The following is a 113586-nucleotide window of genomic DNA, read 5'->3' as shown; positions in this document are numbered from 1 at the left end:
GCAGATCCCCGGCTTCCTCTGGCTCAAGGCCGACAATGTGGTCAACGCGGCCATGCGCGATCTGGCTCTGGGCAAGTGGGTGTCGGTCCCCGACGTGCGCTACAAGGTGATCGTGGCGATCGGCAGACTCATCCCCCGCAGGCTCGTCGGCAACGCGGGGGCGAAAATCGGCCGCCGCTAGAAGCGCGGGCCGTAACGGCGGGACGTTGCACCCGGTTCAGCGGCCGTTTCCCTGGACAGAGCCCAGCCACCTACGGCGTTTGGCGCCCACCGGGCTTGCCGTACAGGAAAGGAAAAAGCGTCTCGCCGAACGGCGAAACAGAGAACGCCGGGTCAGAAAGAACGGCGCCGAGCGAAAACCAGCAGCAGAGCAAGAAGAGGAAAAAGGGCCCCCACCGCGGGAGGGGGTCGCGGTGGGGGCCCGGTCGGTCGAGAGCAGGCTCAGGACCGAGATTCGGTGGAGATCACTTGCCGACGTTCGCCTCGTGGCCGATGGCCAGGCCCGAGGTGGGGTCGAAGAAGTGCAGGTTGTGCGTGTCCAGCACCAGGTCGAGGCTCGTGCCCGGACGCGCGTGGCTGCGGGCGTTCACGCGCGCGGTCCACAGCGACTTGTCGCCCAGCAGCGGCAGCGCCGCCTCCTCGTCGTCGCCCGTGTCGGCGGCGGCGACGGTGTCCTTGTGCTCGACCGGCGGGGCGTCGATCAGGAACAGGACGTTGATCTCGGAGCCCAGCTCCTCGGTGACCTCCGCCTTGACGGGCAGCGTGGCCCAGCCGTTGGCGTTCTGGCCGGCCGAAGCGGCGTCCTCGAAGTCGGACGGGCGGATGCCGAGGATGACCTGCTTGCCGATGTACTGGTCGAGGCCGGGCTTGTCGGTGAACGTGGAGTCCGGGATCTCCAGCCTGATGTCGGCGAAAGTGACGGCGGTGCCGCCGTCGCGGACCAGCTCGGCGGTGACGAAGTTCATGGCGGGCGAGCCCATGAAGCCGGCGACGAACAGGTTGACCGGCTTGTCGAACAGGTTCTGGGGCGTGTCGACCTGCTGCAGGATGCCGTCGCGCAGGACGCAGACGCGGTCGCCCAGCGTCATGGCCTCGACCTGGTCGTGCGTGACGTAGACGGTGGTGACGCCGAGGCGCTCGTGCATCTGGTTGAGCGAGGCGCGCATGGAGACGCGGAGCTTGGCGTCGAGGTTCGACAGCGGCTCGTCCATGAGGAAGGCCTGCGGCTCACGGACGATGGCGCGGCCCATCGCGACACGCTGGCGCTGACCGCCGGAGAGTGCGGCCGGCTTGCGCTTGAGGTACGTCTCCAGGCCGAGCATCTTGGCGGCGTCGTTGACGCGCTTCTGGATCTCCGGCTTGGGCATCTTGCGGAGCTTGAGGCCGAAGGCGAGGTTCTCCTCGACCGTCATGTGCGGGTACAGGGCGTAGTTCTGGAAGACCATGGCGATGTCGCGGTCCTTCGGCGGGAGGTGGTTGACCACCTTCTCGCCGATCGCGATCTCGCCACCGCTGATGTCCTCCAAACCGGCGATCATCCGGAGCGCGGTCGACTTACCGCAACCGGAGGGGCCGACCAGCACCATGAACTCGCCGTCCTTGATCTCAAGGTTGAGCCCGTTCACAGCCTTCACGCCACCGGCGTAGATCTTGTCGACATTGGTCAGAACGATGGATGCCATGACATTCCTTCGCGCTCCCGGGTGGTGACCCGGATGTTGTGCGGGGGGTACCCACTCGCGTGGATACGTTTTCAAGCATCTCACCCGAAACGGACAAGAGTGTCAAGAGAGCAGCCCATGTTCGTGGCCCGGCCTTCCAGCGCGACGGAAACCATGATGGAATCGTTTCCATGGAATCGAGGCGGGCGACCATCAAGGACGTGGCCGAGGCGGCCGGCGTGGGCGTCGCGACCGTGTCCCGGGTCCTGTCCGGCGGCTCGGCCAGTCCGGAGACGCGGGAGCGGGTGCTGGCCGTCGCCGCCCACCTCGACTACCGCCCGAGCGCGCTGGGCCGCAACCTCCGCCAGCGCCGCACCGGCGGCATGGGGCTGTTCGTGCCCGACCTCACCGACACCTTCTACGGCCAGCTGGCCGAGGGCGTGCTGGCCTGCGCGCGCTCGGCGGGCGAGCCGGTGGTGCTCGGCTCGACGGGTGACGATCCCGAGCAGGAGGCCGAGCTGGTCGGCATGCTGCTGGAGCAGGGCGTGGACCGGGTGATCGCGGTCCCGTCGGGCGGCACCGACACGTGGGGCCCGGCGATCAAGGCGGGCATGACGGTGGTCTTCGCCGACCGGCTGCCGTCCGACGCGCCCACCGACGCAGGGCCCGGCGCACGGCTCGGCTCGCTGTCCGGCTCGCCGTCCGACGAGGGTTCCGGGGCGGCGACGGTCTCCGACCTCATGATGCTCGACGGCCTGCCGCCCGCGTCGCGTGCCCGGCCGCTGGACGTTCCCGCCGTGCTGGCGGACGACCGGGCCGGCATCCGTACGGCGGTGCGCTACCTGAGAGGGCTCGGCCACCGGCGCATCGCCTTCCTCGGCGGCCCGGGGCACGGCAGGCGGGTTGCGGCCTTCCGCGAGGCCGTGGGGGCGCCCGTGGACGAGGATCTGGTGGTGTTCGCCACGGGCAGCCGCGACTCGGCCTACGCCGCCGCCTCCGGGCTGTTCCAGAGCCGTCCCGACCTGACGGCGGTGGTGACCGGAGGCAACGTGCTGGGCGAGGCGGCCGTGCTCGCGGCCAGGGAGCTGGATCTGCGGGTGCCGCGCGACGTGTCGCTGGTGATGTATGACGACGTGCCGTGGGCCGAGCTGTGCTCCCCGCCGCTGACCGTGATCGCCCAGCCGGGCCGCGACATGGGCTACCGCGCGGCGGAGCTGATGCTGCGGGCGGGGAGCAGGCGGCCACGGAGCGTGCTGCTGCCGACGGAGCTCATCGTCCGCGGCAGCTGCGGCCCACGCCACTAGCCGGCCGTCAGCCACCGGCCAACCGGCCGCAAGCCGCTAGACGAGCTTCTCGATCGCCGCGATGACAGCCGGGTCGTCCGGCGTGGTGCCGGGGCGGAAGCGGGCGACGACGGCGCCGTCACGGTCGACGAGGAACTTCTCGAAGTTCCACTGGATGTCGCCGCTCGCGCCGTCGGCGTCGGGCGTCTCGACGAGCTCGCCGTAGAGGGGGTGCCGGTCGGGGCCGTTCACCTCGGCCTTCTCCAGCAGCGGGAAGTCGACGCCGTACGTGGTGGCGCAGAACTCCTGGATCTCCTCGGCCGAGCCGGGCTCCTGGCCCATGAACTGGTTGCACGGCATGCCGATCACGCTGAACCCGCGCTCGCCGTACTGCCGCTGGAGCTCGACGAGACCGGTGTACTGCGGGGTGAGGCCGCATTTGGAGGCCACGTTCACGATGAGCACGGCTTTGTCGCCGACGAGTTCGGCGAGCGTGGTCGGGGCGTCCGCGAGGGTGCGGACCGGGATGTCACGAAGACTCATGATCCGACCCTACAGAACGCCTCCGCCCGCAGTTTGTGATGCAGTCCACATTTTCCGGACATTTCCCCTGAACAGCCATAAAGCGTGATCTTTGCCAACGATCTACTTTTTCATGGTCAATTCGCGGTAAATCGGGCGGATAGGGCAGGGTGGCGCGGTCCCCCGAACCCATCGAAAGGGAACCCGCATGCCCATGCTCCGCCGTACCAGCGTCTTGATCCTGTCGGCCACGCTCGTGGCGACAGGCGGCGCGACGGCCGCACAGGCGCAGAGCTCCCAGGCCCTCAAAAGCGCGGTCGCCAAGAACAAGGCGATCGCCAAGCCCATGGTCAGCAAGCGTGGCTGGAACAGGGCCCAGTTCCGGTGCCTGGAGCGGCTCTGGTCGAGGGAGAGCGGCTGGAACCACCGGGCCGGCAACGGCTCGGGCGCCTACGGCATCCCGCAGGCGCTGCCCGGCCACAAGATGTCCACCAAGGGCCGCGACTGGCGCACCAACCCGCGCACGCAGATCGCGTGGGGCCTCGGCTACATCAAGCAGCGTTACGGCTCCCCGTGCCGCGCGTGGGCGCATTTCCAGTCCCACCGCTGGTACTGATCCAAACCCCGCAGCCGCCCCCGTTTTCGCGAAAGGCCAGGTCAACGCGCGAACGGGCCACACCATGGCGGTCCAGCGAGAACGCTAAATATCCCTAGCCACCGCGCCAACGTCTTCCCAAAGCCCATCACTGAGAGTGATGAACAGTGACTGTCGGTAATAAAAACCGGCTAGAGGAAACGTCGTGGAGCCCTCCGGGCCGCCCAGCACTATCGGGCGTAACCGAAGCCCGGGGGGCCGCGCGGACCCTCCGCGTCCGAGCCACGGACGCGGACCGGCAGGGCGCCGGGGAAGCGAGAGCGCCCGTCCGCACGCGACCCGACAGCTAGGATCGACATGGACAGCACCCGCGCCCTGCGCTACACGTTCATCACTCTGACCGCGCTCGCGACCGTCGCCGGACCTTCGACGCTCGCCGGAGCCGCATCCGAATCGCGGATCGCCGAACCGCCGATCGCCAAACCGCGAATATACGAGGGCTCGTGGCACGCCCCCGTGATCAGGACCCGGACCTGGACCACCGCCGCCAAGCCGAAGATCAAGGCCGCGCCGCGCAAGACCAGGAGCAAGGGCTTCGCCCTGGACCAGGTCGTCCAGCGGGCCTGGTCCTACCAGGAGTTCCAGTGCCTGGACAATCTCTGGACCAGAGAGAGCAACTGGAACCATCGCGCGTACAACAGCTCTTCAGGCGCCTACGGCATCCCACAGGCACTCCCGGGAGGGAAGATGCGAGGGGCAGGCCCGGACTGGAAGTCCAACCCCGAGACGCAGATCCGCTGGGGCCTGGCCTACATCAAGGGGAGATACGGCAGGCCGTGCGGCGCCTGGGGCCACTTCAGATCACACAACTGGTACTAGAGCGACGAGGGCATCCGGGATCACCGGGTGCCCTCCCTCTTCGGCAGCACCGCGATCGCCTGGATCAGCAGCTCGACGCCGAAGTCGAACTCGGCGTCGTGGTCACAGCTCGCCAGCAGCGGCGCCAGCCCGCTCACCTCGGGGAACAACGCCGGATCGACGTCATCCGGGTTGACCATGTGCCGGTGCAGCGGGGCGAACGTGGGCGTCACCCCGACCTCGCGCAGCAGCGAGCCCACGATGTAGGCGATGAACATCCGCAGCACCCGCACCGCGTCGACCCCGTCGAACCCGGCGCTGCGCAGCGTGGCCAGGGCCCGCTCGACCGGCAGCAGCCCGGCGTTGGAGTGGAGCTGGCGGCTGACGACGAGCATCGTGGAGCGCGGGTGGCCGTGCGCGATCTGGCGGAAGGCGCGGGCCTGCATCCGCACCCGGTCGGTCCAGTGGGCATCGGGATCGTCGGTGAACTCGATCTGGCTGAGCACCGCCTCGGCGACGCCGTTCAGCAGGGCGTCCTTGTTCGGCACGTGGTTGTAGAGCGACATCACGCCGACGCCGAGCTCCGCCGCGATGCGCCGCATGGACACCGCGTCGGCCCCTTCGCGCTCGATGAGATCGATCGCCGCGGCGACGATGCGGGTCCGCGAAAGAGGCTCGGTGGGCATAGCTCATTCTATTGACGGACGTACGCCGTACGTGCAAGCCTCGATGAGGACGTACGGTGTACGTAACCCCCCTGCGGAGGACTCATGTCGACTCACCGCCTCTACACCATCCCCGCCGAACTCTCCACATGGGACGTGGAGATGTCCGGAGCCAGCAGGTTTACGTGGGAGTACGACGACGGCAGGGATCGCATGCTCGCCTTGTACCAGAAGGGCAAGGACAAGCAGTGGGACTCCACCAAGCGCATCGACTGGGACCTGGAGGTCGACCCGTACAACGTCCTGGGCATCCCCGACCAGACGATCGCCATCTACGACACGCCGCTCTGGCACCGGATGGACGAGAAGCAGCGTCAGGATGTCCGCCTGCACGGCGCGGCGTGGCAGTTCTCCCAGTTCCTGCATGGTGAGCAGGGCGCGATGATCTGCTCGGCCAAGATCGTGGAGTCGGTCCCGGACCTCGACTCCAAGTTCTACGCCGCCACCCAGACCATGGACGAGGCCCGGCACGCCGAGACCTACGCCCGCTTCCTGCAGGAGAAGGTGGGCCTGGCCTACCCCATCAACGAGCATCTCAAGGCGCTGCTCGACTCGACGCTCAGCGACTCGCGGTGGGACATGCCGTACCTGGGGATGCAGGTGCTGATCGAGGGCTTAGCACTGGCGGCGTTCGGCGTGATGCGCGACATCACCACCAAGCCGCTGCCCAAGCAGATCCTCGCGTACGTCATGCAGGACGAGGCCCGGCACGTGGCGTTCGGCCGGATGGCGCTGCGCGACTACTACGGCAGCCTGACCGAGGCCGAGCGGCGCGAGCGCGAGGACTTCGTCATCGAGGGCTGCTACCTGATGCGCGACCGGCTCAGGGGCCGGGAGACGTGGGAGAACCTGGGCCTGTCGAAGGCGGAGGTCGAAGAGGCGGAGGTGGCCACGGAGCACTCGGAGTATCTGCGGCTGTTCCGCTCGCTGCTGTTCAGCCGGATCGTGCCGTGCGTGAAGGACATCGGGCTGTGGAGCCCGCGCCTGCAGCAGGCGTACGCGGACATGGGCGTGCTGGACATGGCGGGCCAGTCGCTCGACACGCTGATGAAGCAGGACGAGGACATCGCCGACAAGCTCGACGAGGCCCGCTTCGCCGAGGAGGAGTCCGAGCGGCACGCCGAGGTCGCCGAGACCATCGAACTCGGCGCCTCCTGACGTCAGCGGCCTGACCGCAGACCTGGCGAGTGGTTTAAGAGTTGCCTTTTGTGCCATATGCACCGAGACAGCGCATTCGCCAGAGGGGGCATCTCTTGATGGTCCAGAAACCGCGGTCCAGCAAGCCGCCGCACGTCGTCGTCGTGGGCGCGGGCTTCGCCGGGCTGAACGCCACGCGGGAGCTGGCCCGCGGCGGCGCCCGCGTCACGCTCGTCGACCGCCACTCCTACACCACCTTCCAGCCGCTGCTCTATCAGGTGGCGACGGCCGGGCTCGGCCCCGGCGACGTGTCGTATCCGACGCGGGCCTACGCCGCCAAGTATCCGACGGCGCGCGCCCGCAGGGCCGCGCTGACCAAGGTGCACCCGGCCGAGCGGCGCGTGGACCTGGACGACGGCACCTCGCTCGACTACGACTACCTCGTGCTCACCACCGGCGTGACCACCAACTGGTACGGCATCGAGGGCGCGCGGGAGCACTGCTATCCCATCTATTCGGTCCACGACGCGATCGTGCTGCGCAAGCGCCTGCAGAACCTCCTGGAGGAGGTCGCGGCGGGCAGGCGGGAGAGCGCGCACGCCGTGGTGGTCGGCGCGGGCGCGACCGGGGTGGAGATGGCGGGCACGATGGCCGAGCTGCGCCACCGGACGCTCCCGGTGACCTTTCCGGAGATCAGCCCCAAGCAGACGAGTGTCACCCTGGTCGAGCGGTTCGACTACGTGCTCGCGCCGTACAAACCCCGGCTGCGGGACGCGGCCGCGAAGGCGCTGCGCAGACGCGGCGTGCGCCTGCGGCTGGGCAGCACGCTGGCCTCGGTCGAGCCCGACGCGGTCGTGCTGAGCGACGGCACCCGGCTGCCGAGCGACGTGACCGTATGGGCGCTCGGCGTCGCCGCGCCCGACGAGGTGTCGAACCTGGGCCTGCCGCAGGGCAAGGGCGGCCGCATCACGGTCACCCCGGCGCTCAACGTCGAAGCGCACCCCGAGATCTTCGTCGCCGGCGACCTGGCGGGGCCGCCCGAACCGCTGCCCCAGCTCGCCCAGCCCGCCATCCAGATGGGCAAGCACGTGGGCAAGCAGATCCTGGCACTCGCCCATGGCCGTCCCGCGGCGCCCTTCTCCTACCGCGATCCCGGCATCATGGCCACGGTCGGCCGGGGTGAGGCCGTGCTGCAACTGGCCAACGGGCTGACCATGCACGGCCTGCCCGCCTGGCTGGCCTGGATCGGGCTGCACGTGACATACCTGCTGGGCGGGCGCAACCGGGTGAGCGTCCTGGTCGCCTTCTTCACCCGTTACGCGGGACCGCGCCGCAGCGCGGCCACCGTCGTCGAGTGAAGTGACCGGCAAACGCGAGCGGATATCACTTTGTTACGCCTACTCAGCCTCTTCGAGGCCCGGCTGCTGTATACAGTCCACTAACTAACAAAAGCCACAAAAGGGGAATCCTTGGCGAAAGTAACCGTCGTGCCGCCGAGTGAGCTTGGCTCACCCGAGATCGCGGCCTGGCGGCAGATGCAGCGGGCGCAGCCGCATCTCGCCAACCCCTTCCTCAGTCCCGAGTTCACGATCGCGGTGGGCGAGGTCCGGCCCGATTCGCGGGTGGCGATCATCGAGGACACGGACGGTGTCGCCGGTTTCTTCCCGTACGAGCGGCACGCGGGAGTCGGCATGGCCATCGGCGCCTGGGTGTCGCTGTGCCAGGGGATCATCCACCGCCCTGAGGCCGACTTCGACGTCCACGGGCTGCTGGAGGCGTGCGGGCTGGACGTGTGGGAGTTCGGCTGCCTGGTGCCGGGCCAGTCGTGGTTCCGGCCGTACGAGACGCTGGAGCAGCAGGCCGTGATCCTCGACCTGGCCGACGGCTACCCAGCCTATCTCGCCGGGCTCCGCGACCGGTCGCCGAAATTCCTCAAGACCACCCAGTACAAGGAACGCAAACTCGGCCGTGATCTCGGCGAGGTGTCCGCGGTCTTCGCCGTGGACTCGGCCGACCAGCTTCGATTACTGCGCGAGTGGAAGTCGGCGCAATACGTCCGCACCGGCCGGGCGGACCGTTTCGGCCAGAGCTGGGTGATCGAGCTCGTCGAAAGGCTGCACGCCATCGACGGGAAAGAGTTCGGCGGGGTGCTGTCCATGCTGTATGCGGGCGGCGAGCCGGTGGCGGGCCATTTCGGCCTCCGTTCGGACTCGGTGCTCGTCGGCTGGTTCCCTTCCTACGACCCGGCGTACGCGAAATACTCCCCCGGCCTGATCCAGCACCTGCGCATGGCCGAAGCGGCCGCCGAGCTCGGCATCACCTCGATCGACCTCAGCATCGGCGCCGGATATGCCTACAAAGAAGCCCTGAGCAGTAGGAACGTTCCCATCACCGAGGGCATCGTGCGGCGCCGCACCTTCGGCGCCGCCGCCCACTGGATGCGCACCGAGCCGATCCGCCGGGTCCGCCGCCTCATCCTCGACGTGCCCTTCCTGTACGGCCTGGCCGACCGCGTGCTGAAGCGGTACGGCCGGCTACGCGCCCGGGCCGGCAGCCGATGAGCGCGCTGGAAGACCTCATGCGGCACCGGATCGGCCAGGACTGCCTGCACGTGCCGTCCGCCCGGTTCGGCCTGCTGCTGGCGCTGCGCCACTGGTTCGACCCCGGCGACCGGGTGCTGATCGCGCCGACCAACTGCGAGACCGTGCTGTTCATCGCCCTGGCCGCCGGCCTGGAGCCGGTGATGGCTCCGGTGTCATGGCGCGACGGCAACATCGACGCGCCGCGGGTCAACTGGAGCGGCCTGTCCGGCGTCATCACCACGCATCTGTACGGCCAGCCGGACCAGATGACGGACCTGATGACGCAGTGCGAGCGGCGCGGCCTCGTCCTCATCGACGACGCCGCGCACGCCTTCCTGACCATGGTCGGCGGCCGCGCGGCGGGCACGTTCGGCCAGGCCGGCGTGTTCAGCCTGGCCAAGCACGGCCGGGCGATGTCCGGCGGCTTCCTGACCACCCCCAATCCGGGCGCGCTGGCGGCGCTGGCCGAGGCGAGGGAGGCGCTGCTGCTGCCCGGTGAGCCGCGCGACCAGGCGGAGGCCGTGCTGCAGCCGATGCTCCGCGAGACGCTCTACCGCACCGGCATGGTCCGGCTGATGTGGCACGCCTCACGGCGGCTCGGGATCGTCAAATGGACCGGGCACCGCCTCTCACCCCGTGAGGACGCGCTCCGAGCCGTCAGGGGCGATGTGACGGCGATGGACCCATGGCTGGGGATCGACCTCGACGGCTGGCGGATGCGCCCCGGCCCGGCGCTCGCCCGTTACCAGCGCTCGCGCCTGCGGGTGATCGACCGCGAGCGGGAGCGCCGCCTGGCCGGGGTCGAGGCGCTGCGCCGGACCCCGTGGGTGGCGGCGGGCGTCCGCGAAGCCCCCATACGTCCGCTTCTGCGGGTGCCGCTGATGGTCGAGAAGCGGGACGAGATCGTCGCCGGGCTGGAGCGGCTGGGCGTGGTGCCCGGTTTCATCTACGATCCGCCGCTGGACGACTACCTGCCGATGATCCCGCAGGGGCCCACCCCCGAGATCGCCCGCTGGTGGACCAGTCACGTGCTGCCGGTCGACCCGCTCGACGCCCCGCGCATGGTGCGGCTGCTGACCCAGTTGGGCGCCCGTCCGGCCGACGGCGCGAGATTCGCCAAAGCATGAGGTGACATCTTCTCGCAAAGCAGGACGTAAGCCCTTATACCGTCGGATATTGTCGTGAAACGCATGAAAGCGGGTGATTTCGCCAACCGCCCGCCGATGCGGAACAGTGTCGTTAGCATCCCCGGCAATGCCGGTGAATTCTCTCTTCCAGGAGTGACCTTGACCGTCGATGCCGATGTCGCCAGGCGACGTATCGAAGAGCTGCTCCGTGAGAACGAGGCGCAGATCCTGCACCGGTGGACCCTGATCGCCAAGGCGTCCGGCGAGGAGCTCACGGAGATCTATCGAGCGCTGCTGTCCTCCCTGGAGCACGGCAGCAGCGACCTCGCCGATCTGCGCGGCCTGCTCGCCGAGCTGTCGCGCGCCCGCGCCCGCCAGGGCTTCACCCCCGCCGACACCTCCAGGGCCGTCTTCGGACTGAAGGAGGCGCTGTACGAGGTCGTCGAAGGCGACGGCGGCCCCGACGCGATGCGCGGCTTCATCTGGTTCTCCAGGCTCATCGACGACCTCGGCCTGTTCACCTTCGAGTCGTACACGACAGCCCGTGAGCGGATCATTCTCGACCAGGCCGAGCAACTGCTGGAGCTGTCGACGCCGGTCGTCAAGCTGTGGGAGGGCATCGTGGCGGTGCCCCTGGTCGGCACCCTCGACTCGGCCAGGACCCAGGTCGTGATGGAGAAGCTGCTCCAGACGCTGGTCGACACCGGCGCCGAGCACGCGGTGATCGACATCACCGGCGTTCCGGCCGTCGACACCCAGGTCGCCCAGCACCTGCTGAAGGCCGTCGTCGCCGCCCGGCTGATGGGCGCCGAGTGCGTCATCTCCGGCATCCGCCCGCAGATCGCGCACACCATCGTCACGCTCGGCATCGAGTTCGGCGACATCGTGACCAAGGCCTCGCTGGCCGACGCGCTGGCCTACGCGCTCAGGCGGAGCGGCATCGAGGTGATCGCGCCGAGGGCGACCCGCATCGCGGTGCGGACGGAGAACGTGTGATGGACCGGGTGCCCATCCTCAAACTGGGCGACATCCTGATCATCTCCATCCAGATCGACCTCGATGATCAGAGTGTGCTCGCCCTGCAGGAGGACCTGGCCGACGCGGTGGTGACCCACGGAGCCCGCGGCGTCATCATCGACATCACCGCGGTGGAGATCGTCGACTCCTTCATCGGCAGGATGCTGTCCACCATCGCCGCCACGTCGCGGTTGCTCGACGCCCAGACCGTGGTCGTCGGCATGCGGCCCGCCGTGGCGATCACCCTGGTCGAGCTCGGCCTGTCGCTGGGCGGTGTACGGACCGCGCTCAATCTGGAGAAGGGAATCGCGCTCCTCGACCATGTAAGAGGCGCGACCCCGTGACCGCCGACTGGGAGTTGCCCATCGCCGGCAACGCCGACGTCGTGATGGTCCGCCAGCGGGTCCGGAGCGTCGCGGTCGAGGTGGGGCTGTCTCTCATCGATCAGACCAAGGTGGTGACCGCGGCCAGCGAGCTGGCCCGCAACGCCCTGGTGTACGCCGGCGGCGGCCTGGCCAAGATCGAGGTCGTTCAGAACGGGGCCCGCCAGGGCCTTAGAATCACCTTCAGCGACGAGGGGCCGGGGATTCCGGACATCGAGCAGGCGCTCACCGACGGCTGGACCACCGGTTCCGGCCTGGGGCTCGGCCTGAGCGGATCACGGCGGCTGGTCGACGAGTTCGACCTGATCTCCGCCCCCGGCAAGGGCACGACGGTGACGGTGACGAAATGGGCTCGATGACATGGTGGCGGTGAGATACGCGCACGACGACACCTGGGTACGAGCCGAAAACTCCAGTGCGGTGGGCACCGTCCGCCGGATGGCCGTCGACCTCGCCGAGGCCGCCGGGTTCGATGCCGAGCGTACGGGGCAGACGGCGGTCGCGGTCACCGAGGCCGTATCCAACCTGGTCAAGCACGCGGTGGAGGGCGTCGTCATGGTCCGTTCCCAGCCGGTCAACCCGGCCGTCGTGGAGCTGGTCGCCATCGACAAAGGGCCGGGCATGCGCGACGTCGCCCGCGCTCTGCGCGACGGCTACTCCACCTCCGGCACCCTCGGCATCGGGATGGGGGCGATGGCCCGCATTTCCTCCTGGTACGACGTCCACTCCCTGCCCGGCAAGGGGACCATCCTGGTCATGCACTTCACCGCCGCCGACGCGCCCAGCGCGGCGCCGCACGCCAGCGGCCTGAGCCGCCCCATCGGTGAGGAGGCGGTCTCCGGCGACTCCTTCGCGATCGCCGCGACGGGTGGCGCCGCCACGCCCGAGACGACGGTGCTGCTGTGCGACGGCCTGGGCCACGGCGAGCTCGCCGCCCAGGCGTCCAGGACGGCGGTGGAGCTGTTCCTGCGGGCGGCGGACGAGGAGCCGCTGACGACCCTCGAACGCCTGCACCGGGGCCTTGGACATACCCGGGGAGGAGCGGTCGCGGTGGCGCGCATCAGGGCCACCAGCGTGTCCTACGCCGGGCTGGGCAACATCTCGGGCTGGATCGCGAACGCCGAGGGCCGCCGAGGGATGGTCTCGGTCCCCGGCATCGCCGGGCACCAGGCCCGCCACCTGCGCCAGTACGACTTCGACCTGCCCGAGCACTCCACCGTGGTGCTGCACTCCGACGGGCTGACCGAACGCTGGCACCCCTCCGCCGTGCCCGGCCTGTTCGCCCGCTCCCCCGCGGTCGTCGCCGCCGGTCTGCTGCGCGAGGCGGGCAGCCGAAGGGACGACGCCTGCGTGGTGACCGTGAGGCCCGGCGATGACCGCGACTGAGCTGGCCAGGGCCCGGCTCGAGCGCGACCAGGACGTCTTCGCGGTACGCCGCCTGGGCAAGGCCGCCGCCGAGCTGGCCGGGCTGGAGGCGCAGGACCAGGTCAGGGTGGCGACCGCGCTGAGCGAGGTCTGCAGGGAGTTGCTCGGCGCCGGAGCGGTCGTCGTCTTCTCGCTGGACGAAGGGAATCTACTCATCACCATGGATCACGCACCGGGAGCCGATCTCGCCCGATCCGAGGGGCTGGCACTGGCCGGCCGCCTGGTCGACGCGGTCACCCTCGAGGCCGAACGTGGGCGGGTCACGATCGCCAAGCGGCTGCCTCCCCATTCCCCCCGGCTCCCGAACGACCAGATCCGGGAGCGCCTGGCCGGGATGGCGCCGGTCAGCGCGATCGAAGAGCTGCGCCAGCAGAACAAGGAGCTGGCCTCGACGCTGGAGGACGTGCTGCAGCTCAACGCCGAGCTGCAGGAGACCAACACCGGCGTGGTGGCCCTGTACAACCAGCTCTCGGCCGAGCTGGAGGAGACCAACAGGGGCGTGGTCGCCCTCTACGCGGAGCTGGACGAGAAATCCGGCCAGCTCCGCGAGGCGGGCGAGGCCAGGAACCGGTTCTGGGCGACGGTCAGCCACGAGCTGCGCACCCCGCTCAACTCCATCATCGGCCTGGTCAGGCTGCTGGTGGGGCCCGGCAGCGAACCGCTCAGCGAGGAGCAGTCACGCCAGGTGCGCTTCATCGGCGGCTCGGCGGAGACGCTGCTGGAGCTGGTCGGCGAACTGCTCGACATGGCCAAGGCCGAGTCCGGGCGGCTCGACCCCCAGTCGTCGGTCGTCCACCTGCCCACGCTGGCCAACCACCTGCGCCTGACGATGCAGCCCACCAGCGAGCCCGGTGACGTCACGCTGCGCGTCGACATCGCGCCCGGAGTCGACGACGTCTACACCGACGAGGTGATGCTGGTCCGCATCCTGCGCAATCTGCTGTCCAACGCGCTGAAGTTCACCCCGAAGGGCGAGGTACGGCTGAGCGCCCACGCCGACACGGCCACCGACGAGGTGGTCATCACGGTCACCGACACCGGCATCGGCATCCCCGAGCGATATCTGAAGAGCGTGTTCGAGGAGTTCTTCCAGGTGCCGAGCGCGCTCCAGGTCAAGACCAAGGGCACCGGGCTCGGCCTGCCGTACGCCCGTCGGCTCGCCGAGGCGCTGGGCGGCACGCTGGAGCTGGCGAGCGACGTCGGGCGGGGCACCTCGGTGACGATGCGGCTGCCGCATCACGACGGCACGCCCGAGGTGCGCCGGGTGCTGATCGCCGACGACGACGAGGCGTTCCGCGCCGCCGCCCGCAGGATGCTGTACGGCTTCGCCGTCGAGACGGAGGAGGCGGGGGACGGGATCGCCGCGCTGGAGATGATGACAGCGCGCCCGCCGGATGTGATCCTGCTCGACATGCTGATGCCGCGGCTGGACGGCCACGCGCTGCTGCAGCGCATGGCCGAGGACGAGGCCCTGGGGCAGGTGGGCGTGGTGGTGGTGACGATACGGCCCGACACCGCGCCGTCCGGCCATCCGGTGCTGTCCAAGCAGGGGCTCCGCCGTGACCAGCTTCTTCAGGCCATTCGCGACGCGGCGGGGACGGATCGTGACTGAGCACGAGCGCAGGGCCGTGATCGAGCCCGCGGGCGGATCCGCGACCGTGCTGGTGGTCGACGACACCCCGACCAAGCGCTACATCCTGTCGAGCTGGCTGCGCCGGGCGGGCCACATCGTGGTCGAGGCCACCGGAGGCGAGGAGGCGCTGGCCGTGCTCGCCGCGCACCGGCCCGACCTGGTCGTGCTCGACGTACGGCTGCCCGACCTCGGCGGCTTCGAGGTATGCGAGCGGATCAAGGCGAACCCGGCGACCACCTCGATCCCGGTCATCCAGGTGTCGGGCAACGCCATCACCTCGGCCGACCGTACGGAAGGTCTCGAACGCGGCGCCGACGCCTATCTGTCGGAGCCGATCGAACCGGCCGAGTTCGCGGCGACGGTAGAGGCGACGCTGCGCTACTACCGCGCCCGGCGGCGGGCGGAGCTGATGGCCGAGCGCATGGTCAAGCTGGCCGACGTCACCTCGCAGCTGAACGCGGCCGACTCTTTCGACGAGCTGCTCACGGTGGCCGTCGAGGGCATGGTCGGCATCCTGGGCCGCTACACGGGCGCGCTGGCGCTGCCACCGGACGGCCGGATGCGCCGCGTCCGCGCCCGGCCCGGCGAGACGGCCAATAGCGGGTCCGCCATCCCCAAGCTGCTGGACCGGCTCAGCGCCATGTCGCTGGGCGAGGCGGCGGGGGCCAAGGTCTTCACCGTGGCGGCCGCCGAGTGGGTCGAGCTGGTGAAGGACGTTCGGGTCAGCGCGCCGGTCACGGGGGTGCTGTGCCGTACCAAGAGGGGCCAGCCGCCCGTCTACCTCGGGTTGGAGGCCGACCCGCCGCTGGACGGCGACGAGATGAACGTGCTGAGGCAGCTCGGCCAGGGGCTGGCGCTGGCGGTCGACGCGCTGCGCGTCTACACCGAGGAGCACACGATCTCGCTCACCCTGCAGCGCAGCCTGCTGCCCACGCGCATCCCCGACGTGCCCGGTCTGACGGTGACGTTCCGCTACCAGCCGGCCGTGGACAACATCGAGGTCGGCGGCGACTTCTACGAGGTCCTGCAGCTCGGCGACCAGGTGCTGGTGGCGATCGGCGACGTGGCCGGCCACTCGCTGCACGCGGCGACCATCATGGCCGAACTCCGGCACGCGCTGCGTGCCTCGCTGATCGACTCGGTCGACCTGAGCGCGTCGATGGACCTGCTCAACAAGGTGCTGCGCCGTTACCACCCCGGCATGACGGCCACCGTCTGCCTGCTGCTCATCGATCCGGAGACCGGCGTGGTCGAGATGGCCAACGCCGGGCACATCCCGCCGATGCTGGCCGGTCCCGGCGCCCATTATCTGGGCCTGGGCAACCTGCTGCTGGGCGTGGCGCACGAGGACTACAAGGTGACCCGGCTGGAGCTGCCCGCGGGCGCCACGATGCTGCTGTTCACCGACGGGCTGGTGGAGGACCGCGGCATCCTGCTCGACGACAGCCTGGAGCAGGCCAGGCAGGTGGCCGAGACGGTCGAGGGCGATCTGGAGGAGTTCTGCGACCGGCTGCTCGCCGCGTTCGGCTCGCGGGAGGACGACGTGGCCATCGTGGCGGTACGGCGCGGGACCTGACGCGCGAGAGCCTGGCCCTTTGCGCGGTGGCGGCGCACGATGGGCAGGAGCGGAATTTCGCTTCGGAGATCGCGGCCTCGGGCGGGCCTCAGCGGAGGGGATCGAGCGATGTTCCTGTCAGTACGCCTGACGACGGTGTCGGCCACCGTCGTGGTTATCCACTTGACGGGGGAGCTCGACTCCACCACCGCGCCGGTGCTGGCCGCCACCCTGGAGCCGCTGACCGAGTCGCCGGTCGAGCAGGTGATCGTGGCGGCCGGTGACCTGTGGTTCTGCGACCTGACCGGCATCGACGAGCTCGCCGCCACCCACCGGGCCCTGCACGCCAAGGGCGGCGGCCTGGCCGTCGCCGAGGCCGGGGCCTCGCTGTGCCGCCTGATCGAGCTGGTGACCGAGCATTCCCGCGCGCCCATGCGGGTGTACGCCACCCTGGACGAGGCTCTCACGGAAGCGGGCGTCCACCCCGAAGATCCGTTGCCCCCCGCACGCCGCCATCTGCCACGGCTGCGGCGGTTGCCACGTGCCCAGCCCGCGCGGGCCGACAGGCGCCCCCGGTGGCGCCCCGACCCCGCCCCGCCTTCGGCGACCGCCGCCGAGTCCGGCACGCACCTCACCCGCGTGTGCTCGGCCATCGCCCGCGCGCACGCGCTGCGTGAGCAGGCGGCCACGCAGGTGGAGGCGCTGAAGCAGCGGACCCACCGCTACAACCAGGTGTGGCTGACGATGCTGGAGACGCGGGCGCGCTGCCTGGCGGCCGTGACCACCATGCGCGCCAACCGGGCCAGAGCCGCCCTGACGCTGTCCGCGAACGCCGGGCGCGGCAACCCTGGCTGATGGGCGGCGGCCCTGCCGCAGTCACGGATCGCCCGCGATGGTGACAATCTGGTGCCGTCCCGAGCAGCTCGACTCGGCGTACTCTTCCTCTGTGACAACAGAGGAAGAGCATGATTTCGATGACCTCCTCGTCCTTCTCAAGGAGACCCGGGGATTCGATTTCACCGGTTACAAACGCACCACTCTCATGCGTCGCATCGGCCGGCGCCTGGAGTCGCTGAAGCTGCGCGACTACAGCGAATACCGCGACTTTCTCGAGCTCGAGCCGGAGGAGTTCACCCGGCTCTTCGACAGCCTGCTGATCAACGTGACCAGTTTCCTCCGTGACACGACGGCCTGGCAGGCACTGCGCGAGAGCGTGATCCCCAGCTTGCTCAGCGGCAAGAACGCGACCAAGGCGATCAGAGTGTGGAGCGCGGGCTGCGCCACGGGCGAAGAGGCGTACACCGTGGCCATGGTGCTGGCCGAGGAGCTCGGCATGGAGCGCTTCCGCGAGCGGGTGAAGATCTACGGCACGGATCTCGACGAGAAGGCGATCCACGTCGCCAGGACCGGGATCTACAACGAGCGCCAGCTCCGCGCATTGCCGGCCGACTTACGCGACACCTACTTCGAGCCGGTCGACAATGGTTTCGCCGTCCGCCGCGACCTGCGCCGCCAGCTCATCTTCGGCCGCAACGACCTCACGCACAACGCGCCGATCTCGCGGGTCGACCTGCTGCTGGCCCGCAACACGCTGATGTACTTCAACACCGAGACGCAGCTGAACATCCTGCGCCGCTTCCACTTCGCGCTGGCCGATCCCGGCTTCCTGTTCCTCGGCAAGGCCGAGATGATGCTCAACCACAGCGACAAGTTCGAGCCGGTCAACCTGCGCATGCGGCTGTTCAGGAAGGTCATCTCCACCTTTCTCGCCGATCGCGCGCCGTGGCCGATGGGCGGCTCGGGCGAGGCGCCCGACTACCGCCTGCCCGCGCTGGAGGCGGCGGCGCTGGGCTCGGGGCCGGTGGCGCAGCTCGTCGTCGACGGCTCCGGCGCCCTGGCCCTGGTCAACTCCCGGGCGGAGTCCCTGTTCAACCTCAGCCCCCGCGACGTCGGGCGCCCCTTCCAGGATCTGGAGGTGTCCTACCGGCCCGTCGAGCTGCGCTCGGTGATCGAGCGGGCCTGTCAGGACCAGCGCCCGGTCGAGCTGCGGGAGGTCACCTGGCATCGGGCCGGCGTGGCCGACGGCGGCGTCTTCGACATCTCGGTCGTCCCGCTCCTGGCCGGCGGCGAACACATCGGAGTGGGCATCCACTTCTCCGACGTCACCCGCTATCACAAGCTCCGCGACGAGCTCGAACAGGCCAACAGGGAGCTGGAGCAGGCGTACGAGGAGCTGCAGTCGCTCAACGAGGAGCTGGAGACCACCAACGAAGAGCTCCACTCCACCAACGAGGAGCTGGAGACCGCCAACGAAGAGCTCCAGTCCACCAACGAGGAACTCGAGACGATGAACGAGGAGCTCCAGTCCACGAACGACGAGCTCCAGCACATCAATGACGTGCTGACGTCGCGGAGCGTCGAGCTGGACCAGGCCAACCAGTTCGTGTCCGCGGTGGTGCGCGGTCTCGGCGACGCCGTGGTGGTCCTCGACCACGAGTTACGGGTGATGGTCTGGAGCCGTGGGGCCGAGGAGCTGTGGGGCGTCCGCTCGGAGGAGGCCGTGGGCGGCAAACTCGACGCCCTGGACATCGGCCTGCCGCTCGACTCGCTGGATCCGTACCTGCGGGCCGCGCTCATCGACGGCCAGAGCGCCGACCAGGCCGACAGGACGGTGCTCACCGCCGTCAACCGGCAGGGCCGCCCTACCCCGCTCACCCTGCAGCTCTCCCACCTGCGCAAGGCCGACGACTCGGTGCGGGGGCTCATCATGGTCATGAACGTTCTCGACCACGAATGACCGCCTCGCCCGGCCGCGATGGTCAGCCGGAGGTGCGTTTGCGATAGGCGCGCTGCTGGCAGGCCCGCGAGCAGTACGCGCGCGGCCGGCCCGACGCGGCCCGTTCGATCGGCGCGCCACATGTCCGGCAGCTTTCGTCACGCGTTTCATCACGCTCTTGCACCAGCACCTCGATACCGTCCAGCACCCGGCGCAGGCCGAACTCGAACGGGTCCTCCGGCTCGTCGTAGCCCCCCGCCTCCCACAGGTAGGAGAGGGTCGGGTAGCGGTCGAGGCGCGCGTAGAGCGTGTCGCGAGCGCCCCACCACTCCTCCTCGCTCACCCCGCTGAGCCGCTCGGTCCGCGCCACCTCCGCCAGCCGTACGGCCTCGGAGTCGACGAACCGGGCGACCAGCCCGACGACGGCGATCGTCTCCGCGGGCGTGAGGCCGGTGCCGGAGACGGCGCTCAGCATGTACTCGTAGTGGGCGACGGCGTTGGGACCCGGCACCCGGCGGCTGCCCCGCACCTCGGCCACCCAGGGATGCCGTTTACGCAGCTCCCACCCTTCACGCGCGCACGCCTCCAGCCGCGCCCGCCACCCGCCCGCCCCGCCGGCGGGCCCGGAGCCGGCCCCTTCCGAGGGGATCGTGCCAGGGAGGCCGATGACGGCGTCGCGCATGAGGTCGAGCAGGTGGTCGCGGCCGGGCACGTGGCGGTAGAGGGACATCGTGGTGAACCCGAGCCGTTCGGCGACCTTGCGCATCGACAGGCCCTCCAGCCCGTCGGCGTCGGCCAGCTCGACCGCCGCCCGGACGATCCGGCCCAGGCTCAGCCCCGGTCGCGGCTCGCCGTCGCCCTCCTGCCACAGCAGCTCCACCCCGTCGTCGGGATCACCCGCGCCGCCTCTGGCCATTGGCGCCTCCCATGTTTATGGTGTACTACCTTGTGTACATCATAAACAGCAAAGGCGGTGCATCATGACCGAGTTTCACGTCGATCCATCGGGCAACGACTCCTGGCCCGGCACTGCGGAGCGCCCGTTCGCCGGCCTGCACCGCGCCCGAGACGCCGCCCGGACCGCGACCGGAGACGTCGTCGTCCAGTTACGGGCCGGGACCCACGTGCTGACCGCGCCGTTCGAGCTCACCGAGGCCGACTCTGGCCGTGACGGTCACCGGATCATCTACCAGGCCCACGGCTACGGGACCGCCGGTCAGGAGGAGGTCGTCGTCAGCGGGGGGCGGGAGATCACCGGCTGGCGGGTCGAGGACGGCGTGTGGCTGGCCGACGTGGGCGATCTGGACACGCGCCAGCTCTACGTCGACGGCCGCAGGTCCGAGCGCGCCGCCATAGACGGCCTGCCCGGCACCGCGACCATGACGGAGACCGGCTACGAGACCGACAGCACGGCCCCCTTGACCTGGCACAGTCCCGCCGACGTCGAGTTCGTCCACCGCGGCGTCTATCCGTGGACCGAGGCCCGCTGCGGCGTCACCGCGGTCGCCGGCCGCACCGGGGGGACCGCGATCACCATGGCCCAGCCCGGCTTCGGGTGGGCTCTCGACCTCTACAACTACGCCTGGGCAGGCCACACCTCACGCGGGCCCGGCCTGCCGACCCGGATCGAGAACGACGTCACCTTCCTCACCGAGCCCGGCACCTTCGTCCTGGACCGCTCGCGGCCCGGCCACCACGTCCTGAGCTACCTGCCCCTCCCGGGAGAGGCACCGGACCGTACGCGGGTGGTCGCCCCGGTTCTGGATACGCTGCTGCGGGCCACCGGCACGAGCGGGGTGTCCTTCCGTGGCCTGGTCTTCGCCGACGCCACCTGGCTGCGGCCCGGCCGGGCGGAAGGCTTCCTGCACTACCACGGGAGCGGCTACTACGAGGGCGGCCCCGTCGACAAGGTGTCGCTGGTCGAGGGGCAGGCGTGGGTGACGGTCCCGCGCGCGTCGGCCTTGATTCCCGCGTGCGTGGTGGTCGAGGACGGTGTACGCGTGGAGATCGAGCGCTGCCGCTTCACCCGGATGGGCGCCGCCGGGCTGGGGCTCACCGGCGGCGCGGACGTCAGCGTGCGCGGGTGCGACTTCGACACGCTCTCGGCCACCGCCGTCTCCGTCACCAGGACCGAGAACGCCCTGGTCGAGGACAACTGGATCCACCACACCGGCCTGGAGTTCGCCGGCTCCCCCGGCATCGCGCTGCTTGGCACCAAGGGCTGCACGGTCGCCCACAACCAGGTCGGGGACGTGCCCCATTGCGGCATCGTGGCCGGGCCCGCCCAGGGCACCCGCATCCTGCGCAACCTCACCGTCGGCACGATGCTGGTGCTGGCCGACGGCGGCGGCGTCTACCTGTCGGGCCCGCAGGGCGACTCGTACGAGAACGGCGCGGTGATCCGGGGCAACGTCATCAAGGACACCCGCACGCCGTACAACTTCGCCCTCTACACCGACTACGGCGCCGCGTGGGTGACCGTCGAGGACAACGTGGTCGCGCGCGCCGACAACACCGCCGTGCTGCAGGTGTCGCCGCCGCTGGAGAACGTCGTCTACCGGGGCAACTTCTGGGACGCCGACCCGGTCGGGTCGGGCGACGTGCCGGAGGGGGTCACGTACGAGGGCAACACCACGCTCCCGGACGAGGAGAAGCTGGACGCCGCCACGGCCCATATCCGGCAGCACGCCGGACTGCTCCACCCCAGACCGTCGAGGTGATCCGCCGAAGCGACTCACCGCCACTGTGATCCGCCGAAAGCGATTCGCCGTCAGTGGACGCGGCGCCAGCGTGACTCGCCGAAGCAGTATCCTGCGAACAGCATCAGCCCGACGGCGACCACCACCAGCAGCCAGGGCCCCACGGGGGTCTCGGCGAAGGCTCTGAGCGTCGCGTCCAGGCCGCCCGCCTTGTCCGGGTCGTACGTGATCGCCGCCTGAACGACGAAGACTCCGGCCAGGGCGGCGATGGCCCCGCGGGCGACGTACCCGGCGAGCCCGAGCCTGTCCATCACCGAGCGGGCCCGCGGGGACATCTGGCCAAGGTTCAACTCCTCGCGGAACCCCTTCGTGACGCCCTCGCGCACCCAGTAGACGCCGAGCGCGACGAGGCCCAGCCCGATGGCGCCCACGAGGAACGGCCCGCCGGGCAGGCCGAGCAGCGCCTCCGTCGCGTCGCGTGACTTCTCGTCGTCGGAGGTGGCCTTCCCGGCCAGCAGCACGCTCAGCAGCGTGCTGCAGATCAGCACGTACACGGCGGCATAGCCCGCGGCCTTGAGCCGGTCCCCCACGCCAGGACCGCCGAGTAGCGCCTCCGACAGTTGCCAGAGCGTGAGCGCGACGAACCCCGCCACCATCACCCACAACACCACTTCCCCGAACGGCAACCGCGCCACCGTCGAGATCGCTCCCGCCTTGTCCGCCTCCCGTCCCCCTCCCTCGAACGCGATCTGCATCGCCAGCAGCCCGATCAGCGCGTACAGCACCCCCCGGCAGGCCAGCCCGACCCTGGTGAGCCGGTTCAGCACAGGATGCCGGGCCGCCCTCCTCGCGGCGGTGCGAGCCTCCCGCCCCGCCTTCCCCGTTACGCTCACCGTCTTCTCCTCTCAAGGCCAGGCCCTCGGGCTCCTTTTCCGAGCAAGACCCTGCCAAGTGCCCGGAATCCGGCCGTCTAGGCGCTCCACCCTGCTTCTCCACCCGGATCTCCACCATCCGGCGGTGCCGCTCCACCTGGTCCGATCCCTAGCGTCATGGTCATGGACAGGAACGAACTGCTCAGGCTCGCAGCAGGCAAAGCGCAGGAATCGCTCAAAGGAGGCAAGGTGAACGGCAAGGCGTTGATCGCGATCGTGGTGGTGGCCGGTGTGGTGCTGGTGGGGTTCATCGCCTACCGGCTCCTCCTGCTCGAGGTCATCACCCGCCTGCGCTGACCACGACGCACCTGGTGGAATCAGCGTATGAAGGGGAAACGGTCGCTGCCGGACACCATCGCGCCGGGCTGGCTGGTGGTGCAGGTGTTCGGCACGCTGTTCGTCACCGCCACCCTGGTCACCGCCAGGGAGAGCACGCCGTGGGTGTGGGGGCTGTACGGGCTCGGCGCCGGGTGCTGGCTGCTGTTCATGGCGCTCGACCGGTCACGGCCCGGGCTCGCGGCCGCGTCGCTGGGGGCGGCGGCGCTGCTGCCCGCCGTGGCGCTCGGGGCCGCCGAGGACAGTTCCGCGCTGCTCCTGACGGCGATCAACCTCGCCCGGTTCGCCGCGCTGTCCGCCCCGCCCGTGGCCGCCATCATGGCCGTCAGCGCGGGCACGATGGCACTGGCCGTACTGACCTGGCCGATCTCCGGGGAGCCACCGGCTGACGCGTTCGGACATGCGACGCTGCTGCTGGCGATCACGCTGATCGGCGTCAATCACCGACAGCACGTCGTACGGCGGGAGCAGGCCGAACAGCTCCTGGAGCAGACCCGGCTCGCTCAGGCGGAGCAGGCCCGAGCCGCCACGCTGGACGAGCGCACCAGGATCGCCCGCGAGATCCACGACGTGCTCGCGCACTCGCTGGGCGCGCTGGGCGTGCAACTGGAGCTGGCCGAGGCCATGCTGGCGGAGAAGGGCGACGTGGCCACCGCGCTGGCGACGGTGCGGCGCTCGCGCGGGCTGGCCGCCGACGGCCTGGCGGAGGCCCGCAACGCGGTCGCCGCGCTGCGGCAGGACATTCCCTCGCTGGCCGGCGCGCTCGCCGCGCTGGCCGAGGTGCATCGGCGAGACCACCGGGCGCCGGTGGACTTCCACGCGGACGGGGTCCCGCGCGGGCTGTCGTCGGCGGCCACCGTCTCGCTGCTCGGGACCGCGCGGGAGGCCCTGACGAACGCGGCCAAGCACGCGCCGGACGCGCCCGTGTCGATGACCCTCGACTTCACCGCCGATATGGTGCGATTGCGAGTACGCAACCCGCTGCGCGCCGAGGTGGCAGCGGAGGGCGGGTTCGGGCTGACCGGCATGCGCGAACGGCTCGCGCTGGCCGGCGGCACGCTCCGCTCCGGCCACCAAGACGGGAGCTGGCACGTGACCGCGGAGGTGCCGGAATGATCAGATCGGTGGAGGCAGGGGCGCCCGTGAGGGTGATCAGGGTGATCGTGGTGGACGACCAGCAGGTGATGCGCGAGGGCCTGGCCGCCCTGCTCGGCCTGGTCGAGGACGTCGAGGTCCTGGGTACGGCCGGCGACGGCCACCAGGCCCTCGCCCTGCTGGCCGCGAACACCGTGAAACCCGCGCACGACGCAGACAACGGGGACTTCCCGGACGACGCGCACCCCGTGGACGTCGTGCTGATGGACCTGAGGATGCCCGTCATGGACGGCGTCGAGGCGACCGGCCGGATCGTCAGCGAGTATCCCGGCATAGCGGTCGTCGTCCTCACCACCTACACCGACGACGAGTCGATCGCCCGCGCGCTGCGGGCGGGGGCGCGCGGCTACCTGACCAAGGACGCGGGCCGCGCCGAGATCGCGGCGGCATTGCGTTCGGCCGTCACCGGGCAGTCGACCTTCGACGCCAAGGTGTCGGACCGGCTGGTGGCGGCGATGGACCGCGCACCGCGGCCCATGGCGCGGCAGTTGCCCGGCGGCCTGACGGCCCGCGAGGCCGAGGTGCTCGGCCTGATCGCGGACGGGCTGAGCAATGCGGAGATCGCCGCGGCGCTGTTCATCGGCGAGGCCACGGTCAAGACGCACATCAACAACGTGTTCGCCAAGATCGGGGTCCGCAACCGCGTCGAGGCCACCCACTACGCCGGCCGCCACGGCTTAGGGGGCTGAGCCGGCGGCCGACATCCTAGAAGGGGTACGTGGGTGGCTCGCCGCGCATGGTGACCCAGCGGGTCTCGGTGAAGGCGTCGATGTTGGCGGACGCGCCGCCGAAGCGGGCTCCCGTGCCGGAGGCGCCGATGCCGCCGAAGGGGCTGTTGGCCTCGTCGCTGACCGTCTGGTCGTTGATGTGCACGATGCCGGTCGGGATGCGGTCGGCCAGGGCCAGGCCCTTCATCACGTCCCGGGTGACGATGCCCAGCGACAGCCCGTACTCGGTGGCGGTGGCCAGGCGTACGGCCTCCTCCATGCCGGAGAACCGGGCGACCGGCGCGACGGGCCCGAAGATCTCCTCGGTGAAGGCGGGCACGTCCGGCGTCACCTCCGACAGCACGGTCGCGGGGTAGAACAGCCCGTCGTAGGTGCCACCAGCGGCGAGCTTTGCGCCGGCGTCCACGCTCGCGGTGACCACCCGGTGGATCCGGTCGCGCTGCCCGGCGTCGATCAGCGGGCCGAGCGCGACCTCCTGGCTCGCCGGGTCGCCGACCGGCAGGTTCGCGGCCTTGGTGGCGAGCCGTTCCACGAAGTCGTCGTAGACGCGCTCGTGCACCAGGTGCCGTCCGGTCGTCATGCAGATCTGGCCCTGGTGGAAGAACGTGCCGAACGCGGCGAGGTTGGCGGCCTGGTCCACGTCGGCGTCGTCGAGGACGATCAGCGCCGAGTTGCCGCCGAGCTCCAGGTGCGCCCGCTTGAGGTGCCGGCCGGCGAGCTCGCCCACCCGGCGCCCCGCGGCGGTCGAGCCGGTGAAGGAGATGACGCGCACCAGCGGGTGCGTCACCATCGCCTCGCCCACGTCGCTCCCGCCCGGCAGCATCTGGAAGACCCCCGGCGGGAGGCCCGCCTCCTCCAGGACGCGGGCGATCGTCACGCCACCGGTCACGGCGGTCCTGGGGTCGGGCTTGAGGATGACCGCGTTGCCCAGGGCCAGCGCGGGCGCGACCGAGCGGATCCCCAGGATGATCGGCACGTTGAACGGCGAGATGACCCCGACGACGCCGACGGGCATCCGCCTGGCCATCGACAGACGCGGCTCCTCGCTCGGCAGCAGCTCCCCGTAGGACCGGCTGGGCAGGCTCGCCGCCTCGTAGCACTCCTGCTCGGCGACGTGCACGGCGAACCCGGCCATGGCGGGCACCGCGCCGACCTCGCGGACGTTCCACCAGGTGATCTCTTCCGCGTGCTCGGTCCAGAGCTGCGCCGCCCGCCGCAGCACGGCCGCGCGCCGGGGATGCGGGGTGGCGGCCCATTCGCGCTGCGCCGCGGCCGCGCTCTCGGCGGCTCTGCCGAGGTCGGCCGCGTCGGCCAGGCCGGCCTGCCCGAGTACGGATCCCGTCGCGGGCTCGGTGACGTCGATCGTGCCGCCGCCGCCGGGAGACCAGGCCCCGGCGACGAAGATCCGGCCCTGCCAGGTTGCTGAGTCGAGGAACACCTCTGCCCCCTTCGCTCGCGGACAAGGGCCGAATGTAGTTCCGTGGTGCGCCGCAATCAATACGGCGTTTCAGCTACTGGAACACAAATTCCCGCCGCGGAAGCCGAGCCCGCTGGAGATCTCCGCGGCGGTACGGCGCAGCGGCCCCTCCAGGCGGCCCACGACCGAGTCGACGGGGACGTTCCAGGTCGTCAGGTGCACCGCGATGTTGATGGCCGCCACGACGTTGCCGGACCTGTCGCGCACCGGCGCCGCCAGGGACCGCAGCCCCGGGGCGAGCTCCTCGTCGTTGACCGCGATGCCGCTCTGCCGTACCCGCTCCAGGGCGGACACGAGCTGCTCGCGCGCGGTGATGGTGCGGGGGCCGCGCCGGGCGAAGTCGGTGCGGTCGAGCAGCGCGCGCAGCGCTGCGGGCTCGCGGAAGGCGAGCAGGACCTTGCCCATCGAGGTGCAGTAGGCCGGCAGCCGTGAGCCGACGTGCAGGTTGAGATCGACCGCGAACCCGCCGCCGCCCCGGCCGCTGCGCCGCCGCTCCACGTAGACGATGTCGGGCCCGTCGAGCACGGCCATGCTGGCGGCGTAGCCGGTCTCGTCGGACAGGGCTTGCAGGTGGCGGGCGGCGACCCGGGTGATCTCCATCGAGTTGATCGCGGCGAAGCCGAGGTCGACGACCCGCGGCCCCAGGGAGTACTTCTTCGTCTCGGGGTCCTGCTGGACGTAGCCGAGCTTGGCCAGCGTGGCCACGTAGCGGTAGGTCGTGCTCTTGTTCAGGCCGGCCGAACGGGCCAGGTCGGCGATGCCGAGGATCGGCCGGGCCTCGCTGAACGTCGAGAGGATCAGCAGCCCGCGCTCCAGCGACTGGGAGGTCATGTCACGAGCGTTTCATATGTTCGAACGCTGCGTTGACTTGTGGCACGCGCGCTCGTACGTTCCGATCACTCTCCACCTCGTCCTGGAGGCGCGCGTGAACCGATCCCCTTCCTCCGGCTTAACCAGGCGGCAGGTGCTCGCCGCCACCGCCCTGTCCGTTCCCCTGCTGTCGGCGTGTCAGAACCCGGCGAGCGGCGGCGGAGGCGGCTCGGCCGCCCTCAAGATCGGGTTCGTCAGTCCGCGGACGGGGCCCGCGGCCGGGTTCGGCGAGCCCGACGCGTACGTGCTGGGGCTGGCGCGCAAGGCGTTCGCCGGCGGGCTGACCACCGCCGGAAAGAAGTACACCGTCGAGATCATCGACAGGGACGGCCAGTCGAACCCGCAACGCGCCTCCCAGGTGGCCAACGACCTGATCAACGGCTCGGGCGTCGACCTGATGCTGACGACCTCGACACCGGAGACGGTGAACCCGGTCTCGGACGCCTGCGAGGCCGCCGGGGTGCCGTGCGTGTCGACCGTCGTGCCGTGGGAGGCCTGGTACTTCGGCCGGGGCGCCAAACCTGACCAGAAGGACGCCTTCAAGTTCACCTTCCACTTCTGCTTCGGCGTGGAACAGTTCGCCAACGCCTACACGCACCTGTGGCCGCAGATCGCGACGAACAAGAAGGTCGGGGTCATGTGGCCCAACGACTCCGACGGCAACGCCATCCGCCAGGCGCTCGGCCCGCTGCTGACCAAGGCCGGCTACACGATCGTCGATCCCGGGGCCTACACCGACGGCACCAACGACTATTCGGCGCAGATCGCGAAGTTCAAGGCCGAGGACTGCGAGATCTTCAACACCTTCCCGATCCCGCCGGACTTCGCCACGTTCTGGCAGCAGGCCGCGCAGCAGGGGTACACGCCGAAGATCGCGCAGGTGGCGAAGACCGGGCTGTTCCCCTCGCAGATCGAGGCGCTCGGCCCCATCGGCGTCAACATCGCGGGCGGCGCCTACTGGGCGCCCGCCTACCCCTACACCTCGTCGCTGACGAAGCTCACCTCTCAGGGGCTCGCCGACGGCTACCGGCAGGCCACGGGCAAGCAGTGGAACCAGCAGCTCGGGCCGAGCCTGGCGCTGCTCGACGTCGCCGCGGCGGCGCTGTCGAAGGCGGCCGACCCCAAGGACAAGGCCGCCGTGGCCGCCGCGATCCGCTCGCTGGACGTGCTGACGCCGGTCGGCCGCCTCCAGTGGGGCAAGGGGCCCAACGCCAACGTGGTCGCCACGCCGATCCTGGGCGGTCAGTGGGTGGCGGCGCCGGCGGGCGACCGGGACAAGGTGACCTTCGTGCTGTGCGAGAACTCCTCCGACCCCCAGGTCCCCGTCGCGGCCAAGCTGCGGCCGTATCGCGCATGACCGCGCCGGTGCTCGCCGGGCGCGGCCTGACCAAGGACTACGGGGCGCTGCGGGTGCTCGACGGCGTGGACTTCGAGGTCGGCCCGGCGGCGGCGGTCGGCATCGTCGGCCCCAACGGCGCGGGCAAGACGACGCTGCTCGGCGTCCTGGCCGGGTCCGTCACGCCGTCCGCGGGCCGCGTGTTCATCGACGGGGACGAGGTGACGGGCCTGCGTACCGAGCTGCGCTGCCGCCGGGGCGTGGGCCGGGCCTTCCAGGTGCCCCGCCCCTTCGGCGGGATGACCGTCTTGGAGAACGTCCTGGTCGGCGCGTCCTACGGAGCCGGGCTGTCACGGTCACGGCTGTACGCGCGCTGCGTCGAGGTGCTGGAGCTGTGCGGGCTCCTCGACGTGGCGAACCGGCGGGCGGAGAGCCTCGGCCTGATGCACCGCAAGCGGCTCGAACTCGCCCGGTCCCTGGCGACGGGCCCCCGCGTGCTGCTCCTCGACGAGATCGGCGGCGGGCTCACGGACGCCGAGGCCGAAGACCTGGTCATCACCGTCAAGCAGCTGGTCGCCTTGGGGATCGGCGTCGTCTGGATCGAGCACATCGTGCACATCCTGCTGAAGGTGGTCGACCGGCTGGTGTGCATGGACGCCGGGCGGGTCATCGCCGACGGCGTGCCCGCCGAGGTGCTGCGGAAGGCGGTCGTCATCGACGCCTACCTCGGAAGGGGCGCGACATGAGCCTGCTGCGCGTGGCGGGACTCGTCGCCCGGCACGGGCTGCTGACCGCCGTACGCGGCGTGTCGCTCGCCGTGGACGAGGGCGAATGCGTCGCCCTCATCGGCGCGAACGGCGCCGGCAAGTCCACACTGCTGCGCACGATCGCGGGCGCGCATCCGGCCGCGGACGGCACCGTCGTGTTCGACGGCGCCGACATCACCGCGCTGCCCGCCCACCGGCGGGTCGGGCGGGGCATCGCCCTGGTCCCGGAGGGCCGCAGGCTGTTCGCCGGGCTGACGGTCGAGGAGAACCTGCTGGTCGCGGGCCGGCGGGGGCGGCCGGGCGAATGGCGCCTCGACACCGTGCTCGACGCGTTCGACATGCTGAAACCGCTCCTGCACCGGCGCGCCGCCGACCTGTCCGGCGGCGAGCAGCAGGCCACCTCCATCGGCCGGGCCCTGATGACCAACCCGCGCCTGCTGCTCATCGACGAGGTGTCGCTCGGGCTGTCGCCGATCGCGGTCGACACGGTGTACGCGTCGCTGTCGCGGGTGCTCGCGAGCGGCGCGACGGTGGTCCTCGTCGAGCAGGACCTGCGGCGCGCCCTGTCGGTGAGCGACCGCGTCATCTGCCTCCTCGAAGGCGCGATCGCGCTGGAGTCGGCCAGCGGGGCGGTCACCCGCGACCAGGTGACCGAGGCGTACTTCGGCATCGGCGCGGAGCCGCGATGACCTGGGTCAACGCCGTGGTGCAGGGCGTCTTCCTGGGCGGCCTGTACGCGCTGTTCGCCTGCGGGCTGTCACTGATGTTCGGCGTCATGCGGATCATCAACCTGGCGCACGGCGACCTGGCGATCCTGGGCACCTTCCTGGTGTGGGCGCTGGTGGACCGGCTGGGCGTCTCGCCGTGGGTCGCGCTGGTGCCCGCGCTGCCCGTCATGCTCGGCGTGGGCTACCTGCTCCAGCGCACCGTGCTCGCGCGCAGCCTGCGGGGCGGGCCGCTGATCCCGCTGCTGACCACGTTCGGCCTGGCCATCGTCATCCAGAACGCGCTGCTGCGCGCCTTCTCCCCGGACGTGCACTCGCTCGGCGCGCCGGCCGGGCGGATCTCCACCGCGAGCCTGCGGGTCACCGGGCAGCTCTCGGTGCCCGTCTTCGGGCTGCTGGTGCTGGCCGCGGCCGTGCTCGTGCTCGGCGGGCTGCACCTCGTGCTGCGCCGCACCGGCTTCGGCCGGGAGATGCGGGCGACCGCGCAGGACCCCGACACGGCCGCGCTCGTCGGCATCCCGGCCTCGTCGGTGTACGCCAGGGCGACCGCCATCGCCGTCGCCACGGCCACGCTGGCCGGGGTGTTCCTGGCGATCCGGTCCACCTTCGACCCCTCGGCCGGTCCCACCCAGCTCATCTTCGCCTTCGAGGCCGTGGTCATCGGCGGGCTCGGGTCTCTGTGGGGGACGCTGATCGGCGGGATCGTCCTGGGCGTCGCGCAGACCGTCGGGGGCACGATCGACCCGCAGTACTCGATCCTCGCCGGGCACCTCGTCTTCCTCGTCATCCTGGCCGGCCCGCGCGGCAGGTCCATCGCCACCCGGAGCGCCCCATGACCACCGGCCGGCGGGTCCGCCGCTCCAGCACCGCCTCCCGGGTCGCCTCCGGCTGCGTGGTGGTCGCCGCGCTCGCGCTGTGCGGCATGCCGTACATGGTGACCGCCAACGTCGTGCAGCAGCTCACCAGCCTGTTCATCTTCCTGATCCTGGCCGTCATGTGGAACGCGCTGGCCGGCTACGGCGGGATGGTGTCGGTCGGGCAGCAGGCGTTCATCGGCGCCGGCGCGTACGGCACGATCTTCCTCACCCAGTGGGGGATCAGCCCCTATCCTGCCGTGGTGCTCGCCTCGGTGGGCTCGGCGGTGCTCGCGGCGCTGCTGTCACCGCTGGTCCTGCGGCTGCGCGGCGGCCAGTTCGCGGTCGGCACCTGGGTCGTGGCCGAGGTGCTGGCGCTGCTGGTCACCTTCGACCACGACCTCGGCGGTGGCACCGGGGTGTCGCTGCGCGGGCTGAACGTCTACGGCCCCGACCTGCGCCGCGCCTACACGTACTGGATCACGCTGGCGTTCGCGCTGCTGCTGCTCGCCCTCGTCTTCGCCCTGCTGCGGCACCGGACGGGCGCCGCGTTGCAGGCCATCCGCGACGACGAGGACGCGGCCGCGTCGGTGGGGGTGCGGGTACGGCCGCTGAAGGCGCTGCTGTTCGTGCTGGCCGGGTTCGGCTGCGGCGCGGCCGGGGCGCTGACGCTGGCGAACACGCTGTTCATCCAGCCCCAGTCGATCTTCGGCGTCCAGTGGACCGCGTACATGATCTTCATGGTGCTCGTCGGCGGGCTCGGCACGTTCGAGGGGCCGATCGTCGGCGCGGTCCTGTTCTTTACCGTGCAGTACGCCTTCGCCGACGCGGGCGCCGTCTACCTGATCGGGCTGGGCCTGGTCGCCGTCGCGTTCGCGCTGTTCCTGCCGCGCGGACTGTGGGGCCTGTTCGCCGGCCGGGCGCAGATCCAGTTGCTGCCGGTCGGTTACCGTCTGGAAGACTCGGCCTCGTGATCGTGGCGGTGCGGCACTACATCGACGGGCGCTGGTCCGACTCAGGCACCGGGCGGCGGTACGACAAGCACAATCCGTGGACGGGCGCCGTCCTGGCCGAGGTCGCCGCGGGCGACGCCGAGGACGCCCGGCACGGCGTCGAGGCGGCGCACGCCGCGTTCGCCTCCTGGTCGGCGACGTCGCCGACGGACCGGCAGCTCATCCTGCTCCGCGCCGCCGACGTCGTCGAGCGGCGGACCAAGGAGATCGCCGGACTCCTGACGGCCGAGATCGGCTGCACCCGGCAGGTCGCCATGACGCACATCGGCTTCTGCGTCTCGCTGCTGCGTCAGGCGTCCGGGCTGGCCCACGGCCCGGTCGGGCAGATCATGCCGTCCGACGTGCCCGGCACCCGCGCGTACGCCATCCGGGGTCCGGTCGGCGTCGTGGCCGCCATCGCGCCGTGGAACGCGTCGCTGGTCCTGGCCGCGCGGGCCATCGTGGGGCCGATGGCGCTGGGCAACACCGTGGTGCTGAAGCCCTCCGAGGAGTCGCCGCTGACCGGGGGCGCGCTCTGGGCGGAGGTGTTCGCCGAGGCCGGGCTGCCACCCGGGGTGCTCAACGTGGTCACCCACGCGCCGGGCGACGCCGGCGCGATCGCCGAGGAGCTGATCGGTCACCCGCGCGTACGCCGCGTCAACTTCACCGGCTCGACCGTCACCGGCCGGCGGCTGGCCGAGGCGGCCGGGCGGCACCTCAAGCGCATCGTGCTCCAGCTCAGCGGCCACAACCCGCTGATCGTGCTGGCCGACGCCGACCTCGGCTACGCCGTCAACGCCGCCGCCTACGGCGCCTTCGTCCACCAGGGGCAGGTGTGCATGTGCGCCCGCCGCATCTACGTCGAGCGGGCGATCGCCGGCGAGTTCACCGAACGGTTCGCCGCCAAGGCGGCCACGCTGCCGATGGGCGACCCGGCCGACCCGCGCACGGTCATCGGCCCGCTGATCAACAAGTGGGCGCTCTCGCTCGTCACCCGCCGCGTCGAGGAGGCCGTCGCGATGGGCGCCGGCGTGCTCGCGGGCGGCACCCCCGAGCCGCCGTGCTACCCGGCCACCGTCCTCACCGGCGTGCCGGCCGAAGCCGAGCTCGCCTTCGACGAGACCTTCGGTCCCGTCGTCATCCTCGACGTCGTCGAGGACGCGGACGAGGCGGTACGGCGGGCGAACGAGTCGCGCTTCGGCCTGACCGCGGCCGTACTGACCGGGCGGCCGAGCCGGGGACTGGAGATCGCCCGGCGGCTGGAGGCCGGGATCGTGCACATCAACGACCAGCCGGTCAACGACGAGCCGCAGATGCCGTTCGGCGGGGTCAAGGACAGCGGCTGGGGGCGCTTCGGCGTGGGCTTCGCCGCTGAGGACTTCACCGAGCTGCAGTGGGTGACCTCACGCGACACCCCGCGCCCCTTCGCCTTCTGACGTTCAGACCAGGGCGCGGAAGAACTCCCGCACGTCGGCGGTGAACAGGTCGGGGGCTTCCAGAGCGGCGAAGTGACCGCCCCGGTCGAACTCCGACCAGTGCACCACGTTGTGCACCTGCTCGGCCAGCGGGCGGATGGAGACGTCGGTGGTGAACACCGCCACCCCGGTCGGCACCGTGCCGCGCTCCTTCGGCTGCCACATGGCGGGGTCGTTGAACCGCTCGAAGTAGGTGTGGGCGGCGCTGCCGGCCGTACCCGTGAACCAGTAGACGCTCACGTCGGTGAGGATGCGGTCGCGGTCGACGGCGTCCTCGGGCAGCTTGGCGGCCGGGTCGGTCCAGTCATGGAACTTCTCCACGATCCAGGCGAGCTGACCGGCGGGGGAGTCGAGCAGAGACTGGGCGATGGTCTGCGGGCGGGTGCCCTGGATCTGCATGTACGCGCCCATCTGGTCCTGCCACTTCTGCATCTCGCTCAGCCGCGCCCGTTCCCGCTCGGTCAGCGCGGCCATGACGGCGGGGTCTCCGGTGGGGAAGGTGACCAGGGCGTTGACGTGCACGCCGATGACCCGCTCCGGGGCCAGGCGGCCCATCAACGGGGCGATGAACGCGCCGACGTCGCCGCCCTGCACCCCGTACCGCTCGTACCCGAGCCTGGACATGAGCTCGACCAGCGCGGCGGCGGTGCGCCCGTCGGTCCAGCCGGTCTCGCGCAGCGGGCCGGAGAACCCGTAGCCGGGCAGCGACGGGATCACCAGGTGGAAGGACGTGCCGCCGGGGGCCGCGGGCTCGGTGAGCGGGCCGATCACGTCCAGGAACTCCACGACCGAGCCGGGCCAGCCGTGGATCAGCATCAGCGGGACGGCGCCGGGGTCGGCGGACCGCACGTGCAGGAAGTGCACACCGGCGCCGTCGATCGTGGTGAAGAACTGCGGATGGGCGTTCAGCGCCGCCTCATGCGCCCGCCAGTCGTAGCCCTCGGCCCAGTGCCCGGCCAGCTCGCGCAGGTATGCGGACGGCACGCCCCGCTCCCAGCCGGTCTCCGGCAGGTCGGCGGCCCACCTGGTGCGGGCCAGCCGCTCGTGCAGGTCGTCGAGGTCGGCTGGCGGGATATGGACGGTGTACGGGGTGATGTCGCTCGTGGTCATGCTCTGACGCTAGAAGCCATTGGTGACAGCTTCCGGCACCAATGGCGGACAGAATGAGGAACATGTTGGAGACCTCGGCCCGGCTGCTCCGCCTCCTGTCCCTGCTGCAGTCGCGAGGCGACTGGAGGGGCGCCGACCTGGCCGAACGGCTGGGCGTCGGCCTGCGTACCGTCCGCCGCGACATCGACCGGCTGCGCGACCTGGGATACCCGGTGGACGCCACGCCCGGGGTCGCGGGCGGCTACCGGCTCGGCGCCGGTGCCGCGCTGCCGCCGCTGCTGCTCGACGACGACGAGGCGGTGGCGGTCGCCATCGGGCTGCGCACGGCCGCGACCGGCAGCGTGGCGGGGCTGGCGGAGAGCTCGCTGCGGGCGCTGGCCAAGCTCCAGCAGGTGCTGCCGTCGCGGCTGCGCCACCGGCTGACCGCGTTCCAGGCGGCGACCGTGCCCCTGACCGGGCCCCATGCCCAGGGTGTGGATCCCGACCTGCTGACCGCGATCGCCGCGGCCTGCCGCGACCATCGGCGGTTGCGGCTGCGCTATCCGGGGCGTGACGGCGTCACTGTGCGGACCGTCGAGCCGCACTCGCTGGTGCACACGACGTGGCGCTGGTACCTGCTGGCCTGGGACGTGGACCGGGCCGGCTGGCGGACGTTCCGCGTCGACCGGGTCGAGGGGGACGCCGGGCCGCCGGGCGCCCGGTTCACGCCCCGGACCCCGCCCAGCGAGGACGCCGCGGCGTACGTCTCGCGGGCGATCACCTCGGCGCCGTACCGGTATCAGGCGCGCATCCTGTTCCACGCGCCGGTCGAGGCCGTCGCGCCGCGCACCTCCCCCGGGGCCGGGCGGCTGGAGGCGCGGGACGCGCGTTCCTGCGTGCTGCACACGGGGTCGAACTCACTGGAGGAGCTGGCGATCTATACGGCGGCCAAGGGATTCGCGTTCGAGGTGCTGGATCCGCCCGAACTCGTGCCGGTGCTGGGCGCCATGGCCGACCGCCTCCGCGCCGCCTGCTCAGCAACCTAAGCCGTATCCGGATATATGCCGGCATTTGGGCCGGGGCGGCACCGCTCGCCCTCTGACCGGGCTCTTTTCCATGGGCCAAGTGGTTGGAAAATTATTCCGCTTTGGGGGCACGGAGCAGGCGGTGCCTGCCAGAAAATCGGTTGATCCAACGTATTAGCCTGGATGGGATGCCTCCCGATACGCGTTCTCCTCGCCGTCCCCTGCCCATCTCCCAACCACTCACCTCCAACGCACTGTGGCGGATGAAGCCCTATCTCCGCCCCTACGTCCTCAGGTTGGTCTTCATCTGGCTGGCCGCGATCATCGGCATCGGGGCGAGCATCGCCCTGCCTCTCGTGGGCAAGGAGGTCGTCGACGGGCCCGTGCTCCGCGGCGACTCCGGTGCCCTGCTCCCCCTCGGGCTCATCGCCCTGGGCGTGGGCGTACTCGAAGCGTTCCTGATCTTCTTCAGGCGCTGGACGCAGACCGGCCCGGTCCTCGGGCTGGAGACCCAGATCCGCGACGACCTCTACGCGCACCTGCAGCGCCTGCCGATGGGCTTCCACGGTGACTGGCAGTCGGGCCAGCTGCTGTCGCGGGCCACCACCGACCTGTCCACGATCCGCCGCTTCCTCGGCTTCGGCATGCTCTTCCTGGTCATGAACATCCTGCAGCTGACCACCGTGACGGTGCTGCTGCTGAACATGTACTGGCCGCTCGGGCTCCTGGTGGCCGCGTCGGCGGTGCCGATCGTGTGGGTGTCGCTGAGGTTCGAGAAGAAGTACATCCGGATCTCCCGCCAGGTGCAGGACCAGCAGGGAGACCTCGCCACGGTGGTCGAGGAGTCGGCGATCGGCATCCGGACGATCAAGGCGTTCGGCCGCCGGCACCACGTGTTCGACCAGTTCGACGACACGGCGCGCAAGGTCTACGGCACCTCGATGGACAAGGTGCGGCTGTCCGCCCGCTTCTTCACCTTCCTCGAAGTGATCCCCAACTTCACGCTCGCCCTGGTCCTGCTGCTCGGCGCGCTGGCGGTGGGCGGCGGCTCGCTCACGCTGGGCACGCTGGTCGCCTTCACCACCCTGATGCTGCAGCTCGTCTGGCCGGTGGCCAGCCTCGGTTACATCCTGGCGATGGCCCAGGAGGCGATGACCTCCGCCGACCGGGTCATGGAGGTCATGGACACGGTCCCGGCCATCGAGGGCGGCACCGGGTCGATCGAGCGGCCGCGCGGCCACCTGCGCTTCGAGGGCGTGGAGTTCCGCTTCCCCGGCGCCGACCAGCCGGTGCTCCGTGACGTGTGGCTCGAGGTACGCCCGGGCGAGACGGTCGCCATCGTCGGCGCGACCGGCTCGGGCAAGACGACGATGACCTCGCTCGTACCCCGGCTGATCGACCCCACCGCGGGCCGGGTCACGATCGACGGACACGACGTGCGCGAGCTGTCGCTGCCCGCGCTGCGCGAGGTGGTGGCCACGGCGTTCGAGGAGCCGACGCTGTTCTCGATGAGCGTGCGCGAGAACCTCACGCTCGGCCGCCACGACGCCACCGAGGAGGAGCTCGACGACGCCATCCGCACCGCCCAGGCGATGTTCGTGTACGACCTGCCCTGGGGCCTCGACACCCGGATCGGCGAGCAGGGCATGTCCCTGTCCGGCGGCCAGCGGCAGCGCCTGGCGCTGGCGCGGGCCGTGCTGAGCAAGCCGCGCATCCTGGTCCTCGACGACACGCTGTCCGCGCTCGACGTCGAGACGGAGGCGCTGGTGGAGGAGGCGCTGCGCCACGTGCTGCGCGAGGCGACCGGCATCGTGGTCGCCCACCGCGCCTCCACGGTCCTGCTGGCCGACAAGGTGGCGCTGCTCAGGGACGGCACGATCACGCACGTCGGACGGCACCACGACCTGCTCGACGAGGTGCCCGAATACCGCGAGCTGCTCGCCCAGGACGCCGACTTCGACCCCTCGGAAGGAGCCCTCCGATGACGACCACCACCACGACATCGAGCGCGGCCGACTGGCGGGGCGTCGCCTCCGAGAATCAGGACGACCTGTCCGAGACGGTGACGGTGTTGCTGCGGGAGCGCTCCCGCAGGCTGCTCGGCGACCTGCTCACGCCGCACCGCAAGGCGATCGCCCTGCTCACCGGCATCATCATCGTGTCCAACCTGGCCGGCCTGGCGATCCCCTACCTGGTGAAGGTGGGCATCGACGCGGGCATCCCGCCGATGCTCAAGGGCACCGGCCCCGGCACGCTGCTGACCGTCGTCGGGGTGATCCTGGCGGCGGCGGTGACGCAGGCCCTCACCCGGCAGGCGTTCCTGCAACTGTCGGGCCGCATCGGCCAGAACATCCTGCTGGAGCTGCGCAGGCGGGTGTTCGACCACTTCCAGCGGCTGTCGCTGAGCTTCCACGAGAAGTACACCTCCGGCCGCGTCATCTCGCGGCTCACCTCCGACATCGACGCCATCGCCGAGCTGCTGCAGTCGGGCTTCGACGGCCTGGTCACCGCCGTGCTCACCATGTTCGGCACGGCCGCGCTGCTGCTGGTGCTCGACGTCCACCTGGGCCTGGTGGCGCTGATCCCGCTGCCGCTGCTGCTGCTGTTCACCCGGTGGTTCCGTCGCCAGTCGGCGATCGTCTACCGGCGGACCAGGGAGACGGTGGCGCTGGTCATCGTCCACTTCGTGGAGTCGATGACCGGCATCCGCGCCGTGCAGGCCTTCCGCCGGGAGCCGCGTAACCAGGAGATCTTCAAGCAGCTCAACGACGACTACCGCGGCGCCAACGCCAGCAGCATGCACCTCATCGCGGTGTTCATGCCGGGCATCAAGCTGATCGGCAACGTGACCGTGGCGGGCGTGCTGGTCTACGGCGGCTGGCTGGCGCTGCACGGCGAGGTCACGGTCGGCGTGCTGGCGGCCTTCCTGCTCTACCTGCGCCAGTTCTACGAGCCGATGCAGGAGATCAGCCAGTTCTACAACACGCTCCAGTCGGCGGGCGCCGCGCTGGAGAAGCTGTCGGGCGTGCTGGAGGAGGAGCCGGCCGTGCCGGAGCCGCGCGAGCCGGAGGCGCTGCCCAAGGCCCGCGGCAAGGTCAAGTTCGAGGGCGTCAGGTTCGCCTATGTGGAGGAGCGGCCGATCCTGCCGGGGCTGGATCTGACGATCCCGGCCGGGCAGAGCGTCGCGCTGGTCGGCTCGACCGGCGCGGGCAAGACGACGCTGGCCAAGCTGATCTCCCGCTTCTACGACCCGACTGCGGGCCGCGTCCTGCTCGACGGCGTCGATCTACGCGATCTCGACGAGCCCACGCTGCGCAAGGCCGTGGTCATGGTGACGCAGGAGAACTTCCTGTTCAGCGGTACGGTCGCCGACAACGTCAGGTTCGGCCGCCCCGGCGCCTCCGAGCGCGAGGTGCGCGAGGCGGCCAAGGCGATCGGCGCGCACGAGTTCATCTCCGCGCTGCCCGACGGCTACGACACCGAGGTGGGCAAGCGGGGCGGGCGCATGTCGGCCGGTCAGCGCCAGTTGGTGGCCTTCGCCAGGGCGTTCCTGGCCGATCCCGCGGTGCTCATCCTCGACGAGGCGACCTCCAGCCTCGACGTGCCGAGCGAGCGGCTGGTGCAGCGGGCGCTGCGCACGATCCTCGCCGACCGGACGGCGCTGATCATCGCGCACCGGCTGTCGACCGTGGAGATCGCCGACCGGGTGCTGGTCATGGAGCGGGGCGAGATCGTCGAGGACGGCTCGCCGGACCGGCTCATCGCCGCCTCCGGCCGCTTCGCCAACCTGCACCAGGCCTGGCTGGACAGCCTCAGCTAGCCGGCGACCTCGGGCGCCCGGCGGGTCATCCGGGCGCCCGAGGTCAGCCGTCAGTGCGGGTGCACCGCGCGCGTCATGTTCTCGTACAGCTCGTAGCCGACGAACAGCGCCACAGGCAGCCCGACCGCCAGCAGCAGCCGTCCGGGGAGGGCCGCCCGCACGATGGGCGCCCGCACCATCACGTCGGGCACGGCGGGCAGCTCCGGCTCCGGCGCCGGCGCCGGAACGGGCACCAGCTCGGGGTGACGTGACAGGTATCCCGTCGGGAACGACGTGACGTGGTAGGCCCCGCAGCCCGGACAGCACATGTCCGAACCCGGCGGCTGCACGGTCACGCCGGCCCGCAGCCAGATCTTGACCTCATTGCCGTAGTCGTCGGTCAGATGCCTGACGACGTAATCTTCCTCCCAGACATGCAAACAGCGCATGCACTCGAAAGGCCATTTCTCCTGGGTATTGAACCCTTCGCGCACCAGGACCACCCCCGGTCAGGTACCGCCATCCGATTTCGAGTGTCCGCCCCACCCGTGACCCGGACAAGACGGCACTATGACACTCAGGGCTATGAAATGCTCACCTACTGTCAGGTTAGAGAGGGTAAACCCGTCTCTGAACCGGACTGAGCAGTGGCGTCGCGTCGGGCGGCGCGGGCTCGGCCGGAGGCCTCAGCTCCGGATGCCGGCTGAGATAGCCTGCCGGGAACATCGTGGCGTGCTGGCAGCCGCACTTGGGGCAGATGGCCCCCGACGAAGGCGGTGGGACCGGCACACCGGAGCGCAACCAGATCTCGCGCTCGTTGCCGTGGCGATCGTCGAAGTGCCTGACGTGGTATTCCTCTTCCCACACGTACCAGCATCCTTGGCACTCGAACGGCAGACTCCTGATCTCTTCTTCCATGAGTCACCCCCTCCTTCGAGTGTCGTCCTATTTGTCGGAATATCGCAACCGCTTACGCGAGAGCCAGCACGAAAGCGAGCGCTCCGGCCGCCACGCTGATCGTGCCGAGCCAGGCGAACAACGCGTCGAGCCCGGCGTCCACGGACCGGCCGCCGTGCAGCGCCTCCTGGACGCGACGGAACCGGATCCCGGTCCTGAGCAGCAGCACGGCACCACAGAACGCGGCCGGCACGAACGCGGCGATGGCGGCGGGGGGCAGCCCGTGCCGCGCCGACAGGCCCATCGCGCCCAGGCCGCCGGACGACAGGGCCACGGCGGTGCGTACCCAGGCCAGGCGGGTCCGCTCGCTCTGCAGCCCGGGGTCCCAGATCTCGTCGGACATGGCCGGATCAGGCCCCCATGACGATGACCACCAGGGCGATCACCGCGACCGCCGCCACGCCGTACCCGAAGACCGCGGCCAGGGCGGGCGGCGGCAGCGGCGTTCTGTCGCGCAGCGCGCGCTGGATGTTGCGCCAGCGCGGGTAGGCCATGCCCGCCGCCAGCGCGGAGAGGGTGACCAGGACGACGGCCAGGGCGGTGCGCACCCACGGGATGAACAGACCGTCCGGGAGCGCGGCCATGGCGACCCCACCCGCGCTGAGTGCCAGCGCGGTGCTCAACCACGTGAGGAAGGTGCGCTCGTTCGCAAGGGTGAAACGCGGGTCAGGCTCCATACGAACGACGCTAGTTTGCACATAATCCCCCTAGAGAAGCCGGGTTAGCCGCCGCAGGCCTTGGCGACCGTCTCCAGGTAGGTGGCGGTCTCGGAGCCGACCTTCTGGACCGCGTCGACGGCGCCGTTGACGTCCTTGACGTCGATGCCGCTCAGCGTCTTGGCCAGGTCGTCCGAAGCCTCCTTGAGGGTGGTGTTGGCGGCCTTGTCGGCCACCTCGTTGAGCTTGGCGGCGCTGTCGTCGAGGGCCTTCTCCATGGCCTTGGGGTCGTCCTTGAGCTGGGCGACCTTGGTGGCCAGCTCGGTGACGATCTTCGGGGCCTCCAGGCAGGACTGAGCCTTGTCGATGGTGTTGTTGACCTCACCGCATCCGGCGGCGAGAACGAACATGGCGAAGGCTGCGAGGGGCACGAACCGGCTTTTGAGGCGACGCATACTGGGGACCCTACCCAACGGATTCGCGCCTCCGGCTTGTCATCTGGCGGCAAGGGGTCCGGGCGCGGGGAAGCTCGGCAGGCGTTCTAGGATTTCCCCATGACAACGTGTGAGCATCTTCTCAAGGCAGCCGATCCGCCTCCGCGCACGCCCGACGGCTGTGAGGAGTGCCTGGCCGCCGGTGGCCGGTGGGTGCACCTGCGCCGCTGCCTCGAATGCGGTCATATCGGGTGTTGCGACTCCTCGCCCAACAAACACGCCACCAAGCACTTCCACGCCACCTCCCACCCGGTGATGCAGTCGTTCGAGCCCGGCGAAGCCTGGAAGTGGTGCTTCATCGACAACACGATGGCTTAACGCTCCAGCATGGCCTCCTCGAAGTCGAGCTCGGCCATCACCTCGCGGAGCACCTCGTCGTCGAGCCGGCGTTCGTCGCGCAGCCGGACGAACGTCTCGCGCTGGGCCTGCAGCATCTCGCGGCGCAGCCGGCGATAGAGGGAGCTGGGCGTCTCGGCACCTCCCTGGGCGGTGCCGCCGCCCAGGCGCTCCCACGCCGTCAGCGAGCGCTGCCACGACTTCTCCTTGAGCTGGTCGATGACCTGCTTCTGGATCTCGTCGGGCTCGCCTTCGGCCTCGACCAGGCGGTCGAGCACCTCCACGCCCGCGGCGAGCGCGGCCTGCTGCGCCGACGCCTCGGCCAGTCTGTCCTCGTAGCGCTCCTGCTCGCTCGACACGCGCAGCCGCCTGATCAGCATGGGGAACGTCGTGCCCTGGACGAGCAGCGTGCCGATCACCGTGGTGAACGTGAGGAAGAGCAGGATGTCCCTGTTGGGCATGTCGACCGGGATGGCGAAGGCGGCGGCGAGCGAGACGACCCCGCGCATGCCCGCCCAGCTGATGATCACGACATGCGAGGGCTTGGGCCCCGGCTCGTTCCTCCTGAACAGGCTCGTCAGGTAGGTGACGGGGAACATCCAGACGAACCTCGCCAGCACGGTCACCAGGAACACCACGCCCGCGTACAGCGCGACCTCCCACGCGCTGTAGCCGCCGATCCCCTTGATCACGGTGACCAGTTGCAGGCCGATCAGCGCGAAGACGATCGCCTCCAGGAAGAAGTCGGTCACCCTCCACACCGCGTCGGACACCAGCCGGGTGCCGAACCCCCGCTGGTGCATCTGATTGCCGAGATAGAGCCCGACGATCACCACCGCGATGACGCCCGACGCGTGCACCGACTCGGCCGCCAGGTAGGCGGCGAACGGGATCAGCAGCATCAGCGTGTTCTCGACCAGCGAGTCACGGGTGTGCCGGAACACCCAGGCGAACAGGAACGCGAGCGCCAGCCCGATCGCCACCCCGACCACCGCCGAGTACAGGAACTCGCCGACGCCTTCGAGCAGGTCCACCGTGCCGCCCACGGCCGCGCCGATCGCCACGCGGTAGAGGGTCAGCGCGGTCGCGTCGTTGAACAGGCTCTCGCCGATGAGGATCGTCAGCGCCCGGCGCGGCAGGCCGAGCCGCCTGCCGACCGCGACGGCGGCCACGGCGTCGGGCGGCGCGATGATGGCGCCCAGCGCGAACGCCGCCGCCAGCGACAGCTCCGGCAGCAGCAGGTGGACGACCAGCCCGATGACGGCCGTGGTGAACAGCACCAGCCCGACCGACAGCAGCCCCACGGCCCGCTTGACGTCACGCAGGCGCAGGTAGGAGCTGTCGAGCGCGGCCGAGTAGAGCAACGGCGGCAGGAACACGTACAGCACGAGATCGGGGTCGAGCGGCACGCCGGGGACCAGCGGCGAGACCAGCAGCCCGGCGGCCACCAGCAGCAGCGGCGCCGGCCAGCCCTTGCGGCGGGCGACGGCGGAGACCGCGACCGCTCCTGCCGCCATCAGCAGCAGCTGCAGGCCCATGGTGGTGTTCACGGCGCTCCTCCACGTCGGCACGGGCACGCGATCGCAGCGTACCGCTCCTGGAGACGCGCCGGCTCACCACTCCCTGCGGCGGTCCCTGTCGTCGTCGAACTCCTGGTCGGGACGGAGTCGCTCACCGGTGGAGAACATCGGGTCGCCCACGTAGGGGCGGGACATGTCCGTCTGGTAGGGCTGGGCCTGCTGCTGGCCGGCGCCCATCGAGAACAGCGGGTCGACCGGGTTGGGCGGCGTCTGGTAGGCCGGGAAGCCGTCCGTGGACGGGTAGGGCACCTGCTGGTACGTGTCGCGGTAGGTGATGGGCTCCTGGCGCCTGCCCGCGCCGGGGATGCCGTGCATCGGGGTGCCGAGCCCGGCGGCGCTCGGGTCCGGCAGCGCCGGTGCGGGCGGCTGCTGCGGCTGGTATCCGCGGTTGCCGTAGAGGTCGTGAGCCGGCTGCTGGGTGAAGGGGTCGGGCTGCTGCCGGTTCGGCGCCGCGGTCTGGGAGGGGAAGCCGAGCGGGTCGGTGGACGTGGGCGCCTGGCGGCGGCGGTCACCCGGCATCTGGTAGACGGGCTCGCCGGGGTCCTGCACCGGCGCGGGCTGTGCGTACTGCTGGGGGCCGGTGAACGGGTCTCCGGTGTACTGGGGGCCGCTGTAGGGCTCCGGGGCGCCGGGGACGGCGTACTGCGGGCCGGTGAAGGGCTCGGGCGGCTCGGGCTCGGTGTACTGGGGGCCGGTGAACGGCTCGCGGGGATTGGGCTGGCCGTACTGCGGGGCGCCGCCGAAGGACGACCGCTCGCCATACTGCTGGCCATGGGGGTCGCGCGACCCGGTCGTCTCGCCGTAGGAGGCCACCAGCTTGTCCGGAGGCGGCGGGGTGCCCCTGGCCACCAGGACGTCGTTGGGAGACAGAGCGGCCGTGGGCCGGTCTTCATGCGGCGGCGGCGGGGAGCTCTGGCGCGGCCGTTGGTACTGGCCGGTGCCGGGGATCACCTCGGTGCCCGGGTCGTGCGCGGGCACGGCGGGCTGCTCACCCGTGGCCTCGGCGAACCCGTCGTCGAGGGTGTCGAGCAACCGGCCGACATCGTCCATCGGCATGCGGAAGCTGGCGGTGCACATCTCACCTCGCCACAGGCTGAGCACCAAGGTGCCCTCATGCCACGTGACCCGGAGGCACCGCTCCTGACCTCGGGCATCGAAGAACACTTCGCCGAACGACGGCAACGGGACAACTTCCGACATGGCAGACATACTGCTTTAACCAGCCTTTATCCGTCCACTCAACCCCGGTAAACCCTACTGAACCGGCTTTCCCCAGCTAACCTGGCTCCCCACTGGCCCCATCCATGGTAGATCTTTGTGGCCAGTTGGAGTTCCGATCGTTCAGTGTGCCACGCGAGCCGCCGCGGGCGGCCGGGAACGCCGGGATGCGTCCGCACGATCACACCGCGTTCGGCGCGGCGACCCCCGATTGCCGGTACCGTTTACTGCCGTGCCGGACTCCCATCTGCCCCCAGCCGAAGAACTGCTCAGCATCGCGGTCAACGCTCTCGGTGGGAGCGAACGACGGGGCCAGATCACGATGGTGCAGGCCGTGCAACGCGCCATCGAGGAAGAGGAGCATCTGGCGGTCCAGGCGGGCACGGGCACCGGCAAGTCGCTCGCCTATCTGGTGCCGTCGATCAGGCACTCCATGGAGGCCGACAAGCCGGTGGTCATCTCCACGGCCACGATCGCGCTCCAGCGGCAGCTCGTGGACCGCGACCTGCCGAGGCTGGCCGAGGCGCTCGGCAAGGAGCTGCCGCACGAACCGACGTACGCGATCCTCAAAGGCCGCCGCAACTACCTGTGCCGCTACAAGGCGACGGCGGGCTGGCCCGAGGACGACGAGCAGGACCAGCTCTTCGATCCGCGCGAGGTCGGCGCGACGGGCCGGATGGTCCAGCGCATCCAGGAATGGGCCGAGGAGACCGAGACGGGCGACCGCGACGAGCTGGTGCCCGGGGTCAACGAGCAGGCGTGGCGGCAGTTCTCGGTGAGCGCCCAGGAATGCCTGGGGGCCACCCGCTGCCCGAGCGGCGCCGAATGCTTCGCCGAGATGGCCAGGAGCCGGGCCGGCGAGGTCGACGTGGTCGTCACCAACCACGCGCTGCTGGCGATCGACGCGATGGGCGACATCCCGGTCCTCCCCGAGCACGACATGGTGGTCGTCGACGAGGCCCACGAGCTGGTCGACCGGGTGACCTCGGTGGTGACCGCCGAGCTGTCGGAGAGCTCGGCCGCGCTCGCCGTCCGCCGGGTCGGCCGGCTCATCGAGCAGCCGATCGCCGACCAGCTCCTGGAGGCGTCCGAGGACCTCAAGGCGCTGCTGGCCGCCGCTCCCCCCGGCCGCGTCGACGAGCTGCCCGAGGTGCTCGGGCTCACGCTGGCGCTGCTGCGCGACACCTCGGCGCGGTGCATCTCGGCGCTCGGCCCACGCGGCGGCGACAAGGACGACCCGGACAAGGCAGGCCAGCGCAAGGCCGCCTTCACCGCGCTCGACGAGGTGCACGACACGGCGGTACGCATGCTGGAGGCCTACGGCCACGCCTCGGAGGAGGACCGCGCCGAGGTGGTCTGGCTCGAAGGCGCCACCGACCGCCGCCCGCCCTCGCTGCGCGTGGCCCCGCTCAACGTCGGCGGCATGCTCCGCGACCGGCTCTTCGGCGACCGCACGGTGGTCCTCACCTCCGCCACGCTGGCGCTCGGCGGCACCTTCGACGGCCTGGCCCGCCAGTGGGGGCTGGGCGACAAGGGCTGGCAGGGCATCGACGTCGGCTCGCCGTTCGACCACCCACGGGCGGGCATCCTGTACGTCGCCAAGCACCTGCCGCAGCCCGGCCGTGACGGGCTGCCCCAGGCCTACCTCGACGAGATCGCCGAGCTGATCGAGGCGGCGGGCGGGCGCACGCTCGGCCTGTTCTCCTCGATGCGGGCCGCCAAGGCCGCCACCGAGGCGCTGCGCGACCGGCTCGACGTGCCACTGCTCTGTCAGGGCGACGACTCCACGATGCTGCTGGTCAAACAGTTCGCCGAGGACGAGGCGACCTGCCTGTTCGGCACTTTGTCGCTGTGGCAGGGCGTCGACGTCCCCGGCCCGTCGCTGCGCCTGGTCATCATCGACCGCGTCCCGTTCCCGCGCCCCGACGACCCGCTCACCTCGGCCCGGCAGCGGCACGTGGCGGCCAAGGGTGGCAACGGCTTCATGACGGTCGCCGCCACCCACGCCGCCCTGCTGCTCGCCCAGGGCGCCGGCCGGCTGCTGCGCGCCCAGCACGACAAGGGCGTCATCGCCGTCCTCGACCCGCGCCTGGCCACCGCCCGCTACAGCAGCTTCCTCCTGGGCTCCCTGCCACCGTTCTGGCGCACCACGGACCCAGCGATCCCGAGGGCGGCGCTCAAGCGCCTGTCAACGGAATCCTGACCCACCTCTCGGCCCGTGACCCGACTTCGGGGCGTGGCGGCCTCACGGTGTGGCCAGGCTTCGGGGTGTGGCCCGACTTCGCGGGCGGCTCCCAATCGCCTGCGACCCGCCCTCACGGCGTGGCCCCTGGGGGTGGCCCGCCCACTTGGCGTGGCGGCCTCACGGTGTGGCCCGTCCTCGCAGTAGGGCCAGGTGTCGGGGCGGGTCCGCTTTCGTGGGTGCCGGTTTTGGGGCGGGGCGGGTCGCTTTTGCGAGTGTCGGTTTTGGGGCGGGGCGGCTGGTCGGCTCGGGGATGTGTCGGTCAGAGGGTCCACGGGGTGAGGTCGGGGCGTTTCGGGTCGAGGCCGTCGCCGGAGGAGGCGCCGCGTAGGCGTCGGGAGACCCACGGCACCAGGTGCTCGCGGATCCACTGAGCGTCCTCGCGGCGCCTGGCGCGGGGGTCGATGGTGCGCTCGGGCCACGCCTTCTGCCAGTCGTCGAACGGCACGCCCAGCACGTCCAGGACCCGGGCGGCCACCAGCCGGTGCCCGTCCTGGTTCATGTGCAGCCGGTCCTCGCTCCACGCCCGCCAGTCCCGCAGCCCCTGCATGGACCACTGGTCGACGAGCCGGCACCCGTACAGGTCGGCGATGGAGCGGATGTGCAGGTAGAAGATGGCGAACCGGCCGCGCAGCCGCCGCATCACCGGCGTGTCACGCGGGTCGACGCCGGTGAACAGCAGCACGTCGGCGCCACTGGCCCGCAGCTCGCGCACGGCGCGGGCGAGCCGCTTGGCCATCACGTCGGGGTCGCTGCCCGGCCGGAGCAGGTCGTTGCCGCCCGCGCACAGGCTGACCAGGTCGGGCGCCATCTCGACGGCGACCGGCACCTGCTCGGTGACGATCTGGTCGAGCAGCCTGCCGCGTACGGCCAGGTTCGCGTAGCGGAAGGACGGGTTGTCGGCCGCCAGCCGCTCGGCCACCCGGTCGGCCCAGCCACGGTAGTGGCCGTTCGTGCCGGGGTCGTTCAGTCCTTCGGTAAAGCTGTCACCAAGAGCGACGAAAGAGTCGTATTGCCTCATGACCTGCTCTTCATCTCCGCCGTGCCGTGGTGCGTAAGGACATCTGACTGTAGTGCGAACCCCGCCGCCACGCCCGCCGCCACCCCGACACAAGCGAAAGGCGTCATCGGGAGACCGCCCGGTAGGCCGCCTCCAGGAGCTCCTCGGACGGGCCTTCCAGCCGTCCCGGCTTGGCCAGTCCGTCGAGTACGACGAAGCGCTGCTTGGCGCCCCGGTTCTTCTTGTCGAGGCGCATGTGGTCGCGCAGTTGCGGCCAGGCGTCGGCCCGGTAGGCGGTGGGCAGCCCGACCGAGGTGAGGATGGTCCTGGTGCGCTCGACCAGGTCGAGCCCGATGCGCCCGTCGAGCCTCGACAGCTCGGCGGCGAACACCATGCCGATGGCGACGGCCTCGCCGTGGCGCATGCTGTAGTCCTCGGCCCGCTCGATCGCGTGGGCGAGCGTGTGGCCGTAGTTGAGGATCTCGCGCAGCCCGGCCTCGCGCAGGTCGGCGCCGACGACGTCGGCCTTGACCTGGATCTTCCGTTCGATCAGCTCGCGGGTGTGCGGCCCCTCCGGCGTCGCGGCGGCGTCGGGGTCGTCCTCGACCAGCATGAGGATGGTCGGATCGGCGATGAAGCCGCCCTTGATGATCTCGGCGAGCCCGGCCACGTAGTCGGCGCGCGGCAGGCTCGACAGCGTGCCCAGCTCGCACAGCACGCCCGCCGGGGGCAGGAAGGTGCCGACGAGGTTCTTGCCTTCGGGGGTGTCGATGCCGTTCTTGCCGCCGACCGCCGCGTCGACCATGGCCAGCAGCGTCGTCGGCACCAGCACCACCTGGACGCCGCGCAGCCAGGTCGCGGCGATGAACCCGGCCAGGTCGGTGGTGGCTCCCCCGCCGACGCCCACGACGGCGTCGGAGCGGGTCACACCGTAGCGGCCGAGGGCGGACCAGAGCTCGGCGGCCACCTCGACCGACTTGGCCCGCTCGCCGTCGGGCACGGGCAGCTCCACCACGTCGTATCCGGCGCCGGACAGCGCCTCGCAGACCGGGCGGGACAGCTCGGGCAGGCCCGCCGGGTGGATGACCGCGACCGTGCGTACGCCCGGCTTGAACAGCCCGGCCAGCTCCGGCAGCACGCCGGTGCCGATCACCACTTCGTACGGGCTGTCGCCGCGTACGGCGATCCTGGTCGCGGTCATGACGGGAGGCCCTTCAGGATCTCTTCGGCCAGCTCGGCGGGCTCGCGCTTGTCGGTCACGACCGTCAGGACGGCGAGCCGCTCATAGATCGGGCGGCGCTCCTCCATGAGCTTCTTCAACTGGCTGCGCGGGCTGAGCACGAGCAGCGGCCGGGCGGAGGCGAGGCCCACCCGCTGGACCGCGTCGGCCAGGCCCACCTGGAGGTAGACGACCGGGTGGCCGGCCAGCAGCGCCTGCGCCTCCTCGTTGAGCACCGCGCCGCCGCCGAGGGACAGCACGCCGTCGTGCTCGGCCAGCGCCTGGCGTACGGCCTGCAGTTCGAGCTCGCGGAAGCGGGCCTCGCCCTCTTCGATGAAGATGTCGCCCACGGGCTTGCCCGCGACCGCCTCGACGTCGGCGTCGGTGTCGCGGAAGGAGACGCCGAGCAGGCCGGCGAGCAGGCGGCCGAGGGTGGTCTTGCCGGACCCCGGAGGGCCGATGAGGACGGCCTTCGTCATTTGATCACCATCGATGAGAGGTAGCCGGACAGGTTGCGGGCGACCTCCTCCACGGAGTCGCCCCCGAACTTCTCGAGCGCCGCGTCGGCCAGCACCAGCGCGACCATGGCCTCGGCGACGATGCCCGCGGCCGGGACCGCGCAGACGTCGGAACGCTCATGGTGCGCCTTGGCCGCCTCGCCGGTCTTGACGTCGATCGTGGCCAGCGCCCGCGGGACGGTGGAGATGGGCTTCATCGCGGCGCTGACCCGCAGGATCTCGCCGTTGGTCATGCCGCCCTCGACGCCGCCGGCGCGGTTGGTGATGCGCTTGACGCCGTCGGCGGCGGTGTATTCGATCTCGTCGTGGGCGCGCGAGCCGGGCCTGCGGGCGGTCTCGAAGCCGTCGCCGACCGCCACGCCCTTGATGGCCTGGATGCCCATGAGCGCCCCGGCCAGCCGGGAGTCGAGGCGGCGGTCCCAGTGGGTGTAGCTGCCGAGCCCCGGCGGCAGGCCGTAGGCCAGCACCTCGACGACGCCGCCGAGCGTGTCGCCGTCCTTGTGCGCCTGGTCGATGACGGCGACCATGGCGGCGCTGCCCTCGGGGTCGGCGCACCTGACCGGGTCGGCGTCGATGCGCTCCAGGTCGTTGGGGCCGGGCAGATCCTCGGTGGGCGTCTGGGCGCCGCCGATGGAGGTCACGTGGCTGACGATGTCGACGCCGAGCGCCTGCTTGAGGAAGCGCCTGGCGACCTCGCCGAGCGCGACGCGGGCCGCGGTCTCGCGGGCGCTGGCCCGGTCGAGGACCTGGCGGGCGTCGTCGAAGCCGTACTTCTGCATCCCGGCCAGGTCGGCGTGGCCCGGACGGGGGCGGGACCTGGGCGCGTTTCTGGCCAGCCCGTCGAGCTCGGCCGGGTCGACCGGGTCGGCCGACATGACCTTCTCCCACTTGGGCCACTCGGTATTGCCGATGCGGACGGCGATCGGGCTGCCCATCGTGCGGCCGTGCCGGACGCCGCCGGAGATCGTCACCTGGTCCTGCTCGAACTTCATCCGGGCGCCGCGGCCATAGCCGAGCCGGCGGCGGCGCAGGGCCTCGTCGATGGCGGCCGTGGTCACCTCGACCCCGGCCGGCAGGCCTTCCAGAACGGCAACGAGCTCGGGGCCGTGGGACTCTCCGGCAGTCAACCAGCGCAACATGCGTACAAGTCTTCCACGTGCCGCCTAGTGGGATGTCCGGCGTTCACTGGCCGAGACAGAGCGCGGTGAACGCGCCGAGCAGCATGAACGGGCCGAAAGGGAACTGTGTGTCGCGAGTGGCGCGTTTGGCGACGAGCAGGGCGATGGCGTACAGGGCGCCTAACAGCTGGCCGCCGACGGCCGCGACGACCCACGTCTGCCAGCTCATCGCCGCGGCCGCCATGCCGATCAGCCCCGCGAGCTTGACGTCGCCCAGGCCCATCGCCTCCGGACTGGCGAACCAGAGCACGGCGTACGCGGCGGCCAGCGCCAGCGCGCCCACCAGCGCCCTGGGCAGCTCTCCCGTGGGGAGCAGGGTCAATGCCAGGATCGGGTACGACGGCAGGGTGATCACGTCCGGCAGCCTCGTGGTCCGCCAGTCGATGATCGCCAGGACCGTGCCGATCAGGGCGAAGTAGACGTACGGCAGGCCCGCGCGCCAGGCGACGAGCGCGGCGACGGCGGCGGTGGCCACTTCGACGGCGGGCGGCCAGCGCGGCCAGGGCGGTGTGCGCAGCAGTGCGGCCAGGGCGGCGTGGGCCTCTTCGCGGGTGTCGGAGGGGTCGGCCACGAAGCGGTCGGCGAGCGTCCTGACGTAGCGGCCGACGATCAGGCCGAGCAGCGCCACGAGTGCTACCACCCGCCGACCCTACTTCCTGGAGAACCAGCGGCGCTTGCGTACCGGCTCGACGCGGGCCACGGTCGCGCCGGAGATCTGGTCGAGCGTGCCGGACTCGATGGCGGCGAGCGCTTCCAGCACCTCTCCCTCGATCACGAACGGCACCGGCCCCGCCACGTCCACCACGACCGCCGCGACCCGCTCACCGGCGGCGGCCCGGCAGACCTGGAGCAGGGTGGCCTGGATCGGCCGGGCGTCGGGCCGCCACCTGGTCAGGGACTCGGTGCCGGTGAACGCCGGCACCGCCTCCCTGCCGTCCTTGCCGACGAGTTTGGGGAGCGCCATCTCGCTCTCCTTCTCCTGCCGCAGCCCGTGCTCACCCACCTCGGACTCGGTCAGCAGGGCGACCACCGGGACCAGGAGCCGGACGCCGGTCAGGGCGTTCAGCACGTCGGTGGCGTCCGCCGTGCCTCGCTCGTAGGAGGCCAGGGCGGCGGCCACGGCGGGCGCGGCCGCGCCGTCGTCGCCGGGGTCGAGTGGCTGCGGAATGCTGGGCACAACCCGCAAGACTACCGGCGACCAGCGCTATCCCAGGTCGGCGATGGCGGCGACCGGGCCGCCACCCGATGGGCCCTGGTGGACGGCGGCGACCGAGACGAACACCGCCGGGTCGCCCGTGACCGCCGCCGCGACTCCCCCCACCGTGGCCTTGATCTGGCGGTGCCAGTGCACGTCGGAGTCGTCGAGCATGATGTTGCGCCGCCCCCTGACCCGGCCGGACGGGTCGGCCTCGCACTTCATGAAGACGTTCACCAGGCGGTCGCCGAGGTCGCTGTGGTGCGGCCGTTCGGGGAGCGGCAGCCCGGAGTCGCGGATCGCCTCCCAGATGCCGTCGGCGTCCAGGGCGTCCCGCATCACGCCGTGACCGATGCGGTAGCGCCCGCCGATCCCCCGGACGTTGCCCACCAGCACGATCTGCGCCCGGTCCAGCTCGACCCCGGACGAGCACGACGCCACCGAGGAGTACAGGGACAGGTCCTTGTGGATCTGGTCGGCCCGCGGCATGTCGATCTCGCCGAGGGCGACGGCGATGCCGAGGGCGGTGGTGGAGTTCGACAGGTCCATGGAGGGGCCGGTCTCCTCGATGGCGGTGTCCTGGCCGCGGCTCTTGGCATCGGTGATGGTGGCCAGCGTGAGCAGCGGCGTCTTGGTCTGCACGTAGTGAACGTCGCGCGGGTCGTCGATGCCCGCGATCTTCATCGCCTCGCGCACCCCGGCGGCGACCTTCTCCACCATCGCCGGGCGGCCGATGTCCTCCGGCAGGATCACGTCGCTCATCGCGACCCCGACCGACACCCGCGGCTCGTCCGACTGGGGAGCGCGCGCCGGGTCGGTGGTGGCGAACACGGTCGCGTGCGGGCTGAGCACGCCGTCCGTCCCACCGGACCACACCAGGGGTACGGTCTCCGGCGCCGGATGCCCCTTGGCCGCGAGCACCTCGCGGAAGGCCCGGTCGGCCAGGATGCGGGTGTAGTCGTTCACACCGCCGTTGCCCTCGGTCTTGCCGACCACCGCGAGCACCCGGCGCGCCTCGATCACCCCGTCGTCGATCAGCCGCGCCAGGCCGGAGGCGTCCGTCACGCTCTCGATCGGCACCTTGCGCACTTCTATCGGATCCGGCATCACAACCCCTGTTCGGCTATTCGGCGGCGAGCACACGGGACTCCCAGATGTACCCCGGTGACCCGCAGGACACGCTATCCACCAGCGAATCGGCCTTTCACCGTCAATGTCTGCCCAACGTGGCGGCCGGCCTCGGCGATAGGGTCACCGGTGTGATTCGCGAAGCACACGTCAACGGGATCAGACTCGTCTATCGCGAGGAGGGCGACCCGGCCGCTCCCCCGCTGGTGCTCATCCACGGACGGACCGCCAACCACAATGACTGGAACGGCGTCACCCAGCACTTCGCCGCCCGCTATCACGTGATCGCCCTCGACCTGCGGGGTCACGGCGCCAGTGACTATCCGGGCACGTACGCGCTGCCCGACATGGCGCGGGACGTCGTCGCGCTGCTGGACGGGCTGGGGTTCGACCGGGCGACGCTGGTGGGGCACTCGCTGGGCGGCGCGGTGGCCTATCTCCTGGCCATGACCTGGCCCGATCGCGTCGAGCGGCTGGTTCTGGAGGATCCGGCTCCGCCGTACCCGATGAAGGATCGTCCGCCGATCGTGGAGGACGGCGAGTCCCCCGGGTTCGACTGGCGGATGGTGCACGACACCGAGCGGCAGTTCCTCGCGCCCGATCCGGCGTGGGCCGCGGGGCTGGCCTCGATCACCGCGCCGACGCTGGTGGTGTCGGGCGCGAGCCATCTCGATGTCGAGACGGTGGCGGCGCGGATTCCGGGGGCCAAGCTGGTCACGATCGCCGTCGGGCATCTCATCCACGTCTCCGCGCGTGAGGCGTTCCTGCGGGCCGTCGACGAGTTCCTGGCCGGTTGAGCGGCTCAGCTTGGGTAGGCCAGGGTTCGTGCAGGTGAAGAAGCGTCTGAGCAGGCTGGCGCTGATGGCCCCGACGGTCGGGCAGTGCGCCGTGGGGGCCGCGCTGGCCTGGCTGGTGGCCAAGGACCTCCTCGGGCACCCCAGCCCGTTCTTCGCCCCGATCGCGGTGATCATCAGCATCGGCGTGGGTCTCGGGCAGCGGCTGCCCCGGATGGTGGAAATGGTGGTCGGGGTCAGCCTGGGTGTGGGCGTCGGCGACTTCCTGGTGTCCTGGATCGGCTCGGGCGCCTGGCAGATCGCGCTCGTGGTGGGGCTGGCGATGGCCATCGGCGTCCTGCTCGACAGCGGCTCCCTGATCGTCCTGCAGGCCGGGTCCTCGGCCATTCTGGTCGCCACCCTGCTGCCCCCGTCGGGTGTCGGTGGACTGAACAGGATGCTCGACGCGCTGACCGGCGGCGTCGTGGGGATCATCGCGCTGGCCCTGCTGCCGGCCAGCCCGTTCACTCTCGTGGCCAAGCAGGCGTCGGGGATGTTCGAGGCGCTGGCCGGCGCGCTGCGGCAGATCGCGGAGGCGATCGAGAAATCCGACCCCAACCTGGCGATCAAGGCGCTGGAGGCCGCGCGGGGCACCCAGGCCAGCGTGGAGCAGTTCAAGCAGGCGCTGACGACCAGCTGGGAGATCGCCACCATCTCACCGCTGCACCGGCACGGCCGTTCCCGGCTGGACGGGTACGAGACGGCCGCCGTGCCGCTCGATCACGCGGTCAGGAACGTCCGGGTGCTGGCCCGGCGGGCCGTCGCGGCCCTTGAGGGGCAGGGCCCGCCGCCCGCCTGGATGCCGGACGCGCTGCGGGACCTGGCCGACGCGGCCCTGCTGCTCCGGGAGGAGCTGGCCCAGGGGCGCGAGCCGAACCGGGCCCACCAGGCGATCCTGGCGGTGGCGGGGCGGCAGGGGACGGAGCGGTGGGGGTTCTCGGCCAGTGTGATGGTCGCGCAGTTCCGGTCGATCGTCGTGGACCTGCTCAAGGCGAGCGGCGGCGACCGCGAGGAGGCGGTGGCCGCCCTCCCGCCCCTCGACACGCCCGGCGACCAGGACGTCCCCTGACCGTCGGCACCGCCTGTGCAACGGCATTTTCCGGGTGCTCGACGCGCCCGAATCAGGGCAATGTGACCTTAATGTCACAAAGATCCGCCAGGGTAGAGGGGTGCGAACGAGGCTCAGCGATCATGTACGGGAACGGCTGAGCGGGTTCGGCATGATGGCGCCCTCCATCGCGCAGTGCGCGGTGGGCGCCGCGCTCGCCTGGACCGTCGCCATCCACCTGCTCGGCCACGCCCGCCCGTTCTTCGCGCCGATCTCCGTGTTGATCTGCGTCGGTGTGGGGCTCGGGCAGCGGCTGCGCCGGGTGGCCGAACTGGTGGTGGGAGTCAGCCTCGGCGTCGGGGTCGGCGACCTGCTGGTGTCCTGGATCGGCTCGGGCGCCTGGCAGATCGCGCTGGTGGTCGCGCTGGCGATGACCACGGCGGTGCTGCTGAACAGCGGCGCGCTCTTCGTGGCGCAGGCCGGATCGTCCGCGGTGCTGGTCGCCGCCCTGGTGCCCACGGACGGCGCCGGGGGCTGGGACCGGATGGCCGACGCGCTCACCGGCGGCGTCATCGCCGTCGCCACGGCGGCGTTGCTGCCCGCCAGCCCCTTCGCCATCGCCGCCAAGCACCTGTCGGGCGTGCTCGACGCACTGTCCACGGTGCTCGAACGGGCCGCGGAGGCGATCGAGAAGCGCGACGTGGACCTGGCCGCCGAGGCGCTGGAGGAGGCCCGCAACACCCAGGCGGCGGTCGAGGAGTTCGAGCGGGCGGTGGAGACCAGCAAGGAGATCACGCTCATCTCACCGCTGCACTGGCACCGCCGCGGCAGGCTGGCCAGGTACGAGACCGCGGCCATGCCGGTGGACCTGGCCCTGCGGAACGCCAGGGTGCTGGCCCGCCGGACACTGGCGGCGCTGGGCGAGACGAGCCCGCCGCCGAGCTCGCTGGCCGAGGCGATGCGCGAGGTGTCGGAGGCGGCGCTGCTGCTCCAGCTCGAACTGGCGGCCGGCCGCGAGCCCACGCTGGCCCGGCAGGCGCTGCTCGCCGTCGCGGCGCGGCAGCGTCCCGAACGGCTGGGCTTCTCGGCGCACGTCATCATCGCGCAACTGCGCTCCATCGCCGTGGACCTGCTCCAGGCGACCGGGATGGATCACGAGGAGGCGACGGCGACGTTGACCCCGCTGGACGCGCCCCACGACGAGGACGCCACCGCTTGACCGTGGCGGAGGTGGACACCCGGAGAGCCCACCTCCGCCACGGAGATCCGTGGCGCGAACGTCAAGCCGTGAGCAGCGCCGCCTCGGCGTCGAGGGTCATCGCGGTGGCGTTGATCACGGCGGCCACGCGCAGCGCCTCCTGGATGTGCTCGCGGGGCAGGCCGGAGCCGCGCAGCACCTGCTCGTGCGACTCCAGGCACCGGCCGCAGCCGTTGATCGCGGAGACGGCCAGGCACCACAGCTCGAAGTCGGCCTTGTCCACACCCGGATCGCCGATCACGGTCATCCTGAGCCGCGCCGGCAGCGTCGCGTACGTCTCGTCGCCGATGAGGTGGGTGGCCCGGTAGTAGACGTTGTTCATGGCCATGATCGAGGCGGCGGCCTTGGCGGCCGTGAACGCCTCGGCCGACAGCCGCCCGGCGGCCTCCTCGGAGACCGCGGCGATCACCCGCCCGGACCTGGTGGCCAGCGCGCTCGCCAGCACCGTGCCCCAGAGCTGCCGGTCGGTCAGCGACGAGGTGGTCGTGACCGAGCCCAGGTTGAGCCGGGTGTCCTTGGCGTAGTCGGGCAGCGCCGCCTTCAGATCGTCGATGCTCACCGGGCCAGCAGCCCGCGCGCGTCGAGACCGGCCTCGCCCTTGCTCCAGTTGCAGGGGCAGAGCTCGTCGGACTGCAGGGCGTCGAGGACCCGCAGGACCTCGGTGACGTTGCGGCCCACGGAAGCGGCGGTCACCATCGTGAACTGGATCTCGTCGTGCGGGTCCACGATGAACGTGGCGCGCTGGGCGACACCGTCCTCGCCGAGCGCCCCGCACGCGGCCGACAGCTCGCGCTTGAGGTCGCTCAGCATCGGGAACGGCAGGTCACGCAGGTCGTCGTGGTGCTTGCGCCAGGCGTGGTGGACGAACTCGGAGTCGACGGAGACGCCGAGCACCTGCGTGTCACGGTCGGCGAACTCACGGTTGAGCCGCCCGAACTCGGCGATCTCGGTCGGGCAGACGAAGGTGAAGTCCTTCGGCCAGAAGAACACGACACGCCACTTGCCCGCGTAGCTCTTGTGGTCGATCTCCGCGAACGCCTTCTCGGGGTCGAGGGCGACGCAGGCGGTGAGCTCGTACTCGGGGAAGCGGTCACCGACGGTGAGCAACGTTTCGTCTCCTTTAGGAGGTGATCCCTATCAGCGAGGCGCTGACCACCCTAGCCCAGCAGCGCTCATTCCTCTCTGTAACCGGGTAGATGCACTTCCGTGAGGGGCGTCTATGCCGACAGCCGCTTCAGACGGGTGACCGCCTCGTCGATGACCTCGTCCTTCTTGCAGAACGCGAACCGGACGAAGTGCCGGCCCCGGTCGGGGTGGTCGTAGAAGACCTGCGTCGGGATGGCCACCACCCCCACCAGCTCCGGCAGCCGCCGGGTCAGCTCCAGCCCGTCGCTGAAGCCCAGCGGGCGGATGTCGGTCTGCACGAAGTACGTCCCGGAGGGCCTGAGCACCTCGAACCCGGCCGTCGCCAGCCCGTCCATCAGCCGGTCCCGCTTGTGCTGCAGCCCGTCGCACAGCGCCGTCACCCACTCCAGCTCGTGGCGCAGGCCGTACGCGACCGCGAGCTGCCACGGCGCACTGGCGGTGAACGTGAGGAACTGCTTGACCGTCTGCACGGCCGTGATCAGCGCGGGAGGCGCGCAGATCCAGCCCGTCTTCCACCCGGTGACGGAGAACGTCTTGCCCGCGGAGGAGATCATCACCGTGCGCTCGCGCATGCCGGGCAGCGTCGCCAGGGGGATGTGCTCGACCCCGTCGAACGTCAGGTGCTCGTACACCTCGTCGGTGATCGCGATCAGCCCGGCCTCCTGGCAGAGCTCGGCGATGGCGGTCAGCTCGGCGCGGGTGAACACGGTCCCGGTCGGGTTGTGCGGGGAGTTGACGAGGATCGCCCGGGTCCGCGGAGTGACGGCGGCGCGTAGTTCGTCCGGGTCGAAGGTGAAGCGTCCCTCCACGGGCCGCATCGTCACCGCCACCAGCCGCGCCCCGGCCAGCGCGATCGAGGCGGCGTAGGAGTCGTAGTACGGCTCGAACGCGATCACCTCGTCGCCCGCCTCGCACAGCGCCAGCACGGTGGCCGCGATCGCCTCGGTGGCGCCGACCGTGACGAGGATCTCGCCGTCGGGCGCGTAGCTCAGGCCGTAATGGGCGGCCCGGTGCTCGGAGACGGCCTGCCGCAGCTCCGGGACGCCGGGGCCGGGTGGGTACTGGTTCGCGCCGGATACGATGGCCTGCACCGCCCGGTCCAGCATCGCCGCGGGGCCGTCGGTGTCGGGAAACCCCTGGCCCAGGTTGATCGATCCAGTCTGTACGGCCAGCGCGCTCATCTCCGCGAAAATCGTCGTACCGAAGGCGCGCATCCGGGATACAAGTGGTTCCGTCACGGCCCCAGACTATTAGTCTCCTCCTGTGATCATTCGGGTCCTGCTGGCGCTAGCCCTCTCCGTGCCGCCCGTCATGGGCCCGGACGATGTCGGGAAGAGCGCGTGTCCCGTCGCCGTGCCCGACCACACGACCTGCGGTTTCCTGGTCGTTCCCGAGCGCAGGGACACGCCGGGCAAGACCCTCAAGGTCGGCTACGCCGTGCACACCTCGACGGCCAAGGACCGTAAGCCCGACCCGGTGGTCTACATGAGCGGCGGCCCGGCCTCGGCGTCGATGCAGTTGACGGGGTTCTTGAGCCAGATGTTCCCCGACCGCGACGTGGTGACCGTGGAGCAGCGCGGCAGCAAGTACTCCCAGCCGACGCTGGGCTGCCCGGAGACGGCCGAGGCGATGCTGGACCGGCTGCGCGAGCCGTCGGCCGACGTCGGCGCCGCCGCGCTGAAGTGCCGCGAGCGGCTCCGGCAGCAGGGCGTGGACCTGCGCGGCTACACCACCAAGGAGATCACCGCCGACGTCGTCCAGTTGCGCACGACGCTCGGCTACCCCACCTGGAACCTGTTCGGGGTCAGCTACTCGACCCGGGTCATGATGGACGTGGCCGCCGCCGATCCGGCGGGCGTGCGGTCGGTGGTGCTCGACTCCTACCTGCCGGAGAACGTCGGCTGGTACGACGACGCCGACCGCAACCTGACCGACACCGTGGCCAAGCTCGGCCTGCGCGAGCCGTTCGAGGCGATGGTGACCCGGCTGAACGCCCGCCCCGCCCGGGTGCCGACCACCGACCCGCTGCTCGGCACCGGTTTCACCGCCCGGCTGACCGGCGACGACGTGGCGACGATCATGGCGGAGGCGCTGCACGAGGCCGACGTGATCGCCGTGGCGCCCGCGCTGATCGACGCGCTCGGCAAGGGCCACGACGAGCTGCTGCGCCCGCTGGCCGACGCGGTGGGCGACGGGCTGGTCTCGCACGAGTTCGGGCTGTATCACGCGGTGCAGTGCCAGGACGAGGTCCCGACCAACACATTCACCACAAAATCCCGACTTTTCACCGTAAATAGTGACAAAGCGGTGTGTGATGCGTGGAAGCTTCCCAAGTCGGCGGCCGTCAACGCCACGACCAAGGCCCCGGTGCTCGTCGTGGGCGGCCAGTACGACCCCACGACACCGACCCGGACCAGTGAGCCCGCCGCCAAAGCCCTGCCCAACGCCCGCTTCGTGGAGTTCGCGGGCACGGGACACGCGGTGTTCCTGGTCAACGGCTGCGCCCGCCGCCACATCCTCGCTTTCGTGGACACCCCGTCAGGTGGAGCGGCGGCGACCCCGGCCTCCGCTCCGTGCTCACCAGAGCAGGCCGCCGTCTACCCCCGGCTGAACCCGGCCGACGTGCGGGTGACCGGCGCCCCCTACCAGATCTCGCTGTCCCCCTGGCTGGCCGCCCCGTTCGCGCTGTTCGCGCTGGTGTCGCTGATCCAGTTCGTCACGGGAGCTCTGAAGGGCCGGGCGCTGGCCGCCTTCGCCGGGCTGACCGGGACGGCGTTCACGGGGCTGGTCGGCGCGGCGGTGTGGAGCCTGGTGCAGGAGAACGAGACCGCGCTGGCCGTCGGCCTGCCCGCGTCGGCCTGGCCGTACACCTGGGTGGCGGTGGGGTCGGCCGTACTGACACTCGGCGCGCTCGCGCGACGACCCGGCCAGCCGCAGGCGGTGTCCGCCGTAACGGCGGCCGGATTCCTCGTATGGTGGTTCGCTTGGGTGCTGTGAGGCGTATCCGAGAGCTCGACGCGCTCCGCGGCTTCGCGGTGTGCGGCATCATGCTGGTCAACACCTGGCAGCACGCCGTGCACGAGCCCAGGAACGGCATCGACTGGACCCTTGAGGCACTGTTCCAGAGCCGGTTCTACCCGATCTTCTCGCTGCTGTTCGGCATCAGCTTCGTCCTGGTGCTGGAGCGGGCCGGGCGGTGGGCGCTGCTGAGCCGGCTGTTCTGGCTGCTCTGCTTCGGGCTGGTCCAGCACGTGTTCTACAGCGGCGAGGTGCTGACGATCTACGCGGTGTTCGGGGCGCTGGTGCTGCTGCCCGCCTCGTTCCTGGCCGGTGGGCCGCCCATGCTGATTCTCGGAGTGGCCGCGGTCGTGTGGGCGGTGCGGATCGGGGCCGGGCCGTTTCTCATTCCGCCGTTGTTCCTGCTCGGCATGGCGCTGATGGAGTCGCGCCCGTCCGGGCGGCTGCTGCTGCCGGTCTTCGCGGTCAGCGCCCTGGCCTCCGCCCTGCTCACCGCCGCCTGGTTCGTCACCCGCGCCCCGGGCGCTTCCGGCAACTGGACGCTCTACAGCGTCGCCGCGCTCGCCGGAGCCACCGCCTACTCCACCGGCCTGCTGCTGGCACTGCGGGCCCGGTGGGCGGCGCCGCTGTCGGCGGTGCTGGAGCCGCTCGGGCGGATGGCGCTGACCAACTACGTCTCCGGCACGCTGGTGATCTTCCTGACGGGCCACCTGCTCAAGACCGATCCGACCCGCTTTTCGGTGCTCGCGGTCGCGATGGCGACGCTGGCCGTACAGGTTCCGTTCAGCGTGTGGTGGCAGTCGAAGTACAGGTACGGCCCGCTCGAGTGGATGTGGCGATGCCTGACCTGGTTTCGACGGGTGCCCAACCGGTTAGAGTCGGGCCGTGACCAGAATCGCCCTCTGCCAGATCCCGGTGTCTCCTGACCCGTCTGCCAACCTCAAGAGGGTCCGCGAAGCGCTCGCCAAAGCCGACGGCGCCGACCTGGCGATCTTCCCGGAAGCGACGCTGACCCGCTACGGCAGCCGCATCACCGAGCTGGCCGAGCCGCTCGACGGGCCGTTCGTCTCCGGCGTGGCCGAGGCGGCCCGCGAGCACGGCGTCGCGGTGATCGCCGGCGTGTTCGAGCCGGGCCCGGACCGGGTGCACAACACCGCCGTGGCCATCGACGCGCAGGGCGCCATCCAGGCCACATACCGGAAGATCCACCTGTTCGACTCCTTCGGCGCGAAGGAGTCCGAGCTGGTCGCCCCCGGCGCCGAGCCTGTCGTGGTGGAGCTGGCGGGGCTCCGCGTCGGGCTGATCACCTGCTACGACGTCCGCTTCCCCGAGCTGGCCAGGGCCCTGGTCGACCAGGGCGCCGAGCTGTTCGCGGTCATCGCCGCATGGGGGTCGGGCCCGCTCAAGGAGGACCACTGGATCACGCTGGTGCGGGCGCGGGCGCTGGAGAACACGACGTGGACCGCCGCCGTCGGGCAGGCGCCCAATCCGGCCGAGTCGACTGACGGATTCGGGGTAGGCCGCAGCATGCTGGTCGATCCGCTCGGCGTGGTCCGCGCGGACCTGGGCACCGGCCCGGGCATCCAGGTCGTGGAGGTCGACCCCGAGGTGACCGCCGCGGCCAGGACCGCCCTGCCATGTCTGGAACATCGCGTACTAGGTGTCCAGCGATCGTAAAGTGGAACAGTGAGCAGAACGCAGATGCAGAAGGTCGTCCCGCCGCGTCTGCTCGTGCCCTACCTTTCGGGTAAACGCACGGTCATCTCCGGCTACGTCTACCGGTTGCAGGACTGCGCCCGGCTGACGACTCCCAGGCAGCTCTACTACGGACTCGACCTTTCCTTCGAGGGATCGGAGCTGACGGCGGACGTGCCCGAGCTCTATGTCATGCGCTGGTACGCCCGCGACGCCGACACCTACGCCGTCCCGTACGGACCTCATATGGGCGGCGACTGGAGCGACACGCCGCCGTTCGCCGGAAACGGGTTCACCACCTCACGCGACCACGTGATCCCGCAGTTCCACACCACGCCGATCCCCATCCCCGCGGGCGCCGAGATCGTGCACATCACGCGCGAGCACGAGCGCCCCTTCGCCGCCTACGACGGGCTCACCTGGCGGCCCGCCACATGAGCGACGACATCACCCCCGTGGCCTCCGGCTTCGTCGCCCGCTTCGCCGAGCGCACGCTGCCCGCCGCGCTCGGCCCCGACAGCGACCAGGTCGTGCTGTTCAGCGAGGAGGAGCTCGACGGGTTCGAGGCGGGCTCCGGCGGCTACTGGCGGCGCTCGGTCAACCGCTCCGAGCTCGAATGGCTGGTGCTGATCCGCACCGTGGGGGCCTTCGGCGGCGAGCCGTGCATCGTGCTCGACGAGGACGACGACGGCCTGCACATCGCCTACACGGGGCACAGCGGCATGAAGGCGGAGGCACTCGGCTACTGGATGGTCGACCATGGCGCCTACGAGGTCGTGGTGCCCCGCGAGGAGGTCTTCTCGATCCGCGTCGAACGGATTCCGGTCCCCTAGTCAACCGACACCCGCCTTGGGTGTCTTTGTACTGTGATCGACTCCTCCACCATGGCGCAGCCGTCATTCGCCGAACTGTTCGCCGCCCACTACCAGCCGCTGGTACGGCTGGCGGGGCTGCTCGGCGCCGACGACCCGGAGGACATCGCCCAGGAGGCGTTCTCCCGGCTGCACGTCAGGCGGCTGCGCGACGACGGGGCGGCGGTCGCCTACCTGCGCACGATCGTCTGCAACCTCACCCGCAACCGCCTGCGGCACCTCAGGCTGGTCCGGTTACGCCGCCCCGATCCTCCAGAGCCGGAACACAGCAGCGAGCACGCGGTGATCGTCGCCGAGGAGCACCGCGAACTGCTGACGGCGCTCGACCGCCTCCCGCGCAGGCAGCGCGAGGCCCTCGTCCTGCGTTACTGGCTCGACCTGTCCGAACGCGAGATCGCCGACGTCATGGGCGTCTCGGCCGGTTCGGTCAAGACCCACGCCAGCAGGGCCCTGGCCGCGCTGGGCAAGGCGCTCAAGGAGGAGGACCAGTGAGCGATCTGGAAGCACGGCTGCGCGCGGCGCTCGAAGCCCGCGCCCAGACCTTCCCGGCCAGGCCGAACGCCTGGGTCGAAGTCCAGCGCCGCACTCCCCCGCCGGTGCCCCGCGGGCGGTGGCTGCTGGCCGCCCTGCCCATCGCCCTGCTCGCTGTCTTCGTCCCCTTCCTGCTCAACGGGGGCCTGGGCCGCAACAGCGCGAACGATCCCGACGGGGTCTACACACAGCTCATGGAGGGCAAGACGGCGGCTGGGGAGCAGGTGCTGGTGGACGATCCGGCGCAGGGCAAACCGCTGCGTCTGTGGTTCGCCCGGGACCGGGCCGGCGCTCCCTTGGTGTGCTACGTCGCCCAGCCCGCGGACAGCGCTGCCTTCGGCTCGTGCCACGACCTGCGAATGGCCGAGATCATGGAACGCAGCGGCACGTACGAGGGCTCCACCCGGACCGACGCCCCGTCCGCCTACGTGGACTACGGCCTGACCCAGACCGACGTGACGAAGGTCACGGCCGTGCTGACGGACGGCAGGCGGGTGGAGGCCACCCTGCACCGGTCCGAGGGCGCCCCGATGGTCATCTGGACGCTGGCGCTGTCGGCCCGGGACCGGGTGTCCAAGGTGGAATTCACCGACGCCAAGGGCAGGCAGGGCTCGGACACGTCGCCCAATTACCTCATTCACGAGAGCCGGAGGGGCACGCCGATCGGCCAGGCGATGCGACTGCCCGGCGAGGTCACCGTGCGCCCCTACGACTTCAAGGTCCTGGGCCGCAGGATCTTCTGGTTCCGCCAGGGCAAAGAGCTCGGCTGGATCAACCTGGACACGAAGGATCCGACACCGGACCCCGTGCCGGCGATCTTCTCCGACGAGGGCCTGATCTACACCGCCACGGGCAGGGACACCGCCAAGATCGTGCTGACGACCGGCTCCGACGCGCCGATCACCGTGGAGGGCGTCCCGGATCCGTGGGGCCTCGACCGCAACCTGTTCACCGTCGCACGCCTGGCGCGGCTCGACTGGACCGCCGGCGGCTGGGTGGCGGGCTATGACGCCGCGGGCAAGCAGCTCTGGCGCAAGGACTACCCGCGTCGTATGAGGCAGCCGAAGTCGGCCTTCAAGCCGACCGGTGAGCCCATCCCCGTCCCCGGCACCGACGACTTCAGCAACGGGCCGGTACAGCTCTTGTTCGGCACATACCCCTATAAGGGCGTGGAGAACGACCTGCAGCTGTGCGCCTCCGGTGGCACCGCCTACGAAGGCGTGCCCCAGCTCAATTGCTCCAGCGTGAAGCCACAAGCTCCGTTCGGCTCGTTCTCCCGCAACGAGGTGAAGACCTACCTGCCGCTGCCGGGCAGCGTCGTCTCCTTCGGCACGGCCGAGGACGACTGGCTGTCCGTCGACGCGGTCCTGGAAGACGGACGGCGCCTGCCCGCCACGCTGATACGCGGCAAGGACCTGCCCGCGCCCGTGTGGTGGGTCAAGTACCCGCTCGACGCCAAGATCGGCGCGTTCACGTACAAGGTGCGGGGCAAGCAACTCGAACAGATCCGCTTGAGCCGTCAGTGGTGCTGGGGCGACAAGAAGCCCCTGGACGCCGGCCACGTCTTCGACGGCGGGCTCACCGCCGACCTCCACGACGGATCATGCGTCAAGTGGTGGAAGGACGGCAAGGAACAGCCCGGCTCCTTCCAGCCCGCTCCGGGCGGGAAGCTGAGCGACCTGGTCGCCGCCCCGGAGCGCCCGCTGAACTGGTCGTCCCACCTGGGGCAGTGGTACGGCTTCACCCTGCCGGGCACAGCCAAGGTCGACGTCACGCTCAAGGGCGGCCGGCACGCCACCGCGAGCACGGTGCCCGACCCCTGGGGGCAGGGCGTGGTGCTGTTCGCCGGGACGGTGCCCAAGGCGGATACCAAACAAGGGCTGTTCTGGCCGGGCATGCGGTTCACCGGCTACGCCGCCGACGGCCGCGTGCTCTGGACGTACGAACCGAAGGAGCTGGACGACTAACCGCCCAGGTTGCGGTAACGGGCCTGGCGGGCCGTACGACGGTCCGCCGGGCTCCGCGCCAGCAGCTCAACGATCTCGTACTCCAGCGCCCGCCCCACCCGCTCGCAGAACGCGCGCGGCTCGTACGCGGCGTCGGGCACCTCCGGGATCACCCGGTCGACGATCCCGTCACGCCGCAGGTCGGTGGCGCGCACCCCCTGCAACTGGGCGATCTCCGGCGCGAAGTCCACGCTGCGATACAGGATCGCCGAGGCGCCCTCCGGCGGCAGCGGCGACAGCCACGCGTGCTGGGCGCACAGCACCCGGTCGGCCGGCAGCAGGGCGAGCGCCGCACCGCCCGCGCCCTCGCCGAGCAGCAGGCACACCGTCGGCGCGTTGAGCATGACCAGGTCGGCCAGGCAGCGGGCGATCTCCGCGGCCAGCCCGCCCTCCTCGGCCGCCTTCGACAGCGCCGCGCCCGCTGTGTCGATCACGGTGACCAGCGGCAGCCCCAGCTCGGCGGCCAGCCGCATGCCGCGCCTGGCCATCCGCAGCCCGCCGGGGCCGAGCGGCGAGTTGGGCCGCGCCCTGCGCCGGTCCTGGCCGAGCACGACGGCCGGCGCGCTGCCGAACCGCGCGAGCGCCAGCAGCAGGCCCGGCTCGTTCTCGCCCGCGCCGTTGCCGGTGAGCGGGGTCACGTCGGTGGCGGCCAGCTTGAGCAGCGTGCGCGCGCCGGGGCGGTCGTCGCGGCGCGAGCGGGTGATCGCCTCCCACGCCTCCACCGGCCGCAGATCCTCCTCGGGCGGCTCGCCGGCGACCAGCCCGGTGCGCTCGGCGCACAGCACCTTCAGCGCGCTGATCGCGATCTCCCGCGCGTCCTCGGCCGACACCACCGCGTCGACCAGCCCGTGCTCGTGCAGGTTCTCCGCCACCTGTACGCCTTCGGGGAACGGATAGCCGTGCAGCGACTCGAACACCCTCGGCCCGATGAACCCGATCAGCGCCCCCGGCTCCGCGGCCGTGACATGCCCGAGCGACCCCCACGACGCGAACACCCCGCCGGTCGTCGGATGCCGCAGATAGACCACGAACGGCAGGCCCGCCGCGCGATGCGCCTGCACCGCCGCGGTGATCTTCACCATCTGCACGAACGCGAGCGCGCCCTCCTGCATCCTGGTGCCGCCCGAGGCGGGCGCGGCCAGCAGCGGCAGCCGCTCGCGGGTGGCCCGCTCGGCCGCGACGACGACCCGCTCGGCCGCCGCCACCCCGATCGACCCGGCCATGAACGAGAACTCCGAGACCACGACGGCGACCCGGCGTCCGTCGAGAAGACCCTCCCCGGTGATGATCGACTCGTCGTAGCCGGACTTGGCGCGGGCCGTGGCCAATTCGTCGGCGTAGGAAGAGCCCGGCGCCACCGGATCGGCGGGCGGCGCGTCCCACGACTTCCACGATCCCGCGTCGAGGACCGTTTCGATCAGCGTGCGCGCGTCCGGACGGCTCACCATGGCTCCCTACTATCCGGCGATGTTGCAAGGCTGACGCACGAGAATGCCCGCCGGTGCCACCTGATCCGCATCACCCCTCGCGCTCTTCGAGCCAGCCGAGCACGGCGTCGCCGTCCTGGCCCAGCGCGGGCGGCGCGGTGTGCACCACCTCGGCACCGTTGTCTTCTGGGCTGTTGTCTTCTGGGCCGTTCTCGAAGCGCAGGGGCGGGCCCGGCAGTTCGATGCGGCCGAGTACGGGGTGGTCCACCTCGATCACCAGGCCCTGCGAGCGGGTCTGGTCCCAGGAGTAGACCTCGTCGATCGACCGGATCGCGCCCGCGGGCACTCCGGCCTCGCCCAGCCTTGCCAGCCAGTGGCCGCGGTCGTGCGCGACCAGAGCCTTCTCCATGTCGGCGATCAGCTCATCCCGGTGCGCGAATCTATCCCTGTTCGTCGCATATTTAGCCATATTTGGATCTATGTCCAGTAGGGCTGCCACCTTCTTCCACTGACCGTCGTTGGCGGCGGCGATCTGCAGCATCCCGTCGGCGCAATGGAAGGCGCCGTAGGGGGCGATCGAGGCGTGGTGGTTGCCGTTCGCGCGGGGCACCTGACCGCCCACGGTCCACGCGGTGCCGTGGTAGGAGTGCACCCCGGTGACAGCGGCCAGCAGGGAGGTGCGCACCACCCGGCCCTTGCCGGTCCGCTCCCGCTCGTAGAGTGCTCCGGCCACGCCGTACGCGCCGTGGATGCCCGCCAGCAGATCGGCAATGGACGCGCCGACACGGTACGGCTGGTCGGCTGAGGGGCCGGTCAGCGACATCAGACCGGCCTCGCCCTGGGCGATCTGGTCGTAGCCCGGCCGCCCGCCCTCGGGCCCGTCGTGGCCGAACCCGGTGATCGACAGGATGACCAGGCGCGGGTTGAGCTCGTGCAACCGCTCGATGGAGAAGCCCAAGCGGTCGAGCACGCCGGTACGGAAGTTCTCGATGAGCACGTCGCTCTGCCGGACCAGCCGCTCGACCAGCCGTTTGCCCTCGGCGGACTTCAGGTCGACGGCGATGGACTGTTTGTTGCGGTTCGCCGCCAGAAAATAAGTGGAAATATCGTGATCCGGCCCGACAAAGGGCGGTCCCCAACCCCGAGACTCGTCACCCCCGTCCGGATGCTCCACCTTGATCACCCGTGCGCCGAGATCGCCGAGCATCTGGGCGGCATGCGGGCCCGCCAGTGCCCTGGACAGATCCAGCACCACAATGTCGCCAAGGGGTCCGGACAAGGTCAGCCTCCAGAATCGCGTTCGTGGCGAAAGAGTATTCTTTCAGGCTCCGTGTTCCCTTCACCTACCCTGGGAGCCGTGAAATCGCCCGCCCGTCGCATCCAGGCACTCGATCCGTCGTGCGGGCCGGTCCGCCTGGTCGCCGTCGACGGCCCCGCCGGATCCGGCAAGACCACGTTCGCGGGCGAACTGGCGGCCGAACTCGGCTGCCAGGTGGTGCACAGCGACGACTTCCCGGTCCCGTGGGACGAGGGCCCCGGCGGCTGGTTCGACGCCCTCGACACGCAGGTGCTCCGGCCGCTCCAGCGTGGACTCCCGGGCGCGTTCCGCCGCTATGACTGGGTACGCGGTGAATACACCGACCTGATCACGGTCCCTGCCGCGCCGGTCCTGATCATCGAAGGCGTGGGCACGGCCCGCAGGTCGGCGGCTCACCTGCTGGCGTTCACCATCTGGGTGGAGGCTCCCGAAGACGTGCGGCTGCGTCGGGTGGTCGAGCGCGATGGTCCTGAGCTTGAACCCCGGTGGCGGGTCTGGTTCGCCACCGAGCAGGAATGGTTCGACGCCGACGACACGCGGGCGCGGGCCGATCTGGTCAACGTCAACTGTTGATCTTCGCTTCGAGTCTCATCGGCGCTCGGGTGGCCCGGGTCGCGCGCTACCACGCCACCGGGTTCGGCGGGCCGTCACGGCGGCCCGCCACGTGCGGGTCAGAGGCCGTCTTCCTGGAGGGCCCTCCGCCCTGGGCGGCGGGTGGCGGGTGCGTTGGCTTGCCGTACAGGCACGGGGGTTTGTGTTGTTGAAGGACGGCAACCCACGCGGCGGCTCGCCTTTACAAAGTAGATCTATGGGCCCCGAGCAGTCGAGCGCCCATGTCTCCTCATCAGGGCGTTTGCCGCACTCTCTTCCCGCCACGCCTGGTGAGTATCGGCAGGTCGGGGTACGTGGCTCTGCATGAGATACACGCTGCATTCCGGCGGTGAACACGAACGCGAGCTCGACATGCGCCAACTGCTGTACGGCGGACATTCACCACAACAACAAGGAGCAGAAAGATGAGCGATCGGGAGTCCGGCCACGACTGGTACCCCTCGAAGTACGGCGCAGCCGACGAGATCGGCGCTGCCAACCTCATCACCCCGGAGATCGCTCTGAAGGCGGTCAGGCTTGTGAAGACGGGCAGGTCGTATCCGCTGGGAGTGCCGATCGACAAGCATCTGCCGGCGTTCCGGCATCGCAGCTTCCATCTCTACAACGTGCAGCCGGACGAAGCCGGCGGCGCAGCCAAGGCACAGAACAAATTCACCTTCAACGACGAGTTGGTCAACGGGTGGACGGGCGTGGGCACGCAGCTCAACGGCATCGGTCACATAGGCATCGACTACACCTACTACAACGGCAACAGAGCCACGGACTTCGTCACGGTCGAAGGTGTCACGAAGCTCGGAATCGAGAAGGTGCCGCCCTTCGTCACGCGTGGTGTCGTACTCGACATGGTCGCCTACTACGGCCAGCCGATCGTTCCGGAGGACACCGAGTTCACAGTCGCCGACATCACAGCGGTGCTCAAGAACGAGAACCTCACACTCAGCACCGGTGATGTGGTGCTGTTCAACACCGGATGGCTCGAACTGATCGGCAAGGACGACGAGAAGTTCCTCACCGTCGAGCCCGGCATCGGTATGGAGGCGGCCGAGTGGCTGGCCGCGCAGGACATCGTCGCGTTCGGCGGCGACACATGGGCTTCCGAGATCTACCCGGCCAAGGATGGACAGGAGTTCCCGGTCAATCAGTTCCTGCTGGCAAAGAACGGCATCTACAACCTCGAACTGATCGACACCAGGGCGCTCGTGCGCGACAACGTCTACGAGTTTCTCTTCGTACTCGGACAGCCTCTGTACGTCGGGTCGACGCAGGTGAACGTGAACCCGGTCGCGATCACCTGACCGGCGCGGGTGTCGCAGCGATTGTTGGTGGCCCGCAGCCGGGCCGGGCTTCCGGCCGGCCGCCGGCGTCGCCCGTGCGCGGCGTCAGGTTCAGCGGTCCGAATTCATTTCTCGGTACGCATGGTGAGTTGCCGAGCCAGGAATGCGGTGCACGTCTCTATATTGTCGAACAGCGAGCGTGAGTCCGGCGACTCGTTTCCGGTGGCTGGTGTTGAGTGGTCGGAGTGGACATGGTGGGTGGAGCGTCCGGCGATTCCAGCCCGCAAAGGAAGCGCGGCCTCCCCGAAATAGACCCCGCTCTCCGGGCCACCGCGGCGGCATCGGCGGGTGGCACACTCGCCATCTGGTGGCCCGCGTTCACGCTCGGCGCGTACGACGCCATCTTCTTCGACGCCGTGATGGGGATCTGGGCCGTGGCCGCGGCCATGCTGCTCTCGGGCCTGCTGCTGCGCAGCAGACGCGCCCTGCCCTGGGCAGGCTGGGCCGCGCTGGCACTCCCCTCGACCTGGATCGTGCTGGCCGTCCTGGCGCCGAGAACGCACGGGTTTCGCTACCTCCACTATTTCGAGGTGGTGCTCACCCTGGCGGGCGCGCCGGCCCTGGCCTGGCTTCTGACGAGAATCCTGCTGCCCGAATACGCCGAACTTCCCGCACTGCACCGGCTGCGGGCCATCGCTGTCATAATCGTCGTCGGAGTCCTGGCCTTCCTGCTCGGCAAATTCAATCATCTGTTCCTCACCTGCGCTGATTTCGACGTCAGCGGCAACAACACCCCGCCCGGCTGCGCACAAGGCCCGCCGTTTCACCTCCTCTAGTTGTAGACCACGTCGCAGAGCGGGCCGTCGAGCCTGAAGCCGTACGCGGGGTCGTACACGCCGGTGTAGGTGCCGTTGAACCCGAACGTGTACGTCTCGCCGATCACCACATTGGGGTGATACGCCGGGAGGGTGAGCACGGGGCGCCACTGATTGCCCACGGTCAGGATCGCGTTCCAGGCGATCTGGGCGGCCGCGTTCTCGGGGAGCTCCATCGTGACCTGCCCGGTGGGCGGGATGATGCTGCGGTTGGTGACGGCGACCGAAGCCGAGAAGCCGTTCACCCAGATGGGGTCGACCGTGTAGGTGACCAGGCATGGAGCCATGAGCTGCTGTGATCGTGAAACGCGGCTCCGAGGGTGTCAATAGCGCGTGATCAGCCCCAAGGCATCTTTACTTACAGTGATCAAGTGATCACAATAAGTAAAGGAACCGTCAAGGCAAGGGGCACCCCATGGCTGATCTCATCGAGCGCAAACTGCGGCACTTCTTCGTGCTGATGGACCGCGACGGCAGCGACACCCTGGAACTGGCCGACTACCTCGCCACCGCCGACGGCGTCAGCGCGTCGTTCGGCCTGGTGCCCGGATCGCCCGCGCACAAGGCCGTCCGCGCGACGTACCGCCGGTTCTGGGAGGACGTCATCAAGCCCATGGACGCCGACGACGACGGGCACGTCACCTTCGCCGAGTACATCGACGGCTTCACCCAGGGCGTCCTCGACGAGTCCGACGGCTACGAACGCATCCGGCCGTTGCTCGACGCGCTGATCGACATCGCCGACACGGACGGCGACGGCCGGATCACCGGCGAGGAGTTCGCCCGCGGCCTCACGCACGGGTTCGGCGTCCCGGCGGACGAGAGCGCCGAGGCGTTCGCCCTGCTCGACGAGGAGGCGAAGGGACACCTGACACGCGACGAACTGCAGCGCGCATCCGCCGAGTACTTCCTCGGAACCGATCCGGACGCACCGGCCAACGCCCTGTTCGGCAGGTTCTGACTGACACGGTTTCTGATGGGCACGGCGCACCCCCACCCACGGGGGTGCGCCGTCTTCTCTCTGGAGGGCTCCCTCTTGGGCTTCACGGACGTATCAGCACTCACAGCGGCGCTCTTCGGACAGCGCTTCGGCGAAGTCCACGAACCGTGGCGTCGCCTGTTCGCCTCCGAGCCTTTCCGCGACAACGCCGACCTGTCTCCGGACGACCGCATGCGCCGGTCCTACCAACGGCTCAGGCACGTCGACAAGAGCGTGCGGTCGGTCGAGGACCTCGTGTCCGACATCGAGTCGCTCACCGCCCTGCATGAATGGGCGTGCCCTGTGGACTGCGGCACCACCATGCTCGCCGGGATCCACTACAACCTGTTCCTGGGCAGCCTGTACGACCACGCCCCGCACGAGCGGCGCAGCCTGCGCGACTACGCCCCGCTCCAGCGGACCGGGACGTTCCTGTGCACCGAGCTCGCCCACGGCAACAGCGCCGCCGAGCTGGAGACCACCGCCGTCTACGACCCGCTCGCCGGGTGCTTCGACCTGCACACCCCCAATCCCGGCGCCCGGAAGTTCATGCCGAACACCAGCGCGATCGGCGGCCCGAAGACCGCGTTGGTCGCCGCCCGCCTGATCGTCGACGGCGAGGACGAGGGCGTGTTCCTCTTCCTCACCCCGCTCAGCGACGCGTCAGGACCGCTTCCCGGGGTGGAGATCCAGTGGCTGCCCGAAAGGATGGGCAGTCCGATCGACCACTGCCTGACGGGGTTCGACCACGTTCGGCTGCCCCGTCACGCCCTGCTGGAGTCAGACCACGGCCGGATCCTTCCGGACGGCTCCTTCGCCGGCGACGTCGAGCGCCGACGACGGTTCCTGTACTCGATCGGCCGCGTCACCGAAGGCAAGCTCTGCATGAGCGCGACCAGCCTGGGCGGCACCCGCGCCGCGGTCGCCATCGCCATCCGCTACGCGCACACCAGGCACACCTCCGGGCTCACCCAGGGCGCGGGCGGCAGCGTGCCCCTGTTCGCCTATCGCAGCCACCACGCCCGGCTGCTCGACGCGCTGGCCACCGTGTACGCCGCCACGCTCCTGCACAGGACCGCGGTACGGCGGTGGGCGGCTCGTTCCGCGCACGACCGCGGCCCCGCCGAGAACCTGGTGGCGATCGCCAAGGGGTGGATCACCTGGCAGTGCAGGGACGTGCTGATCGAGTGCCGCGAGCGCTGCGGCGCCCAGGGGTTGTTCCTGGTCAACGGGCTGGCCGACTTCCTGACCGGCAGCGAGCTGCCCATCACCGCCGAAGGCGACAACCTGCCCATCTGGCTCAAAGCCTCGGGAAAGATGCTGCTGAAGGAGCCGCCGCCGACGCCTCCGCCCGCTCCAGCCCCGGTCCTGACCAATCCGGCCTTCCTGCACCACCTGATGGTCTGCCTCGAACACATCTGGGACCGGCGGGCCCGCGCCGCGTTGGCGCGATGCGCCGACCCCCACCCCCTGAACCGCTGGAACGCCGCCACGAACCCCGCACTGGAACTCGTCGCCGCCCATGCCCAGCGGCTGGCAGGGGACGCCTTGCTGAACGCCGCCGCCGACGTCCCGGACGCCGCCGGGCAGGACCTGCTCCACCTCCTCCACCGGGTCTTCACCCTGCGGCGGATCTCCCCGCACAGTGGAAGCCTGATGGCCGCGGGCCACCTGTCGGCCGAGCACGTCGAGCAGCTCCCCATCGTCCTCGATGAGGCCATCGCGCGGCTCGCGCCGTACGCGCTGCTCCTCGTGGATGCCTTCGCCATCCCGGAGGAGATCCTCCATCGCTACCCGATCGCCAGATTTCCTGAAAAATACGATCAGAGCGCTCCCGGAGCCCCACTGACCGAACTGAGCGGGCACGGATGACGGCCCCGGAAGACGATCCTGGAGGACGACCCCGGATCACGGCCCTGGAGGACGGCCCCGGAGGGCGTGCGCACGGTCCTGGATGACGGCGGAGGTCACGCCTGATCGCGCGGCGGCATGGCGGCCAGCACCTTGGCCAGGGCCTCGGCCAGGTGGACGGCGTGGCGGGGATCGTCCATGAGCATAGACTGCCGGACCCAGACCACCTCCCGAGCAGCCGCCTCGGCGGCCGGGCACGGCTCCGCGCGAGCACCCTCCTGGGCGAGCGCCTCGAACGTCCCGAGCGGCGGGTACCCGGCATCGAGCGGCACCCCCTCGGCGGCCATCGCGGCCAGCAGGAACTCCCGGTCCACCGGCACGTGGACGCGGAGCATGAGCAGGTGGCGGGAGTCACGAGTGGTGCCCGGCGGCTGCGGCACCACACTCACGGGCAACTCACGGCCGTACGGCAGCCGCACGCCCACCGGCTCACCACCGTGCGTTACCCGCGACTCGGCGGTGAGTGCGTGTTCGGTAAGTGCGTGTTCGGTGAGTGCGTGTTCGGCGGCGGTGCAGAAGGACTCGCGGCGGTCGATCTCGGTGTCGAGGCGGTCGAGCCAGGGCAGGAGGAGGGCGGCCTGGATCTCGGTGAGCCGGAGGTTCCAGCCGATCGTGGGGTGGCCGTACCACTGGCCGCCGCGTTTGCGGCCGAGGTTGCAGACCGACCAGATCGCCTCGTACGCGGCCTCGTCGCGGCAGACGATCAGGCCGCCCTCCCCCGCTGTCATGGCCTTGCTCGCCTGGAAGCTGTACACCCCGGCGTCGCCCAAGCCACCGATCGGGCGGTCCTTGTAGGTCGCGCCGTGTGCCTGGGCCGCGTCCTCGACCACGACCAGGCCGTGGCGGGCCGCCAGCGCGTTGAGCGGGTCCATGTCGGCGGGGCTGCCGGCCAGGTGGACGGGCATGATGGCGGCCGTTCTGCCGGTCAGCGCCGCTTCGACGGCCTCCGGTGACAGGTGCAGGTCCACCGGGTTCACGTCGGCGATCACGGGCGTGGCTCCGGCGAGGAGCACCGCCGTGGCCGAGGCGACGAACGTGTAGGCGGGCACGATCACCTCGTCACCGCGCCCCACGCCCAGTCCGCGGAGCGCGGCGAACAGCCCCAGTGTCGCGTTCCCGACCGCCACGCCGTACGGCACGCCGGACCTGCGGGCGAACGCGGCGGCCAGGTCCGTGACGGCGGAGCCGCCCTGGGTGGCGCCCCACCGGCCACTCTCCAGGACCTCGGTGACGAGGGCGCGCTGGGCCGGGTCGAGCGGCGGCGGCCACGCGGGCCAGGGCGCCGAGCGGACCGGCGCACCACCGTGGAGGGCGAGTGTCACGGCAAGCATCCCTTTCGATGCGAGGTCGGGGCAGACGGTCGTGGAGGAGAAGAGGGCGTCGGGGGAAGGCGGGGCGTTGAGGGGAAGACGGGCGTCGGAGGAAAGCGGGGCGTTGAGGGGAAGACGGGCGTCGGGGGAAGGCGATCATGGGGGAAGAGCGAGGAGGCGGGCGAGGTTGGCGCCCTGGACGAGGGTGCGGTCCGGGGCGGTGAGCGGGGCGAGGGCGATGCGGCCGAGGCCGGTGCGGAGGTCGAGGAAGCAGGCGTCCGAGCCGAACACCACCCGGTCCGCCCCGATCATGGCGACGAGGCGGGCGATCCAGCGGCCGGTCATCTTGGAGCCGCAGGTTTCCAGGTAGACGTTCGGGTGGTCGGCCGCCAGGCGGGCCGCGCGGGCGAAGCCGTACGGCCAGAGCCCGGTGTGCCCCATCAGCAGCGGCACCTCCGGACGGCGGGCCGCGACGGCGGCGAACTGGGCCGGGTCGCTCCACGGCGAGTCGGTCTGGGCGTGGGCGAGAACGGGCAGGCCGAGGTCCCACACCGGCTCGTAGAGCGGATCGTCCAGGCGGCACTGGTGTACGTCGGGATGCAGCTTGACGCCCCAAATCCCGTCCAGAGCCCGCACGGAGCTCAGAGGTGTGCGGTGGTGCGGGTTGTAGACCTGCCAGACGCCGAACCGGCCGGGGAAGCGCTCGGCGATCTCGATGGCCAGCCGGTTGCCGCGTTCGGCGTCCGGGCCGACGGCGAGCAGGTGGCTGATGCCCATCGCCGTGACGCCGATCCGGTCCATCGTGGCCACCAGCCCCTCCGCGGACGGGTCGGGGATGAGGAAGTCGGGCCAGTCGCCCACGTGGCCGTGCGCGTCGAGGATCACAGCAGCCCGCTCAGGGAGCCGGCGGCGATCAGGTCGACGGCGGACGGCTCCAGGGCGAGGTGGTCGAGGAGGAAGCGGGGGCCGCAGTCGTCGGCGATCGGGGCGCCCGTGCCGAAGACGAGCCGGTCCGCCCCGAACCGGTGGGCGAGCCATTCGACGCCGCCCTGGGTGTTCACGGTGCCCATCTCCAGCCAGACGCGGCGGGTCTCCGCCATCAGTTCGGCCACCGCGCGCAGGCGGCGGTAGCCGGGGTTGAGCAGCAGAACGCGCTGTTCGGGCAGCCGGGTGAACAGCGTGTGGAGCTGGGCGGGCGAGGTCTCCTCCAGGTCGATCGCCACGGGCAGCGCCAGGGCGGCCAGCCAGCGCAGGGCGATCGGGCCGGTGAGGTCGAAGCGGTGCCGTTCTGGACAGAGCCTGATCATGCGGACGTTCCACGCCAGCACCTGGTGGAGGTCGGCGGGCGCGGACGCCCCCGGCACGCCGGGCACCACGACGGGCACCGGGATGAGCCGGGGGTCGTCCAGCCGGAGGAGGGCCTCGTTGCCCGCCTCCGCGTCCGAATAGAGGCTGAGCGTGTGGGTCACGCAGGCCCGATCGATGCCCAGCCGGTCCATCTCGGCCCGGGGATCCGACGGCAGATCGTCGAACGGTACGGGGCCGATGAGCCGGTGGGCATCGATCACTAATTTCGGCACAGACCGAAATCTAACCAGCGGTCGTCGGGACGGTCAAGGGCGGGCAGGCGGGGTTCAGCCTGATCCTGGCCAGGTTCCTGCCCACCAGGGCCCAGGCTCGCCAGGAGCCGGGCTCGAAGTGGAGCTGGGGGTTGGTGTACCACTCGTCGCCCAGGCCGGTGGCCAGCAGCTTTTCGGTGGTGCCCAGTTCGTAGGCGTTGCCGCCGCCGAAGAAGGTGGACACGAACACCTTGCCCCGATGTACGGTCAGCTCACCGTAGCCGGAGAGTTTGCCCTGGTGGACCACCTGCTTGGTCTTCAGGTCCAGCGCGATCCAGGCGCCCGAGTCACGCTTGTACACCCCGTACAGCAGCCCGTGGTTCACCTTGATGTCCTGGAACGTGCGGTAACCGGGCACGGGATCGATCTGCCAGAGCACCTTGCGCTTCCGCAGATCGAAGGCCGCCACCGAGGCGGAGGTCTTGACCGGCGGGGTGCCGCCACCGCCCAGCACGTCGCCGCCCAGGTAGACGACGCCGAAGCCCAGCGAGAGGCTCATCAGGCTCTGACCGGGGATGACGTCCACGTACACGTCCATCTTCCCGGTGTCCGGGTCGACCACGGACAGGGCTCCCGAGAGCTTCGCGCCGAGCGGGGCGCTGGCCACCAGGAGCTTGTCGGTCAGCGGGTCGTACTCGATGTCCCACGGCCGCTGCTGGTCGTGGCCCAGGTAGCCGAGCCCGCGCACCTCGTCGGTGCGGATGTCGATGGACAGGATCTGGCCGCTGGGGTACATCGCGGCGTAGATCTTGTTACCGCGCCGCACCAGGTCCTTGGGCTCGCCGGGCAGGCGGAACCTGCGCTTGTCGCCCGTACGGAGGTCGCGGACCTCCATCGAGAAGTGACCACCGATGTAGAGGGCGCGGTTGGGCACGAGCAGCATGCTCTGCGGCCGTTCGGCGCCGGCGGGCAGTCCGGCCTCGATCAGGTCCACGAACTCCGACTTGCCCGTACGCAGGTCGAGCCACCACATGCCGCCGCTGCCCGAGACGCCGAACAGGGTGTTGTCGTCGAGCAGTTGCAGCCGCCTGGTCTCGTCGCCGGGGGAAGGCGGTTCGGCGATCTTCGTGAGCGTGGTGTCGCCGGGCCGGTAGCGGTAGACCGCGCCGTCCGGGCGGGTGGTGGTGTAGACGGTGCCGTCGGCGGCCACCGTGAGCATGTCCAGGCTGCCCTCCGCGAGGGTGGGCTGCTTGGCGTCGGTGCCGTCCTTGCGCACGTCGATGAGCGTGCCGCCGCTGGCCGCCAGCACGCGGTCGCCGTGTTCCGCGACGGCGCCGAACCCCGTGGGGCCGGTGGCGAGCCGCGTGACCGCGCCGGTCGCCCGGTCGATCGACATGAGCTGGGCCTTGTCGAGCAGGCCGGCGTAGACGTGCTCGGCGTCCGCGGCGACCGCCCTGACGTATCGCTCACCGGGTACCAGCACGCCGAAGTCGCGGACCGCGCCGGTGCTGGGGACGTACTCCCAGACCTTGCCGTCCGGATAGGTCCCCGCGTAGAGAGTGCCGTCGGGCGCCGCGGTCAGGCTCCAGACGAAACCGCCGTTCTTCCCGAACGAGTGCAGCCGCTTCACCTCACCCGTCGCCGGGTCGAAGCTGTAGAGGTCGGGCACCGGGTACGTACCGACATAGATCTTGCCGCCGGACACGGCGGTGGCCCAGCCGCCCTCCGCCTCGCCCACGGCCGGTCCGTCGGGGAGCGTGACGCTCCTGACGACCTTGCGGGTGGCCAGGTCGATGTCCGCCAGTACGGGCGGTTTGGGGCCGCGTTCGACGACGTAGGCGTGTCCTTCGTGTACGACGGCGCCGACGATCGCGCCGGTGACCGATGCCGGCCCGAACGTCTCCACCCCCGGGCTGTCACAATCGACGGCGACGGCGGCGGCAGCGGTGGGAGCGGTGAGCAGTGCGGGTAACAGGCCTGCCACGACGACCAGGAGGGAGCGGAGCATGTGGGCCTCGCGTTCGTTCTTGAGCAATTTTGGCCCTGACCGTAATCTTATGTGCGCTGTTCGTCAATGGCATGATTGCCCGCATGGCGATTAGGGACAAGGCCGGTATGGCGTTCGACGCCTGGGGGCTGATCGGTGGGCTGGAGGTGGCCCTGGACGTCGACGTGCTCGTGGGCGCCTACCCGGACCGTGACGGACCGCCCGGGACGCCGGCTTCCGTACAGGCGATGCTGGCGGAGCACCGGATCCGGGCGGGCGCGGTGGCGAGCCTGCGCGCGGCGCTCTTCGACATGCGCTCGAGCAACGACGCGACTCTCGCCCTGACGGCGACCGGCGAAGAGGCGGCGGCCGGCGAAGGTGCGGCGGTCGGCGGGCAGGCGGAAGGGGCGCCGGTGGGGTTCGTGCCGGTCGGGGTGGTGGATCTGCGCGATCCCGTGGGAGCGGGCCGCGAGATGGACCGCCTGGCCGCGGCGGGGGTCAGGGCGGTCCGGCTGTTCCCGGACGAGCAGGGGGTGGAGGCCGGTTTTCCGTCGGTCCGGCATGTCGCCCGGCAGGCGGCGCGGCTGGAGATGGCGGTGCTGACCGGTGGCGACGTGCGCAGGTTCTGGCAGCCGTTCGCCGGGCTGGACGTCAGCGTGGTCTTCCTCGACACGCACTTCTACCACCTGGGCGACTTCCTGGTGGCCGCCGCCGACGAGCCCGGCTTCCACACCTCCACCCGCCTGCTCAACTCCCCCGACGCGCTGGAGACGGTCGCCGCGGAGCTCGGCGCCGAGCGGTTGCTGTACGGCTCTCGGACCCCGCACTACGAACCCCTCGTCCCCCTGCTCAGGCTGGCGACCAGCGGCCTGAAGGCCGACCAGGTGGCCGCCGTGGCGGGCGGCAACGCCAGGAGGCTGCTCGGATGATCATCGATGTCCACGCTCACTGGGGACCCTGGTTCTTCACCATGGACGTGGCCGGGACCACCCTGGCCACCATGGACCGCTACGGCATCGACCGGGCCGTCGTGTCGTCCACCGAAGCCGTCATCTACGACGCCCCGGCAGGCAACCGCGCCCTGGCCACGGCGCTGGGCGGGCAGAGCGACGGCCTGGAGCGGCTGTTCGGCTACGTCACCGTCAACCCGCGCCGGCTGCGAGAGGCGGACCGCGACCTGCGCGAATACCTGCCGACCGGCCGATTCGTCGGCGTCAAGATCCACACCGACTACACGGGCTCGCCCGTCACCTCGCCGCAGTTGCGCGACGCCCTCGAGCTGGTCGCTTCGGCGGGCTGCCCGGCGCTGGTCCACACCTGGGGCGCCTCGGTGCTCGATCTGGCCCAGGTCTGCCTCGACACGCCGGGGCTCAGGGTGATCGCCGGGCACATGGGCGCCGACGGGTTCAGGTACGCGATCGAGGCGGCCCGCGCCTGCGACCGCCTCTACCTGGAGCCCTGCTGGTCCCACGCCCCGGCGGGCCGCATCGCCGAGGTGGCGGCGAACGTGGACGCCCGGCAACTGCTGTTCGGCACCGACTCGACGCTGATCGACCCGTCGTCGGCCTTCGGCGCGGTCGCCGCGGCGAACCTCACCGGCGAGACGGCCGAGCGGGTCGCGTGGCGCAACGCGGCGGAACTGTTCGGCCTGGCGGCGACCTAGCCGCAGCAACAACGATCTGGACATTACGGCCCGGTCCGTTATAGCGTGCGGCGAAACTTCACCAAGGGAGCCGCCCATGATCCCCCGTCGTCGTTTCCTGCAAGCGGCCACCGCGGCCGTCTCCCTGGCCGCCATACCGGCCCGCGCCGCCCAGGCCCAGACCGCCGAAGCCCAGTCAGCCCGCGAGCCCGAGGGCACCGTCACCGGCCTCGGGCCCGCGAGCGTCGCCAGCCCGCTGGGCAACGGCGAGTTCGTGGGCGGGGTCCTGTACGTGGGCTCCCGCGGCCTGTCCCCCAACGTCGTGGGCGCCTACGACCTGGCCAAGGATGCGGTCACCACCCATTACGACATCCCGACCGGCGTGGGCGTCTGGGCGATGTGCCGGGTGGGCACCGACGTCTACGTGGGCACGCACGCCCGCTCCGACCTCTACCGCATCGACACCGTCGCGGGCCAGGTGACGAAGGTCGCCGAGTACCCCGACCACTACATCTGGACCATGGCCTCCTCCCCGGACGGCAAGGTCTACATGGGCACCTCGGAGCCCGGCCGCGTCTGGGAGTACGACCCGGCGACGGGCACCAGCCGCGACCTGGGCCAGCCCGCCCCCGGCGAGGCGTACGTACGCAGCATCCAGGCCGACGACAAGTACGTCTACGCGGGCGTCGGCTCCCACGCCCACCTCATCGCGATCGACCGGACGACCGGCGAGAAGCGGGAGCTGCTCCCGGCCGCCCTGTCCGACCGCGACTGGGTGTCCAGCATGAACATCTCCGACACCCATATCGCCGGCGGCATGAACTCCCTCGCCGAGCTGGTCGTCATCGACAAGGCCGCGCCCGCCGGCTACAAGGTCGTCAAGGCCACGGCCCCTGGCGAGAAGTACATCGTCGCGGTCCTGATCCATGACGGTTACGTCTACTTCGCCGGCCGCCCTTCGGGCACCTTCTACCGCTACGAGCTGGCCACGGGCACGCTGGAAGTGCTCGGCGTGCCGTACTTCGAAGCGCTCACGCACCGGCTGCTGGCCCACGAGGGGCGCGTGTACGGCATCCAGGACAGCGCCGTCTTCGTGTACGACCCGGCGACGGGCACCCTCGACTACCTCAACCTGGTGCAGCGCGGGCTCAAGGCGGCGCCGGAGGAGCCGATGTCGGTCCACTCCGACGGCCGCCGCGTCTACGTGGGCGGCAAGGGCGGCGCCGACATCCACGACCTGGCCACGGGCAAGGTGAACAGGCTCGGCATCGCGGGCGAGCCCAAGACGCTGCTGACCGTCGACCGCACCACCTACATCGGCGTCTACACCCAGGCCGCGCTCTACTCCTACCGGCCGGGCGACGCGGAGCCGAAGCTGCTCGCCCGCACCGGCAACGAGCAGGACCGCCCGCGTGACCTGGCCTACGACTCCAGGACGGGCCTGATCGTGATGCCCACACAGCCGGAGCCCGGCCACATGAACGGCGCGCTGTCGCTCTACTCGCCGCGCACCGGCAAGTACGAGACCCTCCGGCCCGCCGTCGAGCGGCAGACCGTCTACTCCGTCACCGCCCGCCGAGGCACCGCCTACCTCGGCACCACCACCCAGGAGGGCCTCGGCCTGCCGCCCGTCACGACCAGCGCCAGGCTGGCCGCGTTCGACCTGGTCAAGCGGAAGCTGCTGTGGCAGGTCGAGCCGATCGCGGGCGCGCGGTACATCTCCTCCCTCGCGCTGGGCCCGATCACCCTGTACGGCATGGCGAGCACGGGTGAGGTGTTCGAGTTCGACCTGATCCGCAGGAAGGTCACCAGGACCCTCAAGGTGGGCGCGAAGGGCGGCGAGCTGTTCGTCACCGGCCGCGTCGCCTACTGCACCGACGGCGACAAGGTGTACAAGCTGGACCTGGCCACGTTCACCGCGAAGACGATCGTCGAGGGCCTGGCGGGCCAGTGGTTCGGCGGTGAGCCGAAGCTGGCGCTGGACCCCTCGGGACGGGCCCTGTACGGCGTGCGCGGCCGCGACCTGGTCCGGATCGCCATCTCGGGCCACCGCTGAGCCGTCAGATCCAGCCGCGCTCCCTGGCCGCCATCCCCGCCTGAAAGCGGGTGATGGCGTTCAGCTCCTGCATGAGGTCGTGGATGCGGCGTTGCACGGTGCGTAACCCGAGCCCGAGCGCCCGCGCGATGCCCTCGTCGGTCAATCCCCCGGCCATCAGCGCCAGCAGGTCCCTGGCCAGATCGTCGGGCCCGTCGGCGGGCGGCCGGGGCGCCGTGCGTAACGGGAAGCCGCGCCGCCACTCCCGCTCGAACAGCGCGATCAGCGCGTCCAGCAGCGCCGAGTGGTGCAGGATGAACGCCGCGTCGATCGAGTACGCCCCGCTGCGGATGGGGATCAACGCGAGCGCGTCGTCGGCGATCCAGATCTTCACCGCCGCGTCCGTCACCACGCGTATCTTCTCACCGCGCGCCGCCGCGGCCTGGATCAGCTCCAGCCGGCCCGGCATCGCCAGCGCCTCCAGGTCGTAGACGCTGCGGTAGTCGACCCCCGCCTGGAGCATCCGCAGCTCGCGCTCCGTATTGCCGGACAGGTCCGGCATGACGTACGGGGGCTTGTCGATGTTGCGGAACATGGTCTGCGCGCTCTCCTGCAGCGCGTACGCCCGGCTGATGATGTTGTCGGTGCCCATGACCACCTCCACCTGCTCGGCCGGGTGCGCGGCGTAGCGCGAGGCGCGCTGGAACGACGTGGTGAGGTCGTGGATGGCGGTCCGCACCTGGTGGAGTTCCTCCTCCTGGCGGCTGAGCATCGGCCGGATGGCGATGTCCGGAGCGACCGCCACGTACCGGGCGCGGCGGCCCGGCAGCCGGCTGGCCAGCCCGCGCCTGGCGAACCCCGCGAGCATGCGCGCGGCCAGCGGCGTCGACACCCCGCAGTGCGTGGCGAGCTCGGCGGCCGATGACCGCGGATTCTCGACGAGCATCGCGTACAGACGGCTCTCGGCCGGTGACAGGCCGATCGCTTCGAGCATGGCGCCACCATCCTCCCCCGGTGGCGGGATGCCGCCACCTGGCGGGTTTTGGCCCGTTCGGCGTACTTGTGCCCTGACTGAATCCCAGATTAGGTCAGCGATGAAACGATCTCATCACACCTCTGGAGTGCGTTGTGCCCATGCTGCCCATCCCCCGGCGCCGCGGACTCGGGCCGTTACTCGCACTGGCCCTGGCGGTGCCACTGATCGCGGTGCCCGGACCGGCCACCGCCGCGGCGACCGCCGCCACCGCCGCAGTGCCGGTGGCGGTCGGTACCGGCCCGGTCAAGGTCACCCTGATCACCGGAGACACCGTCACGTACTCCAAGGACGGCTCGGGCCGCGCATCGGTGGTCGTCGACCCCGCCGACGGCGGTGAGGCGCGGAACTACCAGGCCCAGCAGGACGAGCACGGGTACTACGTGATCCCCGCCGACGCCGGGCCCTACGTGAGCAGCGGCCTGCTGGACAAGGAACTGTTCAACGTCGACTATCTGGCCGTCAACGGCTACGGCGACGCCAAGGCCGATCGGCTCCCCCTCATCGTCCAGTACCAGCCGCAGGTGAAGTCCGGCGACGTCGCGGGCAAGGCCCGGTCGCTGAAGGGCGGCGCGGAGCCACTGGTCCTGAAGAGCATCGACGGCGCCGCGCTGAAGGTCGACAAGAAGCAGGCCCGAGCCTTCTGGCAGTCCGTCACCGGGGAGACGACCCCGGAGGCCCCCGAGGTCAAGGCCAAGGCCAGTCCCGCCCTCGAGAGCGGCCTGCGCAAGGTGTGGCTCGACGGGAAGGCCAAGGCGCTCGACGACGTCAGCAACCCGCAGATCGGCGCGCCGAAGGCGTGGGCCGCCGGATATGACGGCACCGGCGCCACGGTCGGCATCATCGACACCGGCATCGACGCCCAGCACCCCGACCTTCAGGGCCGGATCGCCGAGGCCCGCAGCTTCGTCCCGGCGGGCAGCCCCGGCGGCGGCGACCCGGCCAACGTCTCCGACAAGTTCGGCCACGGCACCCACGTGGCGGGCATCATCGCGGGCAGCGGCGCCGCGTCCAACGGCCGCTACAAGGGCGTCGCGCCCGGCGCCCGGCTGGCCATCGCCAAGGCGCTGGACGACACCGGCAGCGGCAACAACTCCGAGATCATCGCGGCGATGGAGTGGCAGGCGACCACCGCGCACGCCCGGGTGGTCAACATGAGCCTGGGCAGCAACGGCGCGACCGACGGCACCGACCCGCTGAGCCAGGCGGCCAACGACCTGACCGCCGAGTACGGCACGCTGTTCGTGGTCGCGGCGGGCAACTCGGGCCCCGGCCGGTTCACCGTGGCCGCGCCCGGCGCGGCGACCTCGGCCCTCACGGTCGGGGCGGTCGACTCCGCCGACAAGATCGCGTCGTTCTCCAGCCGCGGCCCGCGCCTGAGCGACGACTTCGCGATCAAGCCGGAGATCACCGCGCCCGGTGTGAACATCATCGCGGCCCGCGCGGCCGGAACCTCGCTCGGCCAGGGCAGCAGCGTCCCGGGCGGCGGCCCGATCGACGACAACTACACGGCGGCCTCCGGCACCTCGATGGCCACCCCGCACGTGGCCGCCGCGGCGGGCATCCTGGCCGCCCAGCACCCCGACTGGACGGCCGACCAGCTCAAGACCGCCCTGGTGGGCACCGCGAAGCCCCTCGCCGCCACCTCGCCGTACGACCAGGGCGCCGGGCGGCTGGACATCGGGCAAGCCGTCACCCAGCAGGTCTTCGACGACCTGTCGGTGGTGTCGGCCGGGTTCACCGACCCGTACACCGGCCAGACGCTCACCAAGAAGGTGACCTACCGCAACACCGGCAAGGACCCCGTCACGCTGGCCCTGTCGCTGGCGCTGACGCGCGACGACGCGCAGGCGCCCGCCGGGATGGCCTCGATCACGCCGTCGTCGCTGACCGTCCCCGCGGGCGGCACCGCCTCCGCGGACCTCACCATCGAGCCCAAGCTCGGCGAGCCCGGCTGGTACGAGGGCCGGCTGACGGCGACGGCCGGGACCGACCGGCTGACGGCGCCCATCGCCTTCCGCAAGCAGGCCCAGATGGACACGGTGCGCGTCAAGCTCGTCGGCAAGCCCGAGTGGGCGCTGCACCCCGGGCCGCTGTCCTTGATCAGGGTCAGCGACACCGATCCGCTCCTCGACGGCGAGCCGCTCTCTGTGGCGACCGAGAGCTGGCGGGCCACCGACGTGCCCGGCACGGTGGAGACCGTGATCAAGCTCGCCCACGGCGGCGTCTACTCCACGAGCGTCGCACCGTGGTGGTACACCATGCCGGCCCACCAGCTCCAGTACGGTCTGCTGATCGCCCCGGAGACCAAGCTCGACGGCGACACCACGATCACCCTGGACGCCACCAAGACCGAGCAGCTCCAGATCAGCACGCCGCGCGAGTCGGAGCCGGTGTTCCTGAACACGATGAACACCCGCACGACCGCTGCGGGGCGGATGTACGCCGGCGCCTCGCTGCTGAGCTACGAGCCGATCATCGCGGGCAACTACTGGGTCACGCCCGTCAAGTCCAAGCCGGCCGTGGGCACCTTCACGTTCCTCTTCGACGAGATCCGCCGGGCCCCGGAGGTCTCGCTGAGCGTGCCGGGCCTGCGGCTGCACCCGCACTACATCAGTGAGCACGACGCCCTGGTGCCCAAGTTCGCCGCCGACCAGCGCCTGAGCCTGACCACCAGCGGCGCGGACGTCCGCGGCAAACTGGTCTACCTCCCCGCCAGGAACTCGCTCCAGCTCCTTCTTGCCGACCTGGACCTGGCGATCAAGGGCGGGGCGGCGGGTGTGATCACCAGCGACCGCTTCGCCTGGGTCCTCAGCGCCTCCGCGTACACCGCCCAGAACAAGCTGCCTCTCCTGTGGATCGACAGCGCCGAAGCCGACACCCTGGGCAAGGTCATGGCCCGCAAGCCGTACCCGACCGGCAAGCTGACCGTCCAGCCGACCAGCCCGTTCGAGTACAAGCTGGCCTACTACGTGAAGGGCGCCACCGCCGGCCGCCTGACCTTCGCCCCGAAGGCCCGCGACCTGACCGAGATCGACACCACCTATCACTCCCAGTTCCCCATGCGGCAGGGGACGTGGGGGCCGTACCCGGACTTCAACGAGGTCGACCACACCTTCATCCCCGTCCAGCCGCTCAGCGTCCGTGGCTCGCACCTGTTCAACGCGCCCCTGACCCGGACCGAGTACTACAACACCACCGGCAGCGAGGTGCTGTGGCAGCGCGGCTACCAGTTCCTCGAACCCACCACGGACACCCTCCGCCTGGCCATGTCCGAGCGGGCGTTCACCCGCGCCACCCAGGAGCGGGAGGACTGGAACGAGGCCCTCTTGCCCACCCAGATCGCCCTCGGGCCTGACCGGCCGGACTGGGCCGATCCGGGGGTCTTCTGCGACACCTGCCGCCAGGGCGATCGGATGCGGCTGCGCGCGCTCACGCCGTTCGGCCTCGGCTACTACACGGACGCCTCCGACCCCAGTCACACCTATGTGGGGGCGCCGGGCGACGAGCAGACGCACCTGTTCAGCGGCAACACGGAGGTGCAGCCCCAGTTCGACGACATCGGCGTGCCCTACTACAGCGTGCCCGCCGGGTCGGGGACGTATCGGCTGACCGATGTGTGGAAGGACGGGTTCCCCGGCAAGCACGCCGGCACCAGCGTCGAGTCCACCTGGACGTTCCGTTCGGCCCGGCCGGTGAAGGGCAACGCCCCCTACACCTGCATCGACAGCGTGCTCTTCGATGACAAGCAGCCCTGCGCCAAGCTGCCGCTGATCCAGCTCCGGTACCAGCTCAACCTGCCGGGGAACGACACCGTGGCGGCGGGCCGCCTGTTCACCTTCACCGTCAAGGCCGAGGGCGGCGCGTCCGCGCTGCGGGTCTGGACCTCGGCCGACAAGGGCGCCCACTGGTCGCCGGCCACGGTCCTGCCGGGGCTTGGCGGCTCGTACAAGGTCCTCACGCTCAACCCCGCGGGCAGCATCTCGATCAAGGCGGAGGCGAAGGACAAGGACGGCAACACCGTCTCGCAGACCGTCGCCGACGCCTACCTCGCGAAGTAACTACCGGGCGGCGAAGCCGCCCGTGCTCACCACCGTGCTCATCACCCTGGCCCGTTCCTGCTCCGGCAGGGACGGGCCGTACGGGTCGTGGGCGTGGGACTCCGGGATCCGGCCCTCGGCCGCCGCGAGCCACAGCATGCGCTGCACGTAGCCCTCCATGGGCTCGGTGAACGTGGCCGTGGCCAGGCGGTCCAGGCGGGCCGACGCGGCGTCGAAGGCACGCAGGTCCGAACCCCGGTAGGCGTCCATCACCGCGGCCGTCACGCCCACTGAGGCGGCCGCGAGGCCCACCAGGGCGGCCTCGGCACCCCACAGGAGCGACGGGCCGAACATGCGGTCCTCGCCGGTGATGGCCAGCCTGCCCTCCTGCCTGGCGAGGGAGATGGCCCGCTGGCAGCCCATGGCGTCGGACAGCAGCGCGGTCTTGAGCCCCGCCACGCCGGGGTGCCGGAGAAGGTCCAGCATGGTGTCAGGCGGGCAGGGGCGGGTGTAGAGGTCGAAGGCGATCATGGGGAGCCGGGCGGCCCGCCAGATCGCGTCGTGCCCGCCCAGCCGGTCCCCCTCGGCGGGGAAGACCAGAACCCCGTGCGCGCCGAGACTCGCGGCCACCCGCGCCTCCTCCGCGGCCCGGGCGAACCGCCCAGCCGCTCCGGGAGGTTCCGACGCGTCGGACGGCTCAGACGAGCCGGACGCGTTCGGCGTGCCGGACGGCTCAGACGAGCCGCCGACGCCGACGAGGACCGGCACGCCCAGCGCGACCGCGCGCTCGATCACGGCGGCGCGTACGTCCGGCGCCAGGTACGGCCCCCGGCCGGTGTGCGCGAGCACCGCCAGCCCGTCGACGCCGTCCTCGACCAGCCCGGCGAAGTAGCGCGACACCACGCCGAGATCCACCTCGCCCGACGCGGTCATGGGGGTGGCCGCGGCGGCGAGCAGGGCGCCGCGAAGACGATCACGGAGGGCTTGTGCCGAAATATCCACCCGAGAGAGCTTATTTCAACCCGGTCATCGCGATGCTGTTGACCAGGTACCGCTGCAACAGGAAGAAGACCAGCAGGCACGGCACCACGGAGACCGCCGCCGACGCCATCAGCACCGACAGTTGTATCTCCTCGGTCCGCAGCGTGGTCAGGCCGACGGTGAGCGTACGCGTGGCGTTGCTCTGCCCGACGACCAGCGGCCACAGGAAGTCGTTCCAGTGCCACAGGAACACGAACACACCCAGCGTGGCCAGCACGGGCCGGGTCAGCGGCACCACGATCGTCCAGTAGACCCGCAGCTCGGAGGCGCCGTCCACCTTGGCCGCGTCGAACAGCTCGTCGGGCAGCCCCAGGATGAACTGCCGCATCAGGAACACGGCCTGCGAGTTGGCCAGCGTCGGCACGATCAGCCCCCAGAACGTGTCCACCCCGTCGAGGCTGTTGACCAGCACGAACGTCGGGATGAGGGTGGCCTGGAAGGGCACCATCATGGTCGCGAGGAAGGTCCAGAACATCGCCTGGCGGCCGGGGAAGCGCTTCTTGGCGAAGGCGTACCCGGCCATCGAGGCGGTGAGCAGGATGATCACCACCGAGACCACCGCGTACACCAGCGAGTTGACCGTCCACCCCACGAAGCCGGACGCGGACAGCACCCGCGTGAGGTTGTCGAGCGTGAGCGAGTCCGGCCACTGCGCGGGCAGGGTCGGCTCGCCCGCGGGCGACAGCGCGACGACCAGCATGGCGGCGAACGGGCTGACGGTCAGCACCGACAGCACGCCGAGCAGCGCGATCAGCGGCCAGCCGCGCCGCGTGCGCGTCATGTGTTCCCCCGGTCCAGGAAGCGGCGCTGGATCAGCGACACGATGAGCACCAGGGCGAACAGGACCATCCCCCACGTGGCGGCGTAGCCGAAGTCGAAGGACCTGAAGCCGTGGTCGTAGATGCCGTAGATGAGCGTGTAGGTGGCCCTGGCCGGACCGCCGCCGGTCATCACGTAGACGGTGTCGAAGGTCTGGAACGCGCTGATCGTCTCGATCACCAGGACGAAGAAGAGCGCGGGCTTCAGCAGCGGCAGCGTGATCCGGCGGAACCGCTGCCACGCCGACGCCCCGTCGACCCGGGCCGCCTCCAGATAGGAGCCCGGGATCGCCTTCAGCCCGGCCAGCAGGATCAGCATCGAGTAGCCGAAGCCCTTCCACGCCGACACCACGGCCAGGGCCGGCAGCACCAGCGACGACTGCTCCAGGAAGGCCACCGGGCCGAGCCCCGCCTTGCCCAGCACGCCGTTGATCAGCCCGTCGAACTGGTAGATCCACCGCCAGATGACACCGGCCAGCACGAAGCTGGTCACGTACGGCAGGAACAGCATGCCGCGGAACAGGCCGCGCAGGAACACGACCTGGTTCAGCAGCAACGCCGTGCCCAGCGAGACGAGCAGGGTGAGCGGCACGTAGACGGCCACGTACACGAGCGTCACGCGCAGGCTCGTCCAGAAGATCGCGTCGTCGAGCAGCCGGGCGTAGTTGTCGGCGCCGACGAAGTTCCACTCGCCGCCGATGTTCCAGTTGGTCAGGCTCATCCCCGCCGCCGCAAGGGAGGGGAAGATCCGGAATATCAGGAAGAGCACCAGCACGGGCAGCACGAACAGCAGTCCCGTGACCGGGTCACGCAGGCGATGGCGCATCCCTATCCGCCGTTGCTCAGCAGCGCGTCGGCCTCCTTGGCCGCCGCGTCCAGCGCCGTCTTCGCGTCCTCCTTGCCGAGCAGCGCCGCCTGGATGTGCGGGGCGATGACGCCCATCACCTGGCGGGCCTTCGGGTGGGTGTCACCCGGGAAGGCGTACTGCAGCGACTTGGCGAACTCCGTGGCCGCGGCCGACTGGCCGGGCACGGTCACGCCGGTGCGGGCGGGGAAGAAGCCCGACTCCGCGGCCAGGCTCGCGGCGACCTCGGGCGAGGACAGGTAGGTGGCGAACTTCTTCGCGGCGTCCTTGTTCTCGGCGTGCTTGGCCAGCACCAGGGCGCCGGGGATGCCGAACGCGACCCGCTTGGTGCCCTCCAGTGGAAGGCCGATGCCGACGTTCTCGGCGCCGATCGCGGCGCCGAGCTGGACGGCCTGCAGGGCGGTGGCCGCGTGGTACATCGCGGTCTTGCCGCTCGCCAGGGCGCCGCCCTCGATCTCGTTGCCCTTGCTGGCGGCGTCGGCGGGCAGGCCGCCCGCGGCCTTCAGGTCGAGCAGCAGTTGCAGGCTGTCGACGCCTTCCTTGCCGTTGAAGGCCACGTGCTTGCCGTCGGGGGCGAAGACCGTGCCGCCGTTGGCCCACAGGATGGGGTAGAAGCTCTGGTTGAGGCTGACCTCGGGCTTGCCGGGGTAGTCGAGGATGGCGACCTTCTTGGCGGCCAGCTTGGGCGCCGCCTCCTTGAGCTCGGCCAGCGTCTCGGGCGCCTTGTCGACACCCGCCTCGGCGAACAGCTTCTTGTTGTAGATGGGGGCGGTGATCGTCTGGTAGATCGGCACGCCGTACAGCTTGCCGTTCACGGTCAGCGCGGTGAGCGCGTTGGGCAGGTAGGAGGCCTTGTCCTTGGCCACCACGTCGTCGACCGCCTCGATGGTGCCCTGCTGGGCGTACTGCGGGATCTGGTCGGGACCCAGGACGACCAGGTCGAAGCCCTTCTTCGAGACCAGGGCCGTGGTGACCTTCTCCTGGCGGCCCTCCCAGGGCTGCTGGTCGATCTTGATGTCGATCGTCGCGTTCTTGGCCTCGAAGTCCTTCTCGATTTTTGCCCAGAACGCCTGACTCTTGGCCTGGTCCCCGATGACGGGGTACATCCAGAGAGTCACGGTGCTCTTGTCCGAGCCGCTGGATCCGCACCCTGCGGCGGCGAGGGCCAGGGCGGCCGCCAGGCCGAGTGCCGCGGTCTTCCTCATCGGCGGATTCCTTTCACGTAATACCGGTCCTGACCGAAACCTAATGACGGCGGCCGGTCGGGGTCAATGGATGATGCCTGAACGTAACGCCACACGGTTATCTCGTGTCTCTCGTGTCTCTCGTGGCGAAGCGGGTGATCTCGCGGGCGACGGCGTCCGCGTGCTCGGTCGTGTAGTTCTCGTTCCAGTCGATGATCAGGAGCGTCTCGGCGACCAGGCGCTCGGCCTCCGGGCAGGGGTTCGGGGCGTAGCCGTGCAGCGGGTAGCGCGAGCTCCCGTAGATGGGCCGGCCCCACAAAGGGGCGCGGTTCAGCGGTTCCTCCAGGTAACCCGCCCGTGCGGGTATCCCGGCCGCGGCCAGGTGCGCGGCCAGCTCCCGGGCGTCGCCCTGCGGCCGCACGATGGGGAACAGCCACCAGGCGTGCCCCTCCGGCCGCGGCAACCGTACTCCCGGCAGGTCCCGAAGGGCTTCGAGCAGCCGTACGGCCGTGCGGCGGCGGGCCGCGACGACGCCCGGCAGCTTGGCGAGCTGGGCCCGCGCGACGGCGGCCTGCAGCTCGGTCATGCGGTAGTTCAGGCCGAACCCGGCGTGCGAGCGCCCGGCCGCCCGGTCCCAGCCCTTGTCGGCGAACAGCCGCATCCGCCGCGCCGGCTCGTCGTGATCGGTGAGCGCCAAACCGCCGTCACCGCAGGTGATGTGCTTCCACTGCTGGAGGCTGAGGGTGCCGACGTCGCCCACGGTGCCCGCGAGCCGCCCGTCCGGCAGTTCGGTGAGCCACGCCTGGGCGCAGTCCTCGATCAGCGCGAGCCCGTGCTCGTCGGCCAGCGCCCGCAGGTCGTCCACCCGGGCGGGCGCGCCGAACAGGTGGACGGCCATGATCGCCCGGGTCCGCGGGCCGATCAGCTTGGCCACCGCGGCGGGGTCGAGATTGCCGTCGGAGGGGTCGACGTCCGCGAAGACAGGGACCGCGTTCTGCGCCAAGATGGGGGCCACGGTCCCGAAGTCCGTGATCGGCGTCGTGATGACCTCGTCTCCGGGGTCCGGCGCAGCCGCCACGACCGACAGATGGAGGGCCGCCGTGCCGGAAGCGCAGGCGACGGCGTGGCGGACGCCGTACACCGTGGCGACCTCGCGTTCGAGCGCTCGCGTCTCGGTCCCCCAGACCGAGCTGAGCATGCCCGAACGGATCACCCGCGTCGCGGCGGCCACCTCCTCGTCGCCGAGTGTGCGGCCCGCGGCCTCCGCCATGGACGGGAACTTCACTGGGGCTCCTCACAAGTTATGATTGCGGTCTTGACCGAAATGAGAGAGGGAGGCGTGGGTGGGAATCGTCATCGGGGTCGTCGGCCCGCATGATCTGGTCGACGACGTCGCGGCCACGTGCGAGGAGCAGCCCGGCGTCAGCGCGCTGCGGCTCGACTACGACCACGAGTCGCAGGCACCCGCGATCGTCGAGGCGCACGCCGCCGCCGTGGAGGGGTGGCTGTTCACCGGCATAGTGCCGTACATGCTGTCGCGCGACGCCGAGACGCTGACCCGTCCCGCCGCGTTCGTCGACTACTCGGGCGCGACGCTGCTCAGCGCCCTGGTACGACTGCAGCACGAAGGCCAGGACGTGACCAGGCTGTCGATCGACACGCTGCCCGCCGCCGACGTGGCCGCCACGTTCGCCGAGGCCGGGCTGCCCGCCGACACCCTGCGCACGCTCTCCTACCGGCCGGAGATGACCTCCAAGAAGGCGGTCGCCTTCCACCGGCGCGGCCCCGACCATCCCGTGATCACCTGCCTCAGCTCGGTGCACGAGGCGCTGCGCGGCGAGATGCACGTGCTGCGCCTGGCGCCGTCCGTGCATTCGGTCCGGGTGGCGCTGCGCCAGTTGCTGCTGACCGCCGAGGGGCAGGCGCAGGAGGACGCGCAGATCGCGCTCGGGCTGATCGAGGTCGAGAGCGAGGAGGGCCTGCTGCGCGAGGCCACCGGGCTGGGCGGCACGCTGGCCGCCTTCCGTGGCGGCATCCATCTCCTGGTCACCACCCGGGGCCCGCTGTTCGACGCCACGGGCGGCTTCACCGGCCTGCCCATGCTGGGCCGCCTGGCGGCGCACAACCAGGCGGTACGCGTGGGTTTCGGGCTGGGCCGCAGCGCGGCGGAGGCGGAGAGCCTGGCCCGCCGGGCCCTGGCCCGCGCCCGGCGCATCGGCGACGTCGCGGCGGTCCTGTCGCTGCGCGCCGACACCGACATCGTCCTGGAGTCGGTGGCCGGCGTCCCGGCGTCGGGGCGGAACCTCTCGGTCATCGCCCGCCGCGTGGGCCTGTCGGTGGCGACGATCGAGCGCCTGCTGGAGGCGCGGGCGGCGGCGGGCGACGAGCCGCTCACCACCAGGGAGATCGCCGACCGCCTCGAGGTCCAGCAGCGCACGGCCCGGCGCATGCTGCACCGGCTGGAGCTGGCCGGGCTGGCCGAGCGCACGGGCAACCTCACCAGCGGCTCCAGCGGCCGCCCCCTGACCCTGTACCGCCTCACCCTCTGAGACGGCACACTCGAGGACCCCGGGCTCGCGGATCGCGGGCCTGGGGGCGGCGGGTTCGGGGACGACGCGGGCCGGCATGAGGGTCAGGCCAGCCAGCGGGACAGGCCGCCGCTGACGAAGTCGTCGTCGCGCAGCAACGGGTAGGCGGCCCAGACCCGGTCGATCTCCGCGAGCTGCCCGGGCGAGAGCTCCTCCGCCGGGTCCAGGCACCAGCGGCCGGCCAGCAGCCCCTGGCGGCGCAGCACCTCGTGGATGCCGGGGATGCAGCCGTGGAAGCCGTTCGCCGAGTCGAAGATGGCGGCGTTGGCGTCGGTGAGCTGGCCGTCGAGGGTGAGCAGCCGCCGGACGGCCGCGTCGTCGCCCGCGCGGGCCAGCTTGGCCTCCTCCAGCAGTTCGACCGCCCGCCGTACCCAGACCGCCCACTGACCGAGCAGCCCGCCGACGAACTCGATCTCGACCGCGCGCCCGTCCACGACCACCCGGTGCGTGGTGACGAGGTCGGCCAGGATGTGGTCGTCGTTGCCGGTGTAGAGGGCGACCTCGGCCGCGCGCCCGGCTCGCACCACGCCGTGGAGCACGTCGAGCGTGCGGTAACGGTCGAAGGGGGCGACCTTGATGCCCACCACGGACTCGATCGAGGCCAACCTTGTCCAGAAATTTCGGGATAAGGTACGCCCGCCGACGGCGGGCTGCAGGTAGAAGCCGATCACCGGCAGCACCTCGCCCACCGCCCGCGCCCGCTCGATCAGCCCGTCCTCGTCCAGCTCCCGCCAGGGGCTCAGCAGCACCATGTGGTAGCCGAGCGACCTGGCCAGCTCGGCCTCCGCAACGGCCTGCCGCGTGCTCCCGGTGGCCCCGGCCACCAGGACGACCTCACGCTCGTACTCGCCCACTGTCCGCGCGGCCAGCTCCAGCACCGGCGGCAGAAGGTCGGTGCCGTGGATGGCGAACTGCGTGGTGTGCACGCCCACCGCCAGCCCGCCCGCGCCGGCCTCGACGTAGTAGCGGGTCAGCGCCCGCTGGCGGCGCTCGTCCAGCTTCCTGTCCTCGGTCAGCGCCAGCGGGTGGGCCGGAATCACCAGGCCGCGCCTGAACAGGTCGCGCACGGACATCTGCGCCTCTGGAACCGTGCTGAGCACGTCGAATCCCCCTCGGGTCAATGGGTAGGGCAGGCGGTTAGAAACGGCCGTCACGGCGTTCGAACTTGGTGGGCTTGCCGAGCAGCGGGCCACCGTCCGCCACCCAGCGGGCGGTGTGCTCGATCAGCTCGGCAGGCGTGAGCTCCGGGTAGCCGAACAGGCGGTGGCACTTGCCGGCGTTCGACAGCAGCGCCGTGGGCGCCTCCTCGCCGGTGAACACCGGCTCCTTGCCCAGCGCCGCGCCGAGGTCCAGCGCGGTCCGCCGCACCGAGATCAGCTCGGGTCCCGTCACGTTCAGCACGTACGGCGGCGTCTCGGCGAGCAGCAACGAGCGGAGCACGACCTCGTTGGCGTAGCCCTGCCACACCACGTTGACCTGGCCGGTGGACAGGTCGATCGGCTCCCCGGCCAGGATCTTCCCGGCCAGGTCGACGAGCACGCCGTAGCGGAGCTCGACGGCGTAGTTGAGCCGGATCAGCGACATGCGCGTGCCGTTCGCCTCCGCGAAGTGCGACAGCACCCGCTCCCTGCCGAGGCAGCTCATCGCGTAGTCGCCGACGGGCCCGGTCGGCGAGCCCTCCGTGCTGCCCCCGCTGGTGACGGGGACGAGCGGGTAGACGTTGCCGGTGGACAGGGCGGCGATCCTGGCGTCCCTGAACCTGTCCGCGACCCGGCCGGGCAGGTACGCGTTGGTGAACCAGGTGGCGTGCTCGCGGCCCTCGGTGCCGAACTTGGCGCCGACCAGGAACACCACGTTCGGCGCGTCGGGAAGCTCGCGCAGCGCCCCCTCGTCGGCCACGTCGGCGGCGACCACGGTGGCGCCGTCGTCCTGGAGCGACCGGGCGAGCCCCGGTTCGGAGAAACGGGACACCGCGATGATCCGCCGGTCGCCGCGCGTGGCGTTGAGCGCCAGCCGGACCAGGCTCGGGCCGAGCTTGCCGCCCGCGCCGAGGATCAGGATGTCGCCGTCGAGCCGGCTCAGGTCGCCGACGAGGGCATCGCCCGGCCGCGCCAGCCGCTCCTCGAGTTCCGCTGTCGTCCGCACGCACTCTCCTCCGTTACGTCATTTACGGTCCAGACCGTAACTGCGCCGGAGTTAGGCTGTCAATGGGCGCTCTCGCGCGCCGCGACCAGAACCTCCAGGATGGCCCGGGTCTCCGCCCACGGGACGGGGCTCGGCGCGCCCCCGATCATGGCCAGGAACGCCTCGATCGTCCCCTCATAGCCGAGGCCCTTGACGTGGTCGTCGCCGCCCTCGATCACGATGGCGTCGGTGCCGCCGCGGCGGTGGACGGTGACGGTGTAGGCCTCCTCGTCGGAGACGCCGAGGATCTCGACGGTGCCCGTGACGCCGCTGTCCCAGCGCAAGGCCATGACGCCGGTGTCCTCCGAGCGCAGTCCCGCGTAGTGCCTGGTGGCCGAGGCCGCGCCGGCCAGCCGTACGTCGGGGCCGAGCAGCGCGACCAGCAGCTCCACGCCGTGGATCCCCATGGTCACCAGCGTCCCGCCGCCCTCGCCGGGGGTGTCCTGCCAGGCGTTGTAGCCGGTGGCCCAGAGGCCGACGTCATGTCGTACGGTGGCCCGGACCGCGAGCACGTCGGCGGGGTCCAGCCGCGTTCCGGCGAAGGCCGGGGCGAAGCGGAGCACCGAGCTGGACAGGACGCGGTCGTGGATCCGCAGCCGGTCCAGCTCGCGCAACTGGGCGCGGGTGGCGACGGCGGGCTTGTTCACGAAGCAGGCCGTACCCGTGTCGAGCACGGCCGCCAGCGCGCCGGGCACCCGTGGGTTCGGCACGGTCAGCACCACGCCGTCGGGCTCGGCGGCCAGCAGCGCGGCCAGGCTCGGCAGCACCTTGGCGGCCGGGTGCTCCTCGGTGAAGCGCGTCAGCCGCTCCGGGTCCTCCTCCCACACCAGCAGGTCCGCGTGGCGGGCCAGGGTGTGGGCGTCGGTGAAGGGATGGCTGGTGGCGAGACCGGCGAGGGCGACGCGCATGGCGTCCTCCATTTCTGGACGTGTCCTGAAATGGTGCCCATCATGGCAGCTAGAGCTCGTCCACCTCCGCGTGGGAGCGGCCGCCCGACAGCTTCGCGTAGCCGGGGCCGCGGTCGAAGAAGCGGCCCGCCGGCGGGCGCAGGTTGGCGCGGAGCTCGGCGGTGCCCTGCTCGTCGATGCGGTCGCCGTCCAGCACCACGCCGTAGTCGCCCAGGGCGCCCGCGATCGACACCTTGCCGTCGCGGACGTCGGCCGCCACCGCGCGCGGGTCCCGGTCGTACGGCGAGCCCCAGCCGCCGCCCCCGGTGGTGCGGATGCGGATGGTCTCGCCCGCCTGCACCTGGTGGTCGTCCACCAGGCCCTCCATCTCCTTGCCCGCGATCTCGACCCGGAACGGCCGCCCGGCCAGCCCGCCGTTGACGCCCCAGCACGACAGGATGGACCGGTCGGCGATCGACATGTACGAGGCGTCCCGGAGCATCCTGATGTGCTTGTCGTAGCCGAGCCCGCCCCTGAACATGCCCGGCCCGCCCGAGTCGCAGGCCAGCGCCAGCCGCTCGACCCGGAACGGCCAGCGCGCCTCGGCGAACTCGACGGGGATGTTGCGCGAGTCGGGCACCACGTGGATGGTGTCCTCGCCGTCGGCGTACCAGCGCCCGCCGGAGCCGCCGCCGAGGACCTCCCTCATCAGGTACGGCACGCCGTCGGCGTCGGCGCCATGGACGCCGGTGTAGCGGATCGTCTCCTGGTCGGCCGGCATGCGGCCGCCGGTGGCCTTGGCCAGCACACCCGCGAGCACGCCGAGCAGGCGCAGGATCACGAACGTCCGGGCGTTGGTGGGAGCGGGGAAGATCGGCGTGAGCAGCGTCCCCTTCTCCGGGAAGACCATCTCGATCAGGGGGACGACGCCCTCGTTGACGTCCAGCTCGGCCATGCGGTCGGGGGTGTCGGCGAGGTTGCGCAGGATGGGGGCCAGCCACTTCTTCAGGAACACGCCGTCGGCGTAGTCGCCCGCGTGGTTGATCGGCCCCTTGGCCTGCGGTGACGTACCGGTGAAGTCGATCTTCAGTGGCGCGTCCGCCGTGTGGTCGACGGTGAGCGTGATCCGCTGGGCGTGCAGTCTCGGCTCGTCGACGCCGTCGTGCTCGGCGTAGTCCTCCCAGGTGTAGGTGCCCTCGGGGATCTTGGTCAGCAGCTCGCGCCGGAACGTCTCCGTCGTCTTGCCGATGATCGCGTCGAAGCACTCCTCGACCTCGGCCTTGCCGTACCTGTCGAACAGCTCGCCCAGGCGGCGCGCCCCCATGAGACAGGCCGAGCACTCGGCGTCGAGGTCGCCCGCCAGCGAGTCGGGCATCCGCGAGTTGCGGATCATGATGCGCAGCGCGGCCTCGTTGGGCACGCCCGCGTCCCACAGCTTGATCGGCGGGACCATCAGCCCCTCCTCGAACACGCTGCGCGCGTGCGAGGGCATCGAGCCGGGCACCGAGCCGCCGATGTCGTCGTGGTGCCCGAACGCCTGCACGAAGGCCACCACCGAGCCCTCGTGGAAGACCGGGACGGTGACGCACAGGTCGGGCAGGTGGCCGATCCCGCCTTCGGACAGGTAGACGTCGTTGTGGAAGTAGACGTCGCCGGGCTTCATCGTGTCGATCGGGAAGTCGCGGACGATCGGCTGGACGAGCGCGCTGTAGGAGCGGCCGGTCAGCTTGCGCAGCCGGGCGTCGTGGATGCCCGCGCGGAAGTCGTGCGCGTCGCGGATCATCGGCGAGCGGGCGGTCCGCGCGATCGCGGTCTCGACCTCCTTCTCCACGGAGGCCAGGGTGCCCTCGACGATCTCGATGAGAACGGGGTCAGCCACGCCGCACCTCCACGTTGCCGTACTCGTCCACCTCGGCGGTGAAGCCGGGATGGATGGGGATCGTCGAGCCGTACTCCTCGATGACCGCCGGGCCCTCGACCACGGTCCCGGGGTCCAGGTCGGACCGCTGGTGGATCGGCGTGTCGGCGGCCGACTCGAAGTGCACGCTCCTGGTCCCCGCCTCTGGCCGCTCCTCAGTGCGCGGCGACCTCTGGCGGATCACCGGGCGAGTGATGGGGCCGATGCCGGAGACGCGCAGGTTGACCCATTCGACGCCGTGCCGCTCGTCGTCGCGGTAGCCGTAGCCGTAGAGCTTCTCGTGCGCCTCGTGGAAGCGGTCCAGCACCTCCCGGCGCCACTCCTCGTCCACCTCGCCCGCCGGGGCGGCCACGCGCACCTCGTACGCCTGGCCGTAGTAACGCAGGTCGGCGCTGCGGGCGTAGACCGGGTCGTCGAAACCCTCCCGGTCGAGCGCCTGCGCCGCCTCGCCCTCCAGCTCGCGGAAGATCTCCCCGGCCGTCGCCGGGGACAGGTCGCGGGTGACGTACGTACGGACGTAGTCGTTCTTGACGTCCACCGTGAGCAGGCCGAACGCCGACACGTTGCCCGGATCGGGCGGCACGATCACCGCGGGCAGGCCCAGGATGTCGATCAGCCGGCAGGCCAGCAGCGGCCCCGAGCCGCCGAACGTCACCAGCGGGAAGTCCCGCACGTCGAGCCCGCGCTTGACGGTGAGCTGGCGGATGGCGTTGCTCTGGTTGAACGCGCTGATCTCCAGGATGCCCGTCGCGGTCCGCTCGGCGCCGAGCCCGAGCTTGTCGGCCAGCGCCTCGATGCCGGTGCGCGCGGCCGCCACGTCGAGCGGGATCTCGCCGCCGAGCAGGTGCGGCGGGATGCGGCCGAGGAATACGTGCGCGTCGGTGACCGTCACCTCGGTGCCGCCCCGGCCGTAGCAGAGCGGTCCCGGATCGGCCCCCGCCGACCTGGGGCCGACCTTCAGCGTGCCCTCGGGCGAGATCCAGGCGATGGAGCCGCCGCCCGCGCCGACGGTGACGATGTCGATCATCGGGATCTTGCACGGGTAGCGGCCGATGGCGCCCTCGGTGGTGATGGACGGCTCGCCGTCGATCACCACCGAGACGTCGGTGGAGGTGCCGCCGCCGTCCAGGGTGATCACCGACGGGTGCCCCGCCGTGGCCGCGATGAGCGCCGCGCCCAGCGCGCCGGCCGCGGGCCCGGACAGCACCGTGGTGATCGGCTGGTTGACGACCTCACGGGCCGACAGCACGCCGCCGTTCGACTTCATCACCGAGAACGGCATGCCGAGCCGGGCCGACAGGTTGGCCAGGTAACGGCGCATCGTCGGCTTGACCGCCGCGTCCACGAGCGTGGTGACCGACCGCTCGTACTCGCGGTATTCGCGCAGCACGTCGCTCGACAGCGAGACGACCGCCTCGGGGTGCTCGCGGGCCAGCACGTCGCGCATGCGCCGTTCGTGGTCCGGATTGGCGTACGAGTGCAGGAAGCACACGCCGATCGCGGTGACGCCCTTGGCCTTGAACCAGCGCGCCACCTCGGCGGCCTGCTCCTCGGCGAACGGGCGCACCTCGGCACCGGTGTGGTCGAGGCGCCCCCCGATGGTCTTGACCAGGTGGATCGGGACGATCCTCGGTGGTTTGACCCAGAAGTAGGAGTTGCCATAACCGTCGGGCACGCTCTGCCTGGCGATCTCCAGGATGTACTCGAAACCCTCGGTGGTGATGAACCCCAGGTTCGCTATCCGATCCTCGAGCAGTTGGTTGGTGGCCACTGTGGTGCCGTGCACGACGGAACTCGCGTCGAGCCGGCCCAGCTTTTCGATGCCCCTGACGAACCCGTCGGCGGGGTTCGCCGGGGTCGAGGGGGTCTTGGTCGTGACGATCTCACCGGTCTGGTCGTCCACCGCCACCACATCGGTGAAGGTGCCTCCGGTGTCGACTCCGATACGGACGCTACGCATGGCTCCTCAGCTTCGGCGCCGGCCGAGCACTTCATCGATGACACGGGGCGCGTTCTCAGTGCCAACATATGCCGCCAACCGCACTACCAGCTCCTGTGACCTGGCCAGTTCGGCCTCCACCCTGGCCTTTCCCGACTGTCCCGCCTGCACGCCGAAGTAGGCGCCGATGATCGTGCCAACCACCCCGGCCACACCCGCGAACAACGCCGCGAACTCCTTCGTGGCGAACACGGCGGCCCCGAAGGCCACCAGAATCGCGACGATCCCCGTCACGACCACGAGGAAGCCGTACCGCCACCTCGTGGCGTCGGCCTGCGCCGCCGTGAGGTCGTCGGTCGTCATCATCGCGTCGAGTGCGGGTGGCTTCTCTGTGACCACGGATCCTCCTGATAACTCCAGGGGAGAAATGTCCCACGAGGTCATGGAACAAGCCAAGCCGCTAAGGTGGCCCCCTGTGACCGAATCGTTTGCCCTGTCCGCCGTCCCGTCCGGCGCTCGTGATGCCGTGCTGAAGTTCTACTTCGGTCCCATGGACTGCGGGAAGTCCACGCTCGCGCTTCAGATGAACTACAACCACGGCCGCCAGGGCAGGCGCGGGCTCGTCCTGACCAAGCACGACCGCTCGGGCGGACCCCAGGTCACCAGCAGGATAGGGCTCGGTCTCGACGCGATCGAGGTCGTGGACTCGCTCGATCTGGTGGCGCTGGTGACCGGGCACGACCGGATCGACTACCTGATCTGCGACGAGGTCTGCTTCTACACCGTCGACCAGATCGAGCAGCTCGCCGACCTGGTGGACGACCACGGGATCGACGTCTACGCCTTCGGGCTGGCCTCCGACTTCAGGTCCGTGATGTTCCCGGCGGCGCAGCGGCTGTTCGAGCTGGCGGACGAGGTGTGCCGGCTGCAGGTCGAGGTGCTGTGCTGGTGTGGGCGGCCCGGACTGCTCAACGGGCGGATCGTGGGCGGGCAACTGGTCCGTACGGGCGAGCAGGTCGTGATCGGCGACACGGACGCCTCTCCGGTGCGCTACCAGGTGCTCTGCCGCCGCCACCACCGCTCCGGGCTCCTGGGCGAGGGCACCTTCTGACCCGACCCTAGACCAGCTTGTCGAGCAGGTCTCTGAGGTGGGCCGCGTCGTCGGCCGGCAGCTTCGCCAGGAACGCCCGCTCCGCCTCTTCGACGGCCTGACCCCCGTCGCGCAGCGTGTCGCGGCCGCGCGTGGTCAGCTCGACCATGTTCTTGCGCCGGTCGTCCGGATGCGGCCGGCGGCTGACCAGCTTCTTGCCTTCGAGCGTGTCGATCAGGGCGACCATCGTCGTCCTGTCGATCCGCAGCCGCCGCGCGGCCTCCTGCTGCGACAGCGGGTCGGCCTCGTCGAGCACGTGGAGCACCGCGAGCTCACGGCCGTCGATCCCGTACGGCTCCAGGGCAGGGCCGGTGAGCTGGGTCAGGCGCAGGTTCGCGTGCTTCAGCAGGTATCCAAGGCGACGTCTCGACACATCCCGATTCTCGCACTAGCCTAATCATCAGCATTACTGACAATCAGTGGAGCTGATACATGCTGAGCTTTGGAATGAAGACCGTCCCCGTCGGCGTCACGTACGACGCGCTGCTGCGGACCTGGCAGCAGGCCGACGCCGTCCCGGTCATCGAGCACGCCTGGCTCTGGGACCACATGCTGCCGCTGTTCGGGCCGGTGGACGCGCCGATCCACGAGGGCTGGACGATGCTCGCCGCCCTGGCCGCGCGGACCTCCCGGCTCCAGCTTGGGCTCATGGTGACGAGCAATCTCACCAGGCCGCCGGCCGTACTCGCCAAGATCGCGGCGACCGTGGACGCCATCGCGCCCGGCCGCCTGGTCCTCGGCCTCGGCGTCGGCGGCACGCACCAGCCGGGCGACACGCTCGTGCCCAGGGAGTACAACGCGTACGGCCTGCACATCGCCTCACCCGCCGAGGGCGTGGCCAGGCTGGCCGAGTCCTGCACGATCATCAAGCGGATGTGGACCGAGGACCGGTTCGACTTCTCCGGCCGCTACTACCAGTTGCGCGAAGTGGTGTGCTCACCGAAGCCCGCCGTACCGCCACCGCTCCTGATCGGCGGGTGGGGCGACAGGACACTCGGCGTGGTGGCCGAGCACGCCGACATCTGGAACGTGCCGGGGCCGCCGCACAACACGACCGAGTTCATCAGGGAGCGGAACAAAGTGCTCGACGAGAAGTGCGCCGCCATCGGGCGCGACCCGGCGGAGATCACCCGCTCAACGCAACTCGTCATCTCCACCGACGACCCCGCCACCACCCGGTCATTGATCGGCGAACTGGCGGACACCGGTGTGACGCACTTCGTCCTCGGCGTCCGCCCACCCGGCCCCGCGAACGTAGCCGAGTGGCTGGCCGAAGAGATCATCGCTCACGCGGCACAGTAGCCGGGGACGTCACCGCTCAGACGGCGCAGTAACCGTCGTCGCAGCCGTCGGCCGGGTCCGCGAGGATGGTCACCGGCGTCTGGCCGGTACGCGCCGCGACCTCGTCGAGCGCGGCGTCGAACGTCTCCGCCGGCTGCGCCCCCGACACCGCGAACTGCCCCTCGAACAGGAACAGCGGCACACCCGTTATCCCCAGCGCCCGCGCCCGGTCAAGCTGCTCGCGCACCTCCTGGGCGCCCTCACCCGGCGGATGATCCACGCCCACCTCAGCGGCCAGCTTCGTGAGCACGTCCTGGTCACCGACGTTCAGCCCGTCAGTGAAGTGCGCGCGGAACAGCCGATCGACCGCCTCCTGGCCACGCCCCTGCCGGGTGGCGAGCTCGACCAACCGGTGCGCCTCAAACGTGTTCGCGCTGACGGCCTGCTCGAAGCGCAGGTCCAGCCCCTCTTCAGCGGCCACGCCGGCGACCCGGGAGATCATTTGCGCGACGTTCCCGCCGAACTTCCGCTCCAGGGCAGGGAGCAACGGCTCACCTTCGGTGGGGGCGTCCGGGTTCAGCTGGAACGGTCGCATGGTGATGTCCACGACGCCGCCCTTGTCGCGGAACCGGTCGGCGGCACGGGCGAAGCGAGCATGACCGATGTAACACCAGGGGCAGACGATGTCCGAAAATATCTCGACTTTCACGCTCGATGACAACCTCCAGAACCCGGCCCCCATTCCACCGGCCTTGCACGTCCGATCAGGCCGACCACCCCGGGGCCCGCTTCCCGACAGACCGGTGGCCTGCGCTCATCAGGCCGGTCACCCAGCAACCGTTCCCACCAGACCGGTCACCCGGCGGCCAGTTCCCGACAAGCTACTCACCCGGCGGCCAGTTCCTCCAGCCGATAGGGGAGATAGGCCGAGTCGTCCACCAGGGCCGAGGCGCCGCGCCACCAGCCGAACCACTCCCCGCTCCGCCACATCCAATCGACCCGCTCGATGGTCGCCACCACGTCGCCGACCGTCTGCCACCGCTCGCCCAACTGCTCGCGGGTGGCACCGTGCCGTAGCGCCCAGGCACGCAGGATGCCGGCGGCGGCGGTGGGGACTTCGCGGGCGTACGGATCGGGATCCTCCCCGGGCAGCCGGTGCGGCCCGAGCCCGGCCGCCACTCCCCAGCTCCACTGCGCCTCGGCGGGACGCGAATAACGCAACGAGTGGAAGTCGAGGTTCGAGCCCAGGTCCTCGTCAGGCCGCCGGGTGACGACCGCGTCGAGCCGACCGCCGGCATCGAAGTGCACGACGAGCCGCTGACCCGGCTTCGCCCCCTCCGGCAGCTCGAAACGATCCTCGGCCTGCCACGAGTTCAGGTCCACCTGGGCAACGGGCTCGCCCCACAGCTGGTCGGCCGCGTCGTCGGAGATCCAGGCGGCGAGCATCTCCAGCGCGGTCAGATCGGTCCACGGCTCGATCGCGACGGCCGTACGCAGCACCTCGTCGGGCGCGGGCAACTTGCCGCCCCTGGGCCGCGTCCACCATTCGTCACCCAGCTCGCGGGCGCCGACCAGCAGCGCGGCGATGGCGGCCAACTCGGCGGACCGCCTGGTGAGAGACGCGCCAAGCGCCAGACTCAGACAGCGTTCGGTCCGCTCGTCGCCGAGCGCGGGGCGCGCGTCGCCGATCAGCGCCTCGGCGGTCGGGCGCTCCTCTCCGAGTAGGTTGCGTATGACTCGCCGGGCCTCGGTTCGTGCGTCTTCAGCGTGTGCCTGCCGCATACAGCCACGCTACGCCTGGAGATCCTTTTCCGCGAGAGCTCAGCCCCACCCTCATGAGCAGCCGGTTTGACGACCTGGCCACCTCCGAGACCTCAGCCCCCTCGGCAGCGGCCGGTCTGTCGGCATACCCGTCCCCAGGGGCGACGGGTGACGGCAGACCCAGCCGTTCCGGCCCAGCAGCAAGCCCACGGCACGATGCCCACCCGCATCAGCTTGACGGCGCGACCATCCCTCAAGGCGACGCCGCGCGCCCGGCATCCCCCGAGGCGAGGCCGAGCGCCGAGCTAAGGCGAGGACGAGCGCCGGGCATCTCCCCAAGGCGATTCCGACCTCGCTCGGGCGATGCCGACGTCGCTCGGGGCGACACCTAGCGCGGCCGCAGCCGGGTTTCCCCGTATCGTCTCTCGACCGACGGGACGGCACTGGTTCGATGGGGCAGCGGTCAGGGGCGCGGACGTCGGCCCGCCCGGCCGAGCAACCAGCCCACCGCGACGCCGGTCAGGGCGATGCCCGCCCCCATCCCGAACGACGCCAGCATCACCCACGGGCGCGTCTCCGTGTGGCTCCTGGGCGGGCGCTCGTATACGGCGGATGGGCGTTCATACACGGCAGGCGCCCGACGCCCCTCCGCACCCGCGGCCTCACCTGCCGCACGTGCCACCGCGGCTCGGCGTGCGGCCAACTCGTCTACCCCCATCCCGCGCTCAGCCTCTCCCTCCACGACCGCTCCCTGCCCGGCCCCGGAACGCACCACCGCTCCCTGTCCGGCTCCGGAACGCACCGCCGCTCCTTGCCCGACCCCGCGATCCGTCGCCGCTCCCTGCCCGGCCTCTCCGGCCGCGGGTACGCCGCCGCGCACGGCGTACCCATCCTCCGGGGCGCGCAGATGATCCTCGACGGCCGCGAAGAACTCCCCCGCCGTCCGCTTGGCCACCGAGCCGAGCATCCGCTGCCCCACCCCGCCGATCATGCCGCCGATGACCGCGTCGGCGTCGTAGTCGACCCGGGTCCCTTCGTCGACCTCGCTGAGCCGTACCAGCACGGTCGCCTCCACCGTCCCCGGAGCGCCCTGGCCACGCGCCCGCAGCACGAAGCTCTCCGGCTCCGACGGTTCGGCCAGCGACACCTCGCCCTGGTAGACGCCCTTGATGGACGCGACCCCCGCCGTCACCGTCATCCGGTACGTGTCCGGCCCCGTCTCCTCCAGGCGCTCACAGCCCGGGATGGTGCGCACCAGCACCGCCGGATCCTGGAGCGCGTCCCACACGCGATGTCTCTCGACGCCGATCATGGCGCTACCTGCCACCTTCACATCGCCACTCTAGGGACGAAGGGACGTTCGCGATAAGGGCAACACTCGCCAGCCGGACGATCGCTCCTTATCGGATGCACCCACCCCGCGATCATGGCTGGCAGGATGGGACCGATGTTGAAGGGTCGAGTCAGGGGACGAAACGTGTCGATCGTGGCCCATGTGGCCCATGTGCTGGGTGCCCGAGTGTCCCGAGCCGCCCGCACATTCCCCGCAGTACGCGCGGCCGGTGTGACCCGAGCGGCCCTGGCCCGAGCGGCCCTGACCCAAGCAGCCCTAACGCGAGCGACCCTGACCCAAGCAGCCCAAGTGGACGGTTTGTCCCCCGTGGCCCGGCCCGTCCGCGTGGCCGCCGTGGCGGCGGTCGCGGTCCTGCTGGCCGGCTGTGCGACCAGCGGCGAGTCAGGCGGTACGGCAGACGGCCCAGGAGGCGACACGACCGGCGCCACGCCAGGCAGCACGGCCACCAGCACCACCGCCCCCAGATCCGACGCGACCACGCAGCGACTCGACGGCCCGCCCGGCGCGGTGCCCAGGCGCGGCGAGGTACGCGCGATCCCGGCCACCGGCTCCCTGCCCCCGGTGATCAGCTCGATCCCCACCACCCGCAAGGTCGTCTTCCTGACCATCGACGACGGCTGGGAACAGGACCCCGGCTTCGTCCAGCGGGTACGCGACCAGCGGATCCCGATCACGGCGTTCGCCATGCGGGACGCGGTGGAGGCCAAGGGCACGCCCGACCCCGCCGGCGGCCCCGGCCAGTTCGTAGGAGCCGGAAAATGGGGATATTTCCGCTCATTACGTGACGCCCACGTACCCATCGAGAACCACACCCTCACCCACCCGAACCTCCGCCTCCTCGGCTACGACGCCCAGCGACGGGAGATCTGCGGCTCCTCCACCATCATCAGGAGAGAGCTGGGGACCAGGCCGACGCTGTTCAGGCCGCCGTTCGGCAACTACAACACCGACACGCTCAGAGCCGCCAAGAACTGCGGCCTGAAGACGGTCCTGCTCTGGACGGCCACCGTGCAGCCCGGCGGCAAGATCGCTTACCAGGTGCCGGACAAGAAGCTGCGCCCCGGCGACATCCTCTTGATCCACTTCCGCCCGAACCTGGCCAGGGACTTCCAGATCCTGGTCAACAAGATCAAGCGCCGCGGCTACGAACTCGGCAACCTCCAGGCATACCTGGACGCCGCCACCAACCGCTGACGCCACCCCGTCCCGAAAAGACCAGGACACTCCCTGGCCATCTCGTACGTCTGCCCACCACGCGGCGATCAAGCGCGTACGAAAGCCCCATGTTCGAAAGTGCTGCCTTAATCGAATACAAGTTCGCATAAGGGCTTCCCTGCCCGCGCACCGAAGTTTACGATCTTCCTGCTGCTCCACGTAGACGGGTCGTCAGAACGGCCCCACCACGGAACGGGGAAGATCGATATGAGACGCAAGCTGCTCGCGTCCGGCGTCGCCTTAGGCTTGCTGGGCGCCACCGCTCTGGCCACACCTGCTCATGCGGCGAACGTGGTGTCGGCCCCGCTGGCCTTCAGCGCCGCGGAAGCCCAGCAGGTCGCGGCGTTCTGGCTGGCCGACGGGGCCGCCAACCTCAGGAACGCCACCCCCTTCGCCCCGCCGCACGAGGTCCGCGGGGAACGCACGTCCGGCGCCATCGTGCCGTCCACCCAGCCCAGCCAGTACAACCCCGTGGCTCCGCTGGCGGAGGGCGACCCGCCCCAGACCGCGGGCAAGGTGTTCTTCGTCGGCGGTGACGAGCAGTCACACTGGTGCTCGGGAGTCGCCGTGCACACGCAGTACCGCAACGTCGTCGCCACGGCCGCGCACTGTGTGTACGACACGGTGGGCGCGCCCGCCACGACCCACAACTGGGTCTTCATCCCCGGTTCCACCGAAGGCGCGACCCCGTTCGGCCTCTACGTCGGCAAGCGGGCGTTCACCCACTACGACTTCACCCAGTACCAGGACCATGACCGCGACTTCGCCTTCGTCAACGTCTACAGCGGCGTCGTCCCGTCCGCCGACGGAACGCTGACCACCAACGGGAGGCTGGTGGACATCGTCGGCGGGCAGGGCCTGACCTTCAATCAGGAGATCAACGAGACGACGGCCCCCACTGTGGACGTCTTCGGCTTCCCCGCCGGCCCCCACCCCGACGGAACCCGGCCCTACACCGGCCAGAGCCTCGAACGGTCCACCGGCAGGACGTCCGTGATGAGCCTGTCCAGTCCGCCCGCCGATCAGCTGGTCGGCGTCGAGTCCCCGTTCACCGGCGACGGCTCGCTCGGCTCCGCCTGGCTGAAGGGCTACAGCGACGAGCAAGGCCTCGGCTACCTCAACGGCATCACGACCGGGGTCTCCGACACCGACGGCGACGGCCGCTACGACACGGGGGTCTCCCCGTACTTCGACACGGGACTGGCCATGATCTTCAAGGCCGCGGCCGCCTCCTGGACCGGCCGCATCACCTGAGCATCACGCCGATCCCCATGCGTCATCCCCCGCGTCTCCCAGAAGCGCCCGCGCCGGGGAGGCGCGGGCTCCGGTCAACCGCGCAGGAAGTACCGGCCGGTCATGGTCTATCACGTTGCCCCGCGACAAGCCGAGGCGACCATGAGAAGCGCGGCAGCGAACGTGGCGGCCGCGGCCCGGTCGGCGGGACCCGCCGGCACCGTCGGCAGCGCGCCGTCCGAGGTCGCCGCGGACGCGGCAAGCCGGACAAACGCCTACTGACCGCCCCCTGACGAGAGACGGTCAGCGGGCGCCGGCCGCAGCTACCACCGTCTCGATCTCCGCGGCCAGCAGGTGGCCGGCGTCCATGCCCATGCTGTCGAAGGCGCCGGAGATCTCGAGCGAGACGAGCCCGTGGATGCGGGACCAGCCGAGCACCGCGACCCGGAGCGCCCGCGTGGAGATGCCCGCGGGCGCGCCGATCGCCTGCGCCCACCCCAACAGCGCCTCGTCCAGCGGAGCGCCGTCCGAAGGGGATGGCGACGCGATCTCCGCCAGGGCGTCGAGCAGGGCGAGCATCCCCTGGTTGAACGCGATGACGCCCTCCTGCGGATCCTCCGCGCCGGGCGAGCGGTCGCTGAACAGCATCGCGTACCGGCGCGGGTGGTCCAGGGCCCATCGCCGGTACGCGTGGGCGATGCGGGCGACCCGGCCCACGGCACCCTGCGCGGCCTCCTCCCGCTCCGTCCCCTCCCGCCCTTCCCGCCCGGCTGCGGCGACCGTGGAGCCGAGGTCGGCGTAGGCGGCGATGAGCAGCGCGTCCAGCAGCGCCTCGCGCGAGGGGAAGTAGCGGTAGAGCGCCGGCGGGGTCATCCCCATGGCTTTTCCCAGCGATGCGATCGACACGTGGTTCACGCCGCCCTCGTCGACGAGCTCGAAGGCGTGCTGCTTGATCTCCTCGACCGTCTGCCGCCGGAGCCGTTCGCGGCGGGTGAGGGGTTCGGAGTCTGTAGCCATGACGGCAGTGTAGCCCCATTGCGCACGCTACGATCCGACGCTACTGTCAAGAGCAGTAACAAATGTTAATGACAGTAACTCAATCAGCAAGGAGTCGCCATGACCGCCACCCTCCCCAGCCCCGCAACCTGGGCAGACCGGACCGGACGCGCACTGATGGCCGTCGACGCGGTCGCGACCCTCGTCGCGTTCGCGGGCGGGGTCATGAACATGGTCAACGCCTCCGACGACCGCTTAATGGTCGAGGGATGGCGGACGTTCGGCTATCTCGTCTTCGCCGGCATGTGGGCCATGCTGGCCCTCCGGCCGCGCAGACACCCCGGCTTCTGGGAGCTCATCCTGCTCCAGAAGATCCTGGTCACCATCTGGGCCTTCGCGATCGGCGCCGTGCCCGAGGCGCAGACGGCCAGCTTCATCGACCTCGGCCTCGTGGTGACGACCATCCTCGCGTACGTGCTGTGCCGCGGCTGGTACGCCTGGCGCACCACCCTGCCCACCCAGCCCGTCGGCGTAACCGGCTGACGCCCGGCACCGTGGACCAGGTCCACCCCAAGACGTACGCACGAATCAGCCCCTCGGCTGACGCGCCCGAACGCCCCCGCACGCCATCGTGAGACCACCGATCCGCAGGCTTGTGACGAAGATCGCATAGCCCAGCTCTACAGCCTGTAGTACTACTGTAAGTAGACGCACTACAGCTTGTAGAGCAAAGCACCCGGTGGGGGGAAGATGGACGCGCTCGATCTCGCGCGGTGGCAGTTCGGGGTGACCACCGTCTACCACTTTCTGTTCGTGCCGTTGACGATCGGCCTGGGCATCTTCGTGGCCGGGCTCCAGACCGCCTGGCACCGGACGGGCAAGGAGCACTACCTCCGGCTGACGAAGTTCTTCGGCAAGCTGTTCCTGATCAACTTCGCCATGGGCGTGGTCACCGGCATCGTGCAGGAGTTCCAGTTCGGCATGAACTGGAGCGAATACTCCACCTTCGTCGGCGACGTGTTCGGCGCACCCCTGGCCATGGAGGCGCTGCTGGCGTTCTTCATGGAGTCCACGTTCCTGGGATTGTGGATCTTCGGTTGGGAGCGGCTGCCGAAGAAGGTCCATCTGGCGTGCATCTGGGCCGCCGCCATCGGCTCCAACTTGTCGGCATATTTCATCCTCGCGGCCAACGCCTGGATGAAGCACCCGGTCGGCTACGAGGTGGTCGACGGCCGCGCCAGGATGACCGACCTGTGGGCGGTGCTCACCAACCCCACCGCGACCGCCCAGGTGCCGCACGTCATTGCCGCCGCCTTCATCGTGGCGGGCGGGTTCGTGCTGGCGGTGAGCGGCTACTGGCTGCTGAAGACGAAAGCCCCCATGTGGCGCAGCGCCGCGCGGGCCGCGCTGGTCATGACCGCGCTGGCCGGGGCCGTCGTCGCGGGCACCGGCGACACCTCGGCCAGGCTGCTGTACGAGCAGCAGCCGATGAAGCTGGCCTCCGCCGAGGGCCTCGAGCACGACACCGCCGGAGCCCCGTTCTCCATCGCCCCCGGCATCGAGATCCCCAACCTCCTCAGCTTCCTGTCCACCCACGACTTCACCGCCACGGTCCAGGGCACCGAGGACCTGCAGGCCCGGTTCGAGCGGCAGTTCGGCCCCGGCGACTACCGGCCTAACCAGCCCGTCGTCTTCTGGTCGTTCCGGGTGATGATCGTCTTCGGCCTGACCACGGTGGCGCTGTCGGTGCTCGGCCTCTGGCTCACCCGCCGCAGACGCGACCTGCCCGATTGGCTGGCCCGGACCATGGTGCTGGCCCTGCCCCTGCCGTTCCTCGCGATGATCGCCGGCTGGCTGCTGAGCGAGATAGGCCGCCAGCCGTGGACCGTGGCGGGCGAACTGCTCACTGCCTCGAGCGTGTCGCCCGGCGTGAGCCTGGCCGAGGTGGCCACCTCACTGACGATCTTCACTCTCCTGTACGGCGCGCTCGCGGTGGCCGAAGCCGTACTCCTGACCAGGCACGTACGCAAGGGCCCCGAGCAGACGGAGCCCGTCCCCGCGACCGAGCGACTCCAGCCGTCGCTGATGTATTGAGGTGCAGACAGTGATCAACCTGTGGTTCGTCATCATCGCCTTCCTCTGGACCGGCTACTTCGTCCTCGAGGGCTTCGACTTCGGCGTGGGCCTGCTGGCACCGTTCGTGAGCAGGGGACCCGAGCAGCACCGGCAGAGCCTGGAGACGATCGGCCCGGTCTGGGACGGCAACGAGGTGTGGCTGATCACCGCCGTGGGCGCCATGTTCGCGGCCTTCCCCGCCTGGTACGCCGGGATGTTCAGCGCCTTCTACCTGCCGGTGGTGCTGATCCTGGTCGGCCTGATCGTCCGCGGCGTCGGCCTCGAATGGCGCGGCAAGGTGACCAACCCGGTCTGGTGCGACCTGGGCATCGTGGCCGGCAGCGCCCTGCCGGCGTTCCTGTGGGGCGCGGTCTTCGCCGACCTGCTGTTCGACAGCGCGCTCGCCGCGCTCGTGGGCGGCCTCTTCACGCTGGCCACGTGCGTCCTGCACGGCGCCGTCTTCCTATCCCTCAAGACCGACGGCCCAGTACGCCGACGCGCCCGCGCGACCGCGCTGGCCGCGAGCGCCGTGGTCCTGCCGCTGGCCGTGGCGGCTCTGTCCGCCCTGGGCTCGATCCCCGCCCTGATCTCGATGGCGGCGCTGGCCGCCGCGGCGGCACTGACGTTCCGCCGCCGGGAGGGCTGGGCCTTCGCCGCCACCGCCGGCGCCATCGCCCTGGCCTCCGTGGCGGTCTTCGCCGAGCTCCGGTGGGCGCCGCTACCCGGCCTCACACTCACGGACGCGGCCTCGGGGCCGTACACCCTCACGATGCTGAGCTGGATCGGGCTGATCACGCTGCCGTTCGTGCTGGTGTACCAGGGGTGGACGTACTGGGTGTTCCGCAAGCGCGTGGTCCTGACGCACTGACTGGACTCACCCCCGGGTGATGTAAAGGCGCATGTCGGTGTAGTCGAAGGTGATGGCGAAGGGCTTGAAGAACTCGTGGGTGAAGTTGGCGATCAGATCGAAGCCGAACTGCGCGGACTGGCCCGGGCCGGGGAATCCGGGAAAGACCTGCTCGGCGGCGTGGCCGGGCACTTTGCGGCCGACCGCCCCGCCCAGGCTGATGCGCTCGGCGGTGATCGGATAGAGCTTGGTTCCGGGCTGTTGGATGGGATGGTCGTAGTCCACTGCCATGCCCACCCGTTCGGCGATCTCCACCGTGGTGTCGAGGCCGCTGCCGATGCCGCCGGTGTCGAGGGTGACCATCCGCGGCCCGTCGTCACCCAGACTGCCCAGCGTGCAAGGGTAGTGATCTCCGGCCAGCCACAGCGGGAGCCGGTCGGCGGCGCGCGCTCGCGGCGCGGTCTTGGTCTTGCGCCGCAAGGTCAGGGCGCGGCCGGCGTAGTTCATCGTGGTCAGGAAGTGGTAGAAGATCGTCGTGCCGA

At 70.6% G+C, this 113586-nt stretch carries 108 protein-coding genes (2 of these 108 cut by a window edge); 58 read left to right on the top strand and 50 right to left on the bottom strand.

The features are described from left to right. A protein-coding gene (locus KLK06_RS15640; RefSeq protein ID WP_214636133.1) for an SDR family oxidoreductase crosses the window boundary here: on the top strand, positions 1-181 show its 3' end. It extends 572 nt beyond the left edge of the window; only the last 181 of its 753 coding nucleotides appear in the window; the start codon falls outside the window, past its left edge; it ends in the stop codon at positions 179-181. A 283-nt stretch (positions 182-464) separates the two neighbouring features. On the opposite strand, the gene KLK06_RS15635 is transcribed toward KLK06_RS15640, so the two are convergent. Further along, entirely contained in the window at positions 465-1682 is a 1218-nt protein-coding gene (locus KLK06_RS15635; protein WP_214636132.1) for an ABC transporter ATP-binding protein, read from the bottom strand. Positions 1683-1852: 170 nt separating this feature from the next. On the opposite strand from KLK06_RS15635, the gene KLK06_RS15630 reads away from it, so the two are divergent. Beyond that, entirely contained in the window at positions 1853-2965 is a 1113-nt protein-coding gene (locus tag KLK06_RS15630) for a LacI family DNA-binding transcriptional regulator (protein WP_214636131.1), read from the top strand. Between the two features lie 36 nt (positions 2966-3001). On the opposite strand, the gene KLK06_RS15625 is transcribed toward KLK06_RS15630, so the two are convergent. Then, positions 3002-3487, bottom strand: a complete 486-nt coding sequence (locus KLK06_RS15625; protein ID WP_214636130.1) for a glutathione peroxidase — start codon at positions 3485-3487, stop codon at positions 3002-3004. A 187-nt stretch (positions 3488-3674) separates the two neighbouring features. On the opposite strand from KLK06_RS15625, the gene KLK06_RS15620 reads away from it, so the two are divergent. Together KLK06_RS15620 and KLK06_RS15615 are read left to right on the top strand one after the other, a co-directional pair. Then, positions 3675-4082 carry a transglycosylase SLT domain-containing protein gene (locus KLK06_RS15620; protein WP_308168272.1) on the top strand — a complete coding sequence of 136 codons (408 nt, stop codon included), beginning with the start codon at positions 3675-3677 and terminating at the stop codon, positions 4080-4082. A 336-nt stretch (positions 4083-4418) separates the two neighbouring features. After that, positions 4419-4940, top strand: coding sequence for a lytic transglycosylase domain-containing protein (locus KLK06_RS15615; RefSeq protein WP_214636129.1), 522 nt, complete (start codon positions 4419-4421; stop codon positions 4938-4940). A gap of 20 nt (positions 4941-4960) precedes the next feature. On the opposite strand, the gene KLK06_RS15610 is transcribed toward KLK06_RS15615, so the two are convergent. After that, positions 4961-5605 (bottom strand): TetR/AcrR family transcriptional regulator, encoded by a 645-nt coding sequence (locus KLK06_RS15610; RefSeq protein ID WP_214636128.1) that lies wholly within the window; start codon positions 5603-5605, stop codon positions 4961-4963. An 84-nt stretch (positions 5606-5689) separates the two neighbouring features. Between KLK06_RS15610 and KLK06_RS15605 the strand changes: the two genes are divergently transcribed. The 12 genes from KLK06_RS15605 (at position 5690) to KLK06_RS15550 (ending at position 19300) form a co-directional block, all read left to right on the top strand. Further along, the gene (locus KLK06_RS15605; protein ID WP_214636127.1) at positions 5690-6802 is read left to right on the top strand and encodes a ferritin-like domain-containing protein; all 1113 of its coding nucleotides are present in this window, start codon (positions 5690-5692) and stop codon (positions 6800-6802) included. 98 nt (positions 6803-6900) lie between these two features. After that, positions 6901-8139: an NAD(P)/FAD-dependent oxidoreductase gene (locus KLK06_RS15600; RefSeq protein WP_214636126.1), complete on the top strand. Its 1239-nt coding sequence runs from the start codon at positions 6901-6903 to the stop codon at positions 8137-8139. A 111-nt stretch (positions 8140-8250) separates the two neighbouring features. After that, a complete protein-coding gene (locus KLK06_RS15595) occupies positions 8251-9342 on the top strand; it encodes a GNAT family N-acetyltransferase (RefSeq protein WP_250905392.1) in 1092 nt (363 codons plus the stop codon). Continuing rightward, positions 9339-10490 carry a DegT/DnrJ/EryC1/StrS family aminotransferase gene (locus tag KLK06_RS15590; RefSeq protein ID WP_214636125.1) on the top strand — a complete coding sequence of 384 codons (1152 nt, stop codon included), beginning with the start codon at positions 9339-9341 and terminating at the stop codon, positions 10488-10490. The genes KLK06_RS15595 and KLK06_RS15590 overlap by 4 nt, the downstream gene beginning before the upstream one ends. Before the next feature lie 153 nt (positions 10491-10643). Then, positions 10644-11486: an STAS domain-containing protein gene (locus KLK06_RS15585; protein ID WP_374197115.1), complete on the top strand. Its 843-nt coding sequence runs from the start codon at positions 10644-10646 to the stop codon at positions 11484-11486. After that, the gene (locus KLK06_RS15580; protein WP_214636124.1) at positions 11486-11851 is read left to right on the top strand and encodes an STAS domain-containing protein; all 366 of its coding nucleotides are present in this window, start codon (positions 11486-11488) and stop codon (positions 11849-11851) included. Before KLK06_RS15585 ends, KLK06_RS15580 begins: the two co-directional genes overlap by 1 nt. Next, positions 11848-12249 (top strand): anti-sigma regulatory factor, encoded by a 402-nt coding sequence (locus KLK06_RS15575; protein WP_308168271.1) that lies wholly within the window; start codon positions 11848-11850, stop codon positions 12247-12249. The genes KLK06_RS15580 and KLK06_RS15575 overlap by 4 nt, the downstream gene beginning before the upstream one ends. Position 12250: 1 nt before the next feature. Beyond that, positions 12251-13276: an ATP-binding protein gene (locus KLK06_RS15570; RefSeq protein WP_214636123.1), complete on the top strand. Its 1026-nt coding sequence runs from the start codon at positions 12251-12253 to the stop codon at positions 13274-13276. Next, positions 13263-14927, top strand: a complete 1665-nt coding sequence (locus KLK06_RS15565; protein WP_214636122.1) for an ATP-binding protein — start codon at positions 13263-13265, stop codon at positions 14925-14927. The genes KLK06_RS15570 and KLK06_RS15565 overlap by 14 nt, the downstream gene beginning before the upstream one ends. Continuing rightward, positions 14920-16524, top strand: a complete 1605-nt coding sequence (locus KLK06_RS15560; RefSeq protein WP_308168270.1) for a fused response regulator/phosphatase — start codon at positions 14920-14922, stop codon at positions 16522-16524. Before KLK06_RS15565 ends, KLK06_RS15560 begins: the two co-directional genes overlap by 8 nt. Positions 16525-16632: 108 nt before the next feature. Next, positions 16633-17358 (top strand): STAS domain-containing protein, encoded by a 726-nt coding sequence (locus tag KLK06_RS15555; protein WP_214636121.1) that lies wholly within the window; start codon positions 16633-16635, stop codon positions 17356-17358. Positions 17359-17449: 91 nt separating this feature from the next. Beyond that, the gene (locus tag KLK06_RS15550; RefSeq protein ID WP_214636120.1) at positions 17450-19300 is read left to right on the top strand and encodes a CheR family methyltransferase; all 1851 of its coding nucleotides are present in this window, start codon (positions 17450-17452) and stop codon (positions 19298-19300) included. 22 nt (positions 19301-19322) lie between these two features. Here KLK06_RS15550 and KLK06_RS15545 read toward each other — a convergent pair whose 3' ends face one another. Then, positions 19323-20195 (bottom strand): TetR/AcrR family transcriptional regulator, encoded by an 873-nt coding sequence (locus KLK06_RS15545; RefSeq protein ID WP_214636119.1) that lies wholly within the window; start codon positions 20193-20195, stop codon positions 19323-19325. A gap of 64 nt (positions 20196-20259) precedes the next feature. Here KLK06_RS15545 and KLK06_RS15540 point away from each other — a divergent pair, with 64 nt between their 5' ends. Further along, entirely contained in the window at positions 20260-21999 is a 1740-nt protein-coding gene (locus tag KLK06_RS15540; RefSeq protein ID WP_214636118.1) for a right-handed parallel beta-helix repeat-containing protein, read from the top strand. A 50-nt stretch (positions 22000-22049) separates the two neighbouring features. Here the strand turns inward: KLK06_RS15540 and KLK06_RS15535 are convergent, their stop codons facing one another. Continuing rightward, the gene (locus tag KLK06_RS15535) at positions 22050-22871 is read right to left on the bottom strand and encodes a DUF1206 domain-containing protein (protein WP_214636117.1); all 822 of its coding nucleotides are present in this window, start codon (positions 22869-22871) and stop codon (positions 22050-22052) included. A gap of 162 nt (positions 22872-23033) precedes the next feature. On the opposite strand from KLK06_RS15535, the gene KLK06_RS15530 reads away from it, so the two are divergent. From KLK06_RS15530 to KLK06_RS15520, 3 genes are read left to right on the top strand one after another with little or no spacing between them, the layout of a single operon-like run. Next, entirely contained in the window at positions 23034-23207 is a 174-nt protein-coding gene (locus KLK06_RS15530; RefSeq protein ID WP_214636116.1) for a hypothetical protein, read from the top strand. Between the two features lie 27 nt (positions 23208-23234). Beyond that, positions 23235-24362, top strand: a complete 1128-nt coding sequence (locus KLK06_RS15525; RefSeq protein WP_214636115.1) for a sensor histidine kinase — start codon at positions 23235-23237, stop codon at positions 24360-24362. Continuing rightward, positions 24359-25090, top strand: a complete 732-nt coding sequence (locus KLK06_RS15520) for a response regulator transcription factor (protein ID WP_250905389.1) — start codon at positions 24359-24361, stop codon at positions 25088-25090. The genes KLK06_RS15525 and KLK06_RS15520 overlap by 4 nt, the downstream gene beginning before the upstream one ends. A 16-nt stretch (positions 25091-25106) precedes the next feature. Here KLK06_RS15520 and KLK06_RS15515 read toward each other — a convergent pair whose 3' ends face one another. Together KLK06_RS15515 and KLK06_RS15510 are read right to left on the bottom strand one after the other, a co-directional pair. Next, positions 25107-26567, bottom strand: a complete 1461-nt coding sequence (locus KLK06_RS15515) for a benzaldehyde dehydrogenase (RefSeq protein WP_214636114.1) — start codon at positions 26565-26567, stop codon at positions 25107-25109. Between the two features lie 69 nt (positions 26568-26636). Further along, the gene (locus KLK06_RS15510) at positions 26637-27437 is read right to left on the bottom strand and encodes an IclR family transcriptional regulator (protein ID WP_214636113.1); all 801 of its coding nucleotides are present in this window, start codon (positions 27435-27437) and stop codon (positions 26637-26639) included. Positions 27438-27531: 94 nt separating this feature from the next. On the opposite strand from KLK06_RS15510, the gene KLK06_RS15505 reads away from it, so the two are divergent. The 6 genes from KLK06_RS15505 to KLK06_RS15480 are packed head-to-tail and all read left to right on the top strand — an operon-like array spanning position 27532 to position 33586. Beyond that, positions 27532-28833, top strand: a complete 1302-nt coding sequence (locus KLK06_RS15505; protein WP_214636112.1) for an ABC transporter substrate-binding protein — start codon at positions 27532-27534, stop codon at positions 28831-28833. Next, positions 28830-29558 (top strand): ABC transporter ATP-binding protein, encoded by a 729-nt coding sequence (locus tag KLK06_RS15500; RefSeq protein ID WP_214636111.1) that lies wholly within the window; start codon positions 28830-28832, stop codon positions 29556-29558. Before KLK06_RS15505 ends, KLK06_RS15500 begins: the two co-directional genes overlap by 4 nt. Continuing rightward, positions 29555-30268, top strand: a complete 714-nt coding sequence (locus tag KLK06_RS15495) for an ABC transporter ATP-binding protein (RefSeq protein WP_214636110.1) — start codon at positions 29555-29557, stop codon at positions 30266-30268. Before KLK06_RS15500 ends, KLK06_RS15495 begins: the two co-directional genes overlap by 4 nt. Further along, the gene (locus tag KLK06_RS15490) at positions 30265-31140 is read left to right on the top strand and encodes a branched-chain amino acid ABC transporter permease (protein WP_214636109.1); all 876 of its coding nucleotides are present in this window, start codon (positions 30265-30267) and stop codon (positions 31138-31140) included. The genes KLK06_RS15495 and KLK06_RS15490 overlap by 4 nt, the downstream gene beginning before the upstream one ends. Further along, a complete protein-coding gene (locus KLK06_RS15485; protein WP_214636108.1) occupies positions 31137-32132 on the top strand; it encodes a branched-chain amino acid ABC transporter permease in 996 nt (331 codons plus the stop codon). The genes KLK06_RS15490 and KLK06_RS15485 overlap by 4 nt, the downstream gene beginning before the upstream one ends. Beyond that, the gene (locus KLK06_RS15480; RefSeq protein WP_214636107.1) at positions 32129-33586 is read left to right on the top strand and encodes an aldehyde dehydrogenase family protein; all 1458 of its coding nucleotides are present in this window, start codon (positions 32129-32131) and stop codon (positions 33584-33586) included. Before KLK06_RS15485 ends, KLK06_RS15480 begins: the two co-directional genes overlap by 4 nt. A 3-nt stretch (positions 33587-33589) precedes the next feature. Here KLK06_RS15480 and KLK06_RS15475 read toward each other — a convergent pair whose 3' ends face one another. Next, positions 33590-34735: an epoxide hydrolase family protein gene (locus KLK06_RS15475; RefSeq protein ID WP_214636106.1), complete on the bottom strand. Its 1146-nt coding sequence runs from the start codon at positions 34733-34735 to the stop codon at positions 33590-33592. 62 nt (positions 34736-34797) lie between these two features. Between KLK06_RS15475 and KLK06_RS15470 the strand changes: the two genes are divergently transcribed. The 3 genes from KLK06_RS15470 to KLK06_RS15460 all read left to right on the top strand — a co-directional run bounded on the left by KLK06_RS15470 (position 34798) and on the right by KLK06_RS15460 (position 39559). Next, positions 34798-35760, top strand: coding sequence for a YafY family protein (locus KLK06_RS15470; protein ID WP_214636105.1), 963 nt, complete (start codon positions 34798-34800; stop codon positions 35758-35760). Between the two features lie 242 nt (positions 35761-36002). Then, positions 36003-37724, top strand: coding sequence for an ABC transporter ATP-binding protein (locus KLK06_RS15465; protein WP_214636104.1), 1722 nt, complete (start codon positions 36003-36005; stop codon positions 37722-37724). After that, positions 37721-39559 (top strand): ABC transporter ATP-binding protein, encoded by a 1839-nt coding sequence (locus KLK06_RS15460; RefSeq protein WP_214636103.1) that lies wholly within the window; start codon positions 37721-37723, stop codon positions 39557-39559. The genes KLK06_RS15465 and KLK06_RS15460 overlap by 4 nt, the downstream gene beginning before the upstream one ends. A gap of 50 nt (positions 39560-39609) precedes the next feature. Here KLK06_RS15460 and KLK06_RS15455 read toward each other — a convergent pair whose 3' ends face one another. The 5 genes from KLK06_RS15455 to KLK06_RS15435 all read right to left on the bottom strand — a co-directional run bounded on the left by KLK06_RS15455 (position 39610) and on the right by KLK06_RS15435 (position 41606). Further along, positions 39610-39987: a hypothetical protein gene (locus KLK06_RS15455; protein WP_214636102.1), complete on the bottom strand. Its 378-nt coding sequence runs from the start codon at positions 39985-39987 to the stop codon at positions 39610-39612. A gap of 160 nt (positions 39988-40147) precedes the next feature. Continuing rightward, a complete protein-coding gene (locus tag KLK06_RS15450; RefSeq protein ID WP_214636101.1) occupies positions 40148-40456 on the bottom strand; it encodes a hypothetical protein in 309 nt (102 codons plus the stop codon). Between the two features lie 52 nt (positions 40457-40508). After that, entirely contained in the window at positions 40509-40838 is a 330-nt protein-coding gene (locus KLK06_RS15445; protein WP_214636100.1) for a DUF202 domain-containing protein, read from the bottom strand. 7 nt (positions 40839-40845) lie between these two features. After that, positions 40846-41172, bottom strand: coding sequence for a YidH family protein (locus KLK06_RS15440; protein ID WP_214636099.1), 327 nt, complete (start codon positions 41170-41172; stop codon positions 40846-40848). Positions 41173-41216: 44 nt separating this feature from the next. Then, positions 41217-41606 carry a hypothetical protein gene (locus KLK06_RS15435; protein WP_250905387.1) on the bottom strand — a complete coding sequence of 130 codons (390 nt, stop codon included), beginning with the start codon at positions 41604-41606 and terminating at the stop codon, positions 41217-41219. Between the two features lie 99 nt (positions 41607-41705). Here KLK06_RS15435 and KLK06_RS15430 point away from each other — a divergent pair, with 99 nt between their 5' ends. Further along, positions 41706-41963: a ubiquitin carboxyl-terminal hydrolase 14 gene (locus tag KLK06_RS15430; RefSeq protein ID WP_214636098.1), complete on the top strand. Its 258-nt coding sequence runs from the start codon at positions 41706-41708 to the stop codon at positions 41961-41963. Here the strand turns inward: KLK06_RS15430 and KLK06_RS15425 are convergent. Both KLK06_RS15425 and KLK06_RS15420 read right to left on the bottom strand, forming a co-directional pair. Beyond that, complete coding sequence (locus KLK06_RS15425) at positions 41960-43531, bottom strand: Na+/H+ antiporter (RefSeq protein WP_308168268.1); 1572 nt, start codon at positions 43529-43531, stop codon at positions 41960-41962. The genes KLK06_RS15430 and KLK06_RS15425 overlap by 4 nt on opposite strands. A gap of 63 nt (positions 43532-43594) precedes the next feature. Further along, positions 43595-44761, bottom strand: a complete 1167-nt coding sequence (locus KLK06_RS15420) for a hypothetical protein (RefSeq protein WP_214636097.1) — start codon at positions 44759-44761, stop codon at positions 43595-43597. A gap of 250 nt (positions 44762-45011) precedes the next feature. Between KLK06_RS15420 and KLK06_RS15415 the strand changes: the two genes are divergently transcribed. Further along, entirely contained in the window at positions 45012-46982 is a 1971-nt protein-coding gene (locus KLK06_RS15415) for an ATP-dependent DNA helicase (protein WP_374197114.1), read from the top strand. Positions 46983-47283: 301 nt separating this feature from the next. On the opposite strand, the gene KLK06_RS15410 is transcribed toward KLK06_RS15415, so the two are convergent. The 7 genes from KLK06_RS15410 to KLK06_RS15380 all read right to left on the bottom strand — a co-directional run bounded on the left by KLK06_RS15410 (position 47284) and on the right by KLK06_RS15380 (position 53238). After that, positions 47284-48042, bottom strand: coding sequence for an SGNH/GDSL hydrolase family protein (locus tag KLK06_RS15410; RefSeq protein ID WP_214636096.1), 759 nt, complete (start codon positions 48040-48042; stop codon positions 47284-47286). A 103-nt stretch (positions 48043-48145) separates the two neighbouring features. Continuing rightward, on the bottom strand, positions 48146-49222 hold the full coding sequence (gene aroB / locus KLK06_RS15405; RefSeq protein WP_214636095.1) for a 3-dehydroquinate synthase: 1077 nt from the start codon (positions 49220-49222) through the stop codon (positions 48146-48148). Beyond that, positions 49219-49719: a shikimate kinase gene (locus tag KLK06_RS15400; RefSeq protein ID WP_214636094.1), complete on the bottom strand. Its 501-nt coding sequence runs from the start codon at positions 49717-49719 to the stop codon at positions 49219-49221. Before KLK06_RS15400 ends, aroB begins: the two co-directional genes overlap by 4 nt. Then, on the bottom strand, positions 49716-50897 hold the full coding sequence (aroC, locus tag KLK06_RS15395; RefSeq protein ID WP_214636093.1) for a chorismate synthase: 1182 nt from the start codon (positions 50895-50897) through the stop codon (positions 49716-49718). The genes KLK06_RS15400 and aroC overlap by 4 nt, the downstream gene beginning before the upstream one ends. A gap of 43 nt (positions 50898-50940) precedes the next feature. Further along, positions 50941-51576 carry an A24 family peptidase gene (locus KLK06_RS62325; protein WP_214636092.1) on the bottom strand — a complete coding sequence of 212 codons (636 nt, stop codon included), beginning with the start codon at positions 51574-51576 and terminating at the stop codon, positions 50941-50943. A 9-nt stretch (positions 51577-51585) separates the two neighbouring features. Beyond that, the gene (locus KLK06_RS15385; RefSeq protein WP_214636091.1) at positions 51586-52113 is read right to left on the bottom strand and encodes an SseB family protein; all 528 of its coding nucleotides are present in this window, start codon (positions 52111-52113) and stop codon (positions 51586-51588) included. Positions 52114-52140: 27 nt separating this feature from the next. Next, positions 52141-53238, bottom strand: coding sequence for a ring-opening amidohydrolase (locus KLK06_RS15380; protein ID WP_214636090.1), 1098 nt, complete (start codon positions 53236-53238; stop codon positions 52141-52143). 152 nt (positions 53239-53390) lie between these two features. On the opposite strand from KLK06_RS15380, the gene KLK06_RS15375 reads away from it, so the two are divergent. The 3 genes from KLK06_RS15375 to KLK06_RS15365 all read left to right on the top strand — a co-directional run bounded on the left by KLK06_RS15375 (position 53391) and on the right by KLK06_RS15365 (position 56359). Next, positions 53391-54056: an alpha/beta fold hydrolase gene (locus tag KLK06_RS15375; protein WP_214636089.1), complete on the top strand. Its 666-nt coding sequence runs from the start codon at positions 53391-53393 to the stop codon at positions 54054-54056. Positions 54057-54090: 34 nt separating this feature from the next. After that, positions 54091-55161, top strand: a complete 1071-nt coding sequence (locus tag KLK06_RS15370; protein ID WP_308168267.1) for an FUSC family protein — start codon at positions 54091-54093, stop codon at positions 55159-55161. A 100-nt stretch (positions 55162-55261) separates the two neighbouring features. Beyond that, positions 55262-56359: an aromatic acid exporter family protein gene (locus tag KLK06_RS15365; protein WP_214636088.1), complete on the top strand. Its 1098-nt coding sequence runs from the start codon at positions 55262-55264 to the stop codon at positions 56357-56359. Positions 56360-56420: 61 nt separating this feature from the next. Here the strand turns inward: KLK06_RS15365 and KLK06_RS15360 are convergent, their stop codons facing one another. The 3 genes from KLK06_RS15360 to KLK06_RS15350 form a co-directional block, all read right to left on the bottom strand. Beyond that, positions 56421-56957: a carboxymuconolactone decarboxylase family protein gene (locus KLK06_RS15360; RefSeq protein WP_214636087.1), complete on the bottom strand. Its 537-nt coding sequence runs from the start codon at positions 56955-56957 to the stop codon at positions 56421-56423. Beyond that, the gene (locus KLK06_RS15355; RefSeq protein ID WP_214636086.1) at positions 56954-57505 is read right to left on the bottom strand and encodes a peroxiredoxin; all 552 of its coding nucleotides are present in this window, start codon (positions 57503-57505) and stop codon (positions 56954-56956) included. The genes KLK06_RS15360 and KLK06_RS15355 overlap by 4 nt, the downstream gene beginning before the upstream one ends. 110 nt (positions 57506-57615) lie before the next feature. Further along, complete coding sequence (locus KLK06_RS15350; protein ID WP_214636085.1) at positions 57616-58782, bottom strand: pyridoxal phosphate-dependent aminotransferase; 1167 nt, start codon at positions 58780-58782, stop codon at positions 57616-57618. A 25-nt stretch (positions 58783-58807) separates the two neighbouring features. Between KLK06_RS15350 and KLK06_RS15345 the strand changes: the two genes are divergently transcribed. The 7 genes from KLK06_RS15345 to KLK06_RS15315 are packed head-to-tail and all read left to right on the top strand — an operon-like array spanning position 58808 to position 65627. Continuing rightward, positions 58808-60541, top strand: coding sequence for an alpha/beta fold hydrolase (locus tag KLK06_RS15345; RefSeq protein ID WP_214636084.1), 1734 nt, complete (start codon positions 58808-58810; stop codon positions 60539-60541). Beyond that, positions 60538-61488 (top strand): DUF418 domain-containing protein, encoded by a 951-nt coding sequence (locus KLK06_RS62320; protein ID WP_214636083.1) that lies wholly within the window; start codon positions 60538-60540, stop codon positions 61486-61488. Before KLK06_RS15345 ends, KLK06_RS62320 begins: the two co-directional genes overlap by 4 nt. After that, positions 61448-62239, top strand: a complete 792-nt coding sequence (locus tag KLK06_RS15335; RefSeq protein WP_214636082.1) for a carbon-nitrogen hydrolase family protein — start codon at positions 61448-61450, stop codon at positions 62237-62239. The genes KLK06_RS62320 and KLK06_RS15335 overlap by 41 nt, the downstream gene beginning before the upstream one ends. A 9-nt stretch (positions 62240-62248) precedes the next feature. Then, the gene (locus KLK06_RS15330) at positions 62249-62695 is read left to right on the top strand and encodes a hypothetical protein (RefSeq protein ID WP_308168266.1); all 447 of its coding nucleotides are present in this window, start codon (positions 62249-62251) and stop codon (positions 62693-62695) included. Beyond that, entirely contained in the window at positions 62692-63090 is a 399-nt protein-coding gene (locus KLK06_RS15325) for a hypothetical protein (RefSeq protein ID WP_214636081.1), read from the top strand. The genes KLK06_RS15330 and KLK06_RS15325 overlap by 4 nt, the downstream gene beginning before the upstream one ends. 33 nt (positions 63091-63123) lie before the next feature. Beyond that, a complete protein-coding gene (locus KLK06_RS15320) occupies positions 63124-63621 on the top strand; it encodes a SigE family RNA polymerase sigma factor (RefSeq protein ID WP_308168265.1) in 498 nt (165 codons plus the stop codon). After that, positions 63618-65627 (top strand): hypothetical protein, encoded by a 2010-nt coding sequence (locus tag KLK06_RS15315; protein WP_214636080.1) that lies wholly within the window; start codon positions 63618-63620, stop codon positions 65625-65627. Before KLK06_RS15320 ends, KLK06_RS15315 begins: the two co-directional genes overlap by 4 nt. Here the strand turns inward: KLK06_RS15315 and KLK06_RS15310 are convergent. Next, a complete protein-coding gene (locus tag KLK06_RS15310; RefSeq protein WP_214636079.1) occupies positions 65624-67114 on the bottom strand; it encodes a carboxyl transferase domain-containing protein in 1491 nt (496 codons plus the stop codon). The genes KLK06_RS15315 and KLK06_RS15310 overlap by 4 nt on opposite strands. Before the next feature lie 70 nt (positions 67115-67184). Further along, positions 67185-68372: a CaiB/BaiF CoA-transferase family protein gene (locus tag KLK06_RS15305; RefSeq protein ID WP_214636078.1), complete on the bottom strand. Its 1188-nt coding sequence runs from the start codon at positions 68370-68372 to the stop codon at positions 67185-67187. A gap of 78 nt (positions 68373-68450) precedes the next feature. Between KLK06_RS15305 and KLK06_RS15300 the strand changes: the two genes are divergently transcribed. The 3 genes from KLK06_RS15300 (at position 68451) to KLK06_RS15290 (ending at position 71133) form a co-directional block, all read left to right on the top strand. Continuing rightward, entirely contained in the window at positions 68451-68984 is a 534-nt protein-coding gene (locus KLK06_RS15300; RefSeq protein WP_214636077.1) for a uridine kinase, read from the top strand. A 443-nt stretch (positions 68985-69427) separates the two neighbouring features. Further along, the gene (locus KLK06_RS15295; RefSeq protein WP_214636076.1) at positions 69428-70318 is read left to right on the top strand and encodes a cyclase family protein; all 891 of its coding nucleotides are present in this window, start codon (positions 69428-69430) and stop codon (positions 70316-70318) included. Positions 70319-70548: 230 nt separating this feature from the next. Beyond that, entirely contained in the window at positions 70549-71133 is a 585-nt protein-coding gene (locus tag KLK06_RS15290; protein WP_214636075.1) for a hypothetical protein, read from the top strand. Here KLK06_RS15290 and KLK06_RS15285 read toward each other — a convergent pair. Further along, positions 71130-71459: a cellulose binding domain-containing protein gene (locus KLK06_RS15285; protein ID WP_214636074.1), complete on the bottom strand. Its 330-nt coding sequence runs from the start codon at positions 71457-71459 to the stop codon at positions 71130-71132. The two genes, KLK06_RS15290 and KLK06_RS15285, sit on opposite strands and share 4 nt — an antisense overlap. Positions 71460-71587: 128 nt before the next feature. Here KLK06_RS15285 and KLK06_RS15280 point away from each other — a divergent pair, with 128 nt between their 5' ends. Further along, positions 71588-72133 carry an EF-hand domain-containing protein gene (locus KLK06_RS15280; protein ID WP_214636073.1) on the top strand — a complete coding sequence of 182 codons (546 nt, stop codon included), beginning with the start codon at positions 71588-71590 and terminating at the stop codon, positions 72131-72133. A 75-nt stretch (positions 72134-72208) separates the two neighbouring features. After that, positions 72209-74023, top strand: a complete 1815-nt coding sequence (locus KLK06_RS15275; protein WP_214636072.1) for an acyl-CoA dehydrogenase — start codon at positions 72209-72211, stop codon at positions 74021-74023. 95 nt (positions 74024-74118) lie between these two features. On the opposite strand, the gene KLK06_RS15270 is transcribed toward KLK06_RS15275, so the two are convergent. From KLK06_RS15270 to KLK06_RS15255, 4 genes are all read right to left on the bottom strand, one after another. Further along, complete coding sequence (locus KLK06_RS15270) at positions 74119-75384, bottom strand: DegT/DnrJ/EryC1/StrS aminotransferase family protein (RefSeq protein WP_214636071.1); 1266 nt, start codon at positions 75382-75384, stop codon at positions 74119-74121. A 144-nt stretch (positions 75385-75528) separates the two neighbouring features. Continuing rightward, positions 75529-76257 carry an amidohydrolase family protein gene (locus KLK06_RS15265; RefSeq protein WP_214636070.1) on the bottom strand — a complete coding sequence of 243 codons (729 nt, stop codon included), beginning with the start codon at positions 76255-76257 and terminating at the stop codon, positions 75529-75531. Continuing rightward, complete coding sequence (locus KLK06_RS15260) at positions 76254-76952, bottom strand: amidohydrolase family protein (protein ID WP_214636069.1); 699 nt, start codon at positions 76950-76952, stop codon at positions 76254-76256. The genes KLK06_RS15265 and KLK06_RS15260 overlap by 4 nt, the downstream gene beginning before the upstream one ends. A gap of 10 nt (positions 76953-76962) precedes the next feature. Further along, positions 76963-78939 carry a PQQ-binding-like beta-propeller repeat protein gene (locus tag KLK06_RS15255; RefSeq protein WP_214636068.1) on the bottom strand — a complete coding sequence of 659 codons (1977 nt, stop codon included), beginning with the start codon at positions 78937-78939 and terminating at the stop codon, positions 76963-76965. 83 nt (positions 78940-79022) lie between these two features. On the opposite strand from KLK06_RS15255, the gene KLK06_RS15250 reads away from it, so the two are divergent. The 3 genes from KLK06_RS15250 to KLK06_RS15240 all read left to right on the top strand — a co-directional run bounded on the left by KLK06_RS15250 (position 79023) and on the right by KLK06_RS15240 (position 82616). Further along, positions 79023-79847, top strand: coding sequence for an amidohydrolase family protein (locus KLK06_RS15250; protein ID WP_214636067.1), 825 nt, complete (start codon positions 79023-79025; stop codon positions 79845-79847). Further along, positions 79844-80581 carry an amidohydrolase family protein gene (locus KLK06_RS15245; protein ID WP_214636066.1) on the top strand — a complete coding sequence of 246 codons (738 nt, stop codon included), beginning with the start codon at positions 79844-79846 and terminating at the stop codon, positions 80579-80581. The genes KLK06_RS15250 and KLK06_RS15245 overlap by 4 nt, the downstream gene beginning before the upstream one ends. Positions 80582-80657: 76 nt before the next feature. Further along, positions 80658-82616, top strand: coding sequence for a hypothetical protein (locus tag KLK06_RS15240; protein WP_214636065.1), 1959 nt, complete (start codon positions 80658-80660; stop codon positions 82614-82616). A 4-nt stretch (positions 82617-82620) separates the two neighbouring features. On the opposite strand, the gene KLK06_RS15235 is transcribed toward KLK06_RS15240, so the two are convergent. Further along, entirely contained in the window at positions 82621-83589 is a 969-nt protein-coding gene (locus KLK06_RS15235) for a helix-turn-helix domain-containing protein (RefSeq protein WP_214636064.1), read from the bottom strand. Between the two features lie 140 nt (positions 83590-83729). Between KLK06_RS15235 and KLK06_RS15230 the strand changes: the two genes are divergently transcribed. Further along, entirely contained in the window at positions 83730-87689 is a 3960-nt protein-coding gene (locus KLK06_RS15230) for a S8 family serine peptidase (protein ID WP_250905512.1), read from the top strand. On the opposite strand, the gene KLK06_RS15225 is transcribed toward KLK06_RS15230, so the two are convergent. From KLK06_RS15225 to KLK06_RS15205, 5 genes are all read right to left on the bottom strand, one after another. Continuing rightward, positions 87690-88670: a dihydrodipicolinate synthase family protein gene (locus tag KLK06_RS15225; protein WP_214636062.1), complete on the bottom strand. Its 981-nt coding sequence runs from the start codon at positions 88668-88670 to the stop codon at positions 87690-87692. It lies immediately after the preceding gene. Between the two features lie 10 nt (positions 88671-88680). Next, positions 88681-89490, bottom strand: coding sequence for a carbohydrate ABC transporter permease (locus KLK06_RS15220; protein WP_214636061.1), 810 nt, complete (start codon positions 89488-89490; stop codon positions 88681-88683). Then, positions 89487-90353 (bottom strand): carbohydrate ABC transporter permease, encoded by an 867-nt coding sequence (locus tag KLK06_RS15215; protein ID WP_214636060.1) that lies wholly within the window; start codon positions 90351-90353, stop codon positions 89487-89489. Before KLK06_RS15215 ends, KLK06_RS15220 begins: the two co-directional genes overlap by 4 nt. Before the next feature lie 2 nt (positions 90354-90355). Continuing rightward, a complete protein-coding gene (locus KLK06_RS15210; protein ID WP_214636059.1) occupies positions 90356-91597 on the bottom strand; it encodes a sugar ABC transporter substrate-binding protein in 1242 nt (413 codons plus the stop codon). 97 nt (positions 91598-91694) lie between these two features. Beyond that, positions 91695-92861: a DegT/DnrJ/EryC1/StrS family aminotransferase gene (locus tag KLK06_RS15205; RefSeq protein ID WP_308168264.1), complete on the bottom strand. Its 1167-nt coding sequence runs from the start codon at positions 92859-92861 to the stop codon at positions 91695-91697. A gap of 58 nt (positions 92862-92919) precedes the next feature. On the opposite strand from KLK06_RS15205, the gene KLK06_RS15200 reads away from it, so the two are divergent. Beyond that, a complete protein-coding gene (locus KLK06_RS15200; protein WP_308168263.1) occupies positions 92920-94125 on the top strand; it encodes a hypothetical protein in 1206 nt (401 codons plus the stop codon). A gap of 83 nt (positions 94126-94208) precedes the next feature. Here the strand turns inward: KLK06_RS15200 and KLK06_RS15195 are convergent, their stop codons facing one another. Genes KLK06_RS15195 through KLK06_RS15170 form a run of 6 tightly spaced genes read right to left on the bottom strand, consistent with a single transcriptional unit; the run spans position 94209 to position 101491 of the window. Beyond that, entirely contained in the window at positions 94209-95264 is a 1056-nt protein-coding gene (locus KLK06_RS15195; protein WP_214636058.1) for a dihydrodipicolinate synthase family protein, read from the bottom strand. 37 nt (positions 95265-95301) lie between these two features. Next, on the bottom strand, positions 95302-96309 hold the full coding sequence (locus tag KLK06_RS15190; protein ID WP_214636057.1) for an NAD(P)-dependent oxidoreductase: 1008 nt from the start codon (positions 96307-96309) through the stop codon (positions 95302-95304). Between the two features lie 59 nt (positions 96310-96368). After that, a complete protein-coding gene (locus tag KLK06_RS15185) occupies positions 96369-97256 on the bottom strand; it encodes a Gfo/Idh/MocA family protein (RefSeq protein WP_214636056.1) in 888 nt (295 codons plus the stop codon). A 49-nt stretch (positions 97257-97305) separates the two neighbouring features. Beyond that, complete coding sequence (locus KLK06_RS15180) at positions 97306-99114, bottom strand: hydantoinase B/oxoprolinase family protein (protein WP_214636055.1); 1809 nt, start codon at positions 99112-99114, stop codon at positions 97306-97308. Beyond that, positions 99107-101113, bottom strand: coding sequence for a hydantoinase/oxoprolinase family protein (locus KLK06_RS15175; RefSeq protein ID WP_214636054.1), 2007 nt, complete (start codon positions 101111-101113; stop codon positions 99107-99109). The genes KLK06_RS15180 and KLK06_RS15175 overlap by 8 nt, the downstream gene beginning before the upstream one ends. Before the next feature lie 6 nt (positions 101114-101119). Beyond that, positions 101120-101491, bottom strand: a complete 372-nt coding sequence (locus KLK06_RS15170; RefSeq protein ID WP_214636053.1) for a hypothetical protein — start codon at positions 101489-101491, stop codon at positions 101120-101122. 76 nt (positions 101492-101567) lie between these two features. Here KLK06_RS15170 and KLK06_RS15165 point away from each other — a divergent pair, with 76 nt between their 5' ends. Further along, complete coding sequence (locus KLK06_RS15165; protein ID WP_308168262.1) at positions 101568-102203, top strand: thymidine kinase; 636 nt, start codon at positions 101568-101570, stop codon at positions 102201-102203. Between the two features lie 7 nt (positions 102204-102210). Here the strand turns inward: KLK06_RS15165 and KLK06_RS15160 are convergent, their stop codons facing one another. Continuing rightward, the gene (locus KLK06_RS15160) at positions 102211-102615 is read right to left on the bottom strand and encodes a MarR family winged helix-turn-helix transcriptional regulator (protein ID WP_214636052.1); all 405 of its coding nucleotides are present in this window, start codon (positions 102613-102615) and stop codon (positions 102211-102213) included. 59 nt (positions 102616-102674) lie between these two features. On the opposite strand from KLK06_RS15160, the gene KLK06_RS15155 reads away from it, so the two are divergent. After that, positions 102675-103544, top strand: a complete 870-nt coding sequence (locus KLK06_RS15155; RefSeq protein ID WP_214636051.1) for an LLM class flavin-dependent oxidoreductase — start codon at positions 102675-102677, stop codon at positions 103542-103544. 16 nt (positions 103545-103560) lie between these two features. Here the strand turns inward: KLK06_RS15155 and KLK06_RS15150 are convergent, their stop codons facing one another. The 3 genes from KLK06_RS15150 to KLK06_RS59875 form a co-directional block, all read right to left on the bottom strand. Continuing rightward, positions 103561-104232 carry a DsbA family oxidoreductase gene (locus KLK06_RS15150; protein ID WP_308168261.1) on the bottom strand — a complete coding sequence of 224 codons (672 nt, stop codon included), beginning with the start codon at positions 104230-104232 and terminating at the stop codon, positions 103561-103563. Between the two features lie 176 nt (positions 104233-104408). Beyond that, positions 104409-105305: a hypothetical protein gene (locus KLK06_RS15145; RefSeq protein WP_214636049.1), complete on the bottom strand. Its 897-nt coding sequence runs from the start codon at positions 105303-105305 to the stop codon at positions 104409-104411. 442 nt (positions 105306-105747) lie between these two features. After that, positions 105748-106617 carry a carbon monoxide dehydrogenase subunit G gene (locus tag KLK06_RS59875; RefSeq protein WP_308168260.1) on the bottom strand — a complete coding sequence of 290 codons (870 nt, stop codon included), beginning with the start codon at positions 106615-106617 and terminating at the stop codon, positions 105748-105750. Positions 106618-106926: 309 nt separating this feature from the next. On the opposite strand from KLK06_RS59875, the gene KLK06_RS15135 reads away from it, so the two are divergent. After that, on the top strand, positions 106927-107832 hold the full coding sequence (locus tag KLK06_RS15135) for a polysaccharide deacetylase family protein (protein ID WP_308168259.1): 906 nt from the start codon (positions 106927-106929) through the stop codon (positions 107830-107832). Between the two features lie 228 nt (positions 107833-108060). Further along, positions 108061-109107 carry a serine protease gene (locus tag KLK06_RS15130; protein ID WP_250905383.1) on the top strand — a complete coding sequence of 349 codons (1047 nt, stop codon included), beginning with the start codon at positions 108061-108063 and terminating at the stop codon, positions 109105-109107. Between the two features lie 282 nt (positions 109108-109389). On the opposite strand, the gene KLK06_RS15125 is transcribed toward KLK06_RS15130, so the two are convergent. Then, positions 109390-110103, bottom strand: coding sequence for a TetR/AcrR family transcriptional regulator (locus KLK06_RS15125; RefSeq protein WP_214636047.1), 714 nt, complete (start codon positions 110101-110103; stop codon positions 109390-109392). 99 nt (positions 110104-110202) lie between these two features. Here KLK06_RS15125 and KLK06_RS15120 point away from each other — a divergent pair, with 99 nt between their 5' ends. The 3 genes from KLK06_RS15120 (at position 110203) to cydB (ending at position 113065) form a co-directional block, all read left to right on the top strand. Next, the gene (locus KLK06_RS15120) at positions 110203-110625 is read left to right on the top strand and encodes a hypothetical protein (RefSeq protein ID WP_214636046.1); all 423 of its coding nucleotides are present in this window, start codon (positions 110203-110205) and stop codon (positions 110623-110625) included. Positions 110626-110832: 207 nt separating this feature from the next. Further along, a complete protein-coding gene (locus tag KLK06_RS15115; protein ID WP_214636045.1) occupies positions 110833-112176 on the top strand; it encodes a cytochrome ubiquinol oxidase subunit I in 1344 nt (447 codons plus the stop codon). Between the two features lie 10 nt (positions 112177-112186). Continuing rightward, positions 112187-113065, top strand: coding sequence for a cytochrome d ubiquinol oxidase subunit II (cydB, locus tag KLK06_RS15110; RefSeq protein WP_214636044.1), 879 nt, complete (start codon positions 112187-112189; stop codon positions 113063-113065). Positions 113066-113071: 6 nt separating this feature from the next. Here the strand turns inward: cydB and KLK06_RS15105 are convergent, their stop codons facing one another. After that, on the bottom strand, positions 113072-113586 hold the end of the coding sequence (locus tag KLK06_RS15105; RefSeq protein WP_214636043.1) for a tetratricopeptide repeat protein. It continues 790 nt past the right edge of the window; the window shows 515 of its 1305 coding nt (coding positions 791-1305); its start codon lies beyond the right edge, outside the window; it ends in the stop codon at positions 113072-113074.

The sequence above is a fragment of the Nonomuraea sp. NEAU-A123 genome (assembly GCF_018603905.1).
Taxonomy (GTDB): Bacteria; Actinomycetota; Actinomycetes; order Streptosporangiales; family Streptosporangiaceae; genus Nonomuraea.
Note: the sequence above shows the minus strand (reverse complement) of the source record. Positions and strands in the feature narration are given on the sequence as shown.

Excerpts from the sequence above, each read along its gene's own strand:
- KLK06_RS15635 (WP_214636132.1), bottom strand. The coding sequence starts at position 1,682 with ATGGCATCCATCGTTCTGACCAATGTCGACAAGATCTACGCCGGTGGC.
- KLK06_RS15630 (WP_214636131.1), top strand. The coding sequence starts at position 1,853 with ATGGAATCGAGGCGGGCGACCATCAAGGACGTGGCCGAGGCGGCCGGC.
- KLK06_RS15625 (WP_214636130.1), bottom strand. The coding sequence starts at position 3,487 with ATGAGTCTTCGTGACATCCCGGTCCGCACCCTCGCGGACGCCCCGACC.
- KLK06_RS15620 (WP_308168272.1), top strand. The coding sequence starts at position 3,675 with ATGCCCATGCTCCGCCGTACCAGCGTCTTGATCCTGTCGGCCACGCTC.
- KLK06_RS15615 (WP_214636129.1), top strand. The coding sequence starts at position 4,419 with ATGGACAGCACCCGCGCCCTGCGCTACACGTTCATCACTCTGACCGCG.
- KLK06_RS15610 (WP_214636128.1), bottom strand. The coding sequence starts at position 5,605 with ATGCCCACCGAGCCTCTTTCGCGGACCCGCATCGTCGCCGCGGCGATC.
- KLK06_RS15605 (WP_214636127.1), top strand. The coding sequence starts at position 5,690 with ATGTCGACTCACCGCCTCTACACCATCCCCGCCGAACTCTCCACATGG.
- KLK06_RS15600 (WP_214636126.1), top strand. The coding sequence starts at position 6,901 with ATGGTCCAGAAACCGCGGTCCAGCAAGCCGCCGCACGTCGTCGTCGTG.
- KLK06_RS15590 (WP_214636125.1), top strand. The coding sequence starts at position 9,339 with ATGAGCGCGCTGGAAGACCTCATGCGGCACCGGATCGGCCAGGACTGC.
- KLK06_RS15580 (WP_214636124.1), top strand. The coding sequence starts at position 11,486 with ATGGACCGGGTGCCCATCCTCAAACTGGGCGACATCCTGATCATCTCC.
- KLK06_RS15570 (WP_214636123.1), top strand. The coding sequence starts at position 12,251 with ATGGTGGCGGTGAGATACGCGCACGACGACACCTGGGTACGAGCCGAA.
- KLK06_RS15565 (WP_214636122.1), top strand. The coding sequence starts at position 13,263 with ATGACCGCGACTGAGCTGGCCAGGGCCCGGCTCGAGCGCGACCAGGAC.
- KLK06_RS15555 (WP_214636121.1), top strand. The coding sequence starts at position 16,633 with ATGTTCCTGTCAGTACGCCTGACGACGGTGTCGGCCACCGTCGTGGTT.
- KLK06_RS15545 (WP_214636119.1), bottom strand. The coding sequence starts at position 20,195 with ATGGCCAGAGGCGGCGCGGGTGATCCCGACGACGGGGTGGAGCTGCTG.
- KLK06_RS15540 (WP_214636118.1), top strand. The coding sequence starts at position 20,260 with ATGACCGAGTTTCACGTCGATCCATCGGGCAACGACTCCTGGCCCGGC.
- KLK06_RS15530 (WP_214636116.1), top strand. The coding sequence starts at position 23,034 with ATGGACAGGAACGAACTGCTCAGGCTCGCAGCAGGCAAAGCGCAGGAA.
- KLK06_RS15525 (WP_214636115.1), top strand. The coding sequence starts at position 23,235 with ATGAAGGGGAAACGGTCGCTGCCGGACACCATCGCGCCGGGCTGGCTG.
- KLK06_RS15520 (WP_250905389.1), top strand. The coding sequence starts at position 24,359 with ATGATCAGATCGGTGGAGGCAGGGGCGCCCGTGAGGGTGATCAGGGTG.
- KLK06_RS15510 (WP_214636113.1), bottom strand. The coding sequence starts at position 27,437 with ATGACCTCCCAGTCGCTGGAGCGCGGGCTGCTGATCCTCTCGACGTTC.
- KLK06_RS15500 (WP_214636111.1), top strand. The coding sequence starts at position 28,830 with ATGACCGCGCCGGTGCTCGCCGGGCGCGGCCTGACCAAGGACTACGGG.
- KLK06_RS15495 (WP_214636110.1), top strand. The coding sequence starts at position 29,555 with ATGAGCCTGCTGCGCGTGGCGGGACTCGTCGCCCGGCACGGGCTGCTG.
- KLK06_RS15490 (WP_214636109.1), top strand. The coding sequence starts at position 30,265 with ATGACCTGGGTCAACGCCGTGGTGCAGGGCGTCTTCCTGGGCGGCCTG.
- KLK06_RS15485 (WP_214636108.1), top strand. The coding sequence starts at position 31,137 with ATGACCACCGGCCGGCGGGTCCGCCGCTCCAGCACCGCCTCCCGGGTC.
- KLK06_RS15475 (WP_214636106.1), bottom strand. The coding sequence starts at position 34,735 with ATGACCACGAGCGACATCACCCCGTACACCGTCCATATCCCGCCAGCC.
- KLK06_RS15470 (WP_214636105.1), top strand. The coding sequence starts at position 34,798 with ATGTTGGAGACCTCGGCCCGGCTGCTCCGCCTCCTGTCCCTGCTGCAG.
- KLK06_RS15465 (WP_214636104.1), top strand. The coding sequence starts at position 36,003 with ATGAAGCCCTATCTCCGCCCCTACGTCCTCAGGTTGGTCTTCATCTGG.
- KLK06_RS15460 (WP_214636103.1), top strand. The coding sequence starts at position 37,721 with ATGACGACCACCACCACGACATCGAGCGCGGCCGACTGGCGGGGCGTC.
- KLK06_RS15455 (WP_214636102.1), bottom strand. The coding sequence starts at position 39,987 with ATGCGCTGTTTGCATGTCTGGGAGGAAGATTACGTCGTCAGGCATCTG.
- KLK06_RS15450 (WP_214636101.1), bottom strand. The coding sequence starts at position 40,456 with ATGGAAGAAGAGATCAGGAGTCTGCCGTTCGAGTGCCAAGGATGCTGG.
- KLK06_RS15445 (WP_214636100.1), bottom strand. The coding sequence starts at position 40,838 with ATGTCCGACGAGATCTGGGACCCCGGGCTGCAGAGCGAGCGGACCCGC.
- KLK06_RS15440 (WP_214636099.1), bottom strand. The coding sequence starts at position 41,172 with ATGGAGCCTGACCCGCGTTTCACCCTTGCGAACGAGCGCACCTTCCTC.
- KLK06_RS15435 (WP_250905387.1), bottom strand. The coding sequence starts at position 41,606 with ATGCGTCGCCTCAAAAGCCGGTTCGTGCCCCTCGCAGCCTTCGCCATG.
- KLK06_RS15430 (WP_214636098.1), top strand. The coding sequence starts at position 41,706 with ATGACAACGTGTGAGCATCTTCTCAAGGCAGCCGATCCGCCTCCGCGC.
- KLK06_RS15420 (WP_214636097.1), bottom strand. The coding sequence starts at position 44,761 with ATGTCGGAAGTTGTCCCGTTGCCGTCGTTCGGCGAAGTGTTCTTCGAT.
- KLK06_RS15410 (WP_214636096.1), bottom strand. The coding sequence starts at position 48,042 with ATGAGGCAATACGACTCTTTCGTCGCTCTTGGTGACAGCTTTACCGAA.
- aroB (WP_214636095.1), bottom strand. The coding sequence starts at position 49,222 with ATGACCGCGACCAGGATCGCCGTACGCGGCGACAGCCCGTACGAAGTG.
- KLK06_RS15400 (WP_214636094.1), bottom strand. The coding sequence starts at position 49,719 with ATGACGAAGGCCGTCCTCATCGGCCCTCCGGGGTCCGGCAAGACCACC.
- aroC (WP_214636093.1), bottom strand. The coding sequence starts at position 50,897 with ATGTTGCGCTGGTTGACTGCCGGAGAGTCCCACGGCCCCGAGCTCGTT.
- KLK06_RS15380 (WP_214636090.1), bottom strand. The coding sequence starts at position 53,238 with ATGCCGGATCCGATAGAAGTGCGCAAGGTGCCGATCGAGAGCGTGACG.
- KLK06_RS15325 (WP_214636081.1), top strand. The coding sequence starts at position 62,692 with ATGAGCGACGACATCACCCCCGTGGCCTCCGGCTTCGTCGCCCGCTTC.
- KLK06_RS15310 (WP_214636079.1), bottom strand. The coding sequence starts at position 67,114 with ATGGTGAGCCGTCCGGACGCGCGCACGCTGATCGAAACGGTCCTCGAC.
- KLK06_RS15295 (WP_214636076.1), top strand. The coding sequence starts at position 69,428 with ATGAGCGATCGGGAGTCCGGCCACGACTGGTACCCCTCGAAGTACGGC.
- KLK06_RS15290 (WP_214636075.1), top strand. The coding sequence starts at position 70,549 with ATGGTGGGTGGAGCGTCCGGCGATTCCAGCCCGCAAAGGAAGCGCGGC.
- KLK06_RS15285 (WP_214636074.1), bottom strand. The coding sequence starts at position 71,459 with ATGGCTCCATGCCTGGTCACCTACACGGTCGACCCCATCTGGGTGAAC.
- KLK06_RS15280 (WP_214636073.1), top strand. The coding sequence starts at position 71,588 with ATGGCTGATCTCATCGAGCGCAAACTGCGGCACTTCTTCGTGCTGATG.
- KLK06_RS15255 (WP_214636068.1), bottom strand. The coding sequence starts at position 78,939 with ATGCTCCGCTCCCTCCTGGTCGTCGTGGCAGGCCTGTTACCCGCACTG.
- KLK06_RS15250 (WP_214636067.1), top strand. The coding sequence starts at position 79,023 with ATGGCGATTAGGGACAAGGCCGGTATGGCGTTCGACGCCTGGGGGCTG.
- KLK06_RS15245 (WP_214636066.1), top strand. The coding sequence starts at position 79,844 with ATGATCATCGATGTCCACGCTCACTGGGGACCCTGGTTCTTCACCATG.
- KLK06_RS15240 (WP_214636065.1), top strand. The coding sequence starts at position 80,658 with ATGATCCCCCGTCGTCGTTTCCTGCAAGCGGCCACCGCGGCCGTCTCC.
- KLK06_RS15235 (WP_214636064.1), bottom strand. The coding sequence starts at position 83,589 with ATGCTCGAAGCGATCGGCCTGTCACCGGCCGAGAGCCGTCTGTACGCG.
- KLK06_RS15230 (WP_250905512.1), top strand. The coding sequence starts at position 83,730 with ATGCTGCCCATCCCCCGGCGCCGCGGACTCGGGCCGTTACTCGCACTG.
- KLK06_RS15220 (WP_214636061.1), bottom strand. The coding sequence starts at position 89,490 with ATGACGCGCACGCGGCGCGGCTGGCCGCTGATCGCGCTGCTCGGCGTG.
- KLK06_RS15215 (WP_214636060.1), bottom strand. The coding sequence starts at position 90,353 with ATGCGCCATCGCCTGCGTGACCCGGTCACGGGACTGCTGTTCGTGCTG.
- KLK06_RS15210 (WP_214636059.1), bottom strand. The coding sequence starts at position 91,597 with ATGAGGAAGACCGCGGCACTCGGCCTGGCGGCCGCCCTGGCCCTCGCC.
- KLK06_RS15185 (WP_214636056.1), bottom strand. The coding sequence starts at position 97,256 with ATGCGCGTCGCCCTCGCCGGTCTCGCCACCAGCCATCCCTTCACCGAC.
- KLK06_RS15175 (WP_214636054.1), bottom strand. The coding sequence starts at position 101,113 with ATGCGTAGCGTCCGTATCGGAGTCGACACCGGAGGCACCTTCACCGAT.
- KLK06_RS15155 (WP_214636051.1), top strand. The coding sequence starts at position 102,675 with ATGCTGAGCTTTGGAATGAAGACCGTCCCCGTCGGCGTCACGTACGAC.
- KLK06_RS15145 (WP_214636049.1), bottom strand. The coding sequence starts at position 105,305 with ATGCGGCAGGCACACGCTGAAGACGCACGAACCGAGGCCCGGCGAGTC.
- KLK06_RS15130 (WP_250905383.1), top strand. The coding sequence starts at position 108,061 with ATGAGACGCAAGCTGCTCGCGTCCGGCGTCGCCTTAGGCTTGCTGGGC.
- KLK06_RS15125 (WP_214636047.1), bottom strand. The coding sequence starts at position 110,103 with ATGGCTACAGACTCCGAACCCCTCACCCGCCGCGAACGGCTCCGGCGG.
- KLK06_RS15120 (WP_214636046.1), top strand. The coding sequence starts at position 110,203 with ATGACCGCCACCCTCCCCAGCCCCGCAACCTGGGCAGACCGGACCGGA.
- KLK06_RS15115 (WP_214636045.1), top strand. The coding sequence starts at position 110,833 with ATGGACGCGCTCGATCTCGCGCGGTGGCAGTTCGGGGTGACCACCGTC.